The following is a 112,328-nucleotide window of genomic DNA, read 5'->3' as shown; positions in this document are numbered from 1 at the left end:
CGGCGTCGACCTTGGTGCCGGCATTGGCTGCGCGCATTGCCGCGTCGGCAATCGTCGCCGTCATGCTGGCCGTGGTGTTGGGATTGACGACGAGAATACGCATGAATTTCAAGACCGCTGGCGACGCCGGTTGAGATGGACGATCAGGCCGAGAGTGCCGGCAATGACGAGGAAGGAGAAGATGGTGGTAACCGTACCGAGCGCATAGAGCACGGGAGTGGTGACATTTGTGGTCATCCCGTAGATCTCGAGCGGCAGGGTGTTGAAGGTACCCGCCGTCATCAGGGTGCGGGCGAATTCGTCATAGGAAAGGGTGAAGCCGAACAGACCGACGCCGATGAGGCTCGGCGCGATCATCGGCAGCAGGACGTGGCGGAACGTCTGCCAGGACGTGGCGCCAAGATCGCGCGCGGCTTCCTCATAGGCCGGGGAAAACCGGTTGAAGACGGCAAACATGATCAGCACGCCGAAAGGCAAAGTCCAGGTGAGATGCGCGCCGAAGGCCGAGGAGAACCAGGAGGGTTGCAGGCCGATCTGCTGAAAGAGCACACCGATGCCGAGCGAGATGATGATCGACGGGACGACAAGGCTTGCTACGGCGAGATAGAAAAGGGCAGTCGCGCCGATGAAACCGCGTCGGAAAGCGAGGCCGGCCAGCAGCGACACGACGACGGTGACGATCATGACCATGAGTCCCAACAGCAGCGAGCGCCGGAAGGAGCCTCCGAAGTCGCCGACGGCCTGGGTCTCGAAGAGATTGGCGAACCAATGCACCGAAACGCCGTTGAGCGGGAATGTGAGGCCGCCGTTAGGGCCTTGAAAAGACAGGATCAGGATCGCCGAGAGCGGCCCGTAGAGGAACAGGACGAAGACTGCGAAGAAGATCGCGAGGATGGAGAATTCACGGCCGCGTTTGTCGCTGTGCATCTTAGAGTTCCTTGCGGATGTCGACGACGCGCAGAATCGCTGCGACCATCAGGAGGACAATGGCGAGCAGCACGACGGCGTTCGCCGCCGCAGCCGGGTATTGAAGCAGGGACATCTGATTTTTCATCATGAGGGCGACGGAAGCGCTCTGCCCCCCCGACATGACCTGCACGGTCGAAAAATCTGCCATCACCAGCGTCACTACGAAAATCGTTCCGATCGCCATGCCGGGTTTGGCGAGTGGGAGAATGACGTTGGTGAGCGTCTGCCAGCTTGACGCTCCGGCATCTCGGGCAGCTTCCACCAGCGATTTGTCGATACGCATCAGCGTATTGAAGATCGGCGTCACCATGAACAGCGTGTAGAGATGCACCATCGCGAGCACGACGGCGAAATCCGAATAGAGCAGCCACTCGACAGGTTCCGACACAATGCCCGCACTGATCAGGGTTGAGTTGACCAGGCCGTTTCGGCCGAGCACCGGAATCCATGAGATCATGCGGATGATGTTCGACGTCAGGAAGGGTACAGTGCAGACAAGGAAGAGCACCATCTGCATAGCGGTAGTGCGAATGTGGAAAGCGAGAAAGTAGGCAACCCAGAAGCCGATGAAGAGGGTTATGAGCCATACGAGAAAAGCGAATTTTAATGTGTTGAGATAGGTCTTCCACGTGACCCAGGAACCGAGGGTCTCCGCGTAGTTGAAGGTAACGAAATCGGGATACATCTGGGCGAAGTCGTAGTCCCAGAAACTGACGATACCGATCATCAGGATCGGCACGGCCAGAAAACTGCCGAGGATCAGCGTCAGCGGTGCCGCCTGCAGATAGGAGATCAGTGATGGCGGCAGGCGGAAGCTTCGTGGCTTCACGCCCTCGGCCTTGGCCGATTCGGAGGTTGTGATCGTCGCCATGGTCCGGGTTTCTCCTGTGGGCTTGCCCCTCATCTGCCCTGTCGGGCGCCTTCTCCCCGTTGAGACGGGGAGAAGGAACTTATGGCACCGTCGGTGCGCTGTCAGGCTGCGATGAATTCGTTCCAGCGGCGGACCATATAGCGGTCCTCATCCATGACGGAGTTCCAGCAGGCGACTTTGCCCATGCGCTCCTCGAACGAACCGCCGTCACGCACGGCACCGGCCTTTTCCATGACCTTGCCGTCCGGAGCGACGATATCGCCCTTGGCGGGCTTGCCCTCGACCCAGAAACCCCACTCGTCCGCAGACATGTGCTGCTTGGCAGTTTCCATGGCGGCGGAATAGTAGCCCTGACGGTTGAGATAGGCTCCGACCCAGCCCGACGTGTACCAGTTGATGTATTCGTAGGCGGCGTCGAGCTTGGCGCCGGAGAGATGGGCGGCAAGACCAAGCCCGCCACCCCAGGAACGATAGCCTTCCTTGAGCGGCTGGTATTTGCAGGCGATGCCTTTGGAACGAACCGCGGCGACGGCCGGCGACCACATCGACTGGATAACGACCTCGCCGGAAGCCATCAGGTTGACGCTTTCGTCGAAGCTCTTCCAAAAGGCGCGGAACTGGCCGGCCTGCTTGGCCTTGATCAGGAAGTCGATCGTCTTGTCGATCTCTTCCTTTGTCATGTTGCCCTTGTCGGCATATTTGATGTTGCCCATGGCTTCCATGATCATCGCGGCGTCCATAATGCCGATCGACGGAATGTTGAGGATCGAAGTCTTGCCCTTGAACTTCGGGTCCATAATATCTGCCCAGGTCGAAATTTCGCGGCCGACGAGATCCGGGCGAATGCCGAGCGTGTCGGCATTGTAGATGGTCGGCATCATGGTGAACCACTGGGTTTCACCCTTGGCGAAGGTCTTGGTGCCAGGTTTTTCAACGAAACCGACGGTATGGGGCGCGGTGCCCTGGGCGATGACGCTGTCCGGCTTCAGCTTCCCGGTTTTGAAGAGCGGTACGACCTTGTCGTAATATTTAAGCTTCTTGACATCCATCGGCTGGATGACGCCTGCCGGGTAGACCTTTTTCAGGATCCAGTATTCGATATCGGCGATATCGTAGGAGTTCGGCTGGGTGACGGCGCGTTGAGCGGCAGCGTCTGAGTCGGTGGCCGTCATCTCCAGCGTGATGCCGAGGTCGGCCTTGCACTTTTCGGCGATCGCGTTGAGGTTCGAAACACCGGTACCGAACTGGCGAAGGGTGATTGGGTTCTGCGCCCAGATGGTCGGGAAGCCGGTGATGGCGCCGGAGCCGGCAGCAAGACCGGCTGCCGCGGATGCCGTTTTTAGGAGCGATCTGCGCGAGATGCCCTTTCTTTTCTTGTTCTCAGTCATTGCCTGTTCTCCTCTGGTTGAGATTTATTGTTGAGGTTAGTGTTTGAGGTGGCCGAGGACGATTGCGTCCTCACGATTCCAAGACAGCGGGATTGCTTCCCCGACCTTGACCGGGTTGGCGAAAAAGGCGGCGTCGCTGACGATCGCGGTGAAGTCCTCCACACCGGCACCGCTGACGGAGAGTTTTACCGAGGAGCCGCGATACTCGATATTCGAGATCGAGCCCGTGAACCCCAAGCCCTTTTCTGACGGTTCCGCGATGCGGACACGATCTGTGCGAATGGCGATGTCTGCGGTTTCTCTCGACAAACTGTTCTCGCCGGTGGCTAGGAATTCTTCACCGGTCTCCGGCACTGAAAGCGCCACCGTGTCTTCCGTGCTTTTCGTCACCTGGCCGGAGATGACGTTATGATCCCCCATGAAGCGAGCCACGAAAGCGGTCGCCGGACGCTCGAACACCGTGCGCGGATGTGCGGCTTGCTCGATTCGGCCGTCATTCATCACGACGATGAGATCGGCGAGCGCCATCGCCTCCTCCTGGCTGTGCGTCACATGAACAAAGGTGATGCCGAGCGAAGTCTGGAGCTTTTTCAGTTCCGCGCGCATGCGGATCTTCAGGAACGGGTCGAGTGCGGAGAGCGGCTCGTCAAGCAGCAGGGCTTCCGGATCGGTGATCAATGCGCGGGCAAGCGCCACACGCTGCTGCTGGCCGCCGGAAAGCTGCGCCGGCCGGCGTGTCGCATAGGCTTCGAGTTGCATCAGCCGCAGCATATCCATTGCCTTGGCGCGCCGTTCGTCTTTTCCGACGCCTTTCATCTTCAGGCTGAAGGCAACATTGTCGATGAGATCGAGATGGGGAAAGAGCGCGTAAGACTGAAACATCATCGCCGTGCCCCGCTTGGCGGGCGGGAGATCGGTGACCACGCTGTTTCCGAGGCGAATGTCGCCGGACGAGATGCCTTCATGTCCTGCGATCATGCGAAGCGTCGAAGTCTTGCCGCAGCCGGATGGACCTAGCAGGCAGCAATAGGTTCCTGCCGGGATCTTCAGGCTGATCGATTCGACGGCAGTCGTTGTGCCATAGATCTTCGAGACAGATATGATGTCGATTTCGGCAGCTTTGCTCATCCGGCGCTCCTTGCATCGGTCCTTGCAATGCATCCGCCGTGCCAAATGACTAACTCGCTTGAATCATTAGGTTTAGCTTCGAAAGCGGGGCCGGTCAGGAAAGGGATGCGTAAAAATCAGGCGATTGTTTTCGATCCTTGGCCAAATCGTATGCAATCTTGGGCACACTTTGAGAACAACAGTGCTGGCAATTTGTACCCGCTCGCGCTACAAGGCTCAGGCAGTGGGTTGTGTCATGAATATCAGCGAAAACATCACCTTTCCGGAAGCCTCCCAGGAAGACCGTTCGCTCGCGATCCGCGAGGCGCTCCGCAACGCGATTATCGACCGACGCCTCGCGCCGGGAACCAAGCTGTCGGAGAGTGAAGTGGGTGCGCTCTTTTCCGTGAGCCGCACGGTGGTCCGCGCCGCGCTGCAGATGCTTGGATTTGAAGGTCTGGTCCGGATCGAGCGCAATCGAGGCGCGTTTGTCTCCAATCCTTCTCCGGACGAGGCGCGACAGATCTTTGCCTCACGTCGCCTGATCGAGCCCGGTATCATCGCAGCCGCGGTCGAACGCATCACGGCCGCTGACATAAAACAGTTTCGTGGGCAGCTTGAAGAGGAGCAGCGACATATTAATGAGCGCGGCCCTTCTGCCAGGCGGGCGGAGATCAAGGCGTCGGGAGACTTCCATCTGATGCTCGCCTCCGTTGCAGGCAATGTCATCCTGCAGAAATTCATGGACGAACTGGTAGGCCGCTCGTCGCTGGTGATCGCACTCTACGGTCGCTCCGGGATATCGAGCTGCGGTCATAGCGAACATCTGGCCATACTCGATGCCTTGGAAAAAGGCGACGGAGCCCGGGCATCCCGGTTGATGCTGCACCACATCGACCATATCGAAGCCGATCTTGATCTGCAGCTCAAGCAGGGCTTCGCGTTGAAGGACGCCTTGGCGCTGACCTGATGGGCTTGTTACTCCCGGATGATGCGTGACTGGGGCTGTTACCAACCGTTACACAATCGCACCAATTTTCACAGAGCTAGCATTCCGGTGTTACTTGAGAAGGGTCAATTCCTCCGTGGAAAGAACGGAGACGAGACCAGTGTTTCTCAGCAGCTATGCGAACGACCATCAGGTTGCCAAGGCCACACCCTTCAAGGCGGCGGGAAACTTGCACGAGCTTTTCTCGAGCCAGCCCAAGGAGCATCTGGAGACAAGTCAGGCCGTATTTTTCGAGGGAGACGACGCAAAACATGTCTTCGAAGTTGCCGAAGGCACGTTGAGACTATTTCGTATCCTTTCCGACGGACGGCGGGTTATTACCGGTTTCCTCTATGCCGGCGATATTGTCGGCGTTTCGCTCAAGAGCAAATATCTCTACGGCGCCGAGGCGATTGGACCAGCATCTGTGCGGCGGCTCTCTCGCAAGGTTTTTGAAGAGGCCGTTGCGGATTCCGACGCGTTGCGCCCCGAGGTTTTCTCGCGCGTCTGCGACGAGATGGCGGCGGTACAGGATCAGTTGGTGCTGCTGTCCAGCAAGACGGCCGAAGAGCGGCTCTGCACTTTCCTGCTGAGACATCTGCAGCGTTCGTTGGCGGAGGGTAGTCGCGATGCGCTTATCGAACTGCCGATGACGCGCCAGGACATGGCCGACTATCTCGGCCTCACGATCGAGACGGTGTCGCGGACAATTACCAAGCTCATCGGCAAAGGCGTGTTGACAGTCGCAAACCCAGCTGCGCGTCACTCCATCAGGATCGAAAAGCCGGCAAAGCTGGCTCAGCTTTCCGGAGACGACGAAGCGAACCCGCTGGTGTTCCAGGACCTGGCTTGCCATCGAGACCGTTTGCATCACTGATTGTGGGTTGCGTCATGGGAAGTGATGAGGGCAAGGAGACCGGGATAGAAGGGCTTCTCAACACGGTAACGCACGTCCTCAATGGCGCGAACATCATCATCCAAGACGAAGACGGAAGGATCATTCGGTGGACGAGCGGTTGCGAGCGCCTCTATGGCTGGACGTCAACCGAAGCCGTCGGTCAGGTTGCTCAGGACATGCTTGCGACGCGGTTCCCGCTGCCGCAGGATGAGATCCGCCGCCGTATCGGTCTCCATCACACCTGGGAAGGCGAACTCGTCCAACGTCGCAAGGACGGCCAGACGATTATCGTCGCAACGCGATGGGTTGCGGTCAATTCGTTCGATCACGCTCCCGCCATCATCATCCAGACTATCAACGACATCACTGAAATGACCAAGGCGCAGAACGATCTGGCGGCGCGCGAGGCGCATCTAAGATCGATCTTGGAAACGGTGCCCGAAGCAATGCTGGTGATTGACGAGACGGGCATCGTCACCTCTTTCAGCGCAGCCGCTGAACGTCTTTTTGGCTATTTTGCAAAGGAGGTCGTGGGACGGTCCGTCAACATGCTGATGCCTGCCTCCGAGGGCAGGGCGCATGATGGTCATCTTGCTCGGTATCTCAAAACCGGAGAGCGCCGCATCATCGGTTACGGAAGGGTCGTCATGGGGCAACGCAAGGACGGCTCGGTCTTTCCCATGGAGCTTTCGGTGGGCGAAGCCGTCGTTGACGGAAAGCGCATCTTTACAGGTTTCATTCGCGACCTGACCAGCCGACACAGGATAGAAGCCGAGCTGCGACAAGCGCAGAAGATGGAGGCGATCGGACAGCTTACCGGCGGCCTGGCGCACGACTTCAATAACCTTCTTGCCGTCGTCAGCGGCAATCTGGAAATGCTGGAAGGCAAGATTTCGGACGAGAGGCTGCGCCGTTTGCTTCTTGAGGCGCAGGAGGCAACGCAGGACGGAGCCAGGCTCACCGGGCAGCTTCTGGCGTTTGGCCGCCGCCAGCCCCTCAACCCGCAACTGGCAGAGATAGGAACCCTCATTACCGGGTTTTCCAATCTCCTGCTTCGGGCGATCGGTGAGACCATAGAATTACGGGTGGTTGCTCACGGGGCTTCCCACCACGCGCTGGTCGATGGGCCGCAACTCCAAAATGCATTGCTTAATCTTGCACTGAACGCTCGCGACGCCATGCCTCGCGGAGGCCGCCTGACGATAGAAATTTCGCACGCGACGCGAGGCGGCGGTCGTCCATCAGCGGGTCTGGCCGAACAGCAGCGGGATTATGTGCTGGTTTCTGTCAGCGATACCGGCACGGGAATGACCGCAGATGTGAGGGAGAAGGCTTTCGAGCCGTTCTTCACGACCAAGGGTGTTGGCTCGGGCACCGGGCTTGGACTTTCGATGGTCTATGGTTTCGCCAAGCAATCCGGCGGCGATATCGAAATCGACAGCGAGCCTGGCCAGGGTACCTGCGTAAAGATTTTCCTACCGGCTGCGACGCATCAGTGGTCGATTGCGGCTCCCCACAAAATGTTGACCCTTGCAATGCAAAGTGCGGAAAAGGCACCTTCCCTGCCGATGTGAGCCCCAAGTCGGTGACATTCGACGTGCCATTCGTGATTTAACTCCCGTCCGAAATGCGTTCCATCGCCTGTGTGATGGGCCGCTGCCCGCCGTCGCCAGTGCGCTGCGGGAAGAGTTTTTCAGGTCAACGCGCAGGCACGATGCAACCTGTTGCCTCCAGAACAGTTAACTGTGGAACATTATGGAGGATGAGATGAAAAAGGCATTGATCATCGCATGCGTCGGGTTGGCTCTGGGTTCATGCACTGCCACCGAACGAGGTGCTGGCGTTGGCGCGGCAACCGGCGCAGTTATTGGCGGCGTGGCGACCGGCAACGTGCGCGGAGCAGCAGTTGGTGCGGCGGTAGGGGGAGTGTCCGGGGCATTGATCGGCAGCGTGGCTGATCAACCGGGCCGCTGCTACTATCGCGACCGCTACGGGAACCGATATATCGACCGGTGCTAAGCACCATTTATCGAGAGCTGGTTAGGCGCCGGACCTGGGTTGCGGCGCCTAGCCATCCTTTGGTCGGCGCTTTCGGCACTATGCGAGGATGGTAGGTCTCAGGTCCGGTCCCGCGAGTCTTCTTCCAGGATCCGCCAGGCTGCACCATCAAGGTCTTCATATTGCCCGCTTTTAAGCGACCACAGGAAGGCAAACAGTCCGAGCCCTCCAAGAAAAAGCGCAATTGGAATGAGGAAGATGAGCATGTTCATGCGAGTCGAGCCTCTCCGGTTTGTCTTGCGTCGTGCCCTGTTGCCGTGGCGATATGACGGTTCGGATGCCCGGTACGGTTTAGTCGCAACGCGTTGGCGATGACGATGATCGAGGATGTCGACATGGCAATTGCTGCTATCAAGGGCGTGGCATAACCGGCAAGCGCGATCGGCACCGCGATGATGTTGTAACCGATGGCGAGCGCGAAATTCTGCCGGATCAACCTTCCTGCTTGTCGGGAGACGTCAATCGCCAGCGGCACGGCTTCCAGGCTTTCGTGCATGAAGACGAAGTCGGCGGCCTGGCGGCCGATGTCCGCCGCGGTGGCCGGAGCGATCGAAACATGCGCGGCAGCCAAGGCCGGAGCATCGTTGATGCCATCGCCGACCATCAGGACTTTGTGACCTTGTTCGGCGAGGGAGACGCAGAATTCCGCCTTTGCTTTGGGAGCCAGTTCTGCGGCCCATCGAGTAATGCCGAGCCGGCTGGCGAGGCTGCTGACCGAACCTTGACGGTCGCCCGAAAGGATCCCGCTTGAGAGCCCTTGTGCCGCAAGCTCGTCGATCGCCGCCCGCGAGTCCGGACGCAACTCATCCTCGAACAGGAAGCGGGCCAATTCTCTTCCATCGCAGGAAAGGATCACCTCGAGCGTCGAAGAAGCCGCCGATGTGTCAACTCCGTTATCGCCGCAGGCGAAGCGTCGGTTGCCGAGGCGGTACAGCCCTTGGGGCGAGCGGGCCTCCAGACCCTGGCCGGGAATTTCGACGACGTCATCGAAAACTGGCACCGGCCCTGAAGCAATGCCGGAAAGGGCTTTGGAAAGAGGGTGGCGGGAATGGGCAGCAAGCCCGGCGGCAACGGCCAGATGAGCTGCCGTTGCCGACCCGAGGTTTACAAGCTGGGGTTTGCCGAGAGTAAGGGTGCCGGTCTTGTCGAATGCCACCGTATCGACCTCGGCGAGCCGCTCCATAGCCGAACCGTCTTTGACCATAATGCCGTTTTTGAACAACCGGCCGGCGGCCACGACCTGAACGACGGGGACCGCCAGACCAAGCGCGCATGGGCAGGTGATGATGAGCACCGCGATGGCGATCAGCATCGCCTGCTTCCAGTCCCCTCCGAAAAAGCCCCAGCCGAGAAATGCCAGAAGTGCCAGAAGATGGACTGCCGGCGAATAGATCTGCGCGGCGCGATCTGCGATCCGCCGGTAGCGAGCCCGACCGCCCTCTGCCGCTTCCATCAATGCGATGATCTCGGAGAGGAATGATTGCCGTGCGGAGGCAGTCGCCACTAGCACGAGCGAGCCGGTGAGGCTGAGCATCCCCGCCTGGAGCGCGTCGCCGGCCCTGACCGCACGGGGAGCGCTTTCGCCATTGACGATCGAGACGTCCATGTCGCTCGCGCCGCTTTCGACGACTCCATCGACGGGTACCCGTTCGCCCATCGCAATAGCGACGCGCTCGCCGGGCGCGATATCCTCGACGGCGCGATATTCGCGACTGCCGTCTTTCCCGATGATCATTGCGCCCCTGGGCGAAAGCCTGGCAAGCCCGCTGATGGCGGAGCGGGCCCGATCGCGCATGATGTGATCGAGGGTGCGCCCGATCAGCAGGAAGAACAACAGCGAGACCGTGGCATCGAACCAGGCGTGTTGCCCGTGATGGATCGTTTCCCAAACCGAGACCGCGTAGGACAGGGTGATGGCCAGCGCGATCGGCACGTCCATATTGGTGCGGCCGCGGCGAAGCGCCCGCCAGGCTGACTGATAGAAGAATCGGCCGCCGTAGATCAGCGCCGGGGCGGCGATCATCGCCGATATCCAGTGAAACAGGTCGCGGGTCGAGGCGTCGGCACCGGACCATACCGAGACTGAAAGCAGCATGATATTGGCAGCGGCGAAGCCCGAGAGAGCGACTGCGCGGATCAACTCGCGCTGCAGCGTTTCGCCGCTGTCTTCGCCATCGGAGAAGAGGTGGGTATCATAACCGGTGGCGTCGGCAATCGCCTTTACGAGCGACGAAGGGTCGGTGGGTTCACTTCCAACCATTTCCTTCCAGATGATCGAGACGCGTTTTGTGGAAAGGTTGACGCGGGCGCGTTCTACCGCCGGCAAGGCTTTCAGGGTGGTTTCGATTGCCGTGATGCATGTACCGCAATGGACCTGGGGTACGCTGAGCTCGGTCTGGCGCAACCCGGGCCCGACGATACGGCTCGAAAGAGCCAATTCTTCCGATGAGGGCAGCTGGCCTGTGATGGAACCTTCGGTACCCGGCGCGCAGCAGCTCATTTCCCCCCTCCCAAGACCGAAATGCGTTCCGCTTCATGCAGGATCCGTTTGCCGTTCCTGGTGGCGCTCGCGTCGACGATCCACTGGCCGGGCAGGAGCGGGTGGCTGGTGGTGAAGATACCCTTTGCCACCGGCGTGAGACGGAGTTCGAAATCCTGATGCTCGCCAACCGGCCGCTTGAACTTGAGCGTGAGTTCGTCGGCCAGGATCGGACCGTCGGCGGGATGGGAAACCTCGTAGCGGATAGTGCTGCCGTTGATGAGAAGCTTTCCGGTGACGCCGCTCGCCGTCAAAATGCGAGCCTCGGCGGCCTTTCCGTTGAACTCCTGGCTTGCAATATAGGTATTTTGCGCGACCAGGCCGCTCCAGCTGCGCGTGGCATTGTAGGCCATATAGAAGTTGACCGAGATGATGGTACCGAAGAAGAGCACCATGATGCCCAGCATGTGCCATCCTGTGAAGACGAAGGTTTTTGCTCGGGAAGCGTTCATTTCTTGGCTCCAGGAGTGTTGAAGACTGCGGCGTAGCTGTCTTGCTCGTGGCTGGACCGGTCTTCGGCGATGAAGCGGAAGTCGTTGGTTTGCGCGGATATGGCTTCTTTGGGGAGGGTAACGAAGACCTTCAACGCGAGTGTCTTATCGGGCTCGACCTGGACAGCAAAGAGGCGGCCGGGAACATCGGTGATCCCGGTAATCTTCATGGTCGCTTCCGGTAGCCCCTCCATGGAAACCATGATAGTGCGCGGTTCAGGGATCATGTTGAGAAGGCGGATCGTGTATCCGTTGCGGATCGACCCGTCCGACTCCAGAACGAATTGCGGGTTGCGGTCATGCAGGACGTTGACCTCCAGTCGGTCGCGCGAAAGCAGGGCAAAAACCAGACCGAGGCCCACGGCCGACCAGACGCCAAAGTAGAGCAGGGTGCGCGGACGGAAGATAACTCTCCAGTTGAAGTGGCGTATCTTGTCGATGAAGGTACCGTCGGCGTTGCGGACGCGTGACGGGTCGATCGACGTCGTGCCGCTATTTGTCGCCAGAGCCATGTTGCTTTCATATTCTTCGAGCGTGGCATAGGCGATGAGACCGCGCGGCTTGCCGATCTTGTCCATGACGGTGTCGCATGCGTCGATACAGAGTGCGCAGGTGATACAGGCAAGCTGCTGGCCGTCTCGGATGTCGATCCCCATGGGACAGACGGCGACGCAGGCATTGCAGTCGACGCAATCGCCCACGGCTTGTCCAGCCGCAGCGGCTTTTTTGGCGTGCCGGCTGCGAGGTTCACCCCGCCAATCATTGTAGGTGACCACGAGCGAGCTTTCATCCAGCATCGCCCCTTGGATGCGCGGCCATGGGCACATGTAGATGCAGACCTGCTCGCGCATCAGGCCGCCAAGCACATAGGTTGTGGCCGTCAGGATGGCGACGGTCGAGTAGGCAATGGCGGCAGCCTGGCCGGTCACGAACTCGAAGGCGAGCGACGGAGCGTCGGCAAAATAGAATATCCAGGCGCCGCCGGTTGCCACCGCGATCGCAATCCAGGTTGCATGTTTTGCGACACGCTTCCAAAGCTTGTCGAAGCTCCAGGGCGCTGCGTCCAATTTTATACGGGCATTGCGATCGCCCTCGATGAAACCTTCGACAGCCAGGAAGAGATCGACCCAGACCGTCTGCGGACAGGCATAACCGCACCAGGCCCTGCCGACAGCCGAAGTCAGCAGGAAAAGTCCGAAGCCAGCCATCACTAAAAGGCCGGCAACGAAGAAAAATTCCTGGGGCCAAATCTCGATGAAGAAGAAATAAAAGCGCCTATTGGCCAGATCGATGAGAACCGCCTGGTCGGGGGCAAAGGGACCACGATCCCAGCGGACCCAGGGCGTCAGATAATAGATGCCGAGGGTGATCAGCATGACAATCCATTTGAAGCGCCGAAACCGTCCCTCGGCCTTCTTCGGAAAGATCTTCTTGCGCTTCTCGTACAACGGCTGGCGCGGTGCGCCCGGCGGATGCACGGGTTGCGCATCGATCCGTTCAACCGTCTGATCATTCGAGCCGAGAGCGGGGGAAGTATAGAGGTTCATGGGACTGGTCCTTTGTCCCATCTTGTTTGGCATTGGCGAGCGCCGACTACATTGACTTACGTCAAGAGTACGGGATCGGTTGGTGCGACAAAACGGCCGCCCGCTGTCTAAAGCGGGCGGCCGCATGTCGTGGGGGAAGGGTACATCACCGTGTGGCGGCGATGGCTTGCCTTACTCGCCGCCGCCCAGCGAATGGACGTAGACGGCGAGCTGCTTGACCGTGGCGTCCCCGAGACGGGTCGCCCATGCGGGCATCACGCCATGCCGAGGCGACTGGATCTGTTTGGCGATCTCGGCTTCGTCCCGCACCTTGAGCCAGATAGCATCGCCGAGATTGGGGGCACCCATGTCGCGATTGCCTTCGGCCTTTTCGCCGTGGCAGGAGATACAGTTGTCGGCAAAGAGCTGCTTGCCCGCGTCGACAAGCGACGGGTCACGCGGCGTGCCGGTCAGGCTGACTACATAAGAAGATACCTGACGGACCTCTTCCGGCTTCAACATGTCCGCAAATGCCGGCATTTCCGAAACGCGGGTCTCCGGATCAACGCTGTCCCGGATACCGTGAGCGATCGACTGATAGATGGCGTTGACATCGCCGCCCCAGAGCCATTCGTCGTCGTTGAGGTTCGGATAACCTTGGCCGCCCGAAGCACCGGTGCCATGGCAGGGTGTGCAGTTGACGCGGAACGCGGCGGCTCCGCCGGCAGTCGCGAACTGGCTGAGCTGCTGGTCGGCGAGGATCTCGTCGAGAGACGAGCTCGAGATCTTTTCGACGATGCCACCCGTCGCAATCCTTGCACCTTCGACATCCGCGGCCAGATCGGCGCGGCTGGAATATCCGAGGGCACCTCTTGTCGCATCGCTGACCATTGGCCAGGCTGGATAGAGGATGGTGTAGCCGAGCGCCCAGACGATGGTGGCGTAGAAGGTCCACACCCACCAGCGCGGCATTGGGTTGTTCAGCTCGCGGATGCCGTCCCATTCATGGCCGGTGGTTTCGACGCCGCTGATTTCATCGATATGCTTGTCCGCCATCTTTTAATCCTCCTTCAGAGGGATTTGCGCGGCTTCTTTGGCCTGGGCCTTGGCGCCCGGACGCAGGGTGAATAAAACGACGCCCAGGAAGAACAGGGCCATGCCCAGGAGTCCCCAGCTGTCGGCGAATTGACGGAGCGCGGTGTAGGCTTCCATTTTGCTTCTCCTCAGCGATAGCCGGCGGCGTCGTCATAGGTCGAGAAGTCGACCAGCGTGCCGAGCATCTGCAGATAGGCGACGAGCGCGTCCATCTCGGTCAGGTTCTGGGCGTCGCCGTCGAAATCACCGATCTTGGCCTTCGGGTAGCGTTGAAGAAGACCCGAAGTGTCGGAGTTCGGATCGGCCTGGGCGGCGAGGTCCGTCTTTGCGCTGGCAATCATCTCGTCCGAATACGGCACTCCGACCGCGCGGTTGGCCTTGAGCTCCATGCTGACGTCGGTGACTTTGAGCGGCGTCTCCTTCAGGAAGGCGTAGCTCGGCATCACCGATTCCGGCACCACGTCGCGCGGCTCGACCAGGTGCTGGACATGCCATTCGTTGGAATAGCGGTCTCCTACGCGGGCGAGGTCGGGGCCTGTTCGCTTCGAACCCCATTGGAAGGAGTGGTCATACATGGATTCCGCTGCCAGGCTGTAGTGACCGTAGCGTTCCACCTCATCCCGGAAGGGCCGGATCATCTGGCTGTGACAGACGTAGCAGCCTTCGCGGATATAGATGCTGCGGCCGGCGAGCTCGAGCGGCGAATAAGGCCGCATGCCTTCCACTTTCTCGATGGTGTTTTCGAGATAGAAGAGCGGCGCGATTTCGACGATGCCGCCGATGGAAACGACGACCAGCGAACCAACCAGCAGCAGCGTGGCGTTGCGTTCAATGAATTGATGTTTTTCTAGAAGACCCATGGGTCGGTTCCTTTATTCAGCCGGCTGCAGGGCGGGTGCGGCGCCTGGCACCGTTTCCTGCCGTTCGTAGCCAAGGATTGTCATCGTGACGTTGAATGCCATGAGGAGCGCCCCGGTCAGGAACATGGCGCCGCCGACTGCACGAAGGACGTAGTAGGGGAACATCGCGGCCACCGACTCTGCGAAGGAATAGACGAGGAAACCCTGGTCGTCGTATTCGCGCCACATCAGGCCCTGCTGCACCCCTGCAACCCACATGACGGCGGCGTAGACGACGATGCCGAGCGTGGCGAGCCAGAAGTGCCAGTTGACGAGCTGCAGGCTATAGAGCCGCCGGCGGTTCCAGAGCTTCGGCGTGAGGTAGTAGATAGCGCCGAAGGTGATCATGCCGTTCCAGCCAAGGGCGCCCGAATGGACGTGACCGATGGTCCAGTCGGTATAGTGGCTGAGCGAGTTGACAGCCTTCACCGACATCATCGGGCCTTCGAATGTCGCCATTCCGTAGAACGCGATCGCCATGACCATCATGCGGACGATGGGGTCGGTGCGGATCTTGTCCCAGGCGCCGGACAACGTCATCAGGCCGTTGATCATGCCGCCCCAGGAGGGCATCCACAGCATGACGGAGAAGACCATCCCGAGCGTCTGAGCCCAGTCGGGAAGCGCCGTATAGTGGAGGTGGTGCGGACCGGCCCAGATATACATGAAGATCAAGGCCCAGAAGTGGATGATCGACAACCGGTAAGAATAGACCGGGCGGTTAACCTGTTTGGGCACGAAGTAATACATCATGCCAAGGAAACCCGACGTCAGGAAGAAGCCGACGGCGTTGTGGCCGTACCACCACTGGGTCAGTGCGTCCTGAACGCCCGCGAAAGCGGAGTAGCTCTTGACGCCGAGGAAGGAGACCGGGATCGCAAGGTTGTTCACCACATGCAGCATCGCAATCGTCACGATGAAGGAGAGGTAGAACCAGTTTGCCACATAGATATGGGGCTCTTTGCGCTTCAGGATGGTACCCAGGAAGACCAGGAGATAAGCGACCCAGACGACCGTGAGCCACAGGTCGACATACCATTCCGGTTCGGCATATTCCCGGCTTTGGCTGATGCCCAGCAGATAGCCGGTTGCCGCCATGACGATGAAGAGCTGATAACCCCAGAAGACGAACCAGGCTAGGTTGCCGCCGAAAAGCCGCGCGCGACAGGTGCGCTGCACCACGTAGAAGGAAGTGGCGATCAGCGCGTTGCCGCCGAATGCGAAGATGACGGCTGAGGTATGGAGCGGACGGACGCGGCCGAAGTTGAACCAAGGCTCGATGTTCAGATCGGGAAAGGCGAGCTGCAGTGCAACGACGACACCGACAAGGAAGCCCACGACGCCCCAGAAGACGGTCGCGATGGTGCCGTATTTGATGACCTCGTCAAAATACTCGGACGTGGCCGAGCTCTTTGAGGTTTGACCTGCTGGCGCAAAGGAGATCTTGCGGAGCATGACGATCGTGCTGGCGAGCAGCACGAAGAACAGGACCCACATATGGGCGGCGAACAGGCTGTCATAGGCGAAGGCGGCTCCAAGCAGAGCTAGAAAGGTGCCGACGGCCAGAAGAATCGTTTCGGAGACGTAATTCATGGTCTTGAGCCTCGCAACGCGAATCCGCGGTGCTGGTTGAGAGATTGCTGACCATCATCTGCTGACACACCGCTTGAAGAGACGCTTTGATTTGCGTCAACGTCCTGCTCGAACGCAGGTGTGAGGCGATTTCACAGACCTGCCCTGCCGCCGAGGATGGAATGGAGATCGAATCCTGCTTGAGGTAGGTAAAAGCGGCGTCTAGCGCGGATATCTTTGTCGCACTGGTCTATTAAAGCGTGGGAGCATCATATTATGATGCGGTATATCTTATAATATGTCTTTGTAAGCCTTACCCTCGGCGCATCATGGCGCGATATCGCAATTGGCTTCCACGGAGATGGGTGCGCATCCTCTCCCGTGCAGCAGAATCGTTTCCGTCGGCGATGGCTTGGGCGATGTCGGCATGTTCGCTTTGGATCTGCGACAGATACTCCCGAGACATTTCCGCATCGTCTTCCTGGAGAAGAGAGCGCGGGATCATCTGCCGGCCAATCGATTCTAGGAGGTCGCGAAAGCGGGGGTTGTTGGTCGAATCGGCAATTGCCATATGGAAGGCCCGGTCGCTGTCGACGGTCGATGAACCGGCTGCGATCTGTCGGTTCATCATATCCAGACACTCGAAAATATGCTCTTGCTGTGCCGGCGAGGATCGGCTCGCAGCGAGGCCCGCAGCCTCGATTTCGATTGCAGCGCGCACTTCAAGCATCTCGATGATGGACGAGACCCGGTGAATGTCGACGCAATGAAACGCCTTTTGCGGTCCGGTGTGGGGGGCAAGAACAAAAACGCCGACACCATGGCGCACTTCCACAAGTCCGTCGGCGCGAAGAGACGCAATTGCCTCCCGGATGACAGTTCTGCTGACCTTGTACTGGTCTGTCAGGCCGCTTTCACTCGCAAGCTTGTCTCCCGGTTTCAGCTCACCCATAGTGATCGCGTTTCGCAGCTGCTCTCCAATGGCTTCGACCAGATTGCGTCCCTTGCGTTCGCGGAGTTGCAAAGCGGTGTTGTCGGTTCGTTTCAAGGTAGATTGCTCCCGAGCATGCCATGTCTTCCTGTTGAGATAGTCGGATGGACCAGCCCCCTTTTGTCAAGCGCCGAAAAAGAAATCCGTTGACGGCCCTCGAGGCTCTTATAGTATAACATAGGGTATGAGATATGATAACATGAGAGATGACGGCATCGCAGCCGATCTCACGGGGAGGGGCGGATGCTCAAGAAACTTCTTTTAACTGGCGCAGCGGGCGGCGTTGGGCGGGCAATACGGCCGATGCTGGGAGAGCTTGCCGAACACGTGGTCATCTCCGATATCAGCGAGATAAGCGATGTCGGCGGGAGAGAGACCTTCGTCCGCTGCGACCTTGCCGATGCGGCGCAGGTGGCGGAAATGCTGGACGGCGTTGATGGGATTATCCACCTGGGCGGCGTCTCGGTCGAACGCAAGTTCGACCTGATACTGCAGGGAAACATCCTTGGCCTCTATAATCTCTACGAGGCGGCCCGCCGCAATGGTAAGCCCCGTATCGTATTTGCAAGCTCGAACCACGTCATCGGCTATTACCGGCGTGACGAGCGGCTGGACAGCACGGTCGTCCCCAGGCCGGATTCTCTCTACGGCGCCTCGAAGGTCTTCGGAGAGGCCATCGCCAGCCTCTATTTCGACAAGTTCGGCCAGGAGACGCTGTCGGTGCGTATCGGGTCTTGCTTCGAAAAGCCGATGAATACCCGAATGCTAGCAACCTGGCTCAGCCACAGGGATTTCGTCTCGCTTTGCGGCCGTGCTTTCGACACGCCCCGGCTCGGTCATACGGTGGTTTACGGTGCGTCGGCCAATGCCGAGCAATGGTGGGACAACCGCAATGCGGCTTTCCTTGGCTGGAAGCCGCAGGACAGCTCGGCAAAGTGGCGAGTGGAAGTAGAAGCGGCGGCCGGCAAGGAAGATCCGGCAAATCCCGCGGTCATCTATCAAGGCGGTCCGTTTACGTCCGCGGGTCATCCGGACGATGAATGACGACGGTCCGCGGGCTGCCGTTTGACGTCCGTGCCGCGGACGAAAGAAGCGTCCCAACCGGCAGGAGACGGCGGCAATCGTGGTTCGCCTGCCGTTTCCTCCGATACGCCAGACTTGCCGCCCGCGCAGCTAGATTTTCACGATCGCCCCTTGCTTGGCGGAGCGAAGTGCCGCGTCGGCCAGTTGCAGTGCGATCAGTCCATCTTCGGCCGAGGGAGAAGGTGCCGTTCCGCTTTCCAGACTGTCGATAAACGCGGAGATCTCCGCCGCGTAAGCGGCGGTGTAACGGGTCATGAAGAAGTCGTGGAGCGGCGGGCGCGTGTAGCCGTCCTTGTTGGCGACCTCGATCGACACCGGCCGCTGATTTTCCGCGGATACCGAACCCAAAGAGCCATGGACCTCAATGCGTTGGTCGTAACCATAGCTGGCGCGACGGGAATTGGAGATAACGCATTGGCGCCCGCTCGCCGTCGTCAGGATGAGGCTAGCGCTATCGTAGTCGCCCAGTTCGCCGATTTTCGGATCGACCAGAACCGCGCCGACCGCCATGACGGAGACAATCTCTTCGCCGAGCAGAAAACGTGCCATATCGAAATCGTGGATGGTCATGTCGCGGAAAATGCCGCCTGAAACCTTGATATATTCCGCCGGCGGCGGACCCGGGTCGCGGCTGGTGATTGTCACCATTTCGACTTTGCCGATCCGGCCTTCATCGATTGCCTGGCGTACCGCGCGGAAATGCGGATCGAACCGGCGATTGAAACCGAGCATCACCTTCGCGCCGCTCTTGCGGACGGTCTCGAGGCAGGCTCTGGCGCGGTCGACATCGAGGTCGATCGGCTTTTCGCAGAAGATCGCTTTGCCGGCCTTTGCAAAGCGTTCGATAAGATCTGCATGAGTGTTGGTCGGCGTGCAGATGATGACCGCGTCGATGTCTCGATCCGCCTCGATGTCTTCAATGCTGCTGACCCTGCAGCCGGCACTGTCGGCGATTGCCTGGGCGGCTTCAGTCACTGCATCGACCACCGCCACCAGCCTGGCGCGCTTGTCCTCGGCGATTGCCCGGGCATGCACCTTCCCGATGCGTCCTGCGCCCAAAAGCGCCAGCTTGGTGACCATGGTCGTCCTCCCACAAAATCGGTTGCGTCTGTGGCCCTCTACGATCTCTGTTCCGCTGATGCTGGGAAAAGCGAATTCGTGGTCGCGAGGATCCATTCTCGATTTGGAATATATTTTCTATTCTGCTAGATGTTGATCCACCTTATGTCAAGCGCGCGATTGGAGGCACAGAAGTATGAATGAAGGGGCCGGTCCGACCACCATCAAGGCCTTCGAGGAGCGGCTGCTGGAAGTAGTGGAACGCCTTCCGAAGCGGCTGCGGCAGTGCGCCGAATATGTGGCGGCGAACAAGGACCGGATTGCTGTCTCGACGGTGGCCGAGATGGCGGAGGGTGCCGGGGTACAACCGTCTGCATTCATGCGGTTCTGCCAGATCATGGGTTTTTCCGGCTTTTCGGAAATGCAGAAGCTCTTTCGCGAGTCTTTCGTCGGCGGCTGGCCGGATTACACGACGCGCCTTCAGCACCTGCGCGAAAAAGCGGAGGGAAGCCCCTCGGCGCTGCTGGCGGAGTTCGTCGAGGCGGGACGCATGTCGCTCGAAAATCTCTTCAAGACGATCGAGCCGCAGAGCCTCGAGCAGGCGGTACAGGTGCTGGCCGACGCGCAGATGATTCACATCATCGGATTGCGACGCTCATTTCCGGTGGCCAGCTATATGGCCTATGCCTTCGAGAAGATGGACGTACCGGCCATGCTCCACAGCGCCGTCGGAAGGCTCGATAACCGCAATGCCATCCGTCCCGGTGATGTGCTGCTTGCTATCACCTTTTCTCCCTACTCGGCGGAAACGATTGAACTCGTGGAAGCGGCGCAGGCACGAGGTGTTCCGGTTGTCGCTTTGACGGATACGATCGTCAGCCCCCTCCGCAAATATGAAGCCATCATCCTGTCGGTTTCCGAGGTGGACTTTGGCGCCTTCCGCTCGCTTTCCGCTACCCTCTGTCTTGCCATTGCTTTGTCCGTGGCGGTGGGCACGCGGCGTTCTCCCTGAATATTCGTATTGAAATTCTACAAAATAGAATTTATAGTCCATATAGACGACGGAGGAATGATGCGCCGGTAGATGCGCCATTCGAAATGGCTGGCGGAGCGCAGCAGCTTCGCAGCCGGCAGGGAGGAAAATTTGACGTCACTCGATCTCATCACGATCGGCAGGTCATCCGTCGACCTCTACGGCGCTCAAGTCGGGGGGCGTCTGGAAGACATGGGCTCTTTCAATAAGTATATCGGCGGCTCACCCACCAACATAGCCGCAGGCGCGGCGCGGCTTGGTCTGAAAAGCGCACTGATTACCCGCGTCGGCGCCGAGCATATGGGCCGGTTCATTCGCGAGCAATTGGTACGCGAGGGTGTCGACGTGCGGGGCGTGAAGACCGATCCGGAGCGCCTGACTGCGCTGGTCCTGCTCGGCATCCGCGACCAGAATCAGTTCCCCCTGATCTTCTATCGCGAGAACTGCGCCGATATGGCTCTTTGCGAGGATGACATCGATCCGGCACTGATCGCCGATGCCCGCTGCGTCTGCGTGACGGGCACGCATCTGTCCCATCCGCGTACGGAAGCCGCTGTGCTGAAGGCGCTGATCCTTGCACGGAAAAACGGTGCCCGCACAGCGCTCGATATTGACTATCGTCCCAATCTCTGGGGCCTTGCAGGTCACGAGGCAGGAGAAAGCCGGTTCATCGAGTCCGAGAAAGTAACCGCAAAACTGCAGTCCACATTGCACCTGTTCGATCTGATCGTCGGCACCGAAGAGGAATTCCACATCGCCGGCGGCTCCACGGATACGCTCGAGGCGTTGAAGGCCGTGCGTGAGGTTTCCAATGCCGCTTTGGTGTGCAAGCGCGGTCCGATGGGCGCTGTGGTGTTCGAGGGGGACGTGCCCGACAGCCTGGAGCGGGGCCAGACCGGGGAAGGCTTCCCGATCGAAGTGTTTAACGTGCTCGGCGCCGGTGACGGATTTATGGCTGGTTTGTTGAAAGGGTGGCTGACGGACGAGGATTGGCCGACAGCCCTGAAATATGCCAATGCCTGCGGCGCCTTTGCCGTGTCGCGGCATGGCTGCACTCCGGCCTATCCCAGTTGGGAAGAGCTGCAATATTTCTTCAAGACCGGAATTCGCGAAAAGGCTCTACGCAAGGATGCGGCGCTCGAACAGGTGCATTGGTCGACGAACCGCAAGGGCGACTGGTCGACCATGCGGGTCTTCGCCTTCGATCATCGCATGCAGCTCGAGGCAATGGCCGAGGAGGCGGGCGCGCCGGCCGACAGGATTGGTGCTTTCAAGCTGCTTTGCCTGGATGCCGCAAAGAGGGTCGCCGGCAACGACACCGGTTATGGCCTTCTTTGCGACGGCCGGCTTGGCCGCGATGCACTTTATGCCGCCGCTGGAACAGGCCTCTGGATCGGTCGCCCCGCAGAATGGCCCGGCTCCCGCCCGCTGACGCTCGAGCCGGAACTCGGCCTGGATTGCGGCGGGCTTGGGGAATGGCCCCTCGATCAGGTGGTCAAGGTTCTCTGTTTCTATCATCCGGACGATACGGCCGAGCTGCGGGCCGAACAGGAGGTGACTGTGAAGCGCCTGTTCGAGGCGGCACGCCGCAACCGCCTGGAAATGCTCCTGGAGGTCATTCCTTCCAAGGTCGGATCGTCGAATGACGAGACGGTCGGGAAGATCATCGATCGTTTTTACGAGATCGGCGTTTATCCCGACTGGTGGAAGCTGGAGCCGATGAAGAGCGAAGCGGCCTGGGCCAATGCCTGCGCGGCTGTGCAGCGAAACGATCCTTATACGCGCGGGATCGTGGTTTTGGGGCTCGATGCTCCGCAGGCGGAGTTGCAGGACAGTTTCCGCCTTGCTGCCCGCTTCGACCTCGTCAAGGGTTTTGCCGTAGGCAGGACGATTTTCGGGGAGGCGGCGCGCAATTGGCTGGCGGGCCGTATTTCGGACGATGAAGCCGTGGAGGATATGGCAGGGCGCTATCGCAGCCTGTGCCAAATCTGGGATGAGGCACGCGCCAGAACGGGAGAAGCGGCGTGAAGACAGTACGTTTGACGGCGGCACAGGCGCTGGCGCGCTATCTGGCCAACCAGCTGAATGAGGATGGCGAGACCTATATCGCAGGAGTATGGGCGATCTTCGGCCACGGCAATGTTGCCGGCATTGGCGAAGCGCTCTACGGCATTCGCGAGGAACTGCCGACCTATCGCGGCCAGAATGAGCAATCCATGGCTCATGCCGCGATTGCCTATGCCAAGCAGCTGCGCCGCCGCCGCGCCATGGCGGTGACATCCTCCATTGGCCCCGGCGCGACGAACATGGTGACGGCAGCCGCCCTTGCCCATGTCAACCGCCTGCCGGTGCTGCTGATCCCGGGCGATATCTTTGCCAACCGCGGCCCGGATCCGGTCTTGCAGCAGATCGAGGATTTCGGCGACGGCACGGTATCCGCCAACGATTGCTTCAAACCTGTCAGCCGCTATTTCGATCGCATCATGCGGCCGGAACAGCTTCTGACTGCACTGCCGCGCGCCATGCGCACCATGACGGATCCGGCCGATTGCGGTCCGGTGACGCTTGCCTTCTGCCAGGACGTGCAGGCCGAGGCCTTTGATTATCCTGAAGCTTTCTTCGAAAAAAGGGTGTGGCGCATCCGCCGGCCTGAACCCGATCGGAACGAATTCGAAGCGGCAGTGGCAGCCCTGAAGGCCGCGAGAAACCCGGTGATCGTGGCCGGGGGCGGCGTGCATTTCGCCGGCGCGACCGAAACGCTGAAGGTTTTCGTGGAAAAGCACCGGATCCCTGTGGTGGAAACGCAGGCAGGCAAGTCGGCACTTGCTTGGGATCATGATCTGAATTTCGGACCGGTTGGCGTAACCGGGGCGGAAAGCGCCAACTCCGTTTCGGAAAATGCTGACCTGGTGATCGGCGTCGGCACACGCTTTCAGGATTTTACCACCGGGTCTTGGGCGCTGTTCAAAAATCCGAACCGCAAGATTCTGGCGTTGAACGTGCAGGCCTATGATAGTTCCAAGCACGATGCGATCCCGCTTGTGGCGGATGCGAAGATTGGGCTCGAGGAACTTTCGGCTGCTCTTGGCGATCACCGTTATGCTGCTCCGGATGCTTCACTGAAGACGGGCTGGTTCGCCAAGGCCGATGCGGCAACCGCGGCTCCCAAGGACGCCAACACGCTGCCGACGGACATGCAGGTGATCGGCGCCGTACAGCGGGCCTCGCGCGACAACACGGTGGTGATGTGCGCGGCCGGCACCATGCCGGGTGGGTTGCATCAGTTGTGGAAGGCCAAGCTGCCGCTCTCCTACCATATGGAATACGGGTTCTCCTGCATGGGTTACGAGATCGCGGGGGGCCTCGGCATCAAGATGGCGGAGCCGGATCGCGATGTAATCGTCATGGTCGGCGACGGCTCCTACATGATGATGAACTCGGAGCTCGCGACAGCTGTTGCCATGGGCGCGAAGATCACCGTCGTGATCACCGATAACCGCGGTTACGGCTGTATCAACCGGCTTCAAGTCAGTGCCGGTGGCGCAGAATTCAACAATCTCTATGCCCACACGAATGTAAATCCGATTGCCATCGATTTTGCCGCGCATGCGGCGGCAATGGGTGCTGATGCGCGCAAGGTTTCGTCGATCGCCGATCTGGAAGCGGCCCTCAATGCCGCCCGCGATGCCACCGTTCCAACTGTGATCGTCATCGATACCGATCCTTATCCGGCGCTCGATGCCGGTGGTTATTGGTGGGATGTGGCCGTCCCGGAAGTCTCGCCACGGGAAGAAGTCAAAAAGGCTCGGGTAGCCTACGAAGCCGCGCTCAAGGAAAGAAGCTAGTCATGATCCTCTACGGAACCAATCCAATCGCCTGGTCGAATGACGACGACCGTTCCCTCGGCGCTCATATCAGCCTGGAGCAATGCCTGGACGAGACGGCCAGGATCGGCTTCGACGGGATCGAAAAAGGCCACAAATTTCCGCAGCAGCCGGAAGCGTTGAAGGCGGTTCTCGAACCGCGCGGGTTGCGGTTCATTTCGGGATGGCACTCGCTGAATTTGCTGACGAACTCCATCGAGGAGGAAAAGGCTGCGATGCAGCCGCCGCTCGACCTTCTGAAGGCGATGGGCTCAAGCGTCATCATTGTTTGCGAGACCTCCAATGCCATTCACGGCAATGACAGCGTGGCGCTCGTCGATCGCCCGAAACTCGCCGATGCCGACTGGGCAAAATTCGGCGCCGGCGTCGAGGCACTGGCGGAATTTGCCGCCGGGCAGGGGATCGCGCTCGTCTACCACCATCATATGGGTACCATCGTCGAGAGCGAGGATGAGATCGACAGGCTGATGGCAAATACCGGGCCGCATGCCAAACTGCTGCTCGATACGGGCCATTGCCTGTTCGGCGGCGGGAATCCGGAAACGGTCGCTAGAAAATACATGAACCGCGTGGGTCATATCCACGCGAAGAATGTGCGGCCGGACATCGCCCGGCAGGTAGGCGAGGAGAAGCTGTCGTTCCTTGAGGGCGTACGCCGTGGCGTATTCACCGTACCCGGAGACAAGGAGGGAGGCGTGGATTTCCAGCCTGTCCTGAAGATTGCAGCGGAACATGGTTACGAAGGGTGGCTTGTGATCGAAGCCGAGCAGGATCCTGATGTCAGAAATCCTTTTGAATATCAGAGCCTCGGCTTGTCTTCGCTGAAAGCGATGGCGAGGGCGGCAGGCCTCGACAAGGCGGAGGCTGTGGCATGAGCAATCTGCTGCGCAAGCCGAAAGGTCGGGGTGGCAAGGTGCATGACGTCACGCCGAAGGACGCCGGTTGGGGATATGTCGGCTTCGGGCTCTACAGGCTCAAACCCGGCGAAACGGTCGGCGAGGAAACCGGAGAGACCGAAGTCATTCTTGTCCTGGTTCAGGGCAAGGCACGCGTCAGCGGGGGAGGCAAGGACTTCGGAGAGCTTGGCGATCGCATGAACGTTTTCGAGCGCAAGCCGCCTCACTGCGTTTATATTCCCGCAGGCGCCAAATGGAATGCGACCGCAAGCACCGATTGCGAACTCGCCGTCTGCACGGCACCCGCCAAGCCGGGGCGTGAGGCTGCACAGATCGGGCCGCAGGGCCTGTCTCTCAATACGCGCGGCAAGGATGCCAATACTCGCTATATCTATCCGATCGCGATGGAAGAGCGGGAAGTCGCCGACAGCCTGCTGGTCACGGAGGTCTTCACGCCATCGGGAAACTGGTCTTCCTATCCGCCGCACCGACACGACGTAGACAATTTTCCGGACATGACCTATCTGGAGGAGACCTATTATCACCGGTTGAATCCGGCGCAGGGTTTTGGCTTCCAGCGGGTTTTCACCGAGGATGGCTCGCTTGACGAGACCATGGCGGTTGAAGATGGGGACCTGGTCCTGGTGCCGAAGGGCCACCATCCCTGCGGTGCGCCCTATGGGTACGACATGTATTACCTGAACGTCATGGCGGGCCCGATCCGTAAATGGCGCTTCAAGAACCATCCTGATCACGATTGGATTTTTAGGCGCGACAACCCCTGACGCTTTCGTCCTGTCGGTTCATCAGCAAATGAGGAGAAATAGGATGGCTGGCTTGGGCGTCGGGCTGATTGGCACCGGCTATATGGGCAAATGCCACGCGCTTGCCTGGAATTCCGTGGCGAGCGTTTTTGGGGACATAGACCGCCCACGCCTTGTGGCGCTTGCCGAGGTCGATGCCGAACTTGCCGCACGCAAGGCGCGCGATCTCGGATTTGCCCACGCCACAAGCAATTGGCGCGATCTTCTGGCCGATCCGGATGTGGATGTGATCTCCGTCACGACGCCGAATGCCTTTCACGCCGAAATGGCCATAGCTGCGCTCGAGGCCGGCAAACATGTGTGGTGCGAAAAACCCATGGCGCCTCTGCTGGGCGATGCCGAGCGCATGCAGGCGGCAGCGAGCCGGTCAGGCAAGGTCGCCGCCATGGGCTACAACTACATCCAGAACCCGATGATCCGCCAGATCAAAGGACTGATTGAGCAAGGCGCCATCGGTGCCGTCAATCATGTGCGCGTTGAAATGGACGAGGATTTCATGGCCGACCCGCAGGCGCTCTTCTACTGGAAGAGCGAGGCGGCGTCCGGTTACGGCGCACTGGACGATTTCGCGGTGCATCCTTTGTCACTGCTTTTTACGCTCTTCGGCCATGTCGAGGCGGTCATCGCCGACATGGTCAAGCCTTACGCGGAAAGGCCGCTGCCGGACGGAGGAAGTCGCCCGGTGGAAAACCACGATCTGGCGAGTGTCCTTTTCCGGTTGGAAGGGGGTATTTCAGGGGTGCTGATGGCGAACCGTTCCGCCTGGGGACGCAAAGGCCGTATCTCGCTACAGATCTTCGGGTCGCAAGGCTCTATCCTGTTCGACCAGGAGCGGATGAACGAATTCGAACTGTACCAGAATTCCGGCGACAAGACGCAACAGGGCTTCCGGAAGATCCTGGCTGCACCGGATCATCACCCCTATGATCGCTTTATCCCGGCCCCGGGTCATGGCCTCGGTTTTAATGATCTGAAGATCATCGAGTGCCACGAATTGATCTCGGCCATCAACGGCAAGCCGGCGCATCTCATCAGCTTCGGGGATGGTCTTCAAATCGAGCGCTCCGTCCACGCCATGGCCCGTTCATTTGCGGAGCGACGTTGGGTGACGGTGGAAACCTGACGGCTCGCTGGCCAGTTATTCTGCTCAGTGGTTCTCCTCTAAAAAAGAAAAGGCGGCCGAAGCCGCCCAGATGTGCCTGATGGAGGACGCTCAAGCCTTGGCCCGCTTCTTCTGGCGATAAACGTCAGCAACGACTGCGGCGACAATGATCATGCCCTTGACGATTTCCTGGTAATAGGCGTCGACCCGCAGGAAGGTGAAGCCCGAGGTCATCACGCCGAGGATGACGGTTCCGATCACGGTGCCGGTGATGCGGCCTGCTCCTCCTGAAAGGGAGGTGCCACCAATGACGGCCGCGGCGATGGCGTCGAGTTCGTACATGACTCCCATGCCGGCCTGGGCGGTCTGCGCCCGGGCTGCGGTCACCACCCCGGCAAGGCCTGCCAGCATGCCGGCAATTGCATAGACCTTGATGAGATGAGCCTCGATATTGATGCCTGAGACGCGCGCAGCTTGTGTGTTTGCGCCGATCGCGTAAGTGAATTTCCCATAGCGGGTGTATCGCAACGCCACATGAAAGATGAGGGCGACGGCGAGGAATACGATCACCGGCCAGATGCCCGTGCCGATGAAGGTGAAGCTGTCGCTGAGACCTGAGACGGGTTGCCCCTTGGTGTACCACTTTGACAGACCCCGGGCCGTTACCATCATTCCGAGGGTAGCGATGAACGGCGGGATCTTCGTCTTGGCGATGAGCTGTCCATTGATGTATCCGGCAAGCATGCCGGCTAAGACCCCGACCCCGATCGGAACGAAAAATGGCATGTCGGTCAGGCTTGGATAGAGGGCTCGGGGCCAGGTGGAGGCTTGGGCAAAACTTGCCGACAGCATGGCTGTCAGGCCGACCACCGATCCGGATGAAAGGTCGATCCCGCCGGTGATGATGACCTGCGTGACGCCGACAGAGATGATCCCGATCACGGAGACCTGCAAGATCATGATCGTCAGGCGCTGCTGGTTGAACAGGAAACTCTGGCCGATCAGAAGCCAGCCGAGTAGTTCGTAAATGAGTGCAATGCCGATCAGCACCAGAAAGATATTGGCCTCCGGTGGCATGCGTCGGTTCCGGCGGCGTGCCGGCGTTGCCTTGAGACTGCCTTTGGCCGCAGCGTCAGTCGTCATTTTATCCTCCCTCAGGTCTTGGGCACGTCAACGCGACGCAAGATCCATGACCTTGACTTGTGTTGCTTCTGCTCGATCGAGGAAGCCCGTGACCCGGCCTTCATGCATGACCATTATGCGGTCGCTCATCCCCAGGACCTCCGGCATTTCCGACGAGATCATGATGACCGCGACGCCTTTTCGGGCCATTTCGCAAACGAGCCGGTGAATCTCGGCCTTGGCTCCGACGTCGATTCCGCGCGTGGGTTCATCCAGAATAAGGATCCGCGGATCGGTCAGCATCCAGCGCCCGATCAGCACCTTTTGCTGGTTGCCGCCGGACAGGTTCTCGACGCGCTCGGCAAGGCTTGGCGTCTTGATCCTCAACTTGCGGCACATGTCCTCGCAGACGTCGCTCAGTTCCGCCTCCTGAACAAAGCCTTTGCTCACGAACTTGTCCTGGAGGACGGCAATCTGCATGTTTTCAAGCACGTCGAGGATCAACAGACAGCCTGTGTCCTTGCGGTCCTCGGTCAGGAAAGCCATTCGGTGACGGATGGCCGTGGTGGGACTATCGATGACAACCGCCCGGCCATCAATTTCGATTGTGCCGGAGGTCGCGGGCGTCACGCCGAACAGTGTCTCTGCCACGTTTGACCGACCCGAGCCGACCAGGCCTGCGACCCCGAGAATTTCACCGGCGCGCACGTCGAATGAAACGTCGTGGAACACGCCCTTCAGGTTGAGGTTCTTTACCGACAAGACGGTATCGCCGATCGGCACATCCTCCTTGGGAAACATTTGAGTAATTTCGCGGCCGACCATCATCCGGATGATGTCGTCGCGGGTGACCTCGGTCGAAGCATGCGTGCCGATATATCTGCCGTCACGGAATACCGAGAACTCGTCTGCGATCTCGAAGAGCTCGTTCATCTTGTGGGTGATGTAGACGATCCCGATCCCCTGGGTGCGCAGGTCGCGGATGATCTGGAAGAGATGGTCCACTTCGCGCTCGGTGAGGGCCGAGGTCGGTTCGTCCATGATAAGGACATCCGATTCGTAGGAGACGGCTTTGGCGATTTCTACCATTTGCCGATTGGCGACGGAGAGGTCGCCGACCCTGGCCTCAGGATCTATCTGGATGTTCAGCCGGCTGAAGAGTTCTTCGGTGCGCCGGTACATTTCGCCATGATTGACAAGGCCGAAGCGGTTGAGCGGTTCGCGGCGGATCCAGATATTTTCCGCCACCGTCATATAGGCCATCAGGTTCAGCTCCTGATGGATCATGGCGATGCCGTTTTCCAGGGCGTCGAGGGGCGATCGCAGCCGTATTTCCGCGCCTCTCAGCCTTACGGTGCCCTTGTCGGGCTGATAGATGCCCGCCAGAACCTTCATCAACGTGGACTTGCCCGCACCGTTCTCGCCCATCAGCGCGTGCACGGTGCCGCGTCTCAGTCGGAACGAAACATCATCGAGGGCGACGACGCCGGGAAATTCCTTGCGCACGTCTTCTGCCGTCAGCAGGAATTCCGCATTGGGAATCGCGCCGCTCTTGCGCACGGCAGCCATGGTCGATGGGCTTACGACCATTCCAATCTCCTGTGGAGCGAGAAAATGGGGATGCGGCAGACTTCCGCCGCATCCAGAAAACGCCGCTTAGTTCTTGGCGACGAAGTCCTTCACGTTAGCAGGCGTAACCAGCTGGAAGGGGATGTAGACCTTCTTGTCGACCTTCTCGCCCTTGACGAGCTTCAAGGCAGCATCGAGGGCGCCTTTGCCCTGACCGGCTGCGTCTTGAAACACCGTGACATCGAGATCGCCGGCCTGCATGGCGGCAAGCGCATCCTGCGTGGCGTCCACTCCAGCAACGACCACTTTCTTCATGTCCTTGCCCGCGGCTTTCAAAGCTTGGATCGCGCCGATCGCCATTTCGTCGTTGTTGGAAATGACTGCATCGAACTCCAGGCCGCTGGAAAGCCAGTTGGTCATCAAGTCCGCGCCCTGGGTGCGCTGCCAATTGGCCGTTTGCTCCTCGACGATCTTGATGCCCTTGCATTCGTCGGTCGCGACAACGTCATGCACGTCCTTCGTCCGCATGCGGGCGGCCTGGTTGGACAGTTCTCCCATCATGATCACGGCAGTGCCCTTTCCGCCCAGGAGCCTGCAGACCTCCTTGGTCTCCAGCGTGCCGGACTCCATTTCATTGGAGGCAACGAAGGCCTGCTTTTCCGGCAGGCTGTCGACGTTGACAGGCTCTCGATTGACGTAGATGAGCGGTATCTTGGCTTCCGCCGCCAGTTTCGACATGGCGGTCGTTGCGTCGGTATCGACCGGGTTGACGATAATCGCGTCAACGCCGGCGGCGATGAAATTCTGGATCTGACTCTGCTGCTTGGCGACGTCGTTCTGGGCGTCTTCCACCTGCAGCGTCACACCTTTCAGCGTCTTTGCATAATCCTGCATCCCGTTGCGCAGCACCGTCAGGAAATTGTCGTCGAACAGCGCCATCGATACGCCGACCGTCTCGGCATGTGCAGCGGTACTTAACAGCAAAGACAGCGTCGCACCGAAAATGAGCTTCTTCATGTGGTCTCCTCCTCTATTGGTTTCCGGCGTCACCCGATCTTACCGGAACTGGCCTCCCGACCGAGTAATCTCATCCCCGCTCCCGACGTGGATGCGCCGCGGAATGATTCAGCCACGGCTCGGATGTTACGGATAATTTATTCCATTTTTTGAGTGAGCCGTCAACGGCGCTCATCGCAGAAATTCTCAATGGCAGCAAAATTCGCTTAATTTCTGGAGAAAATGCGGATGAGGAGCAAGATCAGTGGCAGAATTTTTGTTCTAAAGAGGCCACCGACCGTGCTCCACGGTTTCGGTGGTATTTGGTGAGAACACTGCTTGATAAGGACAGCCGCCGCAGGGATTTCCCGCGTCTTGAAGTCGGGTCGTTGCGGCAATCGGGTCACTCCCTTGCTCAAATTCCGAGTGGGGCTTAAAGCAGATATTCGAGTGCTTTCGGGAATGATGCAGATGACCACCAGCAGTTACTTTTCAGCCGTGGGCGGCTTGCCGCCGCAGACGCAAACTCTGTCCAGCAAGGCCGTTTTCACCACCGCTTATGCGGTGATACCCAAGACGGTCATGAGCGATATCGTCACAAGCCTGCTGCCGCACTGGAGCGGTACGCGCGCCTGGATCCTGTCGCGTCCGTTGAGTGGTTTTGCCGAGACCTTTGCGCAGTACATAATGGAAGTGCAGCCGGGCGGCGGCAGCGAGCGACCCGAACCGGACGCGCGCGCGCAGGCCGGCATCTTCGTCGTGGCGGGCGAGATGACGATCGAGCTCGATGGTGCATCACATAACTTGAGATCGGGGTCTTTCGCCTATCTGCCCGCCGGTAGACACTGGGCCTTGAAGAACAACAGCGCCGCGGCGGTTCGTTTCCACTGGATTCGCAAGGCGTTCAAGGTGGTGGAGGGGCTTGAGCCGCCGCCGCCGGTTTTTACCCACGAAGACGAATGCGCGTTGGACCCGATGCCGGATACGGATGGCAAATGGGCGACAACCCGTTTCATCGATCCATCCGATATCCGCTATGACATGCATATCAATATCGTCACCTTCGAGCCGGGCGCCATCATTCCTTTCATGGAAACCCATATCATGGAGCATGGGCTTTATGTGTTGGAAGGCAAGGCGGTCTACCGACTGAATCAGGACTGGGTCGAGGTGGAAGCGGGTGACTATATGTGGCTTCGCTCCTTCTGCCCGCAGGCATGTTACGCCGGGGGGCCAGGTCGCTTCCGCTATCTGCTCTACAAGGATGTGAACCGGCATCCCGAGCTTTGAAGAGTCTGGGTCGTCTTTCGCCAATTGAGCGATTTTTGATGCAGCCGTTCGGCTGCTTTGTATTCCCGCGCTCCCCGTAGTCCTTTCGAGACAATTCTAACCCCACGCCTCGCTGCGTTGCCCGCTGGGTAGCGCCTGTGAGAATGGGGAGGCTCGCCTTCAAATCAGAAAGGGCACGACGCGTGGCATCGATTCCTACGTTGCCATTGACACCGCTCGCGTCTTCGTTATTCTGTTATAAAAGTCGATATAACATAATAGTGGAACATAAGATCGGGAGACTGTGATGAAACTGAAACTTGCATTCCTTCTGGCGACGGCCCTCGTCGCCGTACCCAGCTTGTCCTTGGCGCAGCAAAAAGGTGGTGTCATCAATGTGGCGACGATCGGCGAGCCGCCGACGCTTGATCCGATGGCCTCGACGGCCGACCTTGTGGGAATCGTGACGCAACACATCTTCGAGACCCTCTATACCTTCGACAAGGGCTGGAAGGTTACGCCACTCCTGGCCGAGAGCCTCCCGGAGATCAGCGCCGACGGGAAGACCTACACGATCAAGCTGCGCACCGGCATCAAGTTCCACGATGGAAGCGACATGACCTCGGAAGATGTGATCGCTTCACTCGGCCGTTGGACCAAGACTGCCTCGCGCGGCAAGCAGGCCGCCGGCTTCATCGAAACCCTGGCAGCGACCGGCCCGGACGCCGTCACCATCAAGCTGAAGCAACCTTATGCGCCGCTTGTTTCGCTGCTTGCCTTCAACAACTCTGCGGCGATTATCATCCCGGCCGAGAAGCAGGCGGAGCCGATGACGGAGTTTGTCGGCACCGGTCCTTATATGCTGAAGGAGCGCAAGGCCGACCAATATATCCAGCTAGCGCGTTTCGACGGCTACAAGCCTCGCTCTGGCGCGAGCGATGGTTATGGCGGCGCCCGCCACCAATATCTCGACGAGATCCGTTTCGTGCCGGTGCCCGATCCGAACACGCGCGTCGAGGCTGCCGTCTCGGGCCAATACGATTATGTCGATTCCATTCCTGTGGAATCCTTCGACAAGATCAAATCCTCTTCCGCTTCTGCGCCTGTTTTGCTCAAGCCGTTCGGCTATCCGGTGTTCGTCTTCAACACCAAGGAAGGCCTGGCCTCGAAGCTGGAACTGCGCAAGGCCGTCACTCAAGCTCTCAGCATGGAGGACATGCTGGCGGCGGCCTTTGGCAGCAAGGATTTTTATGCCCTCGATGGTGCCTTTTATCCCGCCAACTATGGGTGGCATAGCGAAACGGGAGTCGAGGGCAACTATAATGTTGCCAATCCGGAAGCCGCCGCGAAGGCTCTGAAGGCTGCGGGCTATAACGGCGAGCCGCTTCGCATCCTGACAAGCCGCCAATACGAATTCCACTACAAGATGGCGCAGGTTGCTGCCGAATATCTGAAGCTGGCCGGCTTCAAGGTCGATATGCAGGTCGTAGACTGGGCGACATTGACCCAGAGGCGCACCGACCCCAAGCTGTGGGACATCTATATTACCCACAGCCCTTTCCTGCCGGAACCGGCCCTGATCGGCGCGCTTTCGACCAGTTCACCCGGCTGGTGGGACACGCCCGCCCGTAAGGCTGCGGTCGATGCCTTCACCTCCGAGACAGATGCTGCCAAGCGCGTAAAGCTTTGGGCAAATGTCCAGAAGACGATCTACGATGAACTCCCGCTTATCAAGATCGGAGACTTCAACGCGGTCGCGGCGAAGTCGAAGAAACTCGAAGGCGTGGATCCGGCTCCCTGGCCGTATTTCTGGAACGCGTCCATCACGAAGTAGGCACGAGGAGGGTGGATGTCAGGCCAAGGCCGGCATCCACCACTCGTCCTGTCCTGCTGCGGACACGGGAACCTTTACCATGATACGTTACATCCTACAGCGCCTGGCCGGCATGATCGTCGTGATGTTCCTGGTCGTAACGATCGTCTTCGTGATCGTGCGTGTTACGCCGGGCGACCCTGCAGCCGTGATGCTCGGCCCGGACGCGACCCCACAGGACATCGCGGAATTGAGGACAAGGCTCGGTCTCGACCAGTCCATCGTGGTCCAGTATGTCTTTTATGTCGGGCAACTTCTGAAAGGTGATCTCGGCCAGTCCATATTCCTCAACATGCCGGTTGGCGCCGCGCTCATGGATCGCGCCGAACCGACTTTCTTCCTGACGATCTTCTCGCTGGCGATCGCGAGCGTCATCGCTCTGCCCGTCGGCATCTATGCCGCCTATCGGCGCGGCTCTTTCGTGGATCAGGCGGCCACTACCGTGGCGATGCTGGCCGCCAGCATTCCGAGCTTCTGGCTAGGGCTCATCCTCATGCAGTTTTTTGCCGTCAGGCTGAATATTTTTCCGGTCTCAGGATATGGCGGTCCGGGCGCGGGTTTCCTGGAGAGGATGTACCATCTGACGTTACCGGCCCTGGCGCTGGGCGTGGTTTCCTCGGCGCTGATCCTGCGGTTCACCCGCGCTTCCATGCTCGACGTCTTCAGTGACGACTATGTCCGTACTGCCCGTGCCAAAGGCCTGTCGGAGCGGCGTGTGGTGCTGAAGCACGCGCTGAAAAACGCGCTCATTCCGATCCTGACCGTCATCGGATTGACGGCGGCCGTGCTGATTTCCGGCGCGGTAGTGACGGAAACCGTGTTCGGGCTGCCGGGTGTCGGCAACCTTGTCGTATCCGCCGTGCTTCGCCGCGACTACCCCGTCATCCAGGGGGCATTGCTCGTGATCGCTGGCCTTTATGTCCTCATCAATTTTGCAATCGATATGCTCTATCTTCTGATCGATCCGAGGGTGCGCTACTGATGGCCGATGTCGCAACCACCAATTCGGCGCCGGCCGTCGGGGAAAAGTCACGGTTCCTTCGCCGCTTGCTGAAGCGCAAGACGGTCGCCATCGGCCTTGTTGTGCTGACGGTCTTCGTTCTGCTTGCGGTTCTTGCGCCCTGGGTTGCGCCCTTTTCGCCCTCTAAGCTTTCGATCGTCAACCGCCTGAAGCCGCCGGGCGAGCTCTACTGGTTCGGCACCGACGAGTTCGGTCGCGATATCTTTTCGCGCACCATTCATGCGGGGCGGCTATCGCTCTTGGTTGGATTTGCCGTCGTCGTGCTTTCCGCGGCGATCGGGGTGACGCTCGGTCTGCTTGCCGGTTTCTTCCAGAAACTCGACACGCCGATCGCGCGGCTGATCGACGCGATGATGGCCTTTCCGGACATCTTGCTGGCGATTGCACTCGTGGCAGCCCTTGGCCCATCGCTGGTGACGGTCATTCTCGCGCTTGCCATCGTCTACGCCCCGCGTCTCGCCCGCGTCGTCCGCGCCTCGACATTGGTCATACGCGAACTGCCCTATGTGGAAGCAGCCAAGGCGCTCGGGATTTCGACCTTCCACATCATGACACGGCATGTGCTGCGCAATCTGGTGTCGCCGATCCTGGTTCAGGGAACCTTCCTGTTCGCCAGCGCCATGCTTGCCGAGGCGGGCCTTTCCTTCCTCGGCCTCGGCGTCAGTCCCGAAATCCCCACCTGGGGAACGATGATTTCCGCCGGTCGCCAATATATCGGCCAAGCCGACTGGATGACCTATTTCCCGGGCCTCGCCATCATCCTGTGCGTGCTGTCGCTGCAGATGGTGGGCGATGGCCTCAGAGACATGCTCGATCCCAGACTTCGAAAGGACCTTTAAATGACCGGTGAAAAAGCGGAAAAACCGCTCCTCCTCACCAATGTAAAGCCGATGGCCTTCGGCGATGCGATGCCTGCCGACGCGACGGATATTCTGGTTGGCAAGGATGGCAACATATCCGCGATTGGGCCGTCGCTCGCCACGCCGGCAGATGCGATCCGCATCGATGGCAAAGGCGCCTGGATTTCGCCGGGCTGGGTGGATCTGCACGTGCATATCTGGCACGGCGGCACCGACATTTCGATCCGGCCGTCCGAATGTGGCGCAGAGCGAGGCGTGACGACGCTGGTCGACGCGGGATCAGCCGGCGAAGCCAATTTCCATGGTTTTCGCGAATATATCATCGAGCCGTCGAGGGAGCGCATCAAAGCCTTCCTGAACCTCGGCTCGATCGGTCTCGTCGCCTGCAACCGCGTGCCGGAACTGCGCGACATCAAGGACATCGACCTCGACCGGATTCTTGAATGTTATGCGGAAAACAGCGAGCATATCGTCGGCATCAAGGTACGCGCCAGCCATGTCATTACCGGCTCCTGGGGTGTCACGCCGGTCAAGCTCGGAAAGAAGATCGCCAAGATCCTCAAGGTTCCGATGATGGTGCATGTCGGTGAACCGCCGGCGCTGTATGACGAAGTGCTGGAAATCCTCGGCCCGGGCGACGTCGTCACCCACTGCTTCAACGGCAAGGCCGGTTCGAGCATTATGGAGGACGAGGATCTTTTCAATCTCGCCGAACGCTGCGCTTCCGAAGGGATCCGGCTGGACATCGGCCATGGCGGCGCGTCCTTCTCCTTCAAGGTCGCGGAAGCGGCGATCCAGCGCGGATTGCTGCCCTTTTCGATTTCGACGGACCTGCATGGTCATTCGATGAATTTCCCGGTCTGGGATCTGGCGACCACCATGTCGAAGCTCCTGTCGGTCGGCATGCCTTTCGACAAGGTTGTCGAAGCCGTGACCCATGCGCCGGCGTCGGTCATCAAGCTTTCGATGGACAACCGGCTCTCGGTCGGCGAGCGGGCCGATTTCACCATTTTTGATCTCGTGGATGCCGATCTGGAAGCGACCGATTCCAACGGCGATGTCTCGCGTCTCCAGAAGCTGTTTGAGCCGCGCTACGCCGTCATCGGTGCGGAAGCCATCGCCGCCAGCCGTTACATCCCGCGGGCTCGCAAGCTCGTTCGCCACAGCCACGGCTACTCGTGGCGGTGAGCGATCAATACAAAATTGCATGACAGGAGTTCGCGTGAACACGTCCCCAGCAAAGGCCGCCTCCGCGGCGCAATCGCCGTATGAGCGCCTGGCTCAACTCGGCATCCAGCTTCCGCCGTCGCCGCCGCCGATCGCCAATTTCGTGACGCATGTGCAGGAAGGCAATCTGCTCTATCTATCCGGCCAGGGACCTCGCGAAGCGAATGGCCATCTCTATTCCGGCAAGGTCGGTGCCGACGTGGATGTGGAGCTCGCCTATCAGCATGCCCGGTTGGTCGGCATCAACCTGCTTGCCGTCATGCATGAGGCGCTCGGCGATCTGTCGCGGGTGAAACGTGTGGTGAAATTGCTCGGCATGGTCAACGCCGTGCCGAATTTCGGAGATCACCCGAGCGTCATCAACGGCTGCTCAGACCTGCTCATCACCGTCTTCGGCGAAGCCGGCCAGCATGCCCGTTCCGCCGTCGGTTTTGGTTCGCTTCCTAATAACATCACCGTCGAGATCGAAGCGATCGTCGCATTGCGCGATTAGGAGCAGCGGTCAATGGTTTCGCCAGCCCATCAGTTTCTCGATCCGCTCAGCCGAGGCACGAACCTGCTCCGTGTAATGGTTCTCGTCGGAAAAGACCTTCTGCTCAGGCAGCACGATCGAAATGGTTGCGATGCACTGACCATCCCTGTCGCAGATCGGCGAGGCAATGCAGGCCACGGCATAATCGGATTCAGCGACCTGGATCGAAAGGCGCTCCCTGAATGCCTTGCCGGCCGAGTCGGCGAGCGTAAGGGCATCCACTTCGGCACGGCCGGTAGGCGAGGTGCGCGCGCATCGCTTGAAAAGCTCGATCCGTTCCGCCTCGGGCAAATGCCCGACGAGCAGGCGGCCGGAAGCGGTCCAGTTCAAGGGAACGCGCGTGCCGACGCGGGAGGCCACCTGGAAATGACTGGGGCCGTCGGCCATGGCAAGCACCAGCATATAGTCGCCGTCGCGGCCGCAGACCTGCACGGTTTCTCCCGCCTGGCGGCAGAGATCGTGCATTTCGTGTGTCGCGACGCTCATGAAATCAAGCGAGCGGGCGTAAGCCAGTCCGTAATGGTAAAGCCGAGCCCCGAGCCAGATCGTGCCGTCGAGGTTGCGTGCCAGCATGTTCTTTTCAACAAGATCGTCAATGATCACGTAGACGGTGGAAAGCGGCGCTTTGATCGCCTTGGCGATCGCGTAAGCCCCCGCCGGCGCCCCCGTTTCGTAGAGGTGGTCGATGACCTGCAGCGCCCGATCTATGCCGCTGACGCGCGAACGACGGCTGCCCTTGACATCATTGGCTTCCTCGGTGGCGACCGCGTCTTCGGGGATAGCTGCGGATGAAGTCTTTGCGTCCAATTCACAGTCCTCTTCTCGATTTGAGAGGCTATTACATTACTATGGCATAACTGTCGATGACAAATCGCAACCTGCCGCTACTTTGGAGAGACAGAATGTCCGATGATATCCGCGCCCAGATCGGTCTGCGTCCGGTGATCAATGTGTCCGGCACGATGACAAGCCTCGGTGCGTCGATCGTGGTGCCGCAGGCGATCGACGCGATGGCGGCGATCCTGCCGCAATTCGTGGAGATCAACGACCTGCAGCGGAAGGCAAGCGCGGTGATATCCCGATTGACGGGCGGGGAGGCGGGGTTCGTCACGGCTTCCTGCTCGTCGGGCATCAGCCTTGCGGTGGCAGGGTGCATCACCGGCAGCAATCTGCTCGCCATTGAGAGGCTTCCGGATGTCACGCCGGAAAAGAACGAAGTCATCGTCCAGATGGGGCATGTGGTGAGCTATGGCGCGCCCGTGGACCAGGCGATCCGGCTGGCCGGTGGCAAGGTGGTGCTGATCGGACAGGCGACCTCGACGCACCGATATCATATGGAAAACGCCATCAACGAAAAGACGGCTGCCGCTGTTTATGTCGTCTCCCACCACGTCGTCGACTACGGTTTGCTGCATTTGACCGAATTCGTCGAAATTGCCCATGCCAAAGGTGTGCCGGTCATTGTCGATGCGGCTTCCGAGTATGATCTCAAGCTGTTTCTCGCCCAAGGTGCCGATGTGGTTCTCTATTCGGGCCATAAATTCCTGGGAGGCCCGACCTCCGGCATCGTGGCCGGCGCGAAGGAGCATGTCCGCCATGCGTTCTTGCAGAATATGGGCATCGGCCGCGGCATGAAGGTCGGCAAGGAAAGCATCTACGGCGTGATGGCCGCGCTGGAGGCTTGGGAGACGCGAGATCATGCCGGAATCCGAGAGCGGGAGACCAGCTATCTCAACCTTTGGAAGGAGACTCTGAGTGGGCGTCCGGGGGTAACGGCTTTGATCGAACCGGACCCCACCAACAACCCGCTCGACCGCATGCGGGTGATTATTTCTCCGCCGGAGGCGCATATAACCGCTTGGGATCTCGCGGCTGCCCTCCGCAACGGCAGCCCGCCGATCATCGTGCGCGATCATGAGGTGGAGCATCATTATTTCTACCTCGACCCCTGCAATCTGCATCCCGGTCAGGAGGTCATCGTCGCGAGCCGTCTGAAGGAGGAGCTCGACAAGGCCAGAGCCTCCAACGAGGTCATAGCGACGCCGATCGAGAACCTGAGCCGCCATCGCTTCGACGGCTTGCTCAACTGGCCCGACTAATCGCGCCGACGGAAGGAAAGAGGGAAACGACGATGAACGCTGCGGAAGCTATAATCATGGAAGCCGTCGGACCGGTTCTGTCCGTCGAGAATCTGACCACATCGTTTCTGGTCGACGGCGAATGGAAGTCGGTCGTACGCGATGTCTCGTTTTCCGTCGCTCCTGGTGAAACCGTAGCGATCGTCGGTGAGTCAGGCTCGGGAAAAAGCGTAACGTCGCTTTCGATCATGCGGCTTCTGCAGGCGGACACCAGCCGCATCGAGGGCAGGATCATGTTCGGTGGGCGTGACCTCCTTACGCTGCCTGAAAAGGACATGCGCCGGGTCCGCGGCAACGACATTTCGATGATCTTTCAGGAACCGATGACGAGCCTTAATCCGCTCTTTACGGTCGGAGACCAAATTTCCGAGGCGCTATTGTGCCATAAGGCCCTGTCGGTGGCGGAGGCGAGGGCGGAGACAATTCGGCTCCTGGAAAAAGTCCGCATTCCCTCGGCGGCCTCCCGTTTCGACGAATATCCGCACCGGCTTTCCGGAGGCATGCGCCAGCGGGTCATGATCGCTATGGCCTTGGCGTCGAAGCCGAGATTGCTTATCGCCGACGAGCCGACCACAGCGCTCGATGTAACGATCCAGGGCCAGATCCTCGACCTCATCAAGATACTTCAGGAAGAGGAGGGTACCTCCGTCCTGTTCATCACGCACGACATGGGCGTGGTGGCAGAGATCGCCGACCGTACCGTCGTCATGTATCGCGGCGAGCAGGTGGAAACGGGCGAGACGACCGATATCTTTCATCGTGGCCGGCACCCTTACACGCGTGCGCTTCTTTCCGCCGTGCCGGTGCTTGGGTCGATGCGCGACTTCGATCGGCCGCTGCGCTTTCCGGTCGTTAATATGGCGACGGGTGAATCGAATGTTCCGGCCGAGGTTCCCGATACGGTTGCGAAGGATAAGCCGATCCTCCAGGTGAAGAACCTCACCAAGCGCTTCGACATTCATTCCGGCCTGTTTGGCCGCCTGAGCGGTAGAGTCCATGCCGTCGAAAACGTGTCTTTTGATCTCTTTGCAGGGGAGACCTTGTCGCTGGTGGGCGAATCTGGTTGCGGCAAGTCCACCACCGGCCGTGCCATCATGCGGTTGATCGAACCGGATTCGGGCTCGGTGATGGTCGAAGACCGCGATGTGCTCTCGCTCGACAAGCGCCAAATGCGCGAGATGCGCAAGTCCGTGCAGATGATCTTCCAAGACCCTTTCGCTTCCCTCAATCCGCGCATGACCGTCGGCCAGGCGATCGCGGAACCCTATCTCGAACACAAAATGGGCTCGGCACGGGATGCGAAACAGGTCGTCTCCGAGATGCTGCGCAAGGTCGGCCTGACACCCGACATGGCGAGCCGCTATCCCCATGAGTTCTCGGGTGGGCAGCGCCAGCGCATCTGTATCGCGCGGGCTCTGGCGCTGGAACCGAAGGTTATCATCGCCGATGAGAGTGTCTCTGCCCTCGACGTCTCGATCAAGGCGCAGGTCATCAATTTGATGTTGGATCTCCAGGAGAGCCTCAATCTGGCCTTCCTGTTCATCTCCCACGACATGGCCGTGGTGGAGCGCGTCAGTCATCGGGTGGCGGTGATGTATCTCGGAGAAATCGTTGAGATCGGACCGCGCGAAACTGTGTTCGGCAACCCACAGCACGACTATACCAGGAAGCTGATAGCGGCCGTCCCCGTTCCGGACCCGGATCGCCGCAGTGAAAGACGGATGCCGGCGAGCGAGGAGCTGAAAAGCCCGATCAGACCGCCTGACTTTGTCGCAGCGCCGCGCGCTTACCGGGAGGTCTCACCGGGACATTTTGTTGCTGCCGCTTGAGTGCTCGTTCAAGCTCGCAAGTTCAGGCTGCAGCGGGCAGCGCAGATGCTGCGAAATCGGCGCAAGCCGTTTTCTAGGCGCCGTGTGAATGCGCGGCACTAATTGTCGACAGGAACTGCCTTGTTCTTTCCCGCTGTGGCGCGTTGAAAAGAGCCTGCGCATTGCCGGCTTCGACAATACGTCCCGCTTCTAGGAAGACGACGTCGCGGGCGATCCTGGAGGCGAGCCGGAGATCATGGGTGGCCATGACCATCGTCGTTCCCTCGCGGGCAAGTTTGGCCAGCACTTCGACGACTTCCGCGGCAAGCTCCGGATCGAGCGCCGACGTCGGTTCGTCGCAGAGCAGGACACGGGGCGAGGGCGCCAGGGCACGTGCGATCGCGACGCGTTGCTGCTGCCCGCCGGAAAGTGTCGCGGGCCAAGCCTCGGCCTTGTGCGCCATTCCCACTTTCTCGAGGAGTTCCATGGCACGCGCCTGCGCCTTCTGGCGGGGCCATCTAAGAACTGTCGTCAATCCCTCCATGACGTTCTCGATCGCGGTGCGGTGGGGAAACAGCTGGAAATTCTGGAAAACCATGCCGGTCTGGCCGCGGATCATCCGGATGTCGTTCCAGCCGATTTTTTTATCCGGTGAAAATGAGAGTTCTGCCTCGCCCAGGCGGATCGTGCCGGCACTGGGGATCTCGAGCAGGTTGATGCAGCGCAAAAGCGTGCTCTTGCCGCCGCCGGATGGCCCCACCAACGCGGTGACGCTGCCTTCGGGAATGTCGATGCTGATATCACTGAGGATAACAGCAGCGCCGAAACGTTTTTCGAGGTTCGAAAGCTTGATCATGCATTCGCCTCCAACATGCCGCCGTAACGAGCGAAACGCCGCTCGAGCCTTACCTGGAGGGCCGAGAGGAACGAACTCAATACAAGATAGATCATTGCGGCTTCGATGTAGAGGATGAGGGGTTCATAGGTGGTCGCGACGATCCTTTGTGCCGCCTGGAAGAGTTCCGGAACGGTGATGGCGGCGGCAAGGGACGTGTCTTTCACAAGCGAAATGAAAGTGTTGGATAGGGGCGGGACGGCAACGCGTGCTGCCTGGGGCAGAATGGTGCGGGTCATCGCCTGGCGCCAGCTCATACCGATCGAATAGGCAGCTTCCCATTGACCTTTCGGGACTGAGGAGATCACCGCGCGAATAATCTCGGAACTGTATGCGCCGATATTGAGCGTGAAGCCGATCAGGGCTGCCGGGAAGGCATCAAGCAGAATGCCAATGCTCGGCAATCCATAGAAGATGACGAAGAGCTGCACCAGAAGCGGCGTGCCGCGAATGACCCAGACATAGAAACGCGCGACCATCGCAAGCGGCGGCGGGGCAAACAGGCGTGCGATGGCGGTCATCAATCCGAGGACAAGGCCGAACAGAAAAGATAACAGGGTCAGCGGAATAGTGAATTTGACACCGGCCCAAAGCAGGGTCGGCAGCGAATCTGCCATCAATTGGAGCCAGTGTGGCACGGTGATCCTCGTAAAATGAGACGCCCGGCATTTCGCCGGACGTCGGGTCTTCAGTGCAAATCGGGCTTGAGCGCCTTATTTGGAGACGTCTTGTCCAAAATATTTCTGGGCGATCTTCTCATAGGTCCCATCTGCCTTGATATCGGCCAGAGCCTTGTTAATGGCCTGCAGCAATTCCGGTTCGCCCTTGCGGATGATAATCCCGGAATATTCCGCGTTGTTCTGCTCGGCGGCGATTTTGACGGGTGCATCCGGCTTCTGCTTTTTGAAGTCGAGGAAGGACAGGCTGTCGTTGATCGTCGCGTCCGCCCGGCGGGTCAGCACGAGTTGAATGGACTGGTCAAATCCTTCAGTTCCGACAAGTTCGGCGCCGGACTGTTCTGCCAGTTTCCCGAAATTGCTTGTCAGGGACTGGGCGGCTTTTTTACCCTTGAGATCGGCAAACCCTTTGATCTCGTCATTGTCCTGGCGAACGATCAGAACGGCTTTCGACGCGATATAAGGATCGGAAAAGTCGTATTTCTGCTTCCGCGCCTCAGTAATTCCGACCTGATTGATCACGGTATCGTACCGCTTGGCGTCGAGGCCGGCGATCAGGCCATCCCATTTGCCCTCGATGAATTCGGCTTTGACGCCAAGCTTGGCCGCGATTGCTTCGCCGATCTCGACGTCGAAGCCGACGAGCTTGCCGGAAGCATCGTGAAAGGTGAAAGGCGCATAGGTGCCTTCGGTGCCGATCTTCAAGGCGCCGGCCGATTTGACCGCGGCCAGATTTTCACCGGCAGTTGCGGGGTTAAAGAGGGTAATCTGTAACAGCGCTGCAGCCGCAATAGCTTTTAACCAGCTCATATCAATAATCCTTTTCGAGCGGGAGGAATGGCACATCAATTACAGAAAACGGCCGCGTTTGAGGCCAATAAAACTGCTAAGAAATCGGGCAAATGCGAATATTTTTCTCATCCGCATCAAAGATGCCCGTCTAGCCGACATGTGCGCTGGCGGTGCTTAAAGCCGCTCGATTTTAAACGCCCGCACGACGATTTCCTTCTGGGCGAAGTCCTTCTCCAGCCGCTTGCGATATTGAGCCCACCAGTCCTGCTCAAGTTCGGCAGCCATGATTTCCGCCGTCACGATCAGGTCCTTTTCGACGTCACCGGATTCCTGCCAGAGACCTTCGGCCGGAGCGCTTCGGTAAAATGTCATTCCCCCAAACTTGGCAGTCAACTGCTGTTTGACCGTGTCGAACTGGTGCAGCCTCATGCGATCGGCCGGAGCTGTCAGCGGCAGGAGGATCTGAACGAGGTACATTTCAGGCTCTGGCCGCCGCCACAGGTTTGGAAATCAGCCCGCACCTTGTCGCCTGCTCGACCTCGCGAGATTTGAAGCCTGGCGCCGTCATCTCGTGAGGCCCCAGAAATAGCCAAGCAGCGCAGCAATGCCCACAGAGGCAAAGGGACGCTCGCGGATCCGTCTTTCCGCATCTTCTTTCAGAGATGACACACCCGCTTTCGCGAGACGTCCCGATGCGCTGCCGACCTCAAGAAGCGATTCCCGCATCCGGGATATCTCGGAGCGCATGGCGTGAAGTTCTTCCTGCGTCCAGGTATCCGGATTGCTGCCGTCGCGTCTATCGATGGCGTCGAGCGCCTCGTCGACCCGTGGAGCCTCCGTCAGAAACGGATCATTTCTGCGTACGACCGACGCCTTGCTGCTTTGCCTTATGCCCTCTGCCGAAGAAGTCGAGGGGCCTCCTGTGGCGGCAGTACTGGTGACCGTCGACATGGGGTCGGAACCTGGAAAGGTATCCTCAAGCGCCTTGTCCAGTTCACCCTTGCTCTCGTTTGAGAGTTGCCGAGCTTGTTCCTTCTTCATAGATTCAACGGCTGGCGAAATTTTCGAATTATCTGGCATGGCGCGCTCCTTGGTTGCCAGATAAATTCGCCTCGTCGTCCCTTGTTCCGCCTTTCATTGCCGAGGATCGGAAATCTTTCCTCCCGCCCGCTTCAGGCCGCAAAGCGAAAGCAGGGGCGAATAACGGTGACAAGGGTAAAGGGCGGACCGCTACGCGTTTCCAGAGCAGACGCTGAACATCGTTGGCCGAAAGCCGTATCCAGAGCCGAGTGATATGCGAGGGAGACCTGGCTTGTTTGCCGGAACTCCCGTTGTCGATCAGGCTGCGACGGGTTCTGCCGGCGCCTTTGCACCTGTCATGAAAGCGACCGCATCCGACATCGTGTATTCCTTCGGATTGATGACGGTCAGCCGTTTGCCGAGGCGATGGATGTGGATGCGGTCGGCGACTTCGAAGACATGAGGCATATTGTGGGAAATCAGCACGATCGGCAGACCGCGCGACCGGACGTCGAGGATGAGTTCGAGGACCTTGCGGCTTTCCTTTACCCCAAGTGCAGCGGTTGGCTCGTCCATGATGACAACCTTGGAGCCAAAGGCCGCGGCCCGCGCGACGGCGACACCTTGCCGTTGACCGCCCGACAGCGTTTCGACCGCCTGGTTGATGTTCTGGATCGTCATCAAGCCCAACTCGGAAAGTTTGTCGCGCGCCCGCTTTTCCATCGCCGGACGATCGAGCATGCGAAACCAGCTGCCGAGAACGCCGGGTTTGCGGATTTCGCGGCCGAGGAACATGTTGTCGGCGATCGAAAGGGCCGGAGAGAGCGCGAGGTTCTGGTAGACCGTTTCGATGCCGGCTTCGCGTGCTTCCATCGGCGACTTGAACTGGACCTGCTGGCCCTCAAGCCTGATTTCCCCTTCGTCCGGCGTGACCGCGCCGGATATGGCCTTGATCAACGACGACTTTCCAGCGCCGTTGTCGCCGATCACGGCAAGAATTTCGCCCGGGTAGAGATCGAAATCAGCATAGTCGAGTGCGGTGACCCGTCCGTAACGCTTGACGAGGCCGCGAGCTGAAAGAATGGGTTCGATTGCCATGTTACACCGACACCTTTCTGATCCACTGGTCGACCGCAACGGCCGCGATGATGAGAACACCGGTCAAAAGAACCTTCCACTGCGGATCGGCTCCGAGCATATTCAATCCCATCGAGACCACGCCGACGATCATTGCGCCAAACAAGGTACCCAGGATGGAGCCACGCCCGCCGAAGAGGGAGATGCCGCCGATCACAGTCGCGGTGATCGCCTGAAGGTTATAGTCGGTGACCGCAGCCGATGGTGAAATCGATCCATTGCGGCCGATCGAGACCCAGGCCGCAAAGGCTGCGATCACGCCGGAAATCGTATAGACGGCAAGCAGAACGCGCTTGGTCTGGATACCGGAAAGCTTTGCCGCTTCGGGGTCGTCGCCAACGGCATAGACATGCCTGCCCCAGGCCGTGTGATTGAGAATATACCAGAGCGCCAGAACAAGCAGGACCATGGCAATGACGCCCAGCGTCAGTACGGCGGTACCAAGTCTGAAACTGACAGCGAATAGATGCAGCAGAGGTGCCTGGGCGTCGACATCGGCATCGCGAATGGTTTCATTTGCCGAATAGATGAAGTTCGTCGCCATGACGATACTCCAGGTGCCGAGCGTCACGATAAACGGCGGCAGCTTCATAAAGGCGACGAGGAAGCCGTTCAGCAGGCCGCAAAGCCCTCCGGTACCCATGCCGATCGCAATCGCGATGGGAGTGGGAATTCCGTAGGTGATTGCGCAATTGCCCATGATAACGGCGGAAAAAACCATGATGACGCCGATCGAGAGATCGATGCCGGCCGTCAGAATGACGAGCGTCTGCGCAGCCCCGAGAATGCCGACGATGGCAATCTGCTGGAGAATGAGCGTCAGCGTATAGGACGAGAAGAACCGCCCGCCGATCGTCAAGCCGAAGATGATGATTGCCAGCACCAGGACGATCAGCGGCACTGCCGCAGGCGTCGAATGCAGAAAGTGCTGTGCTCGTTTGAGAAACGAAATGTCGCTGTGCTCGAAAGAGGCGACGTTCTTGTCGCTCTCGTCAAGAACTCGTTCGAATTCCTGTGCTTCAGTCATGTTTCCTCCTCGGCCTACGCGCCGGGCGCGCAGAAGCTCTACCCTTCACCCCGCTCTTCCGTCGGTCGGGTAACGGCCATCGTCGGTTCAAAGCGGCCGGGGATCAAGTCCCCGGCCGGGTTGCCTATGGTATGCGGGTTAGCCCCAGCACTTGGCCGTGCCTTCCTTGGTGTCGATCGACTTGACACCGGACACAGGCTTGTCGGTCACCAGCGAGACGCCGGTATCGAAGAAGGACTTGCCTTCAGTCGGCTTCGGCTTTTCCTTGGTGTCGGCGAACTTCTTGATCGCTTCGATGCCGAGGGAGGCCATCAGCAGCGGATACTGCTGCGAGGTGGCGCCGATAACGCCTTCCTTGACCGACTTGACGCCGGGGCAACCGCCGTCGACCGAGACGATCAGGACGTTCTTTTCCATGCCGACCGCCTTGAGAGCCTGGTAGGCACCCACGGCTGCCGGTTCATTGATCGTGTGAATGACGTTGATGCTCGGATCCTTCTGGAGAAGGTTTTCCATCGCCTTGCGGCCGCCTTCTTCGTTGCCGTTGGTCACGTCATGACCGACGATCCGCGGATCGTTTTCGTCGCCGATCTTGTTCGGGTCCTTGGGATCGATACCGAAGCCCATCATGAAGCCCTGGTCGCGCAAAACGTCGACGGTCGGCTGCGACGGCGTCAGGTCGAGAAAGCCCACCTTGGCCTCCTTGGCCTTGTCGCCGAGCGTTTCCTTGGCCCACTGGCCAATGAGCTTGCCGGCGAGCAGATTGTCGGTTGCGAAGGTTGCGTCTGCGGCATTTGCCGGATCGAGCGGGGTGTCGAGCGCGATCACGAGCAGGCCTGCGTCACGCGCTTTCTTCACCGAGGAGACGATACCCTTTGTATCGGAAGCGGTGATCAGGATGCCCTTGGCGCCGTCGGCGATGCAGCTTTCGATAGCGGCCACCTGGCTTTCGCTGTCGCCATCAATCTTGCCTGCATAGGATTTCAGGGTAACGCCGAGTTCCTTGGCCTTGGCGGTGGCGCCTTCCTTCATCTTGACGAAGAAGGGATTGGTGTCGGTCTTGGTGATCAGGCAGGCGGAAACATCAGCCGCATGAGCAGGTGCAGAAAAGGCTACGCCGAGGGCAAGTGCGCCGAATGCGGCGGAAAGTACGGATTTCTTCATGGTCTCCTCCCAGAGTTAACGCTGTCCGTCACGCGGACCGATGAGCGGCGCAGGCGCCAAATTTGACAGGGTGTCTCCTCCAGCCCGTCCTGCACTCTTACATCGACAATTAAGAACAAATAAAAAGGACCTGTCAATAATTAATTCCGATTGAATTATTTATCCACCGTGCGATAGTCCGCAGCGGAGGAGATTCACGGCCCGGGAATTCCGGGGGTGCGACAACCAGAAATTTTGATCAATGTCCGCGCGGATATTTCGAAATCTGAGGTAATTCGCGGTGGCCGATGATCTGGGAGGAAAGCCGATGACGGTTTCAGATGGCGCGGGTCAGGTCCAAGCGCTGCCGGGCAACCTTACCGGCGGCGCCAACCAGGTGCGTGTCAGAGCCTATAATGAAAGGCTGGTTCTTTCATTGGTGCGTCTGAACGGCTCGATGTCCAAGGCCGACATCACCAGGCGGAGCGGGTTATCGGCACAGACCGTTTCCGTGATCATGCGGTCTTTGGAAAAGGACGGGCTGCTTTTGCGCGGAGAGCCGGTACGCGGTCGGGTAGGCCAGCCCTCGGTGCCGATGCGGCTCAACCCTGATGCCGTCTATTCCTTCGGAGTGAAGATCGGCCGCCGCAGCGCCGACCTGGTGCTTATGGACTTCATGGGCAAAATAAGACGGCAGTATCATGAGACCTACGCCTACCCGCAGCCGGCGAAAATCCTGGACATCATCATTTCGGGTATCGAGCGTATCGAATCGCAGATGGACGAGGCAGAGCGTGGTCGCATCGCCGGAATCGGCGTCGCCGCGCCATTCGAGCTATGGAACTGGGCAGACGAGGTAGGCGCTCCGGAGGGGGCGATGGACGTCTGGCGCAGCTTCGATCTGCAGGGCGAAATTGCCAGCCGTGTACGGCACGCCGTTTACCTGCAAAACGACGCGACAAGCGCTTGTGGTGCAGAACTCGTCTTCGGCGTCGGCCCGGCCTATCCGGATTTCGTGTACTTTTTTATCGGGTCGTTTATCGGCGGCGGTATCGTTCTCAATTCTGCGATTTTTTCCGGCCGTACCGGAACGGCGGGTGCGGTCGGGCCCTTGCCCGTTCGCGGCAAGGCGGGGGAAACGCGCCAGCTGCTTGATATCGCCTCTATTTTCGTACTGGAAAACCTCTTGCATGAACGAGGCATCGATCCGCAGCCGCTCTGGTATTCTGCGGACGGCTGGGTCGATTTTGGAGAACCTCTGGATCTTTGGATTCAGCAGACGGCGGACGCGCTGGCGCAGGCGATCATAGCGGCAGCCTCGATCATCGATTTTGGCGCAGCGGTAATCGATGGCGGTTTCCCCGGCTGGGTCCGCAAACGGATTGTCAGCGCCACTATAGATGCGGTTGGCAGACTGGACCTGCAGGGCGTGATCATTCCGGATATCGTCGAAGGCAAAGTCGGCTCGCAGGCAAGGGCGATCGGCGGGGCCAGCCTGCCTATCTTTGCCAAATATCTCACCGACCAGAGCGTTTTGTTCAAGGAAGTGAGCGGCGCGCCGTCACTGTAAATCCGCTTGCGAGATCACGGAAGCCCATATGTTCTGTGGGATAGCGCGCGTTCGATACCACGCAGTTCGGCAAGCCCTTTCAGCCGGCCGATGGCAGGATAGCCCGGCTGGGCGCCGCGCTTGAGGTCATCGAGAATTTCCTGTCCGTGGTCCGGGCGCATCGGTATCTGGTGATCGGAGCGGCCTTGCGCCTTGCGGCGCTTCTCTTCGACGAGCAGTTCGGCGATGACCGCGACCATGTCCGTATCACCCTCGAGATGTTCGTCTTCGAAAAACGAGCAGGGCGTGCCTTCCTCTTCACGGTGAACGTTGCGCAGGTGGACGAAATGGATGCGCGGCGCGAGACGCCTCACCATCGCGGGTAAGTCATTGGAGGCTCGGACGCCAAGCGAACCCGTGCAGAAAGTGACCCCATTTGCCGAGCTATCGACGGCCGCCAGCATATGAAGGTAGTCCTCTTCACTGGAGAGAATGCGCGGCAAGCCGAGCAATGCCCATGGTGGGTCGTCCGGATGCGCACAGATATTGATGCCGACACGCTCGGCCACCGGCGTGACTTCCGACAGGAAGTCGACGAGATGTTGCTGCAGTTTTTCGCGTGTGATGCCGGAATAGGTCTGCAAAAGCTCGAGCAGTTGCGGCAGCGTATAGCCGTCTGCCGAGCCAGGAAGCCCTGCGCCGATGTTCTTCGAGAGTGCCGTGCGCCGCTCGTCGGGCATTTGCGCAAATCGGACTGCTGCCTTTTCCCGAATGGCCTCCTCGTAGTCTTCGGCAGCGCCGGGGCGCTTCAGGAGATGAAGGTCGAAGGCGACAAAATCGATGAGGTCGAAGCGCATGGCCTTGGCGCCGTGGCGTGCCGTCCAGCGCAAATCCGTGCGGGTCCAGTCGAGCACCGGCATGAAGTTATAGCACACAGTGCGGATGCCCGAGGCCGACAGACGCCTGAGCGTCTCCTGCCAGTTTGCGATATGACTGCGCCAGTCGCCGGTCTGGGTCTTGATGCTTTCGGAGATAGGGACGCTCTCGACCACATCCCAGACCAGGCCTCCGGCTCTGATTTCATCATGACGCTTGCCAATCTCCTCCATCGGCCAGACTTCGCCGGTCGGAATGTGATGAAGTGCACTGACAATCCCCTGTGCCCCGGCCTGGGCTGCGTCCTCTACGCCTACCTTGTCGATCGGACCGAACCACCGCCATGTATGTCTCATCGGAATGTCCTCGGAGGGCCTTTTCAGGCCAGAAATGTAAGTTGCACCTTGCAGGCGGTGGAACGGTCCCCGGCCTGTTCGAAGGCGGCGAGCGCTTGGGTAATCGGGAAAGTGTGGGAGATGATCGGCCGCACGTCGATCCTGCGGCTGGAAATGAGATCGACGGCAGTCGAAAATTCCCTATCGAACCGTTGAGAGCCGATCCAACGCAATTCCTTGCCGACAAGCGCATTGAGAGGAACAACTGTATCACCGGTAACGCCCACCTGAACGATCAAGCCACGAGGCTTGACCGTGGCGATTGCACTCCGAATCGCCGGCGCCGCAGCCGAGCATTCGAAGGCTATGTCGAACTGTCCCTTGTCCTTTTCGTAGACGGTCAGTTCCGCTAGGTTTTTCATGACATTGATGGTGCTGCTGGCGCCCATGGCAGACGCGCGCTCCAGGGCCGCATCCAGGAGATCGGTCACGACGATCTCTGTAGCGCCGGCCTGACGCGCCGCCGCTACGACCAGTGCTCCGATTGGCCCGGCGCCAGTCACGAGCACTCTCTTCCCGGATAAGTCTCCCGCCTGCGTGACCGCGTGGAGGCAGACCGCAAGGGGTTCGGCGCAGGCAGCCTCGCCAGCGCTCACGATCTTGCCCGCGGGATGGCATTGGAGAGCCGGCACGACCAGATAGTCGCGGAACATGCCCTGCGCATGGGGAAGACGCATGGCGCTCCCCATGAACTGCATCTCGAGGCAGTGGATCGGCAGCCCCTCTTTGCAGAAGCGACAATGCCCGCAGGGTCGACTTGGATTGACCGATACCAGGGCGCCGACTTCAACTCCGGAGACACCCGGCCCCAGGGTCTCCACATATCCCGCTGCCTCGTGCCCGGGGATGATCGGTTCTCGCACCCGGACAGGGCCGAAGCCGCCATCCTGGTAATAGTGGAGATCGGAGCCGCAGATGCCGCCTGCCGCCATCCTCAACAAGACTTCGCCTTCGCGAGGAGCCGGAAACGGCCCCTCTTCGATGCGTAGATCGCGTTCGCCATACAGCCGTGCGAAACGTGTCCGCATGTCAGTTCCTCAATTGCCGCGGATAAGGCCGAATTCCGTCGGCAGCCAGAGCGTGATCGCCGGAACGAAGGTGATCAGGATGAGTGCGATGAACAACGGCACGAGCCAAGGCAGGATCGCCATCGTCGTACGCTCCACCGACAGTTTGGCAACGCGCGACAACACGAAAAGCACCATGCCAAGCGGTGGGTGCAGGAGCCCGATCATCAGGTTGAGCGTCATGATCAGACCGAAATGCACCGGATCGATGTCGAACTGGAGTACCAGAGGAAGCAGGATCGGCACCAGAATGGTGATTGCAGCGATCGTGTCGAGGAAACAGCCCACGAAAAGCATCAGGAGGTTGACGAGGATCAGGAAAACCCACTTGTTGTCGGTGATTGTCAGGATCGCGCCGGAAAGCATTTGAGCCGCTTGGCTGACCGTCAGGAGCCAGGCGAAAATCGACGCGGCCGTGACGATGAACAAAACCGAGGCGGTCGTCTCGATGGTATCAAATGTGGCGCGAGCCAAAGTGGACAGCGTCATGGTTCGATAACGCACGAGGCCGAGGAACAGTGACCACAGAACCGCTGCAACCGCCGCTTCCGTTGGCGTAAACCAGCCCATGGTCATGCCGCCGATCAGGATAACAGGCGTCATCAGCGCCAGAACAGCCGAAAAGTCGAAATACCAGTCAAGGGCAAGCAGAACGACCAGCGCGATGCCGACCGCCAGATTCATCGAGAAGCCTGCAGACATCAGCAGGTAGATCAGCAGTGGGACAGCGAAGACAATTACGACTTCCAGGGATGCCGATCCGAGCTGGCGAAGATTGAAAGGCGTGTCGGAACCCCAGCTTTTGATATAAGCGAAGATGGCGACTGTGATCATCATCAGCAGTGTCATGACGACGCCTGGCACGATGCCTGCCATGAACAAGGCGCCGATCGAGACATTCGCCATCATGCCATAGATGACGAAGGGCAGCGACGGCGGGAAGATCGGTCCGAGCGTTGCCGAAGCGGCTGTTACGCCGACCGCCGCCTCCACCGGATAGCCGTGATCCTTCATCGCCTTGATTTCGATGGTACCGATGCCGGCCGCATCGGCGAGTGCCGTGCCGGACATGCCGGAGAAGATGACCGAACCGATGATATTCACCTGCGCCAGGCCGCCTCTCATCCAGCCGACGAGAGCAACGGCAAAGGAGTAGATGCGTCCGGTGACGCCTGCGGAATTCATCAGGTTCCCGGCGAGGATGAAAAAGGGAACGGCAAGCAGAGGGAAACTCTCCACGCCGGCAATCATTCGCTGCGCAGCGATGATGTCGGGGGCAACGCCGTAGAGAACAAGGTAGAGGACCGAGGCTACCGCCATGGAGATGGCGACGGGCACGCCTACGAGCATCAAAACGAGGAAGGAACCAACGAGCAGCAACATGACGATCAGTCCTCGAGCTTCTGGAACATTTCAGGCCGTTCGAGAACGGAATAGCCGCGGCGCAGATTGCCGACGAAAACCTGGATGGAGCGGATGAGCATAAGAGCGAAGCCTGCCAGGACGCTGTAAAAGACGATGTTCCGGGGCAGGTCGATCGTCACCATGCGCTCATGGGCGACAATCTCCACATAGCGCCACATCAGCCAGCAGGCATAGGCGAAGAAGGCGATACGAACGAGATCGACAAAGATCGATAAAACCCGCGCAAATGCTGCGGGAAGATAATGATAGAGCACGTCCACCTGAATATGGCGCGAGACGCGCACGCACATCGCCGATCCGAGGAAGACAACGCCGATCAGGCAGTTGATCGCGATCTCTTCGGTCCAGGCATAGGAATCGTTGAGGACATAGCGAGTGAAGAACTGCAGGAATACGCAGCCCGTCATCAGCCAGAAGACGATGAGCGTCAGCCAATCTTCAAAGCCATAGTCGGCGGCATGCGCCGTTGGTGCGGTATCTTCGAAAGTGTGGGCGATCTCTTCTGCAGTAATCGGGCTATGGATTTCTTTTGACATTGTGGAATCCGGCAATGGCGGGAAAAGGCCGGCCCTACGATCCGCAAGGCCGGCGGCATCACTTGTTATTTGATGGCGCGGATGGCTTCCCAGTCTTCTTTTTTGTAACCGAAGTCTTCCATCTTGGCCTTTTCCATTACGGTCTTTTCGAAGTCCGCCTTGTCGACTTCGGTAACCGCAATGCCCATGCCCTTGAACTTGGCGACCAGTGCCTTTTCGCGTTCGTCGATGATCTTGGTGCCGCGTTCAGCGGCCTCCGCCATGACTTCGGAAAAGATCTTCTTGTCTTCGTCGGACAGGCTCGCCCACCGGCTCTTGGACACGACCGTATTGAGGTGGTCGACGATGTGGCCTGTCAGAACAATGTTCTTCTGCACCTCATAGAACTTCTTGGCCTCGATGGTCGTCAGCGGATTTTCCTGAGCTTCCACCGTACCGTTCTGCAGCGCGAGATAGACTTCCGCAAAGGCGATCGGCGTTGTGTTAGCGCCACAGGCGCGCGGCATGGCGAGATAGGCCGGAACATCCGGAACGCGGATCTTCAGCCCCTTCATGTCGGCGCATTTGGCAATCGTCTTGTTAGACGTGGTGTGGCGCGTCCCATAGTAGGTGACCGCGGTGATATGGTTGCCGGACGCCTTTTCGTATCCCTCGGCAAGGCGCTTGAAGACGTCGCTCTTCGTATAGGCGATCAGATGGGCGGGATCGCGGAAGATATAGGGGAAATAGGTGACGCCGATCGGCGGATATTCACGGGCTGCAAAGCTCGAGCCGGAGATGATCATGTCGACCGTCCCGAGCTTGAGGCCCTGGTTGATATCGGCTTCCTTGCCCAGCTGCGAGGCCGGGAAGACGTCGATCTTGTAGCGGCCATTGGTTCGCTTGTTGATCTCTGCCGCCGCCCAGACGGATTCCGTATGGAAAGGCTCCGAGGTTTCGTAGACATGTGCCCATTTCAGCACCGTCTGCGCCTGTGCGGTCAAGGCCGACGCCAGAATGGCGGCGGTGGCACCTAAGATTGCGGTTAGTTTGAACTTCATTTCTTATCCTCCCAGTTGAAGTCAAATGATGTTGTCACGTTAGCGCGCTGCAGCCGGCCCCCGTTTGGCGAGCGAGGTCTTGTCCTGCTCCTCCGCAAAACTCTGCGACAATCTCTGCTGTGACAGTTCAAGATGGTTTCGCATGGCTGCGCGGGCGCCCTCGGGATCGCCGGCTGCGATCGCATTCCGGATCGCTCGGTGTTCTTCAAGCGCGCTATGCCACGTGTCCCGGTTCTCGAAATAGCCTGCGAGCTTTTCGAAATAGGGCGTCATGCGCATGTCATGGATTTCACCCACGAACCGCTCCAGCGTCGCGTTCGAGACGATGGAGGCCACGGCCGTATGGAAACCGCGATCCAAGGCAAGTGCGGTCGGCCGATCGTCCAATGCATCCGACATAGCACGCAGGTTTTGATCGAGGGCGGCAATGTGGTCAGGCCGGGCTGCGCGTGCTGCTTCTTCCGCGATAGCACATTCAACGATCGAACGCGCCCTGAGCAACTCGAAAGGGCCTTCGATATTTTCGGACGGGATGGGGTTGGGCGGCGCCTGTCGGCGGCAGACATAGACGCCCGAACCCATGCGGATGTTTACGAAGCCTTCCACTTCGAGCACAATCAGGGCTTCCCGGACCGTCGGACGCGAAACGCGCAACATTTCCGCAAGCTCCCGCTCGGCAGGCAGCCGGTCTCCGACAGCAAATTGGCCCCGCTCGATAAGCGTGCGCATTTGATCCGCGGCCTGCCTGTAGAGGCGGCGCGGTGCGATGACCGAAAACATTCAGGTCCTCCCTGGGCGCTCGAGCTCCTCCCGCGCGCCACTGGTCAACTGGCCTTACCAGTCTTTCCGTTTTATATACCCGGTCCGAAAAATGTCAACGGTATGCATAGAACAATATGCACGAAGCTTTGAGCGGTGCTGATATCCGCTATATGCCTGTCTTCGATGGCATCGCTTGGTAGCCGCGGCGTAGTTTTCGGCGCAAAATAAGGGCGAGCTGACGCTCTGCTTCCTGGCGGGAGCCGAAAAGCTGGATGCAAAAACGCCCCTTGGTGCCGATGCGGCCCCAGTGACGGGTCAGGGCACTACCGTGGAAGAGGTCGGCATCCACATTCAGTGCATAAAAGCGATACATGTTACGGGAGGCATCGCAACGGGTGAGAAGCAGCGGATCGTCAGTCATGGGAGCAGAATCGCAACTCGCGATTCAGCCGTCCAACGACTTGATTGAATCGATCGCGGCGGATCGATTCATGATCGTGATGGATCAGTGCAAGAGTGGGCGCAGAGAACGGGCAATGCTCTTCAGAGGAGCAAGGAAGCGCGCCGCCATTTCGGTCGCTGCGACGCTTGCCGCTGGAGCGCCGATGTTCAGGGCGGCAACGACGCGCCCTCGATCGTTCTCGAGCGGTACTGCGATCGAGCAGAGGCCGAGCTCCAATTCCTGGTCGATCACTGCAAAACCCTGCGCCCTGACCCGAGCGATCTCTTCCATCAACTGATCGGGGTCGGTCTTGGTATGCGGTGTGAAGGCCTTGAGGGTGGTCCGGTTGAGCAACTGGCGCGCTTCCTCGTCGGGACGCGCCGCGAGCAACACCCGCCCCATTGAAGCACAATAGGCCGGAAGACGGCTGCCGGGCATCAGGTTGATCGACATGACGCGCTGCTGGGAAGCACGCGCGATATAGACCACTTCCGTTCCGTCCAGCACGCTCGCCGATGCGCTCTGATGAACTTCCTCGGCCAGCCTGTCCAAAAAAGGCTGGACGATTTGAGGTAGTGGGGTCGCCGACAGATAGGCATGCCCCAGCCTCAGGATCTTGGGCGTCAACGCAAAGAACTTTCCATCGTAATCTGCGTAACCGAGCTCGGAGAGCGTCAGCAGACAACGTCTCGCCGTGGCACGGTCAAGCCCCGTCAGCTTCGAAACGTCCGCGATCGAAAGACGCGGCTGGGTTTGCCCGAAAGCTTCGATCACGCGTAGGCCCTTCGCAAAGCCGCCGATGAAATCTGTTTCCCGCATAATTGAATCCCTGCCGTGCCTCCCTTTCCATTTAGCCGATTATTTTTCGACTGTCTCAAGCCGACGTCGACGCACTTCGAGGTCGCTGCGGCCAAGGTAACCTAGCTTTTTTACGGGCGTTTTATAGAGTGACAGCGTCAGGAGGCTGCAAAAGCGGTTACAATAGTTGTTCGATATTTCTTGCCGCCCGCCCAGCCTCCGTTTTGACAATCGTTGTCGAATGGGAGGCAGCTATGCCTAATGATCGTGAGGCGGTCCTGGTGCGGATAACGGGTATGGTGCAAGGGGTCGGTTACCGTGTCTGGACACGCAACGAAGCAATGAAGCTAGGTCTGACAGGCTGGGTTCGCAACGAAACGGATGGGTCTGTAGCCGCTTTGATTTCAGGATCCGGCAGTGCGATCTCGACCATGATCGAACGCTTCAGGCTCGGGCCTTCGGGGGCCTCAGTCTCCCGTATTGAGACGCAGCGGACTGAACTGGCGGAGACACAGAGCGGATTCCTCATCACCGGTTGACAGCGAGCGTCTGTCTGCGCTGCCGGCGGGTATTCGGGCGAGGCGGTGCATCTGGAAATTGCCAATCGACCAGTTGTCTGTCTCCTCTGTGCGATATATGAACAAATATCAAATATCGCACAATCATGTTGACCTCTGGCCCCTCCCAGACCTTAATGCGGCATCTCAGATCCATGGGAGAGAGACCAAGATGGACAAAACAGTCGGGAGCCTGGCGGAAGCCGTTTCCGAAATCCATGACGGCGCGACCGTCATGATCGGTGGTTTCGGCGGTTCCGGCGCGCCGATCGAGCTCATTCACGCCTTGATAGACAAGAGGCCGAAGAACCTCACCGTGGTCAACAACAATGCCGGCAACGGGCGGATCGGCATTGCGGCAATGATCGACGCGGGCATGGTCAGGAAGATGATCTGCTCGTTTCCCAAATCGTCCGATCCGCGCGCTTTCACGGACAAGTATCTCGCCGGCGAGATCGAGCTCGAACTGGTGCCGCAAGGTACGCTCGCCGAACGCATTCGCGCCGGCGGCGCCGGTATTCCGGCCTTCTATACGCCGACCGCTTACGGGACCGAGCTTGCGCAAGGCAAGGTAATCGCCGAATTTGACGGTCGACATTACGTACAGGAGCGCTGGCTGAAGGCTGATTTCGCAATCGTCAAGGCGCATTTCGGCGACAGTTACGGCAACCTGACCTACAACAAGGCCGCCCGCAACTTCAATCCGCTGATGTGTATGGCGGCTGCCAAGACGATCGTACAGGTCTCGAAGATAGTGCAGGCTGGCGAAATCGATCCCGAGCATGTGGTCACGCCCGGCATCTTCGTGGATCGGGTCATCGAGGTGGAAAATCCCCAGCAGGAAGAAGAGCTCATTCGAGCCGGAGTGGCCTACGTATGACAGTCGATACAAGCTGCATCAATACGCGGGAAGATATCAAGCTTTCCAACGCCCAGATCGCTTGGCGTGCCGCTCAGGATATTGCTGACGGTGCCTATGTCAATCTCGGGATCGGTTTCCCGGAAATGGTGGCCCGTTACCAGCCGCCGGGCCGACAGGCGATCTTCCATACGGAGAACGGTATCCTGAATTTCGGCGAAGCGCCCGCCGCCGGTCAGGAAGACTGGGACCTCATCAATGCAGGGAAAAAGGCGGTAACGCTGAAACCGGGCGCAGCTTTCTTCCATCATGCCGATAGTTTCGCCATGGTGCGCGGCGGCCATCTCGACGTTGCAATTCTCGGCGCTCTCCAGGTCGCTCAGAACGGGGACCTTGCCAATTGGCGGGTCGGTTCAAAGGGGGTGCCAGCCGTCGGTGGGGCCATGGATCTTGTCCATGGCGCAAAGCAGGTGTCGGTGATCACCGAACACGTCACAAAAAACGGTGAGCCGAAGCTGGTCGAAAAATGTACCTTCCCTCTAACCGGGGTTGCCTGCATAACCCGTGTCTACACGAGCCATGCCGTCGTCGACGTGGTAGGCGGCCATTTCGTCCTGCGCGAAAAGCTAGCCGGCATGACCGTGGACGAATTGCAGGCAATGACCGGCGCACAGCTTCATATCGAGGGGCCTGTAGGCGATCTCGTCGTGCCTGAACTCTAGGAAGAGATGATGACTGAAGCGTTTATCTGCGACTATATCCGCACTCCCATTGGCCGCTTCGGTGGCTCGCTTTCCTCCGTCCGTGCTGACGATCTTGCCGCTATCCCACTGAAGAGCCTGATGGAGCGCAATGGTTCGGTCGACTGGGAGGCTGTCAGCGACGTGATTTACGGCTGCGCCAATCAGGCGGGTGAAGACAACCGCAATGTTGCCCGAATGGCGGTTCTGCTCGCCGGACTGCCGGTTTCGTTGACCGGGACGACGATGAACAGGTTATGCGGCTCAGGCATGGATGCCGTGATCACTGCTGCCCGCGCTATCAAGGCGGGCGAGGCGGAATTGATGATTGCCGGCGGGGTGGAAAGCATGAGCCGGGCCCCCTTCGTGATGCCGAAGGCGGAGACTGCCTTTTCCCGCAATGCCGAGATTTACGACACGACGATCGGCTGGCGCTTCGTCAACCCGTTGATGAAGAAGCAGTATGGCGTCGATTCCATGCCGGAGACCGGCGACAATGTGGCAATCGATTACAAGATTTCCCGCGAGGACCAGGACGCATTTGCAGTGCGTTCGCAGGCGAAGGCGGCTGCCGCGCAGGAAAACGGGCGCCTGAGCAAGGAAATTACCCCGGTCACTGTACCGCAGAGAAAAGGTGACCCGGTTGTCGTCGGCAAGGACGAACATCCGCGTACGACCTCGATCGAGGCGCTTGCCAAGTTGAAACCCGTCAACAAGATCGAGGGCGGCACGGTGACTGCGGGCAATGCATCCGGCGTCAATGACGGGGCGGCAGCGCTGATCATCGCTTCGGAAGCCGCAGCGAGGAAATATGGCCTCACACCGATCGCCCGGATCCTGGGCGGTGCGACCGCCGGCGTTCCCCCGCGCGTCATGGGGATCGGTCCGGCGCCGGCAACGCAGAAGCTTTGCGCGCTCTTGAAGCTGACACCGAAAGATTTCGACGTGATCGAGTTGAACGAGGCCTTCGCGAGCCAGGGAATTGCTGTTCTGCGCGAACTCGGGCTTGCGGAGGATGCTGATCATATCAACCCCAATGGCGGCGCGATTGCGCTTGGTCATCCGCTCGGCATGTCGGGCGCCCGCATTTCCGGTACGGCCGCGCTCGAACTGTCCATCCGCAAGGGCAGATACGCCTTGGCCACGATGTGCATTGGCGTCGGGCAGGGGATTGCCATAGCGCTGGAGCGCGCCTGATTTTTTGGATTTCCCTTCCCGAAAGGGAGGGGAGGAACGTCCCTAAGCCTTGGCGAGAAGCCGACTCTCGACCACATCGATGTCAGGCGGGCTGAAACAGTTCGACCAGATTTCCCGAGGGATCGACCGCCAGAATCTGCGAGCCTCCCGGCCCCGTCACGATGTCGTTGCGGAAGTTGACTCCGGCTGCAGTAAGCCGCGCCACCTCCTGGGCGAGATCGCCGACGACGAGATGAATGCGGTTCCAGCCCCCGGGACGTGGCAATTCCCCGTCCGGCATAGGCCGCCCCGCTGAACTTGTCCGGCCACTGAGCAAGAGCCGTAATGCACCCAGCTTCACATCGGCAAAGGCCGGCAGATGAAGGGAAAGCAGCGTAAACCCGAAACTCTCCGTGTACCACCGTACCGAGGCTTCCACATCATCGACCATATATCTGACATTCACCAATGCCTCTGACATTCCGGCCTCCTCGCGCCTTTGGGTTGAGTGCATCTTCAATTGGACGGTTTAGCCTCGTAGAAGGCCCTTACATTCGTCGCGAAACCGTGTCGGGAATCGGGACGGGTGTAGAACATGTGCCCGCCTCGATACAGCTGAAGCTCCGTCCTGCCAGCCGCGAGCGCTGGCGGCAGGTGGTCGATAACATAGCGACTGGCGCCGTAAGGCGTCAGGGCATCGCTGTAACCGTGGGCGACCAGCAACCGGAAAGTGGAAATAGTCGAGAGCAAATCACGAATATCCGTTGAGGCGCTCGCAAGGGTGCGGCTATCTCCCCTATGCCCGCCGTTCCATTCCCAGCGGCGGTTCACCTCCTCGTTCAGAAGATTGTAGGTCATGTCGCTCGCAAAGCCCAGTTCATTACGCGCATAGGCGGCGAATGCAGAGCCGTAGGCACGCGTATAACCATCCAGTATCGGATCGTCATTACGGCTGTAGACGTCTTCAGGATAGGCATCAGGTACCGCGTAAGATGCGTCATAAGGGCTGACGATCCGGCTTTCGCCTGCCATCTGCTTGGCATAGATGTCACCGACGAAGCCGCGTGTGCGGGCAATGGCCTCCTTCGAAATGCCGGTAAGCGCAGCAACCCGGTTATAAAGGGAATCCGCAGCCGGTCCGGTGGGAAAGGGGCCTGCGAGCGAAGCAAGATAGTCATGCATCGCAAACCGTTCGACTTCGATCAGCCTGTCCGGGGTAAAGGCGTTTTTCTGCTCGAGTTCGGCTGCCGCAAGCGAGGGAAGCTGCAGCGCTGCGCTCAAAGGGTCGTCCGAATTGGCGAGGAAGCGCCCTTCTATCATCGGCGACAGCATGATGATGCCGGAGGTTAGGATCCCTTGTGTGTTCTTTAGCGAAACAGCCACCTTGGCGGCGCGGAAGCCTCCATAGCTTTCGCCCAGCAGGTATTTCGGCGCTTCGAGCCTATTATTCTTCTGGACATAGAGAGCAATGACTTTGGCTAAACTGTCGGCGTCTTGGCGAACGCCGTAAAAGCTTTTTGCGGCGTCGTCGCTGGCGGGGCGGCTCCAGCCGGTACCGACTGGGTCGATCAGCACCAGATCGGTAAATGCAAGCCAGCTTTCCGGATTGTCCTTGAGGGCGGGCGTTGTGCCGTTGTCGCCGGTCTCACCGAATTCGAGGATCCGCGGGCCGACGAGACCCAGATGGAGATAGGCGGAAGACGCGCCGGGACCGCCATTGAACACGAAGGTGAGCGGGCGGTCCGAGGTGCCGTTCTTGGCGACATAGGCGGTGTAGAAGATCTTTGCGGAACGGGTGCCGTCCTGACTAAAGAGATCAAGCGTACCGGCCGTTGCGGTATATGGGACCTCTTCGGAACGCCCCTTGAACAGGAGTTCCTTCGTTGCGTCAGCCGGGATCAAAGCGAATATACCGCCGGCGGCGCCTTGTTCCGTCGAGTGGCTAGGTTCGCGGGGTTCGTCCGCGTTCGGCTGCTGTTGTGCAGAAACCGGCGAACAAAGAGCCAGAAGCACGACGATGGGCGCAACGAGATGGTGAAACTGCAAAACGGAATCCTCCTGGCCAGCCCAGGCTTATGTAGGGTCTCTTGTCGATCCGTAAAACTCAACTCCTTTTGATTGGCCGATGGAGGGGAACACTGATCTTGAAACGGAAACATTTTTTCCTCATATTGATCCACAAGATGTCAAATTTTGAAAGGAATGCGCTCAATGCCTGCCCATGCCTTTGAAGTCGGGGCGGCGTCCTTTGGTGCTCCGCAATCTTCATTCCTTTCGCCGCGGCGGGTGTCTGATCTGCTAGGCGTGACTCACGCCGAGTTGGCAAAGTTGATCGGTGTCGCCCGCAACACTCTGACGGCCAAGAGCGGAGCCCGTAAGGTGGATGCTGCGTTGAGCCCCGTTGTCCGCATTCTCGCGATGGCGAGCGAGATGGCGGGAGACGAAAACCGCGCGGCGATCTGGTTCAAGCATCAGCCCATCCCGGGATGGGCCGGCAAGACCGCCTATGACCTGGTGGGCGAGGGCAAGGCGGACAAGGTTCTCGCCTATCTGGAAGCGGTGCGTTCCGGCGTCTATGCCTGACGCCGGTTCTGCCCCTTTGGTGCTGTGGCGGGCTTATGTGCCGCGCTGGGCCCATGCACCGCTTTCCGGGGAGGGAGCGGCGCGTTTTGGCGGGCGCTGGAATCCCGTCGGAGCGCCGGCCATCTACGCTGCGCTCGAACTGTCGACTGCATGGGCCGAATACAATCAGGGGTTCGTCCAGCACCCGGCCCTGATCGCTCAACTGCGGCTAGAGGGCGCGCGATTGGCCGACCTCAACAATTCCGAAACCCTGGCGGAATTCGATATCGAAGAGACCATACATCGATGCGAATGGCGGGCCGACCTGGATGCCGGGCGGCTGCCGGCGACCCACGCCCTCAGGGGAAGGTTGATGGGATTGGGGTTTGACGGCGTCGTCTATCCGTCCTTCATGTCGCCCGGGGGCACCTGCGTCGCGCTTTGGCGCTGGAACGGTGCGGGACTTCCCAAAATCGAGGTCATCGATCCGGAAGGGCGTTTGCCGAAAGGGCCAGCTTCCTGGCTGTAGCCCAGCACCGCGAGCAAACGTCCATCCTGCGGTGTGACAGATGCCTCATCCTGATCCTAAACCGGTGGCTGGAGTCGGATGCATGCTCAACCTTAGCATTCAAAGTTTAGGATAATGTAATATTTTGGGATGAATGATGCGTCGAAACAAAAGCGGCGGACATGCAGCAGGACAATCGGATCAAATCGCACGTCACATTCGTGCTCACATTGTTGACGGCATTGGCTGCGGTTCTCATCGCAGGCTTTGCCTGGCTTGCATCGACAAAGGTCGACGACATCGCCATGGAGCGGCAGAAGGACTTCGTCAAGCAAGGCCTTGATGAGCAGGTGAGGGCCGTGGCGCGGGAGTTGGAAAGCGTCACCACCTGGGATGATGCCGTGCTTTTCGCCCCCACCGGGCCGCGCGAATGGGTTTCCTACAATCTCGGCATTTGGATGCATCAATATTTCGGCCATGACCGGACCTATGTGTTCAATCCGCAGGACGAACTGGCTTATGTTGTGCGGGACGGCAAGGATATCCCGGTTCCCACATTCCTCAATGATGCCGAGTCGGTGACCGCGCTGAGGGACGCCATTCGTCTAGTCCTGCGCAAGCGGGCCAGCCAGGAAGATGTTGCTCAACCGGAAATCGCCGAAATTTTCGAGACCAAGATCGTCAACATCGACGGCCATCCCGCCGTTGTCAGCGCAAGACCGATCGTACCGAGTTCGGAGAAAGTGTCCCTGGCTCCTGGGCAGGAATATGTCACCGTTGCCGTAAAATTCCTCGACAGTGCCGTCGTTGGTGAGATCGGCCGCTATGCACGGCTCGACAAATTGCACTATGCAAGCGCGTCGCCACCGTCCCTGGCGGCGGTTCCGATCGTCTCGACGGCGGGGCAACCGCTCGGATACCTTGTCTGGGAGCCGATCCGTCCGGGCATGATGCTGATTGAACAGATCGCGCCTGCCGGTCTTGCCGGCGCCGTCGTGGCAATGGGCGTGGTGATCTTCCTTGGTCGGGGTTTGCACAAGACTTCCGTCGATCTATCGGAAAGCCGGCTCGCGTTGATGCGCCACCGGGACGAGCTGGAGGAGACGGTCAAGCTCCGGACAATGGAAATCGAACGGCAGCGGGAAGAGCTTGACCGGCTTTTGGCCCAGGAACGTCACGTGAATGCCCTGCAGCGCCAGTTCGTGGCAATGGCCTCCCATGAGTTTCGCACCCCGCTTGCCGTCATCGATGCCGCGGCACAGCGCCTATCCCGCGCCAAGGCCAGCAGCAAACCCGATTATGTCGCCGAAAAAGCGGCCCAGATACGCTCGGCAGTCTTGCGTATGGTCGATCTTATGGAAAGCATATTGTCTGCGGGCAGACTGGAAACCGGAAAGGCAGAGATCAAGTTGGAGCGGTTTTCGCTAACGGACTTGATTGAGAGCTGTTGCGAACGCCAAGCCGAGATCCGTAAATCGCACGTCTTTCACCGGGATCTGGTTAAATTGCCAGAGACGGTTCTTGCCGATCGCGCCGCAATCGAGCAGGTCATTACAAACCTTCTGTCCAATGCCACCAAATATGCTCCGCAGGCACCGGACATTCATATTACTGCCTGGTTGCAAGACCGGATGGCGGTCGTGTCGATTGCCGATGGCGGCATCGGCATGGATGCCGAGGACCTGCCCAAGCTCTTCCAGCCTTACTATCGAGCCCGTAGCGCGAGCGGTATCGCGGGCACCGGCATCGGTCTCAATATCGTCAAGCAGATTATCGACCTTCATGGCGGCTCCGTTTCCGTTGAAAGCTCTCTTGGTAAGGGAACGACGTTCACCGTTGCGCTTCCAACCGACGGACCTCTCGCCAATCTTGTCAAACAGGCAGCATAAGGAATGCCCCAATGATGACCGTACTTTGCATCGATGACGAAGCTGACATTCGCCAGCTGATCGTCGAGGAACTGACCGATGCCGGGTTCAAGACCCTGGAGGCTGCCAATGGGCAGGAAGGGCTTGAGGTCATCTTGTCCCACTGGCCGGATATCGTCATCTGCGACATCTCCATGCCGATCATGGATGGGCAGCAACTGCTTGCCGAAATTCAAGTCAATCACCCCGAGCTTTCCAACATTCCCTTCATCCTGCTGACGGCACTGACGGACAAGGAAAACGTGCTGACGGGCCTGCGTGCCGGAGCGGCGGACTACCTGACCAAGCCGATTGATTTCGACCTGCTCCTGGCCAAGCTCGCCGGCTGCGTCACGCGTATCGAAAATGACAGGGCGGTTGGTCGAGCCCTTTGAAGACGTCAGGTCAGGTAGCGTTTCTCATGTCCGGGCGCAGGTGGCTCGGTAACGGGTCAGGATTCAGACGCTTGCGGCCGCGCCGCATTCGTCATTCCGGCTTTGTTGCCTCATCGCGCTCGCGCAGATTGCGGGCGATCAGACGACAGAGATCGCGGAACTGCTCGTATGTCTCTTGCGGAAGAAAGGAAAAGATCTCGCGCTCGATTGCATCGGCCGCGATATCGCATGCCTCGACCAGCCGCTTGCCCTCCGCAGTCAGACTCATTCGGAGAATCCGGCGGTTGGCCGGATCCTCCTTGCGGACAATGAGCTTGCGGCGCTGTAGGCCCGCAATCAGTTCGTTCATCGTCTGCGGCGTGACGAAGAAGCGGCGGGAGAGATCGGCCGAGGAGAGGCCGTCTCGAGCGCCAATGACACTGAGGACTGTGTACTGGATTGGAGTTATCTGCAGTGAGGCGAGCCCCAATTCGAGCCGGCTCCGCACTGCGTGGCTCGTCTGATTGAGGAAATAGACAGCGCGAGGATGCTGCATCCTCCATTCCGTGGAAGTTGCGTTCTTGGACTGCAGATCTTCAGCCATCACTGGGCGGTGATCCTTCTTGCTGAAATGGTTATGTAAGCGGGGTAGCGGAGAAACGGAGAGGGCACAAGCAGGTTCCGCGGATTGGTGACGTGAGGATCGGCTGAAACCTTCCTCCTCGGGGAACGTTGTCCGCGGAATTTCCACTTGGAGGAACTCTTTTGGACATCATCCGCATTCTCCTTGCTTTCATCCTCCCACCGCTCGGCGTGTTTCTGCAGGTGGGTCTGGGCCTGCACTTTTGGTTGAACATCCTGCTGACCCTGCTTGGCTGGCTGCCCGGCATTGTGCATGCGCTCTGGGTGATCCTAAAGAAGTGACGTTCAGATCCTCGCTTTGAGCCTGCGGCGGGTGTCGCTCGGACTTTCACGATAATGGGCGCGGTAGCAGCGTGAAAAAGCCGAGGCGGAATTGAAACCGGTCGCGGCAGCGATGTCTGCGAAAGTAGCACGAGTTTCGATAACCTTCCGGCGAGCGGCATTGAGTCTCAGCGCAAGATAATGTTCGCGCGGTGCAACCCCCATCGTGCCGCGGAAAATGTCCTGCAAATGGCGGGAGCTCACGCCCGCCCGCCTCGCCAGCCGGGATAGGGGAAGCGGGGCCTCGACCGTTTCCTCCATCAGCCTGATGGCGGCTTGCACGCGGCTATCGATGATCCGCATGTTGCCGATCGCCGGCATCTGAAGGAGGTCGCCGCGGGTGCGTTCCTGCTCATAGATGAAGAGACGCGACACTTCGAGCGCCAGCGAATAGCCATGTGCGCGCCGGATCAACTCCAGCATCAGATCCAATGTCGGCAGCGACCCGCCGGTGGTGATGCGTTTGCCGTCGATAACGAAGCGTTCCCGGATCATGTTCACCTGTGGATAGGCGGCCGAAAAATCTTCGAAGTCTTCCCAATGCGTGGTGGCGGAAAAACCGTCGAGCAAGCTGGTGTCCGCCAGAACGAAGGAGCCCGCTTCAATACCGGCGATCAAGGAGCGATGGCGTGCCGTTTGCGAGAGCAGGAATTTTAGCTCGCGCGTGGTGCTTTTTTTCCAGCTGTAGCTTGAGAGCACAAAGAGCGGGTCCGTCTCGCGCGCAGGACGGAAAGGAGCTAAGACGGGGATGGGTATGCCGGCCTTCGTTTCGATAGGACGACCATCCGGCGAGAAAAGCTTCCAGCGATAAAGCTCGCGGCCGGTAATACGGTTGGCGGCACGAAGAGGTTCGATGACCGAGGCCACGAGGATCAGGTTCGTCTCCGGCAGCACGAGAATATCGAAATGCTGCTCGTCGGCAAATGGCCCGCCCTCTGGCAACGTCGCACTCTGGTAAGCCATTATTCCTACGCATCCCGGCCATGAATATCTTCAGTGAGCGGAAGCGGCATGTTGGTGTCCCGCTTCCGCTTTCCGGAAGCTGCCACAGGTTGCAGTTTAAAAAAACCGCAAAGGCAATTGATCGGCTGCAGGTTCGGGCTGCTCACTCCCGATCGGTGTCGGATCTCAGTCCCGAACTGAGGACGGGTCTCCGCACCGGCCCTGTCAATGCAGGCAGATAGCTCCACAAGAAGAGCGCCCAGCCCGCCATCCAGCACCCGGCCGACGAGATAATGGGATCGACAATTCCATGGCCAAGCGATGCCCCGAATATTCTGAGAAGGCTCGACAGGCAGATAAGCGAGAAAGCGGCCGCCATTACTGGACTGAGAACGAGTTGACGACCCTTACGGACCATGGCGGTCCGCATCATGATGGACATGATCATGGTACCCATGGCGCCCATGGTGACGGCATGGACCGCGTCTTTCAGTGTAAGCCAGTGCGGGTTGAGCAGGGATGAGCCGGTGAGCAGCAAGGCGACCGGCGTCCACATCCACGCGATATGCAGCATGAGCAATGCCGGATAACGAAAGGCCTTGTAACCGCACCACCCTGCAGTCCGCGCAGACAGAAGCAATGCCGCCACGACGAAAAGAGAACCTGCCACGGTATTATGATTCACCGTGCCGAGATAGGCAGCGCCCAGAACGGTGAGGATTGCTGCGCGTGAAAGCCAGGGCCAGTCCCATCCGAACGCCATATCGCCGGTCTGTTGGACCCAATGGCGCGTGAATGCGGGCACGGCCCGGCCGCCCACGATGATGATGATCATGGCGAACAGAAAGGGATTGCCGGTCATTTCTTCCAGAGGCACCCACGAGCCTCCGCCTGAAAAGGAGAGCGCGGCAGCCGTTCCAAGCGCGGCCGTTGCGAAGACGGCCCACAGCCGGCCCAAGGCTCCGGCCAAGAGGAGATAATATCCAAGGATCAGGGCCAGACTGAAGAAATAGATGCTGCCTCCGAGCGCGCGGGCCGGAGAGGGCATGACGTCGAAAGCAGCGACGACGCGTGCAGCAATCCAGAGGGTGGTGACGAGCTTCGAAATCGGCGGCGGAATCGGCCCCCGTTTTGCCCAGGCAGGTAGCGCGGTCAGCAGATAACCACCCACTGCCGCACCACCCATCCCGAACAATAGTTCGTTCTGGTGCCAGCTTGCCCGATCCGGCAAGAGACTTTCTGGAAGCAACCAGACGCCGGGTGTGATGAATGCCCAAAGACCGGCCAGAAAGAACAGCGGACGGTGCGGTGCATCCCACAGCGAGCGCCAGACGGACTCCGAAGAGCGGGTGGTCAATCCGCCAACTCTGCCTTCTCGAAACGAGGAAAGAGCACGGCGTTTTCGAGATGCATGTGCGTGACGAGATCGTCGGTGAATTTTCGCAGCCCGGTATAGAGAGCCGTCCAGGAGCCGCAGGCGCCGGCCGGCAGGGAGAGCCCGTGCGTCACATGCTCGATGGCCTTCAGATGCTCCATTTCGTCATCGTGCTCATGCCGCATCTCGGCTATCGGATGCCCGATAGACGGGCTGCCGCCCCGTTGCATCATCGGGAAAAGTATCTGCTCTTCCCGCGCCATATGAGCATCGAGATCGTCCCGAAGCTTGGCCAGAGCGTCAGCAAGTCCGACCGGCGCCGAAGGATGGCTTCCGTGGACCCGCTCGACCTTCTGGGCAAGCGGGATGAGCCAGGCGAGTTCTTCCCGGTGGGTGGCGTGATACCGGCTCAGAAGGTGAGAGATGAGTTCCTTCGTTTCGGACGGCGCGTCGCGCCCGGCAGCTTGCGCCAGCGCTTTAAGATCGGCCAGCAGAGCTTCGGGTGCCAGGCCCGCATCTTGCGCCGCTTCGCCGAGAGGTACGTTGCCACCGCAGCAGAAGCTGATGTCATGGCGGCGGAAGAGCTCTGCCGCGCCCGGCAGCGTTGCGGCAATTGAACTGACGGTCTGGTCCAGTGCGAGGTCGGTCATCTTGTCCTCCTGAGGTTGATCGAGTTGGGTCTTTCGTCTTTCACGGTCGCGGATCGACTGTTCCTTCAATGGTCATGACGATTGCCGTCGAGCCCCAGCGACGCCCACAGGGCGTCGACCCTGTCGGCCACCTCGGAAGGCATGGTCAGCACCTCGCCCCATGCCCGCTCGGTTTCGGCGCCGATCTTGCTCGTCGCATCCAGGCCCAGCTTGCCGCCAAGTCCGGGCTGCGGGGAGGCAAAGTCGAGGTAATCAATCGGTGTTCTATCTACGACGAGGAGATCACGGCTGGCGTCGAAGCGCGTCGAAAGCGCCCAGACGACGTCCGGCCAGCTTCTGACATTGATATCGGGATCCACTGCGATGATGAGCTTGGTGTAGCTGAACTGCGGTAGGATCGACCACAATCCCATCATGATCCGCCTTGCCTGACCCGGATATCGCTTGTTGATCGAGACGACGATGGCGCGATAGGAACACGCTTCCGGGGGAAGCCAGAGGTCGACAATCTCCGGGAACTGCCCCTTGATCAGCGGCAGAAAGAGATCGTTCATGGCCTCGCCGAGCCGTGAGGGTTCGTCCGGCGGTCGGCCGGTATAGGTCGAGAGGTAGATCGGCTGGTGACGCATGGTGATGGCCGACAGGCTAAGCACGGGGAACGGCTCGACGGCGTTGTAATATCCGGTATGGTCTCCGTAGGGGCCCTCTTCGGCGGCCTCGGTCGCAGAGACCGTGCCTTCCAGCACGATTTCGGCTTGCGCGGGAACGGGAAGGGGAACCGTCAGCCCGGTTGTCGTTTCCTGCCGTCTGCCTTTCAGGACACCCGCAAAACTGAGTTCGCTCATCCCGTCGGGAAGGGGCATGACGGCGGCAAGGATCGTCGCAGGATCGGCTCCGATCGCGACGGCTACCGGCATGTCGCGGCCGAGCGCTTGCCACATGCGATGATGCCGGGCGCCGCCTCGATTTGCCAGCCAGCGTACGATCAGGCGGTTTCGGCCGAGCTTCTGCATGCGGTAAATGCCGACGTTGAGATCGCTCGGGTCGTCCGGCGCGTGAGTGATGACCAGCGGCCAGGTGATGAGGGGAGCCGGCTCCCCCGGCCAGCAGGATTGAATCGGCAGCCGGTCGAGGTCGATCTCACGTCCTTGCCAGACAACCTGCTGGCAGAGGGCGCGAGAAACCGGACGCGCGTTCATGGACAAGGCGGCCCTCAAATGAGGCAGTTTTTGCCAGGCGTCACGCATTGATTTCGGCGGCTTCGGTTCACGCAGTTCGGCGAGGAAGGCGGCAAGTTGAGGAAGCCCTCCGGCCTCAAGGCCCAGGCCCCATTCGATCCGTTCGCGGGTGCCGAAGAGATTTGCCAGAAGCGGGATGGTCTGCGTTGTTCCCGACGCGTCGACGGGTTGTTCGAACAGGAGCGCAGGCCCGTGGTCCGCAAGCACGCGCCGGTGGATTTCGGTAATTTCGTGAACCAGGGAAACGGGGCGGGCTATCCGTTTGAGACTGCCGCGCTTTTCCAGGAAGCTGACGAAATCCTGAAGGCTTGCGTGGCGACGAGGAGTGACATCTGCTTTCATGCGCGAGATGTGCCGGGCTGCAGACAATATGTCTTTGCGCTGGCGCAAGTTACGGAACCGTCGATGCGCTAGTCTCAGTCATAGTCGCCTCGCCTTCCGCGGCGGCGAGAATAGGGTGCAGACCCGGGTTGACGAGTTCGGACGATGATCCATCTTAGAGCAAGAGATGGCCCCAGAGGAGGTGAGCGTGCCTGATCTTCCCCTTCAGCAACACGAGGAGCTGCCCCGAAGCCGGTGGAGGGAGTTCCTCACTTTCCTTGTGCTGGCATTCGGCATCTGGCCCATCGTGGCTGTCGGAGTGGTGGGCGGCTACGGCTTTCTCGTTTGGATGTACCAGATTATCACCGGTCCGCCCGGACCTCCCGGTCATTGAGGTGTTCTGATGTTTGCGGCGTCATTTTCCTGGCGAAAGACTGATACCGGCAGGGTGGCTGTCTCGCCCACCTCCTTGCGTAATGCGGCGCGCGGCTTTGCAACCGATGTTGGGCTTGCCGGCCGATGTCCCTCCTTGATCGCTGGCAAACAAGCTGGCGGGCGCCGTGCCTGCGTCCGCAGGCTTCAGACAAATACGGCCTTGAGCAAGCGCCGAAGGATGACGCATGCCTGAAAAAGCGAACCGCCACTACATCTCCAGCGCCGTCATCGTCGTGAGGCCTGAAGCCGAAGAACGCGTCGTGCGGGATTTGGCGGCGATCGAGAGGGTGGAAGTTCACGCCATGCAGGGCGGCAAGATCGTTGTTGTCATCGAAGGCGCCAGCAGCGGCGAGCTCGGTGCGTCTCTCTCGGCAATATCTGCAATCGACGGGGTGGTGGCCGCCAATATGGTGTTCGAACACTCCGAAAACGTGGAGGCAATGTCTGATGATCGGAGAATTGACGCGGCGTGACCTTATCAAGGCGCATGCGGCGGGGATAGCGGCCGCGACTGCCGGGATCGCGCTTCCGGCAGGCGCCCAGCCGGTACCTGGCGGGGTAGAGTCGCTGGAGATCAAGTGGTCGAAGGCCCCATGTCGGTTCTGCGGCACGGGTTGCGGGGTCATGGTCGGCGTCAAGGAAGGCCAGGTCGTTGCCACCCACGGCGATATGCAGGCCGAGGTCAACCGCGGCCTGAACTGCATCAAGGGCTATTTTCTCTCCAAGATCATGTATGGCGAAGACCGCCTGAAGACGCCGCTCTTGAGAAAGCGAAACGGGAAATATGCCAAGGATGGCGAGTTCGAGCCCGTAAGCTGGGATGAAGCCTTCGATGTGATGGCCGACCAGTGCAAGAAGGTACTGAAGGAGAAGGGGCCGACAGCAGTCGGAATGTTCGGCTCCGGCCAATGGACGATCTTCGAGGGCTATGCTGCAACCAAGTTGATGCGCGCCGGCTTCCGTTCGAACAACCTCGATCCCAACGCCCGCCATTGTATGGCGTCGGCTGCCTACGCCTTCATGCGCACCTTCGGTATGGATGAGCCGATGGGCTGTTACGACGACTTCGAAAATGCGGACGCCTTCGTGCTCTGGGGCTCGAATATGGCGGAGATGCATCCGATCCTCTGGACGCGCCTTGCGGACAGGCGGCTCGGACATCAGCACGTCAAGGTTGCCGTCCTGTCGACCTTCACTCACCGCAGCATGGATCTTGCGGATATTCCCGTCATCTTCACGCCCGGGACCGATCTCGCCATCCTGAACTATATCGCTAACCACATCATCACCAGCGGCAAGGTCAACGAGGAATTTGTCAGGAACCATACGACCTTCATGAAGGGCGTGACCAATATCGGCTACGGCCTGCGGCCGGAAGATCCGCTGGAGCTCAAGGCGGCCAATGCGGCCAACCCCGCCAACATGGAGCCGACCGACTTCGAAAGTTTCAAGAAGTTCGTTTCCGACTATACCCTTGAAAAAGTGGCAGACCTGACGGGTGCGGATCCGGGCTTTTTGCAGCAGCTTGCGGACCTCTACGCAGACCCGAACCGGAAGGTGATGTCGCTCTGGACAATGGGCTTCAACCAGCACGTCCGCGGCGTCTGGGCAAACCACATGCTGTACAATCTCCATCTGTTGACCGGTAAGATCTCCGAACCGGGCAACGGACCGTTTTCACTGACCGGTCAGCCGTCGGCCTGCGGTACCGCGCGCGAAGTCGGCACCTTCGCACACCGGCTGCCGGCCGACATGACGGTAACCAATCCTGAACACCGCCACCATGCGGAGGAAATCTGGAAGCTGCCGGAAGGCCTTCTTCCGGATAAACCCGGCTACCATGCCGTGCAGCAGGACCGCATGCTCAAGGATGGGAAGCTCAGCTTTTATTGGGTGCAGGTCAACAACAACGTTCAGGCTGCACCGAACACGAAGAACGAGACCTATCAGGGCTACCGCAATCCAGACAACTTCATCGTGGTATCCGACGCATACCCGACGATCACCGCCATGTCGGCAGATCTGATCCTGCCTGCGGCGATGTGGGTCGAGAAGGAAGGAGCCTACGGTAACGCCGAGCGCCGTACCCATGTCTGGCATCAGCTTGTTCAGGCGCCGGGCGAAGCGAGGTCCGATCTGTGGCAGTTGGTGGAATTCTCAAAGCGCTTCACCACGGATGAGGTCTGGCCGGCGGAAATGCTGGACAAACATCCGGATTACCGCGGCAAGACGTTGTTCGAGGTATTGTTCAAGAATGGGCAGGTAGACCAGTTCCCGCTCAGCGAGGTCGATCAGTCGTACCCGAACAACGAAGCCTATGCATTTGGTTTCTATATCCAGAAGGGGCTGTTCGAGGAATACGCGTCCTTTGGGCGGGGTCATGGCCATGATCTGGCGCCCTATGACCGATATCATCAGGAGCGCGGCCTGCGCTGGCCGGTTGTGAATGGCCAAGAGACCAAGTGGCGCTATCGCGAGGGTTATGATCCCTATGTCAAGTCCGGCGAGGGGGTAAAGTTCTATGGTCGTCCGGACGGCAGGGCCGTCATTCTCGCGGTTCCCTACGAGCCTCCGGCTGAATCTCCCGATAAGGAGTACGATTTCTGGTTGGTGACGGGTCGCGTCTTGGAACATTGGCATTCCGGTTCGATGACCATGCGCGTACCGGAACTGTACAAGGCTTTCCCTGGCGCCCGATGTTTCATGAACGCCGATGATGCCAGGAAACGTGGTTTCAATCAGGGAATGGAAGTCAGGATCGTTTCCCGAAGGGGTGAAATCCGGTCGCGTGTGGAAACCCGCGGGCGAAACCGCATGCCGCCGGGCGTGATCTTCGTGCCATGGTTCGACGCCAGTCAATTGATCAACAAGGTCACCCTAGACGCTACCGATCCCATCTCGAAACAGACGGACTACAAGAAATGCGCTGTGAAGATTCTCCCCGTCGCATAATCCTCCGTTCCTTTTTGGCCGCCCTTGCCGTCTTTGCTGCAGTGTTCTCAACGAACCTCGCAGTCGCTCAAATGGTTCGGGAATTGTCGGGACCACCTGGCGGAATGGACATGGTTCCCGCAAAGCCGATGCCGAAATGGAACGTGGACGACGTCCGCAAAATGCGGGCCTACCCGGACCAGCCGCCGGTCATTCCCCATTCGATCGAAGGTTACCAGCTTTCCGTCAATACCAATCGCTGTCTTTCCTGCCACAAGCGGGAATTCACCGAGGGCGCAGGCGCCCCGATGATCAGCGTCACCCATTACATGACCCGCGAGGGGCAGATGCTCGCGGACGTCTCCCCACGGCGCTATTTCTGCACCGCCTGCCATGTGCCTCAAGCGGAGGTGCAGCCGCTTGTCGGCAATACGTTCCGCGACATGAGCGAAATGGGCGTCGAGCATCTGGGAGGAAAGTAGCTTGATTGCACGCATCAAAAGGCTGGCCGCCTGGGTCTGGAAAATTCTCAGTACACCCGCGGCTACTCTGAGTTTGGCATTCCTGACGCTTGGCGGTTTCGTGGGAGGGGTGGTTTTCTGGGGAGCGTTCAATACGGCGCTGGAGCTTACCAATACAGAACAGTTCTGTACCGGGTGTCACGAAATGCGGGCCAATGTTTACGAGGAGATGACGCGCACGGTGCATTTTTCGAACCGGTCCGGCGTGCGCGCTTCCTGCCCAGATTGCCACGTGCCGCACGAATGGACAGATAAGATTGCCCGCAAAATGCAGGCCTCGAAGGAGGTATGGGGCAAGATCTTTGGTACGATCAACACCCGCCAGAAATTCCTGGACGAACGGCTGCGTCTGGCGCAGCACGAATGGCATCGGCTCAAGGCGAATGACAGCCTGGAATGCCGCAACTGTCATTCATCCGTGGCGATGGATCTCTCCAAGCAGACCCAGCGCGCCGCTGACATCCACACTCGCTATCTCCTGAGCGGCAAGGCGACCTGCATCGACTGCCACAAGGGGATCGCGCATGAATTGCCCAATATGCAAGGTGTGGATCCGGGCTGGCATATGCCGGACGAATTGGAGGGCGACGTGCTGCCCAGCGCCAATGCCGTCGATGAACTGAGGAAGGTGATGGCCAAGGCGCATTCGAGCGGAGAAAAGAGCTTGCCCTGACCTACGGCTTGATCTCGACCTCGCCTTCGAGCTTCATGATCTCGAAATCGCTGACGATGACGTCGACCCTGACGATCCAGACACCCGCCACGGGCAGCACCAGACTTTTGGCACTCCAGGTACCGCCTTCCTGCCTGTCGGCTTTACGCCTGATTGGTTCGATTCCTGCCTTCGGATTTGAAAACACGAAGGACACTTCCTGAGGATCGAGGGGAGAAAAATCCTCTTTCATGATTATTGCGGCTGCCGTTACCGGGCCGGCATTGCCGGGGGTGACCTGCATTTCCGCCATTCCCTTTGCGGAGTGGATATGGACAACCGCAGGCTCGGACGCCTCCAGGATCAGCGAGCGCGGCGGCGGCGTGAAGCGCCAGGTGGCAGCAACGCCAAGTATGAGAAGCACAACGAGGCTTTCGGCCACTATCGAACGTATGAGCTGTTTGACGGCAGCTGTCTCGCCGCGTTCCGCCCGGTTCGTCAGCCTCCACCTGTTGATGCAGGCTAGGGCGAAGAGCAGGATGAGAAGGCCGAGCTTGATGAGAAGAACCCGTCCGTAGCTTGTGGTGACGAGCGCCTCGATCTTCAGAACCTGTATATAGGTCAATATCAGGCCAGCAATGAGCAGCACGGCGACAGAAAGCGGAATGAAGTTCGAGAAGCGGCGGAGCGCGATTGCGGCGTCAGAGCCACCTCTTCTGAACTCGGCTGCGAGAGGGAGCAGGGCGCCGACCCAGGAGGATATTGCCGCCACATGGAGGAAAACGGCCGGTCGCATGATCCATTGCGGCTCAGCAGCGCTGGCGTGCCCGCTCAGGCTCAGGGCAAAGGCCGCCGTGACCAGTGCCGAGAGCGAGATCCACCGCGCACTCCGGCCTGGACCGCTTGCTAGAGCGAGAGCCGCAAGCGCGAGCGCCGCAAACATGAAGACGACGGTCCGGCCGAAGCTGGTGGCGAAGCCGGCCTTCCAGACCTCGGCATCGAATATCCGCCCGATCGGCTCTCCGACGGTGTCCAGTCCTTGAAATCCTGCTGAAATCATCGTGCCGGCGAAGCCAGCCAGAAGCGCGGTGACGATGGGCTGCAGTGCGTTCCTTGACCCGTTTGCGAACCAGGAGGCCGCGAAAGTTCCGCCGATCCCGAAGAAGAGGCCGACGTACAGCGCAATCTTTCCGCCCCAGAGACCAACCCGCACCTGCCAGTCCACCCCGTCTCCTATCCGAGGAGACGCGGCGCCCGGATGTCCGATCGAAAAGATGATCGAGCCGCCGATCGGATGACCATCCTGGGAGACGACCCGCCAGGAGAGCACATGGGTGCCGTTCGAAAGGTCGGCGGGCGGGACGACCTCGACCAGTTTGTCCTTGACGACGAAGGCATCAAGAACGACCGGGCGGCCGTCGGGCAAAGTCAATTTCAGGCTGGTCGGTGAGACGGGTTCGCTGAACGTCAGCCTTATGACCGCCGGTGATACAGCCATGACCGAGCCATCGCGTGGCTCGGTCGCGTTCAAGGAAGCGTGGGCAGATGCCGTCGCCGCGAGGCCCAGCCATAGCAGCATCGCCAGAGCAATTTGCCGCAGAATGCTGAACGGCAGGAATTTCGTTCGAAGCGACGTCATCGTCAATGTCATGCCCAGGTGTCAGTTGCTCAGTCTTTGCAAAAGCTTGACGCCTGGTGCGGGCATTTCCAGATCAGATGCCTTCTGGCCTTCAGCTGGAACTTCGATCCAGCGCTCCTTCAGCCCTTCCGGGCATTCCTGAACCACTGGAAAATACAAGGTGCCGCCAGCCTTGAGGTCGCTTGCGATCGTGCCTCGAACGACAAATTCGTCGTATTCATCGTCACCGAGATTGCCGCCGCTCCAGACAACTTCCTTGACCCCCTCGCTTACCAGCGTTCCGTGATTGTCGTAGGCCTTAGCATAGGCGCCTTTGACCTTCTCAAGCTTCCAGCCTGCTTTGGGCTGCGGCTTGACGGCGTAGAACCCTTCCGGAAGCTGGACCCGTACGACGTTTGTCGGCTTGCCTTCGCAGCCGTGGGGTACCCGCAGCACTGCCTTATAGGTCGTTCCTACCGGGGTTTCTTTTCCCTCAAGAGTGACGTGCGAAAATGCTGCGGTGCTGGTGAGCATGGTAACAGCAGCGGTAACAATGATCTTCTTCAACATAGAATTCTCCATGGATGCCGACAGCGGTCGGCCGATGACAAGCCGGCGGCCGGTGGCGCTTGGCGTGTATTGTTGGTCTGAGTGAATACGGAAATGGACGGCCGTGCGGTCCGGCTGGATTGTCATCTAGGCGAGGACATCCCGAGGCGGAACTTGCTTGACCGAAGGACTAAATGTCGAGTGGCGGACCTCGTGGCCTTCCCGGTTCCGTTTCCGGTCGCTTCACAAATCCCGCTTCAGCGTCGATGCGAATCTTTGTCGCAACAACAGGCAGCCGGTTCACCAGGAAATTGCCTGGAGCCGGTGCCGCAAAAAGTGAGGTGAACGTGCTGCATGCCTGGGTGCAGCATTGGAGGGCCTGAGAGTGATCCCTGTCGCCGTTATCGGTGGGGCCTTCCACATGCGTGATGCAAAGAGGATTGCCGAATTCATCGTATAGGGGCGCGGCAAGCGCGGTCCCCATGCCGAGAGACGCTAGCAGCATCTGCACAACGAGTGCATGCGCCGCGATGAACGCGGTTATCATGCTCCATTTATGCGGTCTGCGTTTTTTCACGGTAGCGTCTTCGCCTGCAGGGTGCCATCGATCTGCCGCTGCTTAGTTGCATGCATCAGTCAGGTTTGTCTATGCGCTCTTCCGCCACAGCGCTCTTTGATAGGCATCAACTGCGAGGCGAATTGTTGAGGTGCTGGCTTGTCGCATCGGCGACCGGCAGCAACACAAGCGGTCAATGCACCCGCTCGCATTGTGAGCCGTACCACGGCAATCATGGTCACCGACAATGTATGGAACGGCACCGATTGTGCAAAGCATTGTTCGCTTTTCCGACACGTAATGGACGGGACGAAAAAGGAGGGAAGCATGCCGCTCGAGATGAACCGCGACGTTTTCATCACCTGCGCCGTCACCGGCGCCGGCGATACGGTGAGCAAGTCCGCCCACGTTCCAATCACCCCGAAACAGATCGCGGAATCCGCAATCGACGCCGCCAAAGCCGGAGCGGCGGTTGTCCATTGCCATGTTCGGAACCCGGAAACGGGTGCTGCGGCCCGCAACAGGGAACTTTACAAGGAAGTGAACGATCGCATCCGTTCAGCGGATATCGACGTAGTGCTGAACCTCACCGCCGGCATGGGCGGCGACCTGGTGTTCGGCGATGTCGAAGCGCCTTTCCCGGTCAATCCGAATGGTACTGACATGGCCGGCGCCACCGAGCGTGTCGCGCATGTCGCCGAATGCCTGCCGGAGATCTGCACGCTCGATTGCGGCACGATGAACTTTTCCCTCGGCGACTACGTGATGACCAACACGCCCTCCATGCTGCGCGAGATGGCGCGGCAGATGACAGCACTCGGCGTGCGCCCCGAGATCGAGGCCTTCGATACCGGCCATCTCTGGTTCGCCAAACAGCTCGTGGAAGAAGGGCTGATCGAGGATCCCGTCTTGATCCAGCTCTGCATGGGCATTCCCTGGGGCGCGCCGGACGACCTCAACACCTTCATGGCCATGGTCAACAACGTGCCGAAACATTGGACGTTTTCTGCCTTCTCGATCGGCCGCAATGCGCTCGCCTATCCGGCCGCCGCCGTTCTCGCCGGCGGCAATGTACGCGTCGGTCTGGAGGACAACCTTTATGCCGGCAAGGGGCAGTTGGCGACCAACGCACAGCTCGTCGAGAAGGCCGTCGGCGTGATCGAGGGCATGGGCGCCAGGATCATCGGCCCGGCTGCCGTGCGTGAAAAACTCAAGCTGACAAAACGGTGATCGCCATGAGCAAGATAGAAAAAGCGGGCTGCATCGGCGGCGGCGTCATCGGCGGAGCCTGGGCCGCCCGTTTCGTGCTCGCCGGCATAGACGTCAACATGTTCGACCCGCATCCGGAGGCTGAACGCATTGTCGGCGAAGTGCTCGCCAATGCCGAACGCGCCTATGCCATGCTCACCATGGCGCCGTTGCCGCCGCAAGGGAAAATTACTTTCTGCCAGACGGTCGAAGAGGCCGTAAGAGGCGCCGACTGGATTCAAGAAAGCGTGCCCGAGCGGCTGGAACTGAAGCGCAACGTCATCACTCAGATCGACGCGGCCGCTGACCCCAAGGCGCTGATAGGCTCCTCGACCTCCGGCCTGATGCCGACCGATCTCCAGCGCGACATGAAATATCCGGAGCGAATGTTCGTCGCCCATCCCTACAACCCCGTCTATCTGCTGCCGCTCGCCGAATTGGTCGGCGGTCAAAAGACTGCCGCCGAAACGTTGAAGGCGGCACAGGAAAAGCTCGCCCCGATCGGCATGAAGGGCGTCATCATCAAAAAGGAGATCGAGGCATTCGTCGGCGATCGCCTGCTGGAAGCCGTCTGGCGTGAAGGCCTGTGGCTGATCCACGACGACATCTGCGACACAGAAACGCTGGACGACGTGATCCGCTATTCCTTCGGCATGCGCTGGGCGCAGATGGGCATGTTCGAGACCTATCGCATTGCCGGCGGCGAGGCCGGCATGCGGCATTTCCTGGCACAGTTCGGCCCATGCCTTTCCTGGCCTTGGACGAAGCTCACCGATGTCGTCGATCTCGATGATGCGCTGGTGGACAAGATCGCGGCCCAATCCGACGCCCAATCCGGCGCCCGTGGTATTCGCGACCTGGAACGCATCCGCGACGAAAACCTCGTCGGCATCATGCAGGCGCTGAAGAGCGGGGATGCAGGGCGCGGTTGGGGCGCTGGCAAAATCCTCGCCGAATTTGAAAAACATCTCTGGAAAAATTCGCCGAAACCTGCGGCCAAGCTCAACAAGGAGCCGCTCGACCTCCTGCAGATCAAGGTTCATCCGTCCTGGATCGACTACAATGGTCACATGACCGAGTTCCGTTACGCGCAATGCTTCGCCGATGCCAGCGACGCGCTGCTCCGCCTGATCGGCGTCGATATGGATTACGTCGCGGTCGGCAACAGCTATTACACGGTGGAGACCCACACTCGGCTGCTTGACGAAGCCAAGCTCGGCGATCTCCTCAAGGTCACCGCACAGATATTGCCCTCATCCGATGGCAAGAAGCTGCAGAGCTTTATGTCTCTCAGCCGCGCCTCGGATGGCGTGCTGCTTGCGACCTGCGAACACCTGATGCTGCATGTCGCCTCGGCCGAGGGCAAGGCCGTGGCGCCGGGGGCGGAGGTGATGGGCAGGCTGCAGCCGCTGATCGATGCGCATGCGGACTTACCCGCGCCGGAAGGGGCTGGGCGGTCCGTGGGGCAGAAGCGCTGATCGAAAGCCGGCGACGGGAGGGAATACATGAACTTCGGATTGACCGACGAGCAGGAGATGATCGTCAAGACCGTCCGCGATTTCGTCGAGACGGAAATCTACCCGTACGAAAACGAGGTGGAGCGCACAGGCATCGTGCCGCCCGAACTCGGCCAGGAGATTGCCCGCAAATGCCGGGAGATCGGCTTCTTCGGCTGCAATTTCCCTGAAGAGGTGGGCGGCGCAGGCCTCGACCACACCTCGTTCACCCTGGTGGAGCGGGAGCTCGGTCGCGGGTCGATGGCGCTCACCGTCTTCTTCGGCCGCCCCTCCGGCATCCTGATGGCCTGCAATGCCGAACAGCGCGAAAGATATCTTTTTCCCGCGGTGAAGGGCGAAAAGTTCGATGCGCTCGCCATGACCGAGCCCGATGCCGGCTCAGACGTACGCGGCATGAAATGTTTCGCGCGGAAGGACGGTGGTGATTGGGTCGTCAACGGCACGAAACATTTCATCTCCCACGCCAATATCGCCGATTTCGTCATCGTCTTCATCGCCACCGGCGAGGAGGAAACGGCGCGTGGGCCAAAGAAGCTGATCACCTGCTTCCTCGTCGATCGCGGCACGCCGGGGTTCGAAATCCGCGAGGGTTACAACTCCGTCTCGCATCGCGGTTACCAGAACTGCATCCTGACCTTCGACGAATGCCGCCTGCCGTCGGCACAGATCCTCGGGGAGGTCCACAAGGGTTTCGATATCGCCAACGACTGGCTCTACGCCACGCGCCTCACCGTCGCCGCCACTTCCGTCGGCCGGGCGCGGCGGGCTTTCGACTATGCGTTGAACTACGCCGCCCAGCGAAAGCAGTTCGGCAAGCCGATCGGCGCCAACCAGGGCGTCTCCTTCAAGCTCGCCGACATGATCACCGAGATCGACGCAGCCGACCTCCTGACGCTGTCGGCCGCCTGGCGGCTTGACCAAGGTCTGCCGTCGAACCGCGAGATCGCTTCGGCCAAGGTTTTCGCGACCGAAATGCTGGCGCGAGTCACAGATGAAGCCATCCAGATCTTCGGCGGCATGGGGCTGATGGACGACCTGCCGTTGGCGCGGTTCTGGCGGGATGCGCGAGTGGAGCGCATCTGGGACGGCACGTCGGAAATTCAAAGGCACATCATCAGCCGCGATCTTTTGCGGCCGCTGGGGGCTTGAGGATGCCACGCTCCCTCGACCGCCTGACCCGCCCGAAGACCATTGCCGTGTTTGGTGGCAAGGAGGCCCGGCGTGTCATCGAGCAATGCGACAAGATGGGTTTTGCCGGCGAAATCTGGCCCGTCCATCCGAAGACCGACGAAGTCCTTGGCCGCAAATGCTATCGCACGGTAGCCGATCTGCCCGCCGCACCCGACGCCTCCTTCGTCGGCGTCAACCGGCAGCTTACGATCGAGATCATCCGCGAGCTTTCCGCCCGCGGGGCAGGCGGGGCCGTATGTTACGCCTCCGGTTTCCGGGAAGCAGCAAGCGAGCTTGCGGATGGCGACGAACTGCAATCGGCGCTGGTCGCGGCGTCCGCCGACATGCCAATCCTCGGGCCGAACTGCTACGGCTTCATCAACATGCTGGATGGCGCGCTGCTGTGGCCGGATCAGCACGGCATGCTGCGGGTGGACCGGGGCGTGGCGGTGCTGACGCAATCCTCCAACATTGCCTGCAATATTTCCATGCAGCAACGCGGCCTGCCGCTCGCCTATCTGATGACTGCCGGCAATCAGGCTCAGACGGGGCTTGCAGAACTCGCGTGCACAGTCATCCAGGATCCCCGCGTCACGGCGATTGGCCTGCATGTTGAGGGCTTCGACAATCTCGAAACCCTGGAGCGGCTGGCCGATCTTTCTCGCCGCTTGAAAAAGCCGGTCGCCATGCTGAAGGTCGGAAAATCGGAAGCCGCGCAGCTCGCTACCGTCTCGCACACTGCTTCGCTGGCCGGCAACGACCGTGTCTCCTCTGCGCTGCTGGAGCGTCTTGGCATCGGCCGCGTCGGGACCCTGCCGGAACTCCTGGAAACCCTGAAACTGCTGCATCTTTACGGCCCGCTGGAAAATGCCGACATTTCCTCCATGAGCTGTTCCGGCGGCGAGGCTTCGCTGATGGCCGATGCCGGCGTGAAGCGGAGGATTTCCTATCGGCCGCTCAGGGAAGAGCAGTTGAAGCCGCTGCGCGAAGCGCTCGGCCCGATGGTGACGCTCGCCAATCCGCTCGACTATCATACCTTCGTCTGGGGCAACGGCGACAAACAGACGGCCGCCTTCACGGCGATGATGCGGGGCGGGTACGCACTGAACCTCGTCGTGCTCGATTTCCCCCGCCTCGACCGCTGCGACGCGACCGACTGGTTGACAGCCGTCAACTCGGTCGTTGCAGCGCGCAGGGCAACCGGCGCCAATGCCGGCATCGTTTCCAGCATGGCGGAAAACCTGCCGGAACAGGTTGCCAAGCAATTGATGCGCGATGGCCTCGTGCCTTTTTACGGCGTCGAGGAAGCGCTCGCCGCCGCCGAGACCGCGGCCTTCATCGGTGCTGCTTGGAAAGGTCACGCGCCCGAACCGCTTCTCAGGATCGCGCCCGGCTCAGCGGAGGTCGTGACGCTCAACGAGGACGAAGCCAAACGCGAGCTTTCCGCCTTCGGCCTGCCGGTGCCGCCCGGTCTGGTGGAGATCGAACCCGAGGATACCGGACCGGCGGCGGAAAAACTCGGCTTTCCAGTGGCGCTGAAGGGCCGCGGTATTGCCCACAAAACCGAGGCCGGCGCCGTGAAGCTCAATCTCCGGACTGCCGAGGAAGTCGTTGCCGCCGCACATGCAATGGCCGGCACCGCGAACGGTTATCTGGTCGAGAAGATGGCCGGCCGGCCGGTGGCGGAGATTATCATCGGCGCGACGCGCGATCCGGTGGCGGGCCTGGTGATGACTGTCGGCGCCGGCGGCATTCTGGTCGAGCTTCTGGACGATTCCGCGCTGATCACCCTGCCGGCCTCGCCGGAGGCGATTTCGGCCGCGATATCCGGTCTGAAGGTGAAGAAGCTGCTCGACGGTTATCGCGGCGCACCGAAGGGCGATATCCCAGCGCTTGAGCAGGCGGTCGCAGCGGTTGCGGCCTATCTTGTAGCCAACGCGGCAGATATCGATGAACTGGACATCAACCCGGTCCTAGTGCTGCCGGAAGGCGAGGGTGTCGTGGCGGTAGATGCGCTGGTGAGAAGGAGGATATCGTGACCGATCGACCCATCAAGACCCGCCGCGATGGCGGCATTCTGGAAGTCACCATCGACCGGCCGAAGGCGAATGCCATCGACCTCAAGACCTCGCGCATCATGGGCGAGATCTTTCGCGACTTTCGCGACGACGACGCGCTGCGCGTCGCCATCATCACCGGTTCGGGCGAAAAGTTCTTCTGCCCCGGCTGGGATCTGAAGGCGGCAGCGGCCGGAGACGCGGTTGACGGTGATTACGGCGTGGGCGGGTTTGGCGGCATGCAGGAGCTGCGCGACCTCAACAAGCCGATCATCGCCGCCGTCAACGGCATCTGCTGCGGCGGCGGGATGGAAATCGCGCTGTCGACCGATCTCATCCTTGCGGCTGAACACGCCACGTTCGCTCTGCCGGAAATCCGTTCAGGAACGGTGGCGGATGCCGCCTCGATCAAGCTGCCGAAACGCATTCCCTATCACATCGCCATGGATATGCTGTTGACCGGCCGGTGGCTCGACGTGCAGGAGGCGCATCGCTGGGGTTTCGTCAACGAAATCCTGCCGGCGGACAGGCTGATGGCACGCGCCTGGGACCTGGCGCGGCTGCTCGAAAGCGGCCCGCCGCTCGTCTATGCGGCGATCAAGGAAGTGGTGCGGGAGGCGGAAGGCGAAAGATTCCAGACGACCATGAACCGCATCACCCGCCGCCAGCTGAAGACGGTCGACCTGCTCTATTCCAGCGAAGACCAGCTCGAAGGCGCACGTGCCTTCGCGGAGAAGCGCGATCCGGTTTGGAAGGGGAAATAGCCGTTACGCCGCGATGTCGGCGATTTCGCCCGCTTGCCACAAGACTTTCGGGTCCGACATGTCGCCGCTTTCCATGTCCACCTGAACGGAATAGGCGGCCACGCCGACAAAGCGTTCGGCCATGGCGCGGGCGATCTTCTCCGCGGAAGCGGCGTTGGAGGCTGCCCGCATCTCGCCCGGCGCGATGTTTCCCCGTACCTTCTTGAATGGCAGGACGATGAACTTTTCCGATTTTGACATGGCAGTCCCTTTTGATGTTCCCATTCTGTTCATGGAGAGGAAGAAGTCAACACCGGCCGCAACATTCGTGAAAAAATTCGGGGCTAGGCTTGGCGGTTTCGGCCTGGCAGCTTCATTGGGATGATAGATTTGGATATAGGCTTTTTCGAACTGGCTGATGCGGAAGATCTCGCCTCGCTGCTTGAGGAAATGCAGGCCTATTACGGCGTCTTCTGCCCGCCGCACGAGGCTGTGCTGGAAGGCATCCGCAGCCGCCCGCAAGCTTCCGAAATCCTGGTGGCGAAGACTGACCGCATCGTCGGCATGGCCGCTTTCGGCGCCAGTTATCCCGGCCCGGGCTTGAAGCCCGGCTTCTTTTTGAAAGACCTCTACGTCGCCAATGTCGAGCGCGGCAAGGATATCGGCACGAAACTTGTTACCTGGCTGGCCGCGCTGGCGGTCGAGCGCGGCTTCGGCCGGATCGACTGGACCGCGGCACGCTCCAACGAAAGGCTGCTGCGCTTCTATGACGAACTCGGCGGCGACCGGAAGGAAGACCGCGTTTTCTACCGCCTCGAAGGCGAAAGGCTGATGGTGCTGGCGGCCAAGGCCTAGGCGCTCTTGTGCCCCTCATATTGCGGCAGGTCGTCGGTGATCTCGTACCACGGCGCCTTAGAGCCGACGAAGATATGATGTGTCGGTCGGATGGTTGGCGCATCCACGAGCGTTCCCATCGCCACATGCACCCACGCCGCCTCGCGCACCAGCGAATAAAGAAGCGAACCGCAGGCGCGGCAATGGGCATCGTGATTGTCCGGGCCGCCATAGATCAGCAGGCTATCGGCGCCCTTGGTCAGCGCAAGTTTTTCGCGGGGGATTCCTGCGAACGGCTTGAAGGCCGAGCCGGTGGTGCGGCGGCAATTCGAACAATGGCAGATGGCGGCGTAGACAAAGGCATCCTCGACGGCATATGCCACCGCGCCGCAAAAGCACTTGCCCGACAATCTCTTCATCTGTGCCTCACGCCCGGCTGATCTCGTCCAGATACCAGCCGATATAGCGCAATTCGTTCTGTTCCATAGGGGCGATCGGGCCGGGCACGAAGAAACGCGAGACCACGCCGCGGGCGGTGTGCTCGATGATCGCCTTGTCCTCGTCGGTCGTTACCGTCCAGAGCCAGGTGAGTTTTTCGAGATCGTAGTCGCGGCCTTCCTCGGCCCCGGCATCCACCAGCCAGATCAGCTCCATCTCGCAGGTGTCGACCGTCTTCGGGATGAAGCGGTAGATCATACCGTGGTCGGCATAACAGACGAGGAAGCTGGTGCCGCCGAGATGGATGGAGGTGACGCCGCCGTCGAAATCGGAAAATCGGCCCATCAAAGGGGCGAGCGGCTGGCCGTCCTTGCTGCCGGTCTTCACCCCGTCATAAAGCGCATATCGGAAGGCATGGATCGCCTCCCGGCCTTCCCGCGAGGTCTCCCAGTGATTGCCGGAACCGACCTCGATGCCGAGCGCGCAGGTGCGCGCCTCCATCGCCGCGTTCAGTTCCTCGATCATATGCAGCGGCTGTTCCAGCGCGTGTGTCTCGGAATATTCCGGATGCGCCGGGCCGCAATGGTAGCACTCGACATAGTTTTCGATAGCGAGTTTCCAATTGGCGTCGAGCGAGTAGCTCTGGCGATGTGCGACCTTGGCGGAAGCCCAGCCATATTGCCCGCAGGTGGCGTGCAGCAGGTTTTCCACCTCGGAGAAATCCAGCGGGTTTTCCGCAAACGAGAGAAAGACGAGGCCTTCGACCACGCGGACGTGGAGCTTTTTCAGCCCGTGGTCTTCACGCTTGAAATCCTTCGGCATCAGCCGGGCTGCCTTCAGCCGGCCGTCATTCGCGAAGGTCCAGGCGTGGTAAGGACAAACGAAAGCCTTGGCATTGCCCCTTTCCTGCGTGCAAACCTCGGCGCCGCGATGACGGCAGACATTCAGCATCGCATGCACTGTCCCATCGCCAGCGCGGGTCAGGATCACCTGTTCGGCGCCGAGCTTGAAGAGTTCGAAATCGTGGAGGTTGGGGATAACGCTTTCATGCGCCAGGCAGTGCCAGTGGCGAAAGAAGACCCGCGCCATGTCCCGTTCGAAGATGTCAGGATCGTGATAGAAGGGGCGGGCAAGACCGTAGCCGGGGCGGTGTTCAGCGATCAGCCGGTCGATGCGGTCGCCATCTGTACGGTCTTTAGTCGGTTCGGATGCGAGCATTGTCGTCTCCTTGAAAATTGCGGTTATATCCGCACCCGCTCGGCCTTCGGGTCATACATCGGCGCCAACGACGCTTCCGCCTTCACCCTCGTGCCGGCAATCTCGATCTCGTAGCTCGAAGCCAGCATATCCGCCGCGCTCTCGCCCCTGCAGGGCACGTAACCCAGCCCGATCGCGCCGCCGAGGAAGTGGCCGTAATTGCCCGACGTGATCGTCCCGACGATCCTGCCGTCGCGCACAACCGCCTCGTTGTGGAAGAGCAGCGGGTCGGGATCGGTCAGCCGGAACTGCACCAGCCGGCGGTCGAGGCCGGAATCCTGTTTGCGCAGCACGGCATCGCGGCCTATGAAATCCCCCTTGTCCGTCTTCACCGCAAAACCGAGGCCGGCTTCCAGCACGTGATCCTCATCGGTGATGTCATGGCCGAAATGGCGGAAAGCTTTTTCGATGCGGCACGAATCCAGCGTGTGGATGCCACAGAGTTTGAGGCCGATATCGGCGCCCGCCTCTTCCAAAGTCTCGAAGACATGCGCCGTCTGGTCGGTCGAGATATAAAGCTCCCAGCCGAGTTCGCCGACATAGGTGACACGATGAGCGCGAGCCAATCCCATGCCGATCTCGATCTCGCGGGCCGTGCCAAAGAGATGCGCCGTATTGGAGAAGTCGTTTGGGCTGATCTTCTGGAGCAGTTCACGTGATTTCGGACCCATGACGCAGAGCACGCTTTCGGCGGCGGTGACATCGGTGATGACGGCGAATTCCTCGCCGAGGTTTTTCCGGAGCCAGGCGAGGTCGCGTTGCAACGTGGCGCCGGGCACGACGAGCAGGAAGGCAGTTTCGGATAACCGCGTCACGGTGAGATCGCTTTCGATGCCCCCACGGCGATTCAGCATTTGTGTATAGACGATGCGGCCGGCCGGAACATCGATCTGGTTGGCGCAGACGCGGTTGAGGAAAGCCATCGCATCGCGGCCCTCGACACGGATTTTCCCGAACGATGTCATGTCGAACAGTCCGACGCCGGTCCTGACCGCCAGATGCTCCTCGCGCTGATTGTCGAACCAGTTCTGTCGCTGCCAGCTATAGCGGTATTCGCGTTGCTGGTCCGGTCTCGCAAACCAGTTGGCGCGTTCCCAGCCGGCCACTTCGCCGAACACGGCACCGCGGGCTTTGAGGTGCTCGTGGATTGGCGAACGGCGCACGCCTCGGGCGGTCGCCATCTGGCGATAGGGGAAATGATCGGCATAAAGCAGGCCGAGCGTTTCGGTGACGCGGTTCTTGAGATAGAGCCGGTTCTTCTGGAAGGGCTGGGCGCGGCGGATATCCACCTCCCAGAGGTCGAAGGGGGGCTCGCCGTCGTTCATCCACTGGGCGAGCGCCATGCCGGCACCGCCGGAGGAGACGATGCCGATCGAATTGTAGCCGGCCGCCACCCAATAACCCTTCAGTTCCGGCGCTTCGCCGAGATAATAACGGTCGTCGGGGGTGAAACTTTCCGGGCCGTTGAAGAAGGTGTGGATGCCGGCGGTTTCCAGCATCGGCATGCGGTCGATCGCCATTTCCAGGATCGGCTGGAAATGGTCGAAATCCTCCGGCAACTGGTCGAAGCAGAAATCCTCCCGGATTTTCTCGCCAGCCGGCGGCCAGGGCTTTGCCACCGGTTCAAAGGCGCCAACGAGCATCTTGCCGGCATCCTCCTTGTAATAGGTGCATTCGTCCGGCACCCGAAGCACGGGAAGTTGGGTCAGCCCTGCAATCGGTTCGGTGACGATATAAAAGTGTTCGCAGGCATGCAGCGGCACGGCGATACCCGACCGCGCCGCCAGATCACGGCTCCACATGCCGGCGCAGTTTACGACGTTTTCCGTCTCGATGAGGTACCGCTCGCCGGCCTGCTCGCAGGCGACGCCGGTGACGCGACCATCCTTGGTCAGTACTTCGGTGACCTTGATGCTCTCGATGATGGTCGCGCCGTTCTGCCTGGCGCCTTTCGCCAAGGCCATGGCGATATTGGCCGGATCGCATTGGCCGTCGAGTGGCAGGTGGACTGCCGCCTTCACGTCGCCGATGTTGAGATGCGGATACATCGCTTTCGCCTCTTCCGGCGAAATCTCGCGAACGTCGATGTTAAAGGCGCGGGCGAGCGAGGCCTGGCGGTAGATCTCTTCCTTCCGCTCTTCGGTCAGCGCAACGGTCATCGAGCCGTTCTGCTTCATGCCTGTGGCTATGCCGGTCTCGGTTTCGAGCTGCACGTAGAGATCGCGGGAATATTTGGCGAGCCGCGTCATGTTCTGGCTGGCCCGCAACTGGCCGATCAGGCCGGCCGCATGCCAGGTCGTGCCGGAAGTGAGCTGCTTGCGTTCGAGCAGCACGACATCCGTCCAGCCGAGCTTGGCAAGGTGATAGGCGACCGAACAGCCGGAGACGCCGCCGCCGATGATGACCGCCCGGGCCTTCGAGGGGATCGTCTTCATGCGCGGATCCTCTCATTCGCCGGGTCCCAGAGCGCCTGTTCCGCTTGCACGACCGCCTTGAAACGGTGGCCGAAGATTTCGACTTCGAGTTCGGTCCCGGGTTCGGCAAGGTCGGCGCGCAGCATGCCGAGCGCGATGGATTTGCCGACGCGGTAGCCCCAGTTTCCGGAAGTCGTTTCGCCGACGACCTGTCCGCCATGCCAGAGGGTGGACATATAAGGCGCATCGCAATCATCGGCCTCGACGACGAGGGTAACAAAACGCTTCCTCACACCCTGCTGCTTCTCCGCGGCAAGTGCGGCCTTGCCCTTGAAGTCCGGTTTCGACCAATCGACGAAGCGTTCGAGCCCGCCCTGCAATATGGTGTAATCGGTCGAAAGGTCGCCCTTCCAGGCGCGGTAGCCTTTCTCGATCCTGAGGCAATCGAGAGCCTCCATGCCGAAAGGCTTCAAGCCGTGTTTCTGTCCTGCCGCCCAGACGGCGTCAAAAACGTGCCCGGTATTCTCCACCTTCGTGTGGATTTCCCAGCCGAGTTCGCCGGCGAAGGAGACGCGCAGCAGATGGCAGGAGTGGCCGGCGATCTTTGTTGGCTGGTGGGTGAGCCAACCAGCCGAAAGATCGGCATCGCAGAGTTCGGCAAGGATGTCGCGGCTCTTCGGACCGGAGAGGATCTGGCAGGAAAACTGCTCCGTGACGTCCTCGATGGCGAAGCCCGCATCGGTTGGCAGGTGCTTTTTCAGCCAGTCGAGATCGTGCCATTGCGCGGTCGCGGCGGTGATGAGGAAGAAGGAGTCCTCCTCGATCGCCATTACCGACATTTCCGTGACGATGCGGCCCCTGTCGTCGGCAAAATAGGCAAGCCCGAGGCGGCCAGGTTTCGGCACCTTGCCGGTGATCAGCGAGGAGAGCCATTCGGTGGCACCCGGTCCCTCCACCCGGTAGCGGGAAAAACCTGGCAGGTCGAGAATGCCGGCAGCATCGCGGACCGCGAGACATTCTTCCTCTATGCGCGGACTCCACGGCCCTTCTCGGTTCCAGGTCTGGGTCGCTTCTTCGGATGTATCGTCGCCCGGCTTGGCATACCACATAGCGCGTTCCCAGCCGTTATAAGGCTTGAACTGGGCGCCGAGCGCGGCAATGCGGTCATGGATCGGAGAGAGTTTCTGGCCGCGGCCGGCTGGCCAGTAGTGCTTCGGGAAATGCATGGCGTATTCGTGGCCGTAGATTTCCATGCCCTTGGCGACGCAATAATCCGGGTCGGAGGCGAAGCCCGTGTAGCGGCGCGGATCGCAGCTCCACATGTCCCATTCTGTTTCGCCTTCCGTCACCCATTCGGCCAGAACCTTGCCGGCGCCGCCCGCCTGGCAGATGCCGAAGGTGAAGACGCAGGCCTCGAATGCATTCGGCACGCCGGGCATCGGCCCGATCAGCGGGTTGCCGTCCGGCGCATAGGGGATCGGCCCGTTGATGATTCGCGAAAGACCGGCCGTGCCGAGAATCGGCACGCGAGCGACGGCATCGTTCAGATACCATTCCAGCCGGTCGAGATCGTCGGGGAAAAGCTGGAAGGAAAAATCCTCCGGCATCGGATCGTCAGGGGTGGCCCAATGCGCCCTGCAGTTCCGCTCGTAGGGACCGAGATTCATGCCGGTCTTCTCCTGCCGGAGATAGTAGGAGCTGTCGACATCGCGTAAGAGCGGCAGCTTGTGGCCGGCCTCCTTCGACCAGGCGGCAAGCTCCGGGATTTCGTCGAACAGAATATATTGGTGGCTCATCACCATCATCGGCACGTCGCGGCCGAAGAGTTTTCCCACTTCGCGCGCATAATAACCGGCCGCGTTGACGACGTATTCGCAGGCGATCTCGCCCTTCCGCGTGGTCAGGACCCACTCGCCCTTCTCCCGGCGCGCTGCCGTGACGGGACAGAAGCGGATCACCCTGGCGCCCATGTCGCGGGCGCCCTTCGCCAGCGCCTGGGTCAGCTGCGCCGGGTCGATATCGCCGTCATAGGGATCGTAGAGCGCGCCGGTCAGCTCGTGGGTTTCGAGGAAAGGGTATTTCAAGCGCATCTCGGCGGGTGAGAGGATGTCGAGGTCCATGCCCTGGTGACGGCCCATGCCGACGACGCGCTTGAACTCGCGCAGCCGCTCGTTGCTGTGCCCCAGCCGGATCGAGCCGGTAACGTGGTAGTTCATCGGGTAGTCGACGAGCGCTCCCAGCTCGCGGTAGAGCGAGGCGGAATAACGCTGCATGTTCATGATCGACCAGGAGGACGAAAACGTCGGAACATTGCCCGCCGCATGCCAGGTGGAGCCGGCGGTCAGCTCGTTCTTCTCGATCAGCACACAATCCGTCCAGCCGGCCTTGGCGAGATGATAGAGCGACGATGCACCCACCGCTCCGCCGCCGATGATCACCACGCGCGCCCGTTCCGGCAGTTCCGCCATTGCTGTTCCCCTGATTTCACAGGGAGATTTGCAGCTGAATTGACTGGCATCAAGTTGGAAGTTCGGGCTTTATTGATCGAAGATTTCGATTAGATTGGAAACCATGCAGTTCGAGTTGATCGAGACCTTCCTGGACCTCATGGAGACGCGGAGCTTCAATCGCACCGCCGAGCGCCTCAACATCACGCAATCGACGGTTTCGCACCGCGTGAATGCGCTGGAAGCAACGTTTCGCCGGAAGCTTTTCGTTCGGGGGAAGGGCGGTACGGTGCCGACGGTGGCCGGGATGCGTCTGCTCGACCATGCCAAGGCGTTGCAACAGCAATGGCATGAGGCAGCACGCGCGGTCGAGGCCGCCGGCGCCTACGAGCGGGCAATGCGGATTGGCATTCAACATGACGTCGCGGAGATGTTTGCCGGACGTTTTCTGAGGGCGGTGCGTGAAGAATTGCAGGGCATGTCGATCTATCTGGAGGCGGATTATTCCAATCAGATGAATCGCGATCTTGGCGCCGGCGATCTCGATCTCGCCGTTCTCTATACGCCCCATCACCTGCCGGACCTGCATTATGAACGGCTTGGAGAGATCTCCTATATTCTCGTGAGCACGCAAGCGACAACGCTCAGCAACATAAGGCAGCAGGATTATATATACGCCAACTATTCACCAGCCTTCGACCGCGCGCACAGGTTGGCATTGCCGCAGTTTTCCGCCTCACCCCTTTCGACCGGTCGCAACCTCATGATCGCCGAACTTATCACGACGTTAGGCGGTGCCGCCTATGTCACGCGTGCAACTGCCGAAGACCTGGTGAAGAAAGAGGTTGCGCAAATCGTCTCGGATGCGCCTGTGATCGCCCAAACGGCCTACGCTGCCACCAATGTTCGCTCGCGTCATTCCCATCAGCATCGCCGTCTCATCGCAACTCTTGCAAAACTTGTTGCCGAGGAGAGGCACGAGAGCTCCACCATCACCGAAAGTTGAAGGGATCGAGAATACCGGGAGTCGCCCGCTGACGCGGCTGTGTTACAGTTTTGCGACTTCAAACGCAGTGACGGGATTGCCGATGCTTACCACACTCGCGATGCTGATAAGTCTCTCCGCCACGCCGGTCATGGCACAGGCCGGGGGTGGGGAGGTCGACGTGGAGCTGGTGCTTGCCGTCGATACGTCCCGCTCCATGGATTACGAAGAAGTGCGCATTCAGCGGGAAGGTTATGTCGAGGCCCTCAAGCACAGAGAGTTCATCGAGGCGGTGGAAACGGGGCTGCTCGGCAAGATCGCGATCAGCTATTTCGAGTGGGCCGGCGATGTGGTGCCGAATTCCGTCATAGGGTGGCAGGTGATCGAGACGGCGCAGGATGCGATCGATTTCGCGAACCTGCTTGAAGCGAGACCGATCAATACACAACGACGGACGTCGATATCCGCGGCAATTGCCCAGGGCGCGACGATGATCGTTGCGAATTCCTATCGGGGCATGCGTCAGGTGATCGATATTTCCGGCGATGGTCCGAACAATTCCGGCAATCCGGTCGTTCCCGCCCGTGACAAGGCGATGGAGGCGGGCATTGTCATCAATGGGCTGGCGCTTATGCTGCGCCCTTCCGGCGCACCGGGCGGCCTCGACAAATATTATGCGGATTGCGTCATCGGTGGACCCGGCTCCTTCGTGCTGCCGGTCCACAAGATCGAGGATTTTGCCGTTGCCGTGCGTCGCAAGCTTGTGACGGAGATCAGCGGAATCACACCTCCCGCAACCGTACAGAAAGCCGCCGGCGTGCCCGGCACCGATTGTCTTATCGGTGAAAAACAGTGGCAAGACCTCTTCGACCGGTAAACCGGCAGATACGAAGATTGACCGTAACGCTTTCTCGTCTTCCTGATCGGCTCTCGGAACATTTTTTCACTCCATGTGTTTAGGTCCGCCTGTCTGACTGAGGAGGAGGATCTTGAGCAGCGTGACGAGGGGCCAGCAAATCGATATCAGCCCGTCTCGCCACTTGCTGGTCGGCTTAGGCCGCGGCGCCGCCGGTGCAATGCTGTTCGGCATGCCGATGCTGATGACGATGGAGCTTTGGCAGCTCGGTTTCTATATTGATCGGTTCCGTCTGTTCCTCCTTTTAACGGTCAACATTCCGCTTCTCATCGTGCTCGCCGATCGCATCGGGTTTGAACATACGTCCACATGGCAGGAGGCGATCCGCGACGCGACCATAGCCTATGGCCTCGGCATCGTTATGAGTGGGCTCGTCCTCGTACTCCTTGGTGACCTTGAACAGCACATGCCGTTTTCTGAAATCATCGGAAAAATTGCCATCCAGGCGGTTCCGGCGAGCATCGGGGCGCTGCTTGGCCGGTCGCAACTCGGCGGGCAGGCGGGGAGCGATGAGAGCAGCGGTGAAGAGGGTCGGCAAGGTAAGGGTAAAGAGGGCGACGCGGTTCCGGACGAAATGTCCACCAGCTATAGCCGAGAGCTGTTTCTCATGGCGGTCGGCGCCTTGTTCCTCAGCTTGAATGTCGCTCCGACTGAGGAGATCATTTTGATCTCCTTCAAGATGACGCCCTGGCACGCGCTGATGATGATCGTCATATCGATCGCTATCATGCATGGCTTTGTCTACGCCGTTGCCTTCAAAGGTGCGCATGAGCTTGGGGAGAACACCCCCCGGTGGCATGCTCTCATTCGTTTCACATTGCCCGGCTATATGGTGGCTATGCTGATCAGCCTTTACGTCCTCTGGACGTTCGGCCGCCTCGACGACAGCGCCGCAACGCCAGCCCTGATGTCGGCCATTGTATTGGCCTTTCCAGGTGCGATCGGTGCCGCCGCCGCCCGGCTTATCCTTTAGGGAGCAGCCATGACCACGATATCCACGCGACCACATCGAGAAACTGGAGACCCCCACTGGATAGAATGGGTCACCGGCACGGTTTCGGCGCTGCTGGTTATCGCCATGATCGGCTGGATCGGTCTTGAGGCGTTGATGGAAGAGGATCTGCCCCCTGAATTTGCGGTCACCATTACCGGCCGCGCGGCAGTCGAGGGTGGACATCGAGTGGAGTTCGAGATCTTCAACAGGGCCAACCAGACGGCGGCGGCCGTCGTCGTGCGGGGCGAGTTGATCGATGGGGGGCAGGCAGTCGAAGAAGCTGATATCACCTTCGACTACGTCCCGGCGGAATCGAAAGCCTCAGGAGCAATCCTGTTCCTTCAGGATCCGGGTCATCTCGAGATCAGAATTCGGGCTCTGGGATACACGGACCCCTAAGATCGGGAATAGCGCGCGATTGAACCCGCCGCGTCATCACGTTGACGCCAACCCCGTGACAAATTGTGCGCCGCCACACCGGGATCATTCTTCCGCCACATGCGTTAGCCAACGCTGCTTCGCCGGCTCGCTCGAAGCTTGGGCATAGGAGCGGCGACGATAGTATAAGGAGTACAGGGATGAAGAAATTTGTTGTGGTGGCGATTGCCGCCTTGCCAGTGATTACGAGCGCGGGAGCCGCCGTTGGGGCTGACGTGATTTCCCGCCGTGACCCGGTTCCGACCTATGAGGAACCGGATCAGCGCGGTGGCGTGCGCATCGGTTATCTGGATTGCACGATTGGCGGCGGTGTCGGTTACGTTCTTGGTTCCGCCAAGGAAGCGGACTGCGCCTTTACGTCGGCAATCGGTAGCGAGCCGATCGACCACTATACAGGTGTTGTCCGCAAGATGGGCATCGATGTCGGCTTTACCACCCGTTCGCGCCTGATCTGGGCCGTCTTCGCCCCCACCGCCGGATATCACCACGGGTCGCTGGGCGGCCTCTATCAGGGAGCCACGGCCGAAGCGACTGTCGGCGCAGGCGTCGGCGCCAACCTGCTCGTCGGCGGGACCTCCGGTTCCATCCATCTGCAGACAGTGAGCGTCACCGGCCAGCTCGGCCTCAACCTTGCCGCAACTGGAACGTCGGTAACACTAACTCCGGCGAGCTGATTGTCTCTGGACACAGCTCTTCCCGAGCGAGGAGCTGTGTCCGTTCTAGGTTGCAGGACAGCACTGCGGAAAACCGCATAGATAGGTCAGACCCATAACCTCGAACCAATGTCGCACTCGGAGCCAGGCGTTTAGTCTTGCCGCTTCGATAGCCCCCCTTGCCGCAGGCCCTTCATATTCATACCTTAATAGCAGGTACGGCTTGATCCTGCAGAACTTGCGGGGTTTTGAGCCAGTAAGCGCCTCATCAGGATTTGCATCATGGATACGGAGAAGATTTTGCGGTCCGTCGTGGCCGTACGAGCATCAATTCCCGAGAATGCCTTTACGGCCAATACGCTCGGCACCCGCCGGGAAGGAAGCGGAGTCGTCATTCGCGAGAACGGGTTGGTGCTGACGATCGGTTATCTGATCACCGAAGCCGAGGAAGTGTGGCTGACTAGGCATGACGGTAAGGTCGTGCCGGCACATGCGCTGGCTTACGATCAGGAAAGCGGTTTCGGCCTGGTCCAGGCGCTTGCCCCGCTCGATTTGCCGGCGCTGTCGATCGGCGATTCCGATGGCGCCTTTCTTGGCGACCCAATTGTGCTTGCGGATGGCGAAGGCCACTACATACGCGGTAACATCGTCGCCAAGCAGGAATTTGCAGGTTATTGGGAATATCTTCTGGAGGAGGCAATCTTCATCGCGCCGGCGCATCCGTCCTGGGGCGGGGCAGCATTGATCGACGCGGAAGGTAAGCTGATCGGAATCGGTTCGCTCAGACTGCAGATGAGCCGAGGCGGAGAGATCGCCGATATCAACATGGCCGTGCCGATCAACCTGTTGAAGCCGATCCTAGACGATCTTCTCAATCGCGGCGAGTTCAATCGTCTGCCTCGCCCATGGCTCGGGGCCTATTCGGCCGAAAACAATGGCGAGGTCGTAGTAATGAGCGTCACCGAAAACGGGCCGGCCGCGCAGGCAGGGCTTCGTCGAGGCGATGTGATTTCCGAAATTCGCGACGACGAGATCGACGGGCTTGCCGATTTTTACCGCAAGCTCTGGAAGACGGGTCCGCCGGGATCGGAGATCCCCATGCGCATCCTGCGCGATGGGCGCGAAGCATGGTTGAGGGTACGATCCGCCGATCGCAATGATTTCCTGCACAAGCCGCAGTTGCAGTAGTTCCGTTCCTGCTCGAACTTCGGCAGGACTTGGCCGGGTTGTTCTACCTTATCAGGATGGCTCGGAAGTCATTGACATTCGTGCCGGTCGGCCCCGTCTGAAAGACGTCTCCGATCGCCGAGAAGCCGGTGAAGCTGTCATTGGCGTCAAGGAGCTTCCTGGCGTCCAGGCCCGCTCCACGTAGCCGTCTTGCCGTCGTGCCATCGGCAAAGGCGCCGGCATTGTTTTCAGAACCGTCAATACCGTCCGTATCCGCTGCAAGCGCGGTGATCCGGTGACCATCGATTGCGAGCCCAAGAGCCAGCGCGAACTCACCGTTGCGTCCGCCTCGGCCGCCTTTTGCACGCAACGAAACGGTTGTCTCGCCGCCCGATAGCAGGACGGCCGGCTTTGAGAAGGGTCTGTCACGCAAGGCCACCTCGCGGGCCAGGGCCGCGTGAACCAGTGCCACATCCCTGGCTTCACCTTCAATGGAGTCGGAGAGGATATGGGGGGTAACCCCATTTGCGCGGGCTACTTCCGCTGCGGCTTCGAGCGAGACGCCGGCGGAGGCGATGACGAAATGCTCGTGGCGGGAGAAGACGGGATCGTCGGGTGTTGGCGCGTCGGCCGCAGAGGAATTTAAATGCGCAAGCATCGCATCGGGCAAATCCAGCCTGTACTGCTCGATGATGGCGAGAGCGTCATGCCTGGTCGTGTCGTCGGGTATGGTCGGGCCGGAGGCAACAAATGCTGGATTGTCCCCTGGAATGTCCGAAACGATAAGACTGACGACGCGCGCCTTGGTGGCGGCGGCCAAACGTCCGCCTTTGATGGTCGAAAGATGCTTGCGAACCACGTTCATCGCCGAGATCGGCGCACCGGAGGCAAGCAAGACCTCATTAAGCGCGATCTCGTCGTCGAGCGTCAGGCCCTCCGGCGGAGCGGGCAAGAGAGCCGAGCCCCCGCCGCAGATCAGCGCAATGACAAGATCCCGCTCGTTGAGATCGCTGATCGCCTGCACCAGGCGTTTTGCACCGGCAAGCCCCGCGGCGTCAGGCACCGGATGGGAGGCTTCCAGGGTCTCGATCGAATTTGTGCGGCAGCCGTAGCCATAGCGCGTCACGACCAGGCCCGAGAGTGGCCCCTGCCAGACGCTTTCAAGGGCTGCCGCCATCTGCGCGGCTCCCTTGCCTGCGCCGATTACGACCGTGCGTCCGCCATTTGGCGGGGAGGGAAGATGGTTCCTGATACCGGTCAGCGGATCGGCGGCATTGACGGCGGCGTGGAACAGCGCCGCCAGAAAGTTCCTGTCTTCCATTTCTCACTCCTCGAAGTCCGGCATCTTTCGATCACGGCGGCTGACAACCGTCAACCAGGCTTGATCAGCCGGTTGCCGGTGGTGGGGAACAAACCGAGCGGCACTCGGTTGTCCCTAGGATTCGCCGCATGGAAGGAGTGACAAATGACCGAACATATCAAGGAAGCTGGCTATCCGGGGCAAATCGACATCGGCGGCAGTCGATCGGCCGTCACCTATAAGCTCAAGGCTCGCAAGGAGGACGATGGCGCCTTCCACGTCGCCGTCAGCCTCACGGCGCCCCGCGATTGGCTGCTGAAAAACGGGTTCCGCAAGGAGGCAACCCTGGTGCGGCAGGATGGAAACCGGATTCCGGTGCATTTCGAAGAGACATTGAACGTTGCCGACAACATATCGGTGACACTGCGCGCCGATGACGCCGTGGTCGGTTCGATGGAGGAGCTGCGCAATAAGTTTCCGGAGTTGCGGGCTAGCTGATTACCGGGCAGGCATGATCTCGGCAGCGGATTGCCGAATGGTCTGCATCAGAATGGCAAGCGGTGTCGAGGTTTCTGCGTCGACCCGCATGGTCAGCCCCACCGGCCCCCGGGTCTCGGTGGTGTCGATCGGCAGGGCTGCCAAATTGCCGTCCGTAATCTCTGCTGCAACGACACCGGCCGAAATGATCCATATCGCATCGCTCGATTTGACGAAGGCGCGTCCGAATGCATCCGAAACCGTCTCCACCTGGGTTGGCAGACTTGCGACGCCGTTGGCGATAAGGAATTGCTCCACCGACGGCCGGATGATCGAGCCGCGCGAGGGCATCAGCACCGGATAATCGGATAACCCCTCGAAAACCGACTGCTTGCTTTCCAACAGCGGATGGCCGCACCGGACCGCAAAGACCACCTGTTCGGAATAAAGGTGTTCGAAGGAAAGGCCGGTCATCTTCTCCGGGGAAGCCAGCCGGCCGACGACGAGGTCGAGATCGCCGACCCTGAGCTGCTCCATCAACACCGCATTATCCCCGGTCACGATCTTGACACGGCTCCCGGTCTTCTCGGCCAGAAACAACCCCATGGCGCGCGGCATGATGCGGGTCGACACCGTCGGCAGAGCGCCGATCCTCACGGGAGGAGCGGAATCGAAGAGTTCCTGCGAAACGGAGTCGATGCCCTGCCGCAGCGCCGTCAGCGCGGCGCCGGCATGGCGCAGGAACACTTCCCCGTAGCGGGTAATGCGGATGCCCCTCCCTTCGCGCTCGAATACCGAAACGCCCAAGGCATCTTCCAGTTCGCGGATGGTCTTTGTCACAGCCGGCTGACTCACGTGGAGTATTTCGGCAGCTCTTACGACGCTTTTCTGACGCGCGACTTCGACAAATGTATGCAAGTGTCGAAACTTGACTCGAGAATTGATCAAGATCAAATAACCTTGGGGTTAGGAGAACATGCTGAAAATATCATTTTACCTAACCAGAAACTAGTGCAATCTACCAGTGCGAGAGGAGGCGCGGATGCAGTTTGTGCACATTAACGATATCGTGATCCATTACGACATCCGCCGTGCGGATGACGGCCGGCCCACCATCGTCTTCATCAATTCGCTCGGAACCGATAGCCGCATCTGGCATCAGGTTCTGCCGAAGCTTGCCGAGGACTACACAATCCTGACTTACGACAAGCGCGGCCACGGCCTGTCCGGCCTCGGAAGCCCGCCCTATTCAATCGATGATCACGTCTCCGATCTCGCCGGCCTGTTGGATCACCTGGCGCTGTCTCGCGTCATCGTCTGCGGCTTGTCCGTCGGCGGGTTGATTGCTCAGGGTTTGTATAAGAGCCGGCCGGATTTGGTAAAGGCGCTTGTGCTTTCCAACACGGCCCACAAGATCGGCACGAACGAGATATGGGCGGCGCGCATTGCGGCGGTGGAAGAAAACGGAATCGGCAGCATTCTGGAGGCCATCATGCAGCGATGGTTTACCGAAGGCTTCCGCAGGCCGGAAAACGCGGCATACCAAGCATATTGCAATATGCTCGTGCGTCAGCCCGTAAGCGGCTACAGCGGTACCTGCGCGGCAATCCGCGATGCCGACTTCACCGCTGCGGCAAAGGAAATCGCCGTGCCGACGCTCTGCGTCGTTGGCCGCGAGGATGGTTCCACGCCGCCCGACGTGGTGAAATCTCTTTCCGATCTCATCCCCGGCTCACGTTACGAGGTCATCGAAGGCGCGGCGCATATCCCGTGCGTGGAGGCCCCAGCCGCCTACGCCGCCCTGATCCGTGGCTTCATCGAAGAATTAGAAAAGGAATAGACATGGCCGAAGCTCAAGCGCCATCCGACCGCTATGCCGATGGTCTTAAGGTTCGCCGTTCGGTGCTCGGCGACGCCCATGTGGACCGTGCACAGGCGAACCAGACGCCGTTCGATCAGCCGTTCCAGCAACTCATAACCGAAAGCGCTTGGGGTACACTCTGGTCCCGCCCGAACTGGACTAGACGCGAACGTTCCATGGTGACGATCGCGTTGCTTGCCGCGCTTGGCCATTATGAAGAGGTCGCGATGCACATTCGTGCCACCGCCAATACCGGTGCGACGAGAGACGATATCTGCGAGGCCCTGATGCATGTGGCAATCTACGCCGGGGTTCCGGCCGCCAATCATGCGTTCAAGGTGGCCAAGGCGACCTACGCCGAAATGGACGCGGAAAAGGCCGCGGAGGAGGTAAGATGAAAAATATGCCACCCGAAACCACACCCTTCTTTGCTCGCGACAGGGCCTGGCACCCGCCGGCATTCACGCCCGGCTACAAGACTTCGGTGCTCCGCTCGCCGCAGCGTGCGCTGATTTCGCTTGAAGGCACCAAGAGCGAGATTACCGGCCCCGTCTTCGGCCATAACATTCTCGGCGAATTCGACAACGACCTGATCGTCAACTATGCCAAGCCCGGCGAGATGGCGATCGGCGAACGCATCCTCGTCCACGGCCGCGTGCTGGACGAGCGCGGCGTTGGCATTCCGGGAGCGCTGGTGGAGTTCTGGCAGGCCAATGCCGGTGGCCGCTACCGCCATAAGAAGGAAACTTATCTCGCGCCCCTCGACCCGAATTTCGGTGGCTTCGGCCGCGCCATCACCGACGAGAACGGCGGTTATTTCTTCAAGACCATCAAGCCCGGCCCCTATCCGTGGCCGAACGGCGTTAACGACTGGCGCCCGGCGCATATCCACTTCTCGGTCTTCGGTCATGGCTTCGCCCAGCGCCTGATCACCCAGATGTATTTCGAAGGCGATCCCATGGTCTGGATCTGTCCCATCGTCAAAACCATTCCGGACGAGAACGCCATCAAGGGCCTGATTGCCGCTCTCGACATGCAAAACACTATCCCGCACGACATGCGGGCCTATAAATTCGACATCATCTTGCGCGGCCGCCGCTCGACATTTTTCGAGAACCGCAAGGAAGGTAATTGATCCATGGTTCAGCCGCTCACTTACTTCAAGGAATCGGCCTCCCAGACAGCGGGGCCCTATGTCCATATCGGCTGCACGCCGAATTTTTCAGGCATCACCGGCGTTTATCCCGAGGATCTGGGCTCCGGTTCGCTGGTCAACGACAAGACCCGCGGCGAGCGCATCACCATTCGCGGTTTCGTCTATGACGGCGTAGGCACGCCGCTCAAGGACGCGCTGATCGAGATCTGGCAGGCCGACGCGGACGGCTTCTACAACAGCCCCTCGGAAACCCGTGGCAAGGCCGATCCGAACTTCTTCGGCTGGGCTCGCCAGCCCGGCGACATGGCGACCGGCGAATTCGCCTTCGAGACGATCAAGCCGGGAAAGGTGCCCTTCCGGGACGGCCGGCTGATGGCCCCGCATGTCAATTTCTGGATTGTCGCCCGCGGCATCAATCTCGGCCTCAACACCCGCATGTACTTCTCCGACGAGGACGAGGCCAATGCGGCGGACCCAATCCTGTCGCGCATCGAGCACCGGGTTCGCGTTCCCACCCTGATCGGCAAGCGTGACGGGGCGGTGGTGACGTTCAATATCTATCTTCAAGGCGAAAACGAAACTATCTTCTTCGATATCTGAGAAACGAAGAATTTCAGGAGTCGGCATGAGCCTTTCGGCTTTCGACCACCCCTACCTGTCCGGTCTTGTCGGCGACGAGGAGACCGGACGACTGTTTTCGGCCGAGGCCGAAATCAAGGCTATGCTGGCATTCGAAGATGCCCTGGCCGGCGCGGAAGAAAGCGCGGGTGTCATTCCGGCACACGCGGCGCAAACAATCAGCGCAGCGTGTCAAACATTCGTGCCGGATCTGGAAAGGCTTCGCGCCGGAACCGGGCTGGACGGCGTTGTCGTTCCCGAACTCGTGCGGCAACTGCGCCAGGCAGTCGGCGGCGAGGCGGCACAATATGTGCATTTCGGTGCCACCAGTCAGGACGTTATCGACACTGCGCTGGTTCTCAGATTGAAGCCGCTCTGCGGGCTGTTCAACGATCGCCTTTTTTCGATCGAAAACGCTTTTGAAGAGATGGATCGGGTCTTCGGCGCTCGGTCTCTTATGGGCCGTACCCGCATGCAAGCAGCGATCCCCATCTCCGTAGCTGATCGTATCCGCGCATGGCGGGAGCCGCTGACGCGCTATCGCCGGCGGCTGGAGAATTTCTCAACCACTGGCTTTGCGGTGCAATTTGGCGGGGCAGCAGGCACGCTGGAAAAACTGGGCGAGAAGGCCGAGCTCGTGCGCAAGACCTTGGCTTTCAGGCTTTCGCTTGGCGACGCCGCCCAGTGGCAAAGCCAGCGGGACCGTGTAGTCGAACTGGGCGGCATTCTGACGATGATTTCCGGATCGCTTGGAAAGTTCGGCCAGGACGTGGCGCTGCTTGCTCAAATGGGCGGCGAGATCGAGCTTGCCGGCGGAGGCGGTTCCTCCGCCATGGCTCACAAGCAGAATCCGGTGGCTGCCGAAGTGTTGGTTGCCCTTGCCCGGTTCAATGCCGTGCAGATTTCCGCCCTGCAGCAATCGATGGTTCACGAGCAGGAGCGGTCGGGTGCTGCATGGACACTGGAATGGCTGGTCCTGCCGCCGCTCGTGATGGCAACAGGGACCGCCTTGCGTCTTGCGGCGGAGCTTGCCGCCAATATCCGGTCGCTCGGACGGTAGGCGAACGTCGGGCTTCAGCTCAGGACCGCACTGAGCCTCGCAAGCACAGATAGGAAAACCTTCTTGTCTTCACCGGCAATCTCCTCGAGAAGCCTGTCATGCGCATCGGCAATTACCTGGAGCCGTTCCTGCATGCTGCGACCATCCTCGGTGAGCCTGACACTGTAGCTACGCTGGTCATCCGGGTTTGACTGGCGTTCGATCAAACCCCGATCGGCAAGGTCCTTCAGGGTCGACGTGAGGGTCGAGCGATCTCGGCCGCAGATACGGCTGAGTTCCGATGGCGTCATGCTGTCGCGCTGAGCCAGCACAGTCAGCAGTGCATACCAGCCGGGCTTCAGATCGGCCCTTCCGGTCGCCTTCGCGAAAGTCTGAAACGAAGCCTCTTGCGCCACGCGCAAGTGATAGCCGATGCGGTTTTGGAATATCGAGGATATGAGATCTTGGGTGTCCCTAGACGATGCCCGCGCGTCGTCCGCCCGCTCTACCGATAGCTTCTCTGTCATCGTGCCGTCCTCCCCGCCGCAAAACTAACGTAACGGAGCCAGACCAGCAAGATAGTTTGGTATCAAACCATATTATCTGAGGCACGAGCAGACAAGGGTCGGTGAAGGGGAACCAACTCCCGGCCACGCCATCTCCAAAGCTCACCGGCGCAAGGATCATCCCGCGAGGATATTGAAAAAGGAAAAAACGTAGAATCCGATCACGATGAGAGCGGCCAAAGCCAGCAATAAGGCAGGAATGCTGTTCATAGTGTCTCTCTCTGTCCCGCCGATTTAACGCACTGGAGGCTTGGACGTATCCATCAAAAATCGTGGGTGACCCGGCGGAGGTTAAGAAAGTGCTGGAATTCAAGCAAAATGCGCCACCACTCCAATGAAATCAAATAGGTATCAGGTGGAAATCATTCCTGTGCGGCTCAAAATCGTTGGAATGACACAACTTAACTCCTTGATATTGCGATGGTCTTTTGGGATTTGTACTTTTCACTAGGCTTGTCCTTTCTGCACAACTCCGAGATTTGTTACAGAGGTCCGGCCATCACCTCCTGGACATCTTGGATAACGACCCTCCTGACGGCCGACGCGGCGCGCTTCCGTCCACTGCCAGCGTTGGCGTTCATCGCGGTGCGCCGGCATCCCTTTGCCTCGATCTTCGTCTTCATGAGATCGGCGAGGGCGGAACTTTGATGAAGCCATTCAGTTTGCATCCCCAAACAATGGAGAAGCATCATGGTAGAGAACCGAACCCGCGAAATCTTCGTAACCGGACTGAAGAACGCGCACGCGATGGAGAACCAAGCGCTCTCCATCATGAAGCCTCAGATAAAGCGGATCGAAAACTATCCCGACGTCGCGACGAAGCTCGAGCAACATGTTCGCGAGACCGAGGGGCAGATCGCGCGCCTTGAGGAAATCCTCTCCAGCCTCGCGGAAGATCACTCCTCACTGAAAGACATGGCGCTGTCGGCCGTCGGTACTATGGCTGCTCTCAGCCATACGGTCGCAGGCGACGAGATCCTCAAGAACAGCTTCGCCAACTTCGCTTTCGAGAACTTCGAAATCGCAGCCTACAATTCTCTTATCACCATCGCCGAACTAGGCGGATTTCCCGGGCTGGTTTCGGGTCTCCAGGCAAATCTCGACGAGGAGGTCGCCATGGCAAAATGGCTCGAAGCCAATCTTCGCCAGACGACGATCAAGTTCGCAAACTTGAAGGAAGCAGGTCAGACCGCGAAGGTCTGAATCAATCACTCCTTACTCGGCTGCGCCACTAGGGCGGCCGGTTCTCATCTCAAACGAGGCGGCTCATCATGCTCATGGGTTCAGGTTAAGGTAGACCAGCTTCCCCTAGACCGTTCTGTAAAAACGTCTGCGGCCGCTCCCAAATAACCATTAGATTAGTGTCGTGGACGATCGTGCTCAGTACAATAGCGGGAATATCTTTGCTAGGTTGATAATAGGCTGCCAAAAGGAAGCTAATTCGGGCTCGAAGGGTTCCAGTCCTGCCGTGAAGGCTTGGTTCCTATTCTACTTTCATCAAATAATCCGGTCCAGCGATCGCCCGGTCAATGCGCTCATGTCCCTCTAGTCGGGCCCTCCAGCGAGCAAACGTGGCAGGCGTGAGGTCTCGGAAATGCTGTCGGAGGTACTCGGGTGTAGACCCTGACGCAGGGTCACGATGGCTTGCTCGCGCTCGCAGCCCGTCAAACTACATACCGAACGAGGCCGCGGCGTCGGCCACCACTTTCCGCATTGCGTCCAGCGATCCACGCAATACCCTGAAGTCGGCGCTCAAGTCCGGTGCTGCGTCCTGCTCCTCCCAATAGAGGAGCGTATTATGCCAGCCGGTCGTCGTTTCCATGAGGCCGCGCATTCGCTGCATCGTTCTCTCGTCAATCTTCGCCGCCGCGCGTTCCGCATTGCGGGCGAGTTCGACGAGATCGTTGGCCTCGACACCCCAGATCGGTAAAGCCGTCCGGAGCTTGAGGATTTGGCCATTGATGTCTTCTATCTGGGTTTTTTCCATACGACGTAAGTACCGCGCAGATGGGACTATTCAACTGTGACCAAAACTAAAAGTTGACTTCTCAATGATTTCGTTCTATTGGTGGTTTATCGATCTTTTGCTTGCTGAACTTTGGTTGCCGCGCGATTAGCACCGCGCCTGACGAACTTCCCTTTCAAAATCAATCGCTATCACCATCCGCAGGGCTTTGGCTCTGGGATCAGTCTCAATCTTGCTTTGAAAGGGTTCATCATCATGACCACAGGCACAGTAAAATGGTTCAATTCCACCAAGGGCTTCGGCTTTATCCAGCCTGACAACGGCGGCGCTGACGCGTTCGTACACATTTCCGCCGTCGAGCGCGCAGGAATGCGCGAAATCGTAGAAGGCCAGAAGATCGGCTACGAACTCGAGCGCGACAACAAGTCGGGCAAGATGTCGGCCTGCAATCTTCAGTCGGCTTGATCAGGTTTCTGCTTTCCCTTGACCACGGATGTACTGGGACTGTCGAAAGCAAGATATCTGCGAGGCCAGGCGAACAGCCTGGCCTTTTCCCGTTCTCGCGGCCTATTTGGACCACCCACCACACAGACACATCCAAAATCGCGACAGCAGGCTGAGATCGCGTTCCGGCATACTCAGACGGAATTTTTTGCACGCTCTCGTGCGATCGAGGAAGTCGAATCGATCATCTAGGGCCGTGAAGTGAGACATCCCGGCTCGTCAAGCGCGTCTCGTCAAAGAGGCACAGGGTTATCGCCCAGCCGCCGAAGCTCTGGTCAGCAGACGCCTTAAAAAGCCCTGATCCCATCCTAAGGCGGCGGTCCGCTTCCCTGACAAGGGACAATGCTCAGGGAGTTTTCATGACGGCGCACGATACCGAAGACCATCTGGACTGGGGACCAGAGCAGCTTCGCCATGCGCTTGATGCCGCTGGGGTGGCTATGTGGTCCTGGAATGTCGACACGGACGTGTTTGTCATGGACCCCACGGGTTACCGCTTGTGGGGCGTGTCGCGGGAGGGGCCACTCTCCTTCGAAGACTTGTCTGCGAAAATTCACCCGGCCGACCGTGACCGGGTGAGGGCGGCATTCTCCGCAACGCGTGCTATCGTCGGCGCGTACGAAATCGACTTCCGAATTTTGGTCGGCCATGATGTCAGGTGGATTTCCGCCCGTGGCCAAGGCAACGACGAGGGTATCAGGAACCGGAATATGACTGGCATTTTTCTTGACGTGACCGGGCGAAAACAGGCCGAAGAGGGACATGAGCTACTGGCAGGGGAAATGAGCCATCGCGTCAAGAATCTGCTTGCCGTCGCATCTGGGCTGACCCAGATCACGTCTCGGTCGTCGAGTTCGATTGAGGATATGGCCAAGCAATTGACGCAGCGACTGAAGGCTCTCGGGCGAGCTCACGATCTCGTCCGACCGTTGCCCGGTGACCAAGGCGAAGCCGCTTTGCTCGGTGACCTGTTCACGGTACTGCTAGCGCCTTACGAAGAGGAAGGAGCGTTCGCAGGCCGGATCAGAGTCGCTGTCCCCCGCATGGGCGTCGGAGAGGCGGCGGCGACCGGGCTTGCGCTCCTCATTCACGAACTTGCGACGAACTCCCTGAAGTACGGAGCTCTCTCAGTCCCGGAAGGTACGCTTGACGTGTCCGGCAGTATGATCGGCGACGACGTGGAGGTGGTCTGGACGGAGCAGGGAGGCCCCGAGGTTTCGCCCCCAGAAGGTGCTGGCGGGTACGGGAGTAAGCTCCTGTCACGCATAATGACGGGACACCTTGGCGGAACGATTAGCCATAACTGGTCCGAAAGCGGAGTCCTCGTCAAGCTGAGGATCGCCAGTAAGAAGCTCGCGGTTTAGCGAATAGGCAGTTCACGGCCAACGCCTGCAGAACCGTCGGCGCTATCGAAGCCGCTGGTTGGATGCTCTCCGCATTCGAAGAACGCATCGCGGAAGGCGACCTGCGCCATTGGAAGGAGCTTCGCAAGATTGTGAAGCAGGCAGTCAACCTTCTTCCCCCTGCGCCGCAAAGTTTTCACTGACGATTCCGGCACCCGCTTCCTTTTTCGCAGCCTCGATATCGGGAAGCTGAACCGTTCCAGATCGACTACATGGTCGTGCAGGAAATAGAGGAGGAAGAAGTGACTATGCGTCAGAACCTCGAGCCAAAACCAACCGAACCAGCAGCGGCAAAAGAAGTTGCGGTCGGATAGCGCACGAAGTAGCTTCCCCCCATCATCGGGTGACCCCATCATCCTTGCGTAATGCCGTGACGTCGGTTTGTATCCTTTGCGTTAACAATAGTGCAGTACATGCCGGCCTGACCTTGTGAAAGGTCTACCAGTGCCCAGGTCGAAGGTTTCGCGGGCTGTCCCGTAAAGACATCGAAGACTGTCCAGCTGCGATCAAGTTCTTGACGAACGGCATACCTCATTGTTTCGTGGGTCATGCGATCCTCATGAAGGATGGCAACGACCGGAATGGTCCTTGCGTTCATCAATCGCGAGCATCCTAGCACCTATCGGGGAATGAGTCCGCGTTGCTCATAGCTTCACCGCTTAAGAAGTAAGTGCCCTTGGGTGGCAAACACATGCCGACCGGATATGTTGTTGGTCGCTGGGATACCCTTGGTGGGAGAGGGGCTTTGAAAACGACAGTGACTACAGCAGGGCGTTGGAGCCCGCCAGTCGCCATCAGGATCGGCTGCGGATCATCGGAGCTGATTAGGGCCCGCGGAGGCGGCTCACTAACTCAGCATCTCTCAGCTTCAAAGAGAAGGCCCAGACGTTTTTCCCGCCTGGGCCTCCAAACAGTCCGTTGGATATTCATAGGGTCACCTGTCGGTTTGGGCGTCAATAGCTCCAACGGGTAAAAGCCCCCAAGTGCCCTCTATCACGAGGAAGGGGAAACCCAGTCGATCTCGATGCGCGACATCTGTTGCGGTAATATCGTGCAGCATATATTGGCCGATTTTCCGACAGGTTCACCAAGCAAAAGTAGAGAGCATTGCGGCTTGCATATGAAGATGTAAACCGTCCTTGGGATTAAAAGTCTACGACCAAATTCAGGGTCTGCGGCGGGCTTGAATTCTTGGGCCGCCTTATTGGAAGAATTCACCGCGACAAGACATGCTTAATATGAATAATTATTTTGGCGCGTTCCAATTTAGGTCCATATGGATCAAAAAATACTATCCTTTCCCTAAATAATATTTTTCTTGGCAATCCTATCAATCGAGTGCCAGAGAGCCTATAAAGAAATTGCAGCCGCCCTATACGCCGGCAGCAGAAAGATTTCTCATGACATTCCGTCCCCTCCACGACCGCGTCGTCATCCGACGCGCCGAAGGCGATCTCATATCCGAGGGCGGGATCATCATTCCCGATACCGCCAAGGAAAAGCCGCAAGAAGGCGAAGTGATCGCCGTCGGCCCCGGCCTGCGTGATGAAAGCAGCAAGCTGATCCCGCTAGATGTGAAGGCCGGTGACGTCATCCTGTTCGCAAAATGGTCCGGCACCGAGGTCAAGATCGACGGCGAAGACCTTCTGATCATGAAGGAGTCCGACATCATGGGCATCGTGGAGAAGACCGGAGCGCCCGCCGGAAAGGCTGCCTGATCCGTCGCATTCCGATCCTGTACCTCAAAACCGAACTGGACCAGACCATGTCTGCCAAGGAAATCATCTTCTCCACCGACGCCCGCGATCGCCTGCTTCGCGGTGTCGAACTGCTCAACAACGCCGTCAAGGTGACACTCGGCCCAAAGGGTCGCAATGTCGTCATCGACAGGTCCTTTGGCGCGCCACGCATCACCAAGGACGGTGTCTCGGTCGCCAAGGAAATCGAGCTTGCCGACAAATTCGAGAACATGGGCGCACAGATGGTGCGCGAAGTCGCGTCCAGGACCAACGACCTTGCCGGCGACGGCACCACGACCGCAACGGTGCTTGCGGCCTCCATCTTCCGCGAAGGTGCCAAGCTGGTCGCCGCCGGCATGAACCCCATGGACTTGAAGCGCGGCATCGACCTTGCGGTTGCGGCGGTGCTGGCAGAGATCAAGGCGCGCGCCACAAAGGTCAGTTCATCGAGCGAAATCGCCCAGGTCGGCACGATCGCCGCCAATGGCGATGCGACCGTGGGCGAGATGATCGCCCACGCTATGGACAAGGTGGGCAATGAGGGCGTCATCACGGTCGAGGAGGCCAAGACGGCCGAGACCGAACTCGATGTCGTCGAGGGCATGCAGTTCGACCGCGGTTATCTTTCGCCCTATTTCGTGACCAATACGGAGAAGATGCGCGTAGAGCTGGAGGATCCCTATATCCTCATCCACGAAAAGAAGCTCGGCAACCTTCAGGCATTGCTGCCTATCCTGGAAGCCGTGGTACAGAGCGGCAAGCCGCTTTTAATCATCTCCGAGGATGTCGAAGGCGAGGCGCTGGCGACATTGGTTGTCAACAAGTTGCGTGGCGGCCTGAAGGTCGCGGCGGTCAAGGCTCCGGGCTTCGGCGATCGCCGCAAGGCCATGCTGGACGACATCGCCCTTCTGACGGCGGGCCAGATGATCTCCGAGGATCTCGGGATCAAGCTGGAAAATGTCACGCTCGACATGCTCGGCCGCACCAAGCGCGTGCTGATCGAGAAGGATACGACCACGATCATCGATGGCGCTGGCGAAAAATCCCAGATCGCTGCGCGTATTGGCCAGATCAAGGCACAGATCGAAGATACGACCTCCGACTACGACAAGGAAAAGCTGCAGGAACGGCTGGCGAAACTCTCCGGCGGGGTCGCGGTGATCCGTGTCGGCGGCTCGACCGAGCTTGAAGTCAAGGAAAAGAAGGACCGGATCGACGACGCCCTCAATGCCACCCGCGCGGCGGTCGAAGAAGGGATCGTTCCAGGCGGTGGCGTCGCCTTGCTGCGCGCAAAATCGGCTCTGACGGGACTGACGAGCGAGAATGCCGACGTGACGGCGGGGATTTCGATCGTGCTCAGGGCGCTGGAAGCCCCGATCCGGCAGATCGCCGACAATGCCGGCGCCGAAGGCTCGATCGTCATTGGAAAACTGGCCGACAGCACGAACCCCAATCAGGGTTTTGACGCGCAGACGGAAACCTATGTCGATATGATCGAGGCCGGCATTGTCGATCCCGCCAAGGTGGTTCGGACTGCCCTGCAGGATGCCGGCTCGATCGCAGCACTTCTAATCACCGCTGAAGCAATGATTGCAGACGTGCCCGTGAAGGAACCTGCGGCCGGCAACGGCAGCGTGGCCGGTATGGGATACTGAGAGCAGAGCAGTGCCTAACCCGCTCGGCCGGCGCGACCGGGGAGCGGTTCCTCATCATCAATA

General features: G+C 59.6%; 110 protein-coding genes and 1 pseudogene (1 of these 111 only partly in view). 57 read left to right on the top strand and 54 right to left on the bottom strand.

Annotation, left to right across the window (positions count from 1 at the left end; all coding sequences use genetic code 11):
* From EDE05_RS09880 to EDE05_RS09860, 5 genes are all read right to left on the bottom strand, one after another.
* Window positions 1–103, bottom strand: partial view of an aspartate/glutamate racemase family protein gene (locus EDE05_RS09880; protein ID WP_112797730.1) — the 5' end (the start) only. Its footprint begins 644 nt before the window's first position; 103 of the gene's 747 nt are visible here — the first part of the coding sequence; its start codon is at window positions 101–103; its stop codon lies beyond the left edge, outside the window.
* A gap of 5 nt (window positions 104–108) precedes the next feature.
* Complete coding sequence (locus EDE05_RS09875) at window positions 109–927, bottom strand: ABC transporter permease (protein ID WP_112797732.1); 819 nt, start codon at window positions 925–927, stop codon at window positions 109–111.
* 1 nt (window position 928) lies between these two features.
* Entirely contained in the window at window positions 929–1,840 is a 912-nt protein-coding gene (locus EDE05_RS09870; protein ID WP_112797733.1) for an ABC transporter permease, read from the bottom strand.
* 101 nt (window positions 1,841–1,941) lie between these two features.
* Window positions 1,942–3,228, bottom strand: a complete 1,287-nt coding sequence (locus EDE05_RS09865; protein ID WP_112797735.1) for a PotD/PotF family extracellular solute-binding protein — start codon at window positions 3,226–3,228, stop codon at window positions 1,942–1,944.
* Between the two features lie 36 nt (window positions 3,229–3,264).
* Window positions 3,265–4,356 (bottom strand): ABC transporter ATP-binding protein, encoded by a 1,092-nt coding sequence (locus EDE05_RS09860; protein WP_112797737.1) that lies wholly within the window; start codon window positions 4,354–4,356, stop codon window positions 3,265–3,267.
* A gap of 235 nt (window positions 4,357–4,591) precedes the next feature.
* On the opposite strand from EDE05_RS09860, the gene EDE05_RS09855 reads away from it, so the two are divergent.
* The 4 genes and pseudogenes from EDE05_RS09855 (at window position 4,592) to EDE05_RS09840 (ending at window position 8,240) form a co-directional block, all read left to right on the top strand.
* Entirely contained in the window at window positions 4,592–5,305 is a 714-nt protein-coding gene (locus EDE05_RS09855) for a GntR family transcriptional regulator (RefSeq protein ID WP_132410286.1), read from the top strand.
* A 139-nt stretch (window positions 5,306–5,444) separates the two neighbouring features.
* Window positions 5,445–6,200, top strand: coding sequence for a helix-turn-helix domain-containing protein (locus EDE05_RS09850; RefSeq protein WP_112797739.1), 756 nt, complete (start codon window positions 5,445–5,447; stop codon window positions 6,198–6,200).
* A gap of 44 nt (window positions 6,201–6,244) precedes the next feature.
* A pseudogene (locus EDE05_RS09845) lies at window positions 6,245–7,708 on the top strand (PAS domain S-box protein); the annotation flags it as partial.
* A gap of 280 nt (window positions 7,709–7,988) precedes the next feature.
* Window positions 7,989–8,240, top strand: a complete 252-nt coding sequence (locus EDE05_RS09840; RefSeq protein WP_105371186.1) for a glycine zipper domain-containing protein — start codon at window positions 7,989–7,991, stop codon at window positions 8,238–8,240.
* Window positions 8,241–8,338: 98 nt separating this feature from the next.
* Here the strand turns inward: EDE05_RS09840 and ccoS are convergent, their stop codons facing one another.
* The 9 genes from ccoS to EDE05_RS09795 form a co-directional block, all read right to left on the bottom strand.
* Window positions 8,339–8,491: a cbb3-type cytochrome oxidase assembly protein CcoS gene (gene ccoS / locus EDE05_RS09835; protein WP_105371185.1), complete on the bottom strand. Its 153-nt coding sequence runs from the start codon at window positions 8,489–8,491 to the stop codon at window positions 8,339–8,341.
* On the bottom strand, window positions 8,488–10,779 hold the full coding sequence (locus EDE05_RS09830; RefSeq protein WP_132410290.1) for a cation-translocating P-type ATPase: 2,292 nt from the start codon (window positions 10,777–10,779) through the stop codon (window positions 8,488–8,490). Before EDE05_RS09830 ends, ccoS begins: the two co-directional genes overlap by 4 nt.
* On the bottom strand, window positions 10,776–11,270 hold the full coding sequence (locus tag EDE05_RS09825; protein WP_132410292.1) for a FixH family protein: 495 nt from the start codon (window positions 11,268–11,270) through the stop codon (window positions 10,776–10,778). The genes EDE05_RS09830 and EDE05_RS09825 overlap by 4 nt, the downstream gene beginning before the upstream one ends.
* Window positions 11,267–12,856 carry a cytochrome c oxidase accessory protein CcoG gene (gene ccoG / locus EDE05_RS09820; RefSeq protein WP_132410294.1) on the bottom strand — a complete coding sequence of 530 codons (1,590 nt, stop codon included), beginning with the start codon at window positions 12,854–12,856 and terminating at the stop codon, window positions 11,267–11,269. Before ccoG ends, EDE05_RS09825 begins: the two co-directional genes overlap by 4 nt.
* Window positions 12,857–13,027: 171 nt before the next feature.
* Window positions 13,028–13,891, bottom strand: a complete 864-nt coding sequence (gene ccoP / locus EDE05_RS09815) for a cytochrome-c oxidase, cbb3-type subunit III (RefSeq protein WP_134100747.1) — start codon at window positions 13,889–13,891, stop codon at window positions 13,028–13,030.
* A 3-nt stretch (window positions 13,892–13,894) separates the two neighbouring features.
* Entirely contained in the window at window positions 13,895–14,047 is a 153-nt protein-coding gene (locus EDE05_RS09810; protein WP_112797753.1) for a cbb3-type cytochrome c oxidase subunit 3, read from the bottom strand.
* Window positions 14,048–14,058: 11 nt separating this feature from the next.
* A complete protein-coding gene (gene ccoO, locus EDE05_RS09805) occupies window positions 14,059–14,790 on the bottom strand; it encodes a cytochrome-c oxidase, cbb3-type subunit II (protein WP_134100744.1) in 732 nt (243 codons plus the stop codon).
* A gap of 12 nt (window positions 14,791–14,802) precedes the next feature.
* Complete coding sequence (ccoN, locus tag EDE05_RS09800) at window positions 14,803–16,422, bottom strand: cytochrome-c oxidase, cbb3-type subunit I (RefSeq protein ID WP_112797757.1); 1,620 nt, start codon at window positions 16,420–16,422, stop codon at window positions 14,803–14,805.
* A 292-nt stretch (window positions 16,423–16,714) separates the two neighbouring features.
* On the bottom strand, window positions 16,715–17,449 hold the full coding sequence (locus tag EDE05_RS09795) for a FadR/GntR family transcriptional regulator (RefSeq protein WP_112797759.1): 735 nt from the start codon (window positions 17,447–17,449) through the stop codon (window positions 16,715–16,717).
* Window positions 17,450–17,635: 186 nt separating this feature from the next.
* Here EDE05_RS09795 and EDE05_RS09790 point away from each other — a divergent pair, with 186 nt between their 5' ends.
* On the top strand, window positions 17,636–18,436 hold the full coding sequence (locus EDE05_RS09790) for an NAD(P)-dependent oxidoreductase (RefSeq protein WP_112797761.1): 801 nt from the start codon (window positions 17,636–17,638) through the stop codon (window positions 18,434–18,436).
* A gap of 129 nt (window positions 18,437–18,565) precedes the next feature.
* Here EDE05_RS09790 and iolG read toward each other — a convergent pair whose 3' ends face one another.
* Window positions 18,566–19,555 (bottom strand): inositol 2-dehydrogenase, encoded by a 990-nt coding sequence (gene iolG / locus EDE05_RS09785; protein WP_112797763.1) that lies wholly within the window; start codon window positions 19,553–19,555, stop codon window positions 18,566–18,568.
* A 175-nt stretch (window positions 19,556–19,730) separates the two neighbouring features.
* On the opposite strand from iolG, the gene EDE05_RS09780 reads away from it, so the two are divergent.
* From EDE05_RS09780 to EDE05_RS09755, 6 genes are all read left to right on the top strand, one after another.
* On the top strand, window positions 19,731–20,546 hold the full coding sequence (locus EDE05_RS09780) for a MurR/RpiR family transcriptional regulator (RefSeq protein WP_112797765.1): 816 nt from the start codon (window positions 19,731–19,733) through the stop codon (window positions 20,544–20,546).
* Window positions 20,547–20,678: 132 nt separating this feature from the next.
* Complete coding sequence (gene iolC, locus EDE05_RS09775) at window positions 20,679–22,595, top strand: 5-dehydro-2-deoxygluconokinase (RefSeq protein ID WP_162712286.1); 1,917 nt, start codon at window positions 20,679–20,681, stop codon at window positions 22,593–22,595.
* On the top strand, window positions 22,592–24,412 hold the full coding sequence (gene iolD, locus EDE05_RS09770) for a 3D-(3,5/4)-trihydroxycyclohexane-1,2-dione acylhydrolase (decyclizing) (RefSeq protein ID WP_112797769.1): 1,821 nt from the start codon (window positions 22,592–22,594) through the stop codon (window positions 24,410–24,412). Before iolC ends, iolD begins: the two co-directional genes overlap by 4 nt.
* A 2-nt stretch (window positions 24,413–24,414) precedes the next feature.
* Entirely contained in the window at window positions 24,415–25,326 is a 912-nt protein-coding gene (gene iolE / locus EDE05_RS09765) for a myo-inosose-2 dehydratase (protein WP_112797771.1), read from the top strand.
* Window positions 25,323–26,132, top strand: coding sequence for a 5-deoxy-glucuronate isomerase (iolB, locus tag EDE05_RS09760; protein ID WP_112797773.1), 810 nt, complete (start codon window positions 25,323–25,325; stop codon window positions 26,130–26,132). Before iolE ends, iolB begins: the two co-directional genes overlap by 4 nt.
* Window positions 26,133–26,175: 43 nt before the next feature.
* Window positions 26,176–27,294 carry a Gfo/Idh/MocA family oxidoreductase gene (locus tag EDE05_RS09755; protein ID WP_112797775.1) on the top strand — a complete coding sequence of 373 codons (1,119 nt, stop codon included), beginning with the start codon at window positions 26,176–26,178 and terminating at the stop codon, window positions 27,292–27,294.
* Between the two features lie 90 nt (window positions 27,295–27,384).
* On the opposite strand, the gene EDE05_RS09750 is transcribed toward EDE05_RS09755, so the two are convergent.
* From EDE05_RS09750 to EDE05_RS09740, 3 genes are all read right to left on the bottom strand, one after another.
* A complete protein-coding gene (locus tag EDE05_RS09750) occupies window positions 27,385–28,416 on the bottom strand; it encodes an ABC transporter permease (protein ID WP_112797777.1) in 1,032 nt (343 codons plus the stop codon).
* Window positions 28,417–28,443: 27 nt separating this feature from the next.
* Entirely contained in the window at window positions 28,444–29,985 is a 1,542-nt protein-coding gene (locus EDE05_RS09745) for a sugar ABC transporter ATP-binding protein (protein WP_134100741.1), read from the bottom strand.
* A 66-nt stretch (window positions 29,986–30,051) separates the two neighbouring features.
* Window positions 30,052–30,981 (bottom strand): sugar ABC transporter substrate-binding protein, encoded by a 930-nt coding sequence (locus EDE05_RS09740; RefSeq protein WP_112797781.1) that lies wholly within the window; start codon window positions 30,979–30,981, stop codon window positions 30,052–30,054.
* Window positions 30,982–31,431: 450 nt separating this feature from the next.
* Between EDE05_RS09740 and EDE05_RS09735 the strand changes: the two genes are divergently transcribed.
* The 6 genes from EDE05_RS09735 to EDE05_RS09710 all read left to right on the top strand — a co-directional run bounded on the left by EDE05_RS09735 (window position 31,432) and on the right by EDE05_RS09710 (window position 37,703).
* Window positions 31,432–32,250 carry a bifunctional allantoicase/(S)-ureidoglycine aminohydrolase gene (locus tag EDE05_RS09735; protein WP_112798019.1) on the top strand — a complete coding sequence of 273 codons (819 nt, stop codon included), beginning with the start codon at window positions 31,432–31,434 and terminating at the stop codon, window positions 32,248–32,250.
* 286 nt (window positions 32,251–32,536) lie between these two features.
* Complete coding sequence (locus EDE05_RS09730) at window positions 32,537–34,063, top strand: ABC transporter substrate-binding protein (protein WP_112797783.1); 1,527 nt, start codon at window positions 32,537–32,539, stop codon at window positions 34,061–34,063.
* A gap of 79 nt (window positions 34,064–34,142) precedes the next feature.
* Window positions 34,143–35,084 carry an ABC transporter permease gene (locus EDE05_RS09725; protein ID WP_162712288.1) on the top strand — a complete coding sequence of 314 codons (942 nt, stop codon included), beginning with the start codon at window positions 34,143–34,145 and terminating at the stop codon, window positions 35,082–35,084.
* Window positions 35,084–35,962 carry an ABC transporter permease gene (locus EDE05_RS09720; protein ID WP_112797785.1) on the top strand — a complete coding sequence of 293 codons (879 nt, stop codon included), beginning with the start codon at window positions 35,084–35,086 and terminating at the stop codon, window positions 35,960–35,962. Before EDE05_RS09725 ends, EDE05_RS09720 begins: the two co-directional genes overlap by 1 nt.
* A complete protein-coding gene (locus EDE05_RS09715; RefSeq protein WP_134100738.1) occupies window positions 35,963–37,171 on the top strand; it encodes an amidohydrolase/deacetylase family metallohydrolase in 1,209 nt (402 codons plus the stop codon).
* A 19-nt stretch (window positions 37,172–37,190) separates the two neighbouring features.
* Entirely contained in the window at window positions 37,191–37,703 is a 513-nt protein-coding gene (locus EDE05_RS09710) for a RidA family protein (RefSeq protein ID WP_112797789.1), read from the top strand.
* Between the two features lie 9 nt (window positions 37,704–37,712).
* Here EDE05_RS09710 and EDE05_RS09705 read toward each other — a convergent pair whose 3' ends face one another.
* Window positions 37,713–38,522: an IclR family transcriptional regulator gene (locus EDE05_RS09705; RefSeq protein ID WP_245422796.1), complete on the bottom strand. Its 810-nt coding sequence runs from the start codon at window positions 38,520–38,522 to the stop codon at window positions 37,713–37,715.
* 122 nt (window positions 38,523–38,644) lie between these two features.
* On the opposite strand from EDE05_RS09705, the gene EDE05_RS09700 reads away from it, so the two are divergent.
* Both EDE05_RS09700 and EDE05_RS09695 read left to right on the top strand, forming a co-directional pair.
* Window positions 38,645–39,841, top strand: a complete 1,197-nt coding sequence (locus tag EDE05_RS09700) for an aminotransferase class V-fold PLP-dependent enzyme (RefSeq protein ID WP_112797791.1) — start codon at window positions 38,645–38,647, stop codon at window positions 39,839–39,841.
* A gap of 32 nt (window positions 39,842–39,873) precedes the next feature.
* The gene (locus EDE05_RS09695) at window positions 39,874–41,709 is read left to right on the top strand and encodes an ABC transporter ATP-binding protein (protein WP_112797793.1); all 1,836 of its coding nucleotides are present in this window, start codon (window positions 39,874–39,876) and stop codon (window positions 41,707–41,709) included.
* A 73-nt stretch (window positions 41,710–41,782) separates the two neighbouring features.
* Here EDE05_RS09695 and EDE05_RS09690 read toward each other — a convergent pair whose 3' ends face one another.
* The 8 genes from EDE05_RS09690 to EDE05_RS09655 form a co-directional block, all read right to left on the bottom strand.
* Window positions 41,783–42,544 carry an amino acid ABC transporter ATP-binding protein gene (locus EDE05_RS09690; protein ID WP_134100735.1) on the bottom strand — a complete coding sequence of 254 codons (762 nt, stop codon included), beginning with the start codon at window positions 42,542–42,544 and terminating at the stop codon, window positions 41,783–41,785.
* Window positions 42,541–43,221 carry an amino acid ABC transporter permease gene (locus EDE05_RS09685; protein WP_112797797.1) on the bottom strand — a complete coding sequence of 227 codons (681 nt, stop codon included), beginning with the start codon at window positions 43,219–43,221 and terminating at the stop codon, window positions 42,541–42,543. The genes EDE05_RS09690 and EDE05_RS09685 overlap by 4 nt, the downstream gene beginning before the upstream one ends.
* A gap of 75 nt (window positions 43,222–43,296) precedes the next feature.
* Window positions 43,297–44,070, bottom strand: a complete 774-nt coding sequence (locus EDE05_RS09680; RefSeq protein WP_112797799.1) for an amino acid ABC transporter substrate-binding protein — start codon at window positions 44,068–44,070, stop codon at window positions 43,297–43,299.
* Between the two features lie 156 nt (window positions 44,071–44,226).
* The gene (locus tag EDE05_RS09675) at window positions 44,227–44,529 is read right to left on the bottom strand and encodes a hypothetical protein (RefSeq protein WP_132410345.1); all 303 of its coding nucleotides are present in this window, start codon (window positions 44,527–44,529) and stop codon (window positions 44,227–44,229) included.
* A gap of 87 nt (window positions 44,530–44,616) precedes the next feature.
* Window positions 44,617–45,132 (bottom strand): hypothetical protein, encoded by a 516-nt coding sequence (locus EDE05_RS09670; RefSeq protein WP_112797804.1) that lies wholly within the window; start codon window positions 45,130–45,132, stop codon window positions 44,617–44,619.
* Between the two features lie 258 nt (window positions 45,133–45,390).
* Entirely contained in the window at window positions 45,391–46,170 is a 780-nt protein-coding gene (locus EDE05_RS09665; RefSeq protein ID WP_105371154.1) for an ATP-binding cassette domain-containing protein, read from the bottom strand.
* Between the two features lies 1 nt (window position 46,171).
* Complete coding sequence (locus EDE05_RS09660) at window positions 46,172–47,236, bottom strand: ABC transporter permease (protein ID WP_112797807.1); 1,065 nt, start codon at window positions 47,234–47,236, stop codon at window positions 46,172–46,174.
* A 138-nt stretch (window positions 47,237–47,374) separates the two neighbouring features.
* The gene (locus tag EDE05_RS09655; RefSeq protein WP_112797809.1) at window positions 47,375–48,400 is read right to left on the bottom strand and encodes a sugar ABC transporter substrate-binding protein; all 1,026 of its coding nucleotides are present in this window, start codon (window positions 48,398–48,400) and stop codon (window positions 47,375–47,377) included.
* 307 nt (window positions 48,401–48,707) lie between these two features.
* Here EDE05_RS09655 and EDE05_RS09650 point away from each other — a divergent pair, with 307 nt between their 5' ends.
* Window positions 48,708–49,949, top strand: a complete 1,242-nt coding sequence (locus EDE05_RS09650) for an ROK family transcriptional regulator (RefSeq protein WP_112797811.1) — start codon at window positions 48,708–48,710, stop codon at window positions 49,947–49,949.
* Between the two features lie 14 nt (window positions 49,950–49,963).
* On the opposite strand, the gene uxuA is transcribed toward EDE05_RS09650, so the two are convergent.
* The 8 genes from uxuA to EDE05_RS09610 all read right to left on the bottom strand — a co-directional run bounded on the left by uxuA (window position 49,964) and on the right by EDE05_RS09610 (window position 57,290).
* Window positions 49,964–51,160, bottom strand: coding sequence for a mannonate dehydratase (uxuA, locus tag EDE05_RS09645; RefSeq protein WP_112797813.1), 1,197 nt, complete (start codon window positions 51,158–51,160; stop codon window positions 49,964–49,966).
* A gap of 23 nt (window positions 51,161–51,183) precedes the next feature.
* Window positions 51,184–52,227 carry an L-idonate 5-dehydrogenase gene (locus tag EDE05_RS09640; protein WP_112797815.1) on the bottom strand — a complete coding sequence of 348 codons (1,044 nt, stop codon included), beginning with the start codon at window positions 52,225–52,227 and terminating at the stop codon, window positions 51,184–51,186.
* Window positions 52,228–52,236: 9 nt separating this feature from the next.
* A complete protein-coding gene (locus EDE05_RS09635; RefSeq protein WP_112797817.1) occupies window positions 52,237–53,649 on the bottom strand; it encodes a TRAP transporter large permease in 1,413 nt (470 codons plus the stop codon).
* A gap of 5 nt (window positions 53,650–53,654) precedes the next feature.
* Window positions 53,655–54,227 carry a TRAP transporter small permease gene (locus EDE05_RS09630; protein ID WP_112797819.1) on the bottom strand — a complete coding sequence of 191 codons (573 nt, stop codon included), beginning with the start codon at window positions 54,225–54,227 and terminating at the stop codon, window positions 53,655–53,657.
* Between the two features lie 65 nt (window positions 54,228–54,292).
* A complete protein-coding gene (locus EDE05_RS09625) occupies window positions 54,293–55,267 on the bottom strand; it encodes a sialic acid TRAP transporter substrate-binding protein SiaP (protein ID WP_112797821.1) in 975 nt (324 codons plus the stop codon).
* Window positions 55,268–55,306: 39 nt separating this feature from the next.
* Window positions 55,307–56,047: a FadR/GntR family transcriptional regulator gene (locus EDE05_RS09620; RefSeq protein ID WP_112797823.1), complete on the bottom strand. Its 741-nt coding sequence runs from the start codon at window positions 56,045–56,047 to the stop codon at window positions 55,307–55,309.
* Between the two features lie 148 nt (window positions 56,048–56,195).
* Entirely contained in the window at window positions 56,196–56,450 is a 255-nt protein-coding gene (locus EDE05_RS09615) for a WGR domain-containing protein (RefSeq protein ID WP_134100731.1), read from the bottom strand.
* Between the two features lie 84 nt (window positions 56,451–56,534).
* Complete coding sequence (locus tag EDE05_RS09610) at window positions 56,535–57,290, bottom strand: IclR family transcriptional regulator (protein WP_134100728.1); 756 nt, start codon at window positions 57,288–57,290, stop codon at window positions 56,535–56,537.
* A 233-nt stretch (window positions 57,291–57,523) separates the two neighbouring features.
* On the opposite strand from EDE05_RS09610, the gene EDE05_RS09605 reads away from it, so the two are divergent.
* The 4 genes from EDE05_RS09605 (at window position 57,524) to pcaF (ending at window position 60,622) form a co-directional block, all read left to right on the top strand.
* Window positions 57,524–57,808: an acylphosphatase gene (locus EDE05_RS09605; RefSeq protein WP_134100725.1), complete on the top strand. Its 285-nt coding sequence runs from the start codon at window positions 57,524–57,526 to the stop codon at window positions 57,806–57,808.
* A 190-nt stretch (window positions 57,809–57,998) separates the two neighbouring features.
* Entirely contained in the window at window positions 57,999–58,706 is a 708-nt protein-coding gene (locus tag EDE05_RS09600) for a 3-oxoacid CoA-transferase subunit A (RefSeq protein WP_134100717.1), read from the top strand.
* Entirely contained in the window at window positions 58,703–59,407 is a 705-nt protein-coding gene (locus tag EDE05_RS09595; RefSeq protein WP_112797835.1) for a CoA transferase subunit B, read from the top strand. The genes EDE05_RS09600 and EDE05_RS09595 overlap by 4 nt, the downstream gene beginning before the upstream one ends.
* A 9-nt stretch (window positions 59,408–59,416) precedes the next feature.
* Entirely contained in the window at window positions 59,417–60,622 is a 1,206-nt protein-coding gene (gene pcaF / locus EDE05_RS09590; RefSeq protein WP_112798021.1) for a 3-oxoadipyl-CoA thiolase, read from the top strand.
* An 82-nt stretch (window positions 60,623–60,704) separates the two neighbouring features.
* Here the strand turns inward: pcaF and EDE05_RS09585 are convergent, their stop codons facing one another.
* Window positions 60,705–61,082 carry a VOC family protein gene (locus tag EDE05_RS09585; protein WP_105371139.1) on the bottom strand — a complete coding sequence of 126 codons (378 nt, stop codon included), beginning with the start codon at window positions 61,080–61,082 and terminating at the stop codon, window positions 60,705–60,707.
* Window positions 61,083–61,117: 35 nt separating this feature from the next.
* A complete protein-coding gene (locus EDE05_RS09580; protein WP_245519876.1) occupies window positions 61,118–62,647 on the bottom strand; it encodes a carboxypeptidase in 1,530 nt (509 codons plus the stop codon).
* A 165-nt stretch (window positions 62,648–62,812) separates the two neighbouring features.
* Here EDE05_RS09580 and EDE05_RS09575 point away from each other — a divergent pair, with 165 nt between their 5' ends.
* From EDE05_RS09575 to EDE05_RS09560, 4 genes are all read left to right on the top strand, one after another.
* Window positions 62,813–63,184, top strand: a complete 372-nt coding sequence (locus EDE05_RS09575; RefSeq protein ID WP_105371138.1) for an antitoxin Xre/MbcA/ParS toxin-binding domain-containing protein — start codon at window positions 62,813–62,815, stop codon at window positions 63,182–63,184.
* A complete protein-coding gene (locus tag EDE05_RS09570) occupies window positions 63,177–63,692 on the top strand; it encodes an RES domain-containing protein (protein WP_105371137.1) in 516 nt (171 codons plus the stop codon). Before EDE05_RS09575 ends, EDE05_RS09570 begins: the two co-directional genes overlap by 8 nt.
* 161 nt (window positions 63,693–63,853) lie before the next feature.
* Window positions 63,854–65,560, top strand: coding sequence for an ATP-binding protein (locus tag EDE05_RS09565; protein ID WP_105371136.1), 1,707 nt, complete (start codon window positions 63,854–63,856; stop codon window positions 65,558–65,560).
* Window positions 65,561–65,571: 11 nt separating this feature from the next.
* Window positions 65,572–65,973, top strand: coding sequence for a response regulator (locus EDE05_RS09560; protein ID WP_105371135.1), 402 nt, complete (start codon window positions 65,572–65,574; stop codon window positions 65,971–65,973).
* A 91-nt stretch (window positions 65,974–66,064) separates the two neighbouring features.
* Here EDE05_RS09560 and EDE05_RS09555 read toward each other — a convergent pair whose 3' ends face one another.
* Window positions 66,065–66,508, bottom strand: a complete 444-nt coding sequence (locus EDE05_RS09555; RefSeq protein ID WP_245519875.1) for a MarR family transcriptional regulator — start codon at window positions 66,506–66,508, stop codon at window positions 66,065–66,067.
* Window positions 66,509–66,717: 209 nt separating this feature from the next.
* On the opposite strand from EDE05_RS09555, the gene EDE05_RS09550 reads away from it, so the two are divergent.
* Window positions 66,718–66,876: a YqaE/Pmp3 family membrane protein gene (locus EDE05_RS09550; RefSeq protein WP_105371133.1), complete on the top strand. Its 159-nt coding sequence runs from the start codon at window positions 66,718–66,720 to the stop codon at window positions 66,874–66,876.
* A gap of 3 nt (window positions 66,877–66,879) precedes the next feature.
* On the opposite strand, the gene EDE05_RS09545 is transcribed toward EDE05_RS09550, so the two are convergent.
* The 4 genes from EDE05_RS09545 to EDE05_RS09530 form a co-directional block, all read right to left on the bottom strand.
* A complete protein-coding gene (locus EDE05_RS09545) occupies window positions 66,880–67,878 on the bottom strand; it encodes a GlxA family transcriptional regulator (protein WP_134100714.1) in 999 nt (332 codons plus the stop codon).
* 142 nt (window positions 67,879–68,020) lie between these two features.
* A complete protein-coding gene (locus tag EDE05_RS09540) occupies window positions 68,021–69,214 on the bottom strand; it encodes an NnrS family protein (protein WP_134100711.1) in 1,194 nt (397 codons plus the stop codon).
* Complete coding sequence (ric, locus tag EDE05_RS09535) at window positions 69,211–69,882, bottom strand: iron-sulfur cluster repair di-iron protein (protein ID WP_105371130.1); 672 nt, start codon at window positions 69,880–69,882, stop codon at window positions 69,211–69,213. Before ric ends, EDE05_RS09540 begins: the two co-directional genes overlap by 4 nt.
* Before the next feature lie 65 nt (window positions 69,883–69,947).
* Window positions 69,948–71,462, bottom strand: coding sequence for a UbiD family decarboxylase (locus EDE05_RS09530; protein WP_112797843.1), 1,515 nt, complete (start codon window positions 71,460–71,462; stop codon window positions 69,948–69,950).
* A gap of 187 nt (window positions 71,463–71,649) precedes the next feature.
* Between EDE05_RS09530 and napE the strand changes: the two genes are divergently transcribed.
* From napE to EDE05_RS09505, 5 genes are all read left to right on the top strand, one after another.
* Window positions 71,650–71,835, top strand: coding sequence for a periplasmic nitrate reductase, NapE protein (gene napE / locus EDE05_RS09525; RefSeq protein ID WP_112798023.1), 186 nt, complete (start codon window positions 71,650–71,652; stop codon window positions 71,833–71,835).
* 226 nt (window positions 71,836–72,061) lie between these two features.
* Complete coding sequence (locus EDE05_RS09520) at window positions 72,062–72,349, top strand: chaperone NapD (protein ID WP_112797847.1); 288 nt, start codon at window positions 72,062–72,064, stop codon at window positions 72,347–72,349.
* A complete protein-coding gene (napA, locus tag EDE05_RS09515; RefSeq protein WP_134100708.1) occupies window positions 72,324–74,828 on the top strand; it encodes a periplasmic nitrate reductase subunit alpha in 2,505 nt (834 codons plus the stop codon). The genes EDE05_RS09520 and napA overlap by 26 nt, the downstream gene beginning before the upstream one ends.
* Window positions 74,798–75,289, top strand: a complete 492-nt coding sequence (locus EDE05_RS09510) for a nitrate reductase cytochrome c-type subunit (protein WP_105371124.1) — start codon at window positions 74,798–74,800, stop codon at window positions 75,287–75,289. The genes napA and EDE05_RS09510 overlap by 31 nt, the downstream gene beginning before the upstream one ends.
* Before the next feature lie 4 nt (window positions 75,290–75,293).
* Window positions 75,294–76,001, top strand: a complete 708-nt coding sequence (locus EDE05_RS09505; protein WP_112798024.1) for a NapC/NirT family cytochrome c — start codon at window positions 75,294–75,296, stop codon at window positions 75,999–76,001.
* Between the two features lies 1 nt (window position 76,002).
* Here EDE05_RS09505 and EDE05_RS09500 read toward each other — a convergent pair whose 3' ends face one another.
* The 3 genes from EDE05_RS09500 to EDE05_RS09490 form a co-directional block, all read right to left on the bottom strand.
* On the bottom strand, window positions 76,003–77,619 hold the full coding sequence (locus EDE05_RS09500) for a copper resistance CopC/CopD family protein (RefSeq protein ID WP_134100705.1): 1,617 nt from the start codon (window positions 77,617–77,619) through the stop codon (window positions 76,003–76,005).
* 21 nt (window positions 77,620–77,640) lie between these two features.
* Window positions 77,641–78,168 carry a YcnI family protein gene (locus tag EDE05_RS09495; protein WP_105371123.1) on the bottom strand — a complete coding sequence of 176 codons (528 nt, stop codon included), beginning with the start codon at window positions 78,166–78,168 and terminating at the stop codon, window positions 77,641–77,643.
* Window positions 78,169–78,337: 169 nt separating this feature from the next.
* Window positions 78,338–78,694, bottom strand: coding sequence for a hypothetical protein (locus EDE05_RS09490; RefSeq protein WP_166675442.1), 357 nt, complete (start codon window positions 78,692–78,694; stop codon window positions 78,338–78,340).
* 336 nt (window positions 78,695–79,030) lie between these two features.
* On the opposite strand from EDE05_RS09490, the gene EDE05_RS09485 reads away from it, so the two are divergent.
* From EDE05_RS09485 to EDE05_RS09470, 5 genes are read left to right on the top strand one after another with little or no spacing between them, the layout of a single operon-like run.
* The gene (locus tag EDE05_RS09485; protein WP_134100699.1) at window positions 79,031–79,933 is read left to right on the top strand and encodes a 3-keto-5-aminohexanoate cleavage protein; all 903 of its coding nucleotides are present in this window, start codon (window positions 79,031–79,033) and stop codon (window positions 79,931–79,933) included.
* A 5-nt stretch (window positions 79,934–79,938) separates the two neighbouring features.
* Entirely contained in the window at window positions 79,939–81,429 is a 1,491-nt protein-coding gene (locus tag EDE05_RS26785) for a carnitine 3-dehydrogenase (RefSeq protein WP_112798030.1), read from the top strand.
* Window positions 81,430–81,456: 27 nt separating this feature from the next.
* Window positions 81,457–82,617, top strand: coding sequence for an acyl-CoA dehydrogenase family protein (locus tag EDE05_RS26780; protein WP_112797855.1), 1,161 nt, complete (start codon window positions 81,457–81,459; stop codon window positions 82,615–82,617).
* A 2-nt stretch (window positions 82,618–82,619) separates the two neighbouring features.
* Window positions 82,620–84,677, top strand: a complete 2,058-nt coding sequence (locus EDE05_RS09475; protein ID WP_112797857.1) for an acetate--CoA ligase family protein — start codon at window positions 82,620–82,622, stop codon at window positions 84,675–84,677.
* Entirely contained in the window at window positions 84,674–85,459 is a 786-nt protein-coding gene (locus EDE05_RS09470) for a carnitinyl-CoA dehydratase (RefSeq protein WP_112797859.1), read from the top strand. The genes EDE05_RS09475 and EDE05_RS09470 overlap by 4 nt, the downstream gene beginning before the upstream one ends.
* A gap of 3 nt (window positions 85,460–85,462) precedes the next feature.
* Here EDE05_RS09470 and EDE05_RS09465 read toward each other — a convergent pair whose 3' ends face one another.
* A complete protein-coding gene (locus EDE05_RS09465; RefSeq protein ID WP_105371118.1) occupies window positions 85,463–85,699 on the bottom strand; it encodes a hypothetical protein in 237 nt (78 codons plus the stop codon).
* Between the two features lie 189 nt (window positions 85,700–85,888).
* Between EDE05_RS09465 and EDE05_RS09460 the strand changes: the two genes are divergently transcribed.
* Entirely contained in the window at window positions 85,889–86,293 is a 405-nt protein-coding gene (locus EDE05_RS09460; protein WP_112798032.1) for a GNAT family N-acetyltransferase, read from the top strand.
* On the opposite strand, the gene EDE05_RS09455 is transcribed toward EDE05_RS09460, so the two are convergent.
* From EDE05_RS09455 to EDE05_RS09440, 4 genes are read right to left on the bottom strand one after another with little or no spacing between them, the layout of a single operon-like run.
* Window positions 86,290–86,691: a GFA family protein gene (locus EDE05_RS09455; RefSeq protein WP_112797861.1), complete on the bottom strand. Its 402-nt coding sequence runs from the start codon at window positions 86,689–86,691 to the stop codon at window positions 86,290–86,292. The two genes, EDE05_RS09460 and EDE05_RS09455, sit on opposite strands and share 4 nt — an antisense overlap.
* Window positions 86,692–86,698: 7 nt before the next feature.
* Window positions 86,699–87,928 (bottom strand): aromatic ring-hydroxylating dioxygenase subunit alpha, encoded by a 1,230-nt coding sequence (locus EDE05_RS09450; protein WP_112797863.1) that lies wholly within the window; start codon window positions 87,926–87,928, stop codon window positions 86,699–86,701.
* Between the two features lie 23 nt (window positions 87,929–87,951).
* Window positions 87,952–90,402 (bottom strand): FAD-dependent oxidoreductase, encoded by a 2,451-nt coding sequence (locus EDE05_RS09445; protein ID WP_134100694.1) that lies wholly within the window; start codon window positions 90,400–90,402, stop codon window positions 87,952–87,954.
* Window positions 90,399–92,849 (bottom strand): FAD-dependent oxidoreductase, encoded by a 2,451-nt coding sequence (locus EDE05_RS09440; protein WP_134100691.1) that lies wholly within the window; start codon window positions 92,847–92,849, stop codon window positions 90,399–90,401. The genes EDE05_RS09445 and EDE05_RS09440 overlap by 4 nt, the downstream gene beginning before the upstream one ends.
* Window positions 92,850–92,952: 103 nt before the next feature.
* On the opposite strand from EDE05_RS09440, the gene EDE05_RS09435 reads away from it, so the two are divergent.
* From EDE05_RS09435 to EDE05_RS09410, 6 genes are all read left to right on the top strand, one after another.
* Window positions 92,953–93,834 carry a LysR family transcriptional regulator gene (locus tag EDE05_RS09435; RefSeq protein WP_134100688.1) on the top strand — a complete coding sequence of 294 codons (882 nt, stop codon included), beginning with the start codon at window positions 92,953–92,955 and terminating at the stop codon, window positions 93,832–93,834.
* Window positions 93,835–93,916: 82 nt separating this feature from the next.
* Complete coding sequence (locus EDE05_RS09430; RefSeq protein WP_112797871.1) at window positions 93,917–94,690, top strand: DUF1194 domain-containing protein; 774 nt, start codon at window positions 93,917–93,919, stop codon at window positions 94,688–94,690.
* Between the two features lie 112 nt (window positions 94,691–94,802).
* Entirely contained in the window at window positions 94,803–95,702 is a 900-nt protein-coding gene (locus EDE05_RS09425; RefSeq protein ID WP_245519874.1) for a TIGR02587 family membrane protein, read from the top strand.
* Window positions 95,703–95,711: 9 nt separating this feature from the next.
* Window positions 95,712–96,122, top strand: a complete 411-nt coding sequence (locus EDE05_RS09420; RefSeq protein WP_112797873.1) for a TIGR02588 family protein — start codon at window positions 95,712–95,714, stop codon at window positions 96,120–96,122.
* Window positions 96,123–96,301: 179 nt separating this feature from the next.
* The gene (locus EDE05_RS09415) at window positions 96,302–96,835 is read left to right on the top strand and encodes a DUF992 domain-containing protein (protein ID WP_105371110.1); all 534 of its coding nucleotides are present in this window, start codon (window positions 96,302–96,304) and stop codon (window positions 96,833–96,835) included.
* Window positions 96,836–97,096: 261 nt separating this feature from the next.
* Entirely contained in the window at window positions 97,097–98,002 is a 906-nt protein-coding gene (locus EDE05_RS09410) for a S1C family serine protease (RefSeq protein WP_112797875.1), read from the top strand.
* A 43-nt stretch (window positions 98,003–98,045) separates the two neighbouring features.
* Here the strand turns inward: EDE05_RS09410 and EDE05_RS09405 are convergent, their stop codons facing one another.
* Entirely contained in the window at window positions 98,046–99,302 is a 1,257-nt protein-coding gene (locus EDE05_RS09405) for a glycerate kinase (protein WP_134100685.1), read from the bottom strand.
* Window positions 99,303–99,446: 144 nt separating this feature from the next.
* On the opposite strand from EDE05_RS09405, the gene EDE05_RS09400 reads away from it, so the two are divergent.
* A complete protein-coding gene (locus EDE05_RS09400; RefSeq protein ID WP_105371107.1) occupies window positions 99,447–99,779 on the top strand; it encodes a hypothetical protein in 333 nt (110 codons plus the stop codon).
* On the opposite strand, the gene pcaQ is transcribed toward EDE05_RS09400, so the two are convergent.
* Window positions 99,780–100,706 (bottom strand): pca operon transcription factor PcaQ, encoded by a 927-nt coding sequence (gene pcaQ / locus EDE05_RS09395; protein ID WP_112798036.1) that lies wholly within the window; start codon window positions 100,704–100,706, stop codon window positions 99,780–99,782.
* A gap of 94 nt (window positions 100,707–100,800) precedes the next feature.
* On the opposite strand from pcaQ, the gene pcaD reads away from it, so the two are divergent.
* The 5 genes from pcaD to EDE05_RS09370 are packed head-to-tail and all read left to right on the top strand — an operon-like array spanning window position 100,801 to window position 104,453.
* Window positions 100,801–101,598 carry a 3-oxoadipate enol-lactonase gene (gene pcaD, locus EDE05_RS09390; protein WP_112797879.1) on the top strand — a complete coding sequence of 266 codons (798 nt, stop codon included), beginning with the start codon at window positions 100,801–100,803 and terminating at the stop codon, window positions 101,596–101,598.
* Between the two features lie 2 nt (window positions 101,599–101,600).
* Window positions 101,601–102,017: a 4-carboxymuconolactone decarboxylase gene (gene pcaC / locus EDE05_RS09385; protein WP_105371105.1), complete on the top strand. Its 417-nt coding sequence runs from the start codon at window positions 101,601–101,603 to the stop codon at window positions 102,015–102,017.
* Entirely contained in the window at window positions 102,014–102,754 is a 741-nt protein-coding gene (gene pcaH / locus EDE05_RS09380; protein WP_105371104.1) for a protocatechuate 3,4-dioxygenase subunit beta, read from the top strand. The genes pcaC and pcaH overlap by 4 nt, the downstream gene beginning before the upstream one ends.
* A gap of 3 nt (window positions 102,755–102,757) precedes the next feature.
* Entirely contained in the window at window positions 102,758–103,375 is a 618-nt protein-coding gene (gene pcaG / locus EDE05_RS09375; protein ID WP_112797881.1) for a protocatechuate 3,4-dioxygenase subunit alpha, read from the top strand.
* 25 nt (window positions 103,376–103,400) lie between these two features.
* Window positions 103,401–104,453, top strand: coding sequence for a 3-carboxy-cis,cis-muconate cycloisomerase (locus EDE05_RS09370; RefSeq protein ID WP_112797883.1), 1,053 nt, complete (start codon window positions 103,401–103,403; stop codon window positions 104,451–104,453).
* 14 nt (window positions 104,454–104,467) lie between these two features.
* Here EDE05_RS09370 and EDE05_RS09365 read toward each other — a convergent pair whose 3' ends face one another.
* Window positions 104,468–104,959 carry a MarR family transcriptional regulator gene (locus tag EDE05_RS09365; protein ID WP_112797885.1) on the bottom strand — a complete coding sequence of 164 codons (492 nt, stop codon included), beginning with the start codon at window positions 104,957–104,959 and terminating at the stop codon, window positions 104,468–104,470.
* Window positions 104,960–105,688: 729 nt separating this feature from the next.
* On the opposite strand from EDE05_RS09365, the gene EDE05_RS09360 reads away from it, so the two are divergent.
* Complete coding sequence (locus tag EDE05_RS09360; RefSeq protein WP_112797889.1) at window positions 105,689–106,201, top strand: ferritin-like domain-containing protein; 513 nt, start codon at window positions 105,689–105,691, stop codon at window positions 106,199–106,201.
* A 466-nt stretch (window positions 106,202–106,667) separates the two neighbouring features.
* Here the strand turns inward: EDE05_RS09360 and EDE05_RS09355 are convergent, their stop codons facing one another.
* The gene (locus EDE05_RS09355) at window positions 106,668–106,985 is read right to left on the bottom strand and encodes a hypothetical protein (protein WP_134100681.1); all 318 of its coding nucleotides are present in this window, start codon (window positions 106,983–106,985) and stop codon (window positions 106,668–106,670) included.
* A gap of 234 nt (window positions 106,986–107,219) precedes the next feature.
* On the opposite strand from EDE05_RS09355, the gene EDE05_RS09350 reads away from it, so the two are divergent.
* The 4 genes from EDE05_RS09350 to groL all read left to right on the top strand — a co-directional run bounded on the left by EDE05_RS09350 (window position 107,220) and on the right by groL (window position 112,265).
* Window positions 107,220–107,429 carry a cold-shock protein gene (locus EDE05_RS09350; RefSeq protein ID WP_112798038.1) on the top strand — a complete coding sequence of 70 codons (210 nt, stop codon included), beginning with the start codon at window positions 107,220–107,222 and terminating at the stop codon, window positions 107,427–107,429.
* A gap of 398 nt (window positions 107,430–107,827) precedes the next feature.
* The gene (locus tag EDE05_RS09345) at window positions 107,828–108,832 is read left to right on the top strand and encodes a sensor histidine kinase (protein WP_112797901.1); all 1,005 of its coding nucleotides are present in this window, start codon (window positions 107,828–107,830) and stop codon (window positions 108,830–108,832) included.
* A 1,439-nt stretch (window positions 108,833–110,271) separates the two neighbouring features.
* Window positions 110,272–110,589: a co-chaperone GroES gene (locus EDE05_RS09340; protein WP_112797905.1), complete on the top strand. Its 318-nt coding sequence runs from the start codon at window positions 110,272–110,274 to the stop codon at window positions 110,587–110,589.
* Window positions 110,590–110,636: 47 nt separating this feature from the next.
* Window positions 110,637–112,265: a chaperonin GroEL gene (gene groL / locus EDE05_RS09335; RefSeq protein ID WP_112797907.1), complete on the top strand. Its 1,629-nt coding sequence runs from the start codon at window positions 110,637–110,639 to the stop codon at window positions 112,263–112,265.
* Window positions 112,266–112,328 lie beyond the last annotated feature (63 nt).

The organism is Neorhizobium sp. R1-B, assembly GCF_004368875.1.
In the GTDB taxonomy this organism is placed as follows: Bacteria; Pseudomonadota; Alphaproteobacteria; order Rhizobiales; family Rhizobiaceae; genus Neorhizobium; species Neorhizobium huautlense.
The sequence above is the reverse complement of the archived record's forward strand: the minus strand, read 5'-3'. Positions and strand labels throughout refer to the sequence as shown.

What these genes read in the sequence shown, in the direction of transcription:
- EDE05_RS09485 (WP_134100699.1), top strand. Translation starts at nt 79,031, where the DNA reads ATGCCGCTCGAGATGAACCGCGACGTTTTCATCACCTGCGCCGTCACC.
- EDE05_RS09475 (WP_112797857.1), top strand. Translation starts at nt 82,620, where the DNA reads ATGCCACGCTCCCTCGACCGCCTGACCCGCCCGAAGACCATTGCCGTG.
- EDE05_RS09700 (WP_112797791.1), top strand. Translation starts at nt 38,645, where the DNA reads ATGTCCGATGATATCCGCGCCCAGATCGGTCTGCGTCCGGTGATCAAT.
- EDE05_RS09355 (WP_134100681.1), bottom strand. Translation starts at nt 106,985, where the DNA reads ATGGAAAAAACCCAGATAGAAGACATCAATGGCCAAATCCTCAAGCTC.
- EDE05_RS09420 (WP_112797873.1), top strand. Translation starts at nt 95,712, where the DNA reads ATGACCACGATATCCACGCGACCACATCGAGAAACTGGAGACCCCCAC.
- ccoO (WP_134100744.1), bottom strand. Translation starts at nt 14,790, where the DNA reads ATGGGTCTTCTAGAAAAACATCAATTCATTGAACGCAACGCCACGCTG.
- EDE05_RS09530 (WP_112797843.1), bottom strand. Translation starts at nt 71,462, where the DNA reads ATGAAAGCAGATGTCACTCCTCGTCGCCACGCAAGCCTTCAGGATTTC.
- EDE05_RS09340 (WP_112797905.1), top strand. Translation starts at nt 110,272, where the DNA reads ATGACATTCCGTCCCCTCCACGACCGCGTCGTCATCCGACGCGCCGAA.
- EDE05_RS09640 (WP_112797815.1), bottom strand. Translation starts at nt 52,227, where the DNA reads ATGCGGACACGTTTCGCACGGCTGTATGGCGAACGCGATCTACGCATC.
- EDE05_RS09610 (WP_134100728.1), bottom strand. Translation starts at nt 57,290, where the DNA reads ATGCGGGAAACAGATTTCATCGGCGGCTTTGCGAAGGGCCTACGCGTG.
- pcaG (WP_112797881.1), top strand. Translation starts at nt 102,758, where the DNA reads ATGGTTCAGCCGCTCACTTACTTCAAGGAATCGGCCTCCCAGACAGCG.
- EDE05_RS09600 (WP_134100717.1), top strand. Translation starts at nt 57,999, where the DNA reads ATGGACAAAACAGTCGGGAGCCTGGCGGAAGCCGTTTCCGAAATCCAT.
- EDE05_RS09735 (WP_112798019.1), top strand. Translation starts at nt 31,432, where the DNA reads ATGACCACCAGCAGTTACTTTTCAGCCGTGGGCGGCTTGCCGCCGCAG.
- ric (WP_105371130.1), bottom strand. Translation starts at nt 69,882, where the DNA reads ATGACCGACCTCGCACTGGACCAGACCGTCAGTTCAATTGCCGCAACG.
- EDE05_RS09860 (WP_112797737.1), bottom strand. Translation starts at nt 4,356, where the DNA reads ATGAGCAAAGCTGCCGAAATCGACATCATATCTGTCTCGAAGATCTAT.
- EDE05_RS09665 (WP_105371154.1), bottom strand. Translation starts at nt 46,170, where the DNA reads ATGGCAATCGAACCCATTCTTTCAGCTCGCGGCCTCGTCAAGCGTTAC.
- EDE05_RS09630 (WP_112797819.1), bottom strand. Translation starts at nt 54,227, where the DNA reads ATGTCAAAAGAAATCCATAGCCCGATTACTGCAGAAGAGATCGCCCAC.
- EDE05_RS09635 (WP_112797817.1), bottom strand. Translation starts at nt 53,649, where the DNA reads ATGTTGCTGCTCGTTGGTTCCTTCCTCGTTTTGATGCTCGTAGGCGTG.
- EDE05_RS26785 (WP_112798030.1), top strand. Translation starts at nt 79,939, where the DNA reads ATGAGCAAGATAGAAAAAGCGGGCTGCATCGGCGGCGGCGTCATCGGC.
- EDE05_RS09585 (WP_105371139.1), bottom strand. Translation starts at nt 61,082, where the DNA reads ATGTCAGAGGCATTGGTGAATGTCAGATATATGGTCGATGATGTGGAA.
- EDE05_RS09435 (WP_134100688.1), top strand. Translation starts at nt 92,953, where the DNA reads ATGCAGTTCGAGTTGATCGAGACCTTCCTGGACCTCATGGAGACGCGG.
- EDE05_RS09755 (WP_112797775.1), top strand. Translation starts at nt 26,176, where the DNA reads ATGGCTGGCTTGGGCGTCGGGCTGATTGGCACCGGCTATATGGGCAAA.
- iolB (WP_112797773.1), top strand. Translation starts at nt 25,323, where the DNA reads ATGAGCAATCTGCTGCGCAAGCCGAAAGGTCGGGGTGGCAAGGTGCAT.
- EDE05_RS09825 (WP_132410292.1), bottom strand. Translation starts at nt 11,270, where the DNA reads ATGAACGCTTCCCGAGCAAAAACCTTCGTCTTCACAGGATGGCACATG.
- EDE05_RS09415 (WP_105371110.1), top strand. Translation starts at nt 96,302, where the DNA reads ATGAAGAAATTTGTTGTGGTGGCGATTGCCGCCTTGCCAGTGATTACG.
- EDE05_RS09615 (WP_134100731.1), bottom strand. Translation starts at nt 56,450, where the DNA reads ATGACTGACGATCCGCTGCTTCTCACCCGTTGCGATGCCTCCCGTAAC.
- EDE05_RS09655 (WP_112797809.1), bottom strand. Translation starts at nt 48,400, where the DNA reads ATGAAGAAATCCGTACTTTCCGCCGCATTCGGCGCACTTGCCCTCGGC.
- EDE05_RS09830 (WP_132410290.1), bottom strand. Translation starts at nt 10,779, where the DNA reads ATGAGCTGCTGCGCGCCGGGTACCGAAGGTTCCATCACAGGCCAGCTG.
- ccoS (WP_105371185.1), bottom strand. Translation starts at nt 8,491, where the DNA reads ATGAACATGCTCATCTTCCTCATTCCAATTGCGCTTTTTCTTGGAGGG.
- EDE05_RS09725 (WP_162712288.1), top strand. Translation starts at nt 34,143, where the DNA reads ATGATACGTTACATCCTACAGCGCCTGGCCGGCATGATCGTCGTGATG.
- EDE05_RS09710 (WP_112797789.1), top strand. Translation starts at nt 37,191, where the DNA reads ATGACAGGAGTTCGCGTGAACACGTCCCCAGCAAAGGCCGCCTCCGCG.
- EDE05_RS09345 (WP_112797901.1), top strand. Translation starts at nt 107,828, where the DNA reads ATGACGGCGCACGATACCGAAGACCATCTGGACTGGGGACCAGAGCAG.
- EDE05_RS09465 (WP_105371118.1), bottom strand. Translation starts at nt 85,699, where the DNA reads ATGTCAAAATCGGAAAAGTTCATCGTCCTGCCATTCAAGAAGGTACGG.
- EDE05_RS09365 (WP_112797885.1), bottom strand. Translation starts at nt 104,959, where the DNA reads ATGACAGAGAAGCTATCGGTAGAGCGGGCGGACGACGCGCGGGCATCG.
- EDE05_RS09620 (WP_112797823.1), bottom strand. Translation starts at nt 56,047, where the DNA reads ATGTTTTCGGTCATCGCACCGCGCCGCCTCTACAGGCAGGCCGCGGAT.
- EDE05_RS09455 (WP_112797861.1), bottom strand. Translation starts at nt 86,691, where the DNA reads ATGAAGAGATTGTCGGGCAAGTGCTTTTGCGGCGCGGTGGCATATGCC.
- EDE05_RS09520 (WP_112797847.1), top strand. Translation starts at nt 72,062, where the DNA reads ATGCCTGAAAAAGCGAACCGCCACTACATCTCCAGCGCCGTCATCGTC.
- EDE05_RS09625 (WP_112797821.1), bottom strand. Translation starts at nt 55,267, where the DNA reads ATGAAGTTCAAACTAACCGCAATCTTAGGTGCCACCGCCGCCATTCTG.
- EDE05_RS09545 (WP_134100714.1), bottom strand. Translation starts at nt 67,878, where the DNA reads ATGGCTTACCAGAGTGCGACGTTGCCAGAGGGCGGGCCATTTGCCGAC.
- EDE05_RS09430 (WP_112797871.1), top strand. Translation starts at nt 93,917, where the DNA reads ATGCTTACCACACTCGCGATGCTGATAAGTCTCTCCGCCACGCCGGTC.
- EDE05_RS09730 (WP_112797783.1), top strand. Translation starts at nt 32,537, where the DNA reads ATGAAACTGAAACTTGCATTCCTTCTGGCGACGGCCCTCGTCGCCGTA.
- pcaF (WP_112798021.1), top strand. Translation starts at nt 59,417, where the DNA reads ATGACTGAAGCGTTTATCTGCGACTATATCCGCACTCCCATTGGCCGC.
- EDE05_RS09675 (WP_132410345.1), bottom strand. Translation starts at nt 44,529, where the DNA reads ATGTACCTCGTTCAGATCCTCCTGCCGCTGACAGCTCCGGCCGATCGC.
- EDE05_RS09400 (WP_105371107.1), top strand. Translation starts at nt 99,447, where the DNA reads ATGACCGAACATATCAAGGAAGCTGGCTATCCGGGGCAAATCGACATC.
- EDE05_RS09720 (WP_112797785.1), top strand. Translation starts at nt 35,084, where the DNA reads ATGGCCGATGTCGCAACCACCAATTCGGCGCCGGCCGTCGGGGAAAAG.
- EDE05_RS09875 (WP_112797732.1), bottom strand. Translation starts at nt 927, where the DNA reads ATGCACAGCGACAAACGCGGCCGTGAATTCTCCATCCTCGCGATCTTC.
- groL (WP_112797907.1), top strand. Translation starts at nt 110,637, where the DNA reads ATGTCTGCCAAGGAAATCATCTTCTCCACCGACGCCCGCGATCGCCTG.
- pcaD (WP_112797879.1), top strand. Translation starts at nt 100,801, where the DNA reads ATGCAGTTTGTGCACATTAACGATATCGTGATCCATTACGACATCCGC.
- EDE05_RS09495 (WP_105371123.1), bottom strand. Translation starts at nt 78,168, where the DNA reads ATGTTGAAGAAGATCATTGTTACCGCTGCTGTTACCATGCTCACCAGC.
- ccoG (WP_132410294.1), bottom strand. Translation starts at nt 12,856, where the DNA reads ATGAACCTCTATACTTCCCCCGCTCTCGGCTCGAATGATCAGACGGTT.
- EDE05_RS09810 (WP_112797753.1), bottom strand. Translation starts at nt 14,047, where the DNA reads ATGGAAGCCTACACCGCGCTCCGTCAATTCGCCGACAGCTGGGGACTC.
- EDE05_RS09555 (WP_245519875.1), bottom strand. Translation starts at nt 66,508, where the DNA reads ATGCAGCATCCTCGCGCTGTCTATTTCCTCAATCAGACGAGCCACGCA.
- EDE05_RS09745 (WP_134100741.1), bottom strand. Translation starts at nt 29,985, where the DNA reads ATGGTCGTAAGCCCATCGACCATGGCTGCCGTGCGCAAGAGCGGCGCG.
- EDE05_RS09350 (WP_112798038.1), top strand. Translation starts at nt 107,220, where the DNA reads ATGACCACAGGCACAGTAAAATGGTTCAATTCCACCAAGGGCTTCGGC.
- EDE05_RS09865 (WP_112797735.1), bottom strand. Translation starts at nt 3,228, where the DNA reads ATGACTGAGAACAAGAAAAGAAAGGGCATCTCGCGCAGATCGCTCCTA.
- EDE05_RS09715 (WP_134100738.1), top strand. Translation starts at nt 35,963, where the DNA reads ATGACCGGTGAAAAAGCGGAAAAACCGCTCCTCCTCACCAATGTAAAG.
- ccoP (WP_134100747.1), bottom strand. Translation starts at nt 13,891, where the DNA reads ATGGCGGACAAGCATATCGATGAAATCAGCGGCGTCGAAACCACCGGC.
- iolG (WP_112797763.1), bottom strand. Translation starts at nt 19,555, where the DNA reads ATGGTCACCAAGCTGGCGCTTTTGGGCGCAGGACGCATCGGGAAGGTG.
- EDE05_RS09595 (WP_112797835.1), top strand. Translation starts at nt 58,703, where the DNA reads ATGACAGTCGATACAAGCTGCATCAATACGCGGGAAGATATCAAGCTT.
- EDE05_RS09870 (WP_112797733.1), bottom strand. Translation starts at nt 1,840, where the DNA reads ATGGCGACGATCACAACCTCCGAATCGGCCAAGGCCGAGGGCGTGAAG.
- EDE05_RS09450 (WP_112797863.1), bottom strand. Translation starts at nt 87,928, where the DNA reads ATGCTCGCATCCGAACCGACTAAAGACCGTACAGATGGCGACCGCATC.
- EDE05_RS09490 (WP_166675442.1), bottom strand. Translation starts at nt 78,694, where the DNA reads ATGATAACCGCGTTCATCGCGGCGCATGCACTCGTTGTGCAGATGCTG.
- pcaC (WP_105371105.1), top strand. Translation starts at nt 101,601, where the DNA reads ATGGCCGAAGCTCAAGCGCCATCCGACCGCTATGCCGATGGTCTTAAG.
- EDE05_RS09570 (WP_105371137.1), top strand. Translation starts at nt 63,177, where the DNA reads ATGCCTGACGCCGGTTCTGCCCCTTTGGTGCTGTGGCGGGCTTATGTG.
- EDE05_RS09840 (WP_105371186.1), top strand. Translation starts at nt 7,989, where the DNA reads ATGAAAAAGGCATTGATCATCGCATGCGTCGGGTTGGCTCTGGGTTCA.
- napA (WP_134100708.1), top strand. Translation starts at nt 72,324, where the DNA reads ATGATCGGAGAATTGACGCGGCGTGACCTTATCAAGGCGCATGCGGCG.
- EDE05_RS09650 (WP_112797811.1), top strand. Translation starts at nt 48,708, where the DNA reads ATGACGGTTTCAGATGGCGCGGGTCAGGTCCAAGCGCTGCCGGGCAAC.
- EDE05_RS09605 (WP_134100725.1), top strand. Translation starts at nt 57,524, where the DNA reads ATGCCTAATGATCGTGAGGCGGTCCTGGTGCGGATAACGGGTATGGTG.
- EDE05_RS09445 (WP_134100694.1), bottom strand. Translation starts at nt 90,402, where the DNA reads ATGAAGACGATCCCCTCGAAGGCCCGGGCGGTCATCATCGGCGGCGGC.
- EDE05_RS09560 (WP_105371135.1), top strand. Translation starts at nt 65,572, where the DNA reads ATGATGACCGTACTTTGCATCGATGACGAAGCTGACATTCGCCAGCTG.
- EDE05_RS09565 (WP_105371136.1), top strand. Translation starts at nt 63,854, where the DNA reads ATGCAGCAGGACAATCGGATCAAATCGCACGTCACATTCGTGCTCACA.
- EDE05_RS09680 (WP_112797799.1), bottom strand. Translation starts at nt 44,070, where the DNA reads ATGAGCTGGTTAAAAGCTATTGCGGCTGCAGCGCTGTTACAGATTACC.
- EDE05_RS09360 (WP_112797889.1), top strand. Translation starts at nt 105,689, where the DNA reads ATGGTAGAGAACCGAACCCGCGAAATCTTCGTAACCGGACTGAAGAAC.
- EDE05_RS09500 (WP_134100705.1), bottom strand. Translation starts at nt 77,619, where the DNA reads ATGACGTCGCTTCGAACGAAATTCCTGCCGTTCAGCATTCTGCGGCAA.
- EDE05_RS26780 (WP_112797855.1), top strand. Translation starts at nt 81,457, where the DNA reads ATGAACTTCGGATTGACCGACGAGCAGGAGATGATCGTCAAGACCGTC.
- EDE05_RS09510 (WP_105371124.1), top strand. Translation starts at nt 74,798, where the DNA reads ATGCGCTGTGAAGATTCTCCCCGTCGCATAATCCTCCGTTCCTTTTTG.
- pcaH (WP_105371104.1), top strand. Translation starts at nt 102,014, where the DNA reads ATGAAAAATATGCCACCCGAAACCACACCCTTCTTTGCTCGCGACAGG.
- iolE (WP_112797771.1), top strand. Translation starts at nt 24,415, where the DNA reads ATGATCCTCTACGGAACCAATCCAATCGCCTGGTCGAATGACGACGAC.
- EDE05_RS09790 (WP_112797761.1), top strand. Translation starts at nt 17,636, where the DNA reads ATGCTCAAGAAACTTCTTTTAACTGGCGCAGCGGGCGGCGTTGGGCGG.
- EDE05_RS09740 (WP_112797781.1), bottom strand. Translation starts at nt 30,981, where the DNA reads ATGAAGAAGCTCATTTTCGGTGCGACGCTGTCTTTGCTGTTAAGTACC.
- EDE05_RS09405 (WP_134100685.1), bottom strand. Translation starts at nt 99,302, where the DNA reads ATGGAAGACAGGAACTTTCTGGCGGCGCTGTTCCACGCCGCCGTCAAT.
- EDE05_RS09695 (WP_112797793.1), top strand. Translation starts at nt 39,874, where the DNA reads ATGAACGCTGCGGAAGCTATAATCATGGAAGCCGTCGGACCGGTTCTG.
- EDE05_RS09410 (WP_112797875.1), top strand. Translation starts at nt 97,097, where the DNA reads ATGGATACGGAGAAGATTTTGCGGTCCGTCGTGGCCGTACGAGCATCA.
- ccoN (WP_112797757.1), bottom strand. Translation starts at nt 16,422, where the DNA reads ATGAATTACGTCTCCGAAACGATTCTTCTGGCCGTCGGCACCTTTCTA.
- EDE05_RS09440 (WP_134100691.1), bottom strand. Translation starts at nt 92,849, where the DNA reads ATGGCGGAACTGCCGGAACGGGCGCGCGTGGTGATCATCGGCGGCGGA.
- EDE05_RS09660 (WP_112797807.1), bottom strand. Translation starts at nt 47,236, where the DNA reads ATGACTGAAGCACAGGAATTCGAACGAGTTCTTGACGAGAGCGACAAG.
- EDE05_RS09750 (WP_112797777.1), bottom strand. Translation starts at nt 28,416, where the DNA reads ATGACGACTGACGCTGCGGCCAAAGGCAGTCTCAAGGCAACGCCGGCA.
- EDE05_RS09460 (WP_112798032.1), top strand. Translation starts at nt 85,889, where the DNA reads ATGCAGGCCTATTACGGCGTCTTCTGCCCGCCGCACGAGGCTGTGCTG.
- uxuA (WP_112797813.1), bottom strand. Translation starts at nt 51,160, where the DNA reads ATGAGACATACATGGCGGTGGTTCGGTCCGATCGACAAGGTAGGCGTA.
- EDE05_RS09855 (WP_132410286.1), top strand. Translation starts at nt 4,592, where the DNA reads ATGAATATCAGCGAAAACATCACCTTTCCGGAAGCCTCCCAGGAAGAC.
- EDE05_RS09370 (WP_112797883.1), top strand. Translation starts at nt 103,401, where the DNA reads ATGAGCCTTTCGGCTTTCGACCACCCCTACCTGTCCGGTCTTGTCGGC.
- EDE05_RS09690 (WP_134100735.1), bottom strand. Translation starts at nt 42,544, where the DNA reads ATGATCAAGCTTTCGAACCTCGAAAAACGTTTCGGCGCTGCTGTTATC.
- EDE05_RS09670 (WP_112797804.1), bottom strand. Translation starts at nt 45,132, where the DNA reads ATGCCAGATAATTCGAAAATTTCGCCAGCCGTTGAATCTATGAAGAAG.
- EDE05_RS09780 (WP_112797765.1), top strand. Translation starts at nt 19,731, where the DNA reads ATGAATGAAGGGGCCGGTCCGACCACCATCAAGGCCTTCGAGGAGCGG.
- EDE05_RS09575 (WP_105371138.1), top strand. Translation starts at nt 62,813, where the DNA reads ATGCCTGCCCATGCCTTTGAAGTCGGGGCGGCGTCCTTTGGTGCTCCG.